This window comes from Phyllobacterium sp. 0TCS1.6A, assembly GCF_026420825.1.
In the GTDB taxonomy this organism is placed as follows: Bacteria; Pseudomonadota; Alphaproteobacteria; order Rhizobiales; family Rhizobiaceae; genus Phyllobacterium.
The window spans coordinates 1-114,336 of record NZ_JAPMAB010000009.1; the positions used below are offsets into that span (position 1 = coordinate 1).

Here is a 114,336-nt window from a genome sequence, read left to right on the forward strand (position 1 = left end):
CTTCCGACCATCCGGCAACGCCACCCTTTCCCAGCTTGTCGAAACAGCACCGGAAGCTGCTCCCCCACTGGAAAGGATTTGTACAGAATACCCCGGTTTCAAACAGGTGGGATAAGTTTCCACTTATCCCACCAGAGGGGACGGGCGTTGCATTACTGTTGTGGGGTCCTTCAACAAGCTCAGGATGAGGATGATTGATTTTATTGCAGAAAAGCAGGGAGCCCAGGTTGGAAACCTTGCAGAATTATCCCCCTGCCAAACACCCAATTCCCTCATCCTGAGCCTGTCGAAGGGCGCAGCAACGCTTGTGCAATCTCTTTTTTTTTGGTCGCATCAAGATCGTGCGTGCTTCGTGGTTCGACTAGCCATGAGGGGCTCAGCATGAGGGAGGTGGGGAGGTTACGGTAGGGTTGGGAGCTTGGGTTTGAAACCTTGCAGAACTGGAACCCTGCAAAACTATACTCTCCCTCATCCTGAGCCCCTCATGGTGAACTCGAACCACGAAGCACGACCAACGTTTATGCGATCGCATTTTTGAGCATGAGAAAGAGTGCGCCCCGAATCCCTGGCTACCCTAGCTTTTCAGCCGGTATCCCGTCTTGAAGATCCAGCGCAGGACCAGCATGCAGCCGAGGAGGAAGAGCGCCGTCATGGCGAGGCTCGTGCCGATATGGACGTCGGCGAGGCCGTAGAAGCTCCAGCGGAAACCGCTGATCAGGTAGACGACCGGATTGAGCAGCGTGACGTTCTGCCAGAAGGGCGGCAGCATGTCGATCGAGTAGAAGCTGCCGCCAAGGAAGGTCAGCGGCGTGACGATCATCAACGGCACCAGCTGCAGCTTTTCGAAGCCGTCGGCCCATATGCCGATGATGAAGCCGAACAGGCTGAACGTCACCGCCGTCAGCACCAGATAGAGCAGCATCACGAATGGATGTTCGATCCGAAGCGGCACGAACAGCGCCGCGGTGGCGAGGATGATCAGGCCGAGGATGATGGATTTGGTCGCCGCCGCCCCGACATAGGCGATGACGATCTCCACATAGGAGACGGGCGCCGACAGAACCTCATAGATCGTGCCGACGAATTTCGGGAAATAGATGCCGAAGGAGGCGTTCGATATGCTCTGCGTCAGCAGCGACAGCATGATCAGACCGGGCACGATGAAGGCGCCATAGCTCACGCCGCTGATCTCGGGGATGCGGCCGCCGATGGCCGAGCCGAACACGACGAAATAGAGGCTGGTGGAGAGCACCGGCGAAATCACGCTCTGCATGATCGTCCGCCATGTGCGGTGCATTTCAAAGAGATAGATGGCTTTTATGGCGTAGAGATTCATTGCCGTTCCCTCACCAGGCTCACGAAGATTTCCTCCAGCGAGCTTTCCTTGGTCTGTATGTCGTTGAAGCGCACGCCGGCCTGGTCGAGATCCTTCAGCAGAGCGGTGATGCCGGTGCGTTCCTTCTGGGTGTCGTAGGTGTAGACGAGCTCCCGCCCGCCGGCGGCAAGCTCCAGCCCGTATTTCTCAAGGTTGCCGGGTATGGATTCATGCGGCTGGGCCAGTTGCAGGCGCAGCTGCTTCTTGCCGAGCGAGCGCATCAGCGCGTCCTTCTCTTCCACCAATATGATCTCGCCGCGATTGATGACGCCGATGCGGTCGGCCATCTGCTGGGCTTCCTCGATGTAATGGGTCGTCAGGATGATGGTGACGCCGGATTCACGCAAGGCGCGGACGACGTTCCACATGTCGCGCCGCAACTCGACGTCGACGCCGGCCGTCGGCTCGTCGAGAAAGAGGATTTCCGGTTCGTGCGACAAGGCCTTGGCAATCATCACGCGCCGCTTCATGCCGCCCGAAAGCGTCATGAGCTTGCTGTCCTTCTTGTCCCAGAGCGAAAGCTCCTTCAATATCTTCTCGATATGCGCCGGATTGGCCGGCTTGCCGAAAAGCCCGCGGCTGAAGCTCACCGTCGCCCAGACGCTCTCGAAGGCGTCGGTGGTCAGTTCCTGCGGAACGAGGCCGATCTTGCTGCGGGCCGCCCTGTATTCCTTGATGATGTCGTGACCATCGGCAAGAACCAGGCCGGAGGTCGGGTTGACGATGCCGCAGATGATGCTGATCAGCGTCGTCTTGCCGGCGCCATTGGGGCCAAGCAGGGCGAATATCTCGCCGCGCTCTATATCGAGATTGATGTTCTTCAGCGCCTGAAAACCGGACTCGTAGGTCTTGTTCAGGCTGTTCACGGAAATGGCAGAGGACATGATGATACTCGGGAGAGTGAGAAGAGAGCCGCGCACTACCGGATAGCGGACGGGCCTGTCGGCCCGGCCCCCATGGAATGCTGTTCCTTATATGGGTATCACCGTAGAAATACAAACCACCCCGCTGACAATTGCTGCCAGCGGGGTGGTTGAAAAGCGCCCGGTTCAGGCCCGTGCCGTTTCGCCGCGAACCTCTTTCATGCCCGGCAGGAAGATCGTCAGCAGGCCAAGGAACGGCAGATAGGAGCAGACGGCATAGACGAAATCGATGCCCTTGTTGTCTGCGACGACACCCAGCACCGCCGCCGCGATCCCGGCCATGCCGAAGGCGAAGCCGAAGAATATCCCGGCGATGGTGCCGACCCTTCCCGGCACCAGTTCCTGTGCGAAGACGACGATCGCCGGGAATGCCGAGGAGAGGATGAAGCCGATGATGACGGTCAGGACGCCGGTCCAGAACAGGTTGGCATAGGGCATGACCAGCGTGAAGGGCAGCACGCCGAGGATCGAGAACCAGATGACGGCCTTGGTGCCGATCTTGTCGCCGATCGGTCCGCCGAGCACGGTGCCGACCGCCGCTGCGCCGAGGAAGAGAAACAGCAGCATCTGCGATTCCTGCACCGTCACGCCGAATTTGTGGATGACGTAGAACGTATAGTAGCTCGAAATGCTCGCCAGATAGATGTTCTTGGTGAAAACCAGCAGGGCCAGGATGACCAGCGAGATCACCACCTTTCGGCGCGGCAGCCGCAGGGCACGGCTTGCCGCCGGCCTGTTGGCATTTGCCGCACGATAGCGCTGGTACCAATTGCCGACGAGATAGAGGATGATCATGCCGACCAGTGCCGCGGCGGAGAACCAGGCGATGCTCTGCTGTCCGCGCGGCAGGACGATGAACGCCGCCAGCAGCGGGCCGAGCGCCGTGCCGAAATTGCCGCCGACCTGGAAGAAGGACTGGGCAAGGCCGTGGCGCCCGCCGGATGCCATGCGCGCCACCCGCGACGATTCCGGATGGAATATGGAGGAGCCGATGCCTATCATGGCCGCGCCCAGCAGCAGCATGTAGTAATGCGCGGCGACGGAGAGGATGGCGAGGCCAGCAAGCGAGAACGCCATGCCGACCGGCAGCGAATAGGGCATCGGCCGCTTGTCGGTATAGGCGCCCACCACCGGCTGCAGAAGCGACGCGGTGACCTGGAACGTCAGCGTCAGCAGGCCGATCTGCTTGAAGTTCAGCCCGTAATTGTCCTTGAGCATCGGATAGATGGCAGCAAGCAGCGACTGCATCATGTCATTGAGCAAATGGCAGAAGCTGACGGCGAAAATAACGGCGAATACCGTTGTTTCAGCGGAATCCCGCTGTCTCTGAATGGTGGTATCAGTCATGGCGTTTCCATTGGACATGGGCGCCGCGCTTGCGGGCCTGAGCGCTACTGATATACAACTTGCAGTACACCTGCTTTCGTGGTTTGGTCCATTTATTACGCGAGTGGGCCAATGCAGCACTATAGAACCCATAAACCGCCGGAGATCAAGGAGACCGACCCCGGCCGCCTGCATCGCATGCGCGTCGACTGGCTCAATGCCGCCGATGGCGACGTCTTCGCCCTCGCCTGCATCTACCCCTCCGGCTGCCACATTCCGGAACATCATCACAGCCAGTCGCAATTGTTGCATGCGCTGACCGGCGTCGCGATGGTCACCACCAAATTCGGCCGCTGGATGGTGCCGCCGCACCATGCGCGCCGGCGGGCACGCGCCATGCGGTCGACATGCTCGGCGAAGTGTCGATGCACTCGATCTATGCCCGGCCGGAAGCGATCGAGGGGCTGAAGCAGCATCTGCATGTGGTCGGACTGACGCCATTGATGGACAGCCTCATCCGCGAGGCGGTGAACATCTCCCCCGCCGACCAGGCCGACGACCGGACGAACTATCTGATGGGGCTGTTGCTGCACGAGATCCGCAACCTGCCGGAGCGGCCGCTCGGCCTGCCCTTCCCGCAGGAACGACGGTTGGCCGCGCTATGCCGGAGCTTCGTCAACATGCCCTCGCCGCACACGGATATCGATGCGTGGGCGGAAAGGCTGAGCATCAGCCGGCGCACATTCACGCGCCTGTTCAGGCGGGAGACGGGCCTCAGCCTGTCGACCTGGCGCCAGCAGGCGCTGCTGCTATCGGCCCTGCCCCGCCTGACGCGCGGCGAGCCGATAACGACTGTCGCGCTCGATCTCGGCTATAACAGCGTTCCGGCGTTCACGACCATGTTCAAGCGCATGCTTGGCGTTCCGCCGCGCCATTATCTTCATTCCGCCGCCTGAAGCTTCGGGCCCGGCACGTAGTTGAGGATCGGCCCGAGCCAGCGCTCGACATCCTCGACCGGCATTGCCTTGCGGGCGGCATAATCCTCCACCTGGTCGCGCTCGACCTTGGCGACGCCGAAATAATAGGCTTCCGGATGGGCGATATACAGTCCGGAAACGGACGATCCCGGCCACATCGCATAGCTTTCCGTCAGTTCGACATTGATCTTGTTCCTGGCATCCAGCAGGCGGAACAGCGTGTCCTTCTCCGTATGATCCGGCTGCGCCGGATAGCCCGGCGCCGGCCGTATTCCCGCGTAGGGTTCGCCGATAAGCTCTTCTGGCGCGAAATTCTCGTCGGGCGCGTGGCCCCAGAATTCCTTGCGCACGCGCTCGTGCATGAGCTCGGCAAAGGCCTCGGCAAAGCGATCGGCCAGTGCCTTGACCAGGATCGACGAGTAATCGTCATTGGCGCGCTCGAACCGCTCGGCAATGGCGATTTCCTCGATGCCGGCAGTGACGACGAAGGCGCCGACATGATCCTTCGCCCCGCTATCGCAGGGAGCGACGAAATCGGCGAGGGCCACATTCGGCCTGCCATCCCGCTTCGACAGCTGCTGGCGCAGCGTATAGAAGGTGGCAAGCTCCTGCTGTCGTTCCGGATCGGCAAAAAGCTGGATATCGTCGCCGCGCGAGCCCGCCGGCCAGAAGCCGATGACCGCCTTCGGATTGAACCATTTCTCGTCGATGATCTTGGCGACCATGGCCTGCGCGTCGTCGAACAATTGCCGCGCCGCCGCGCCCTGCTTTTCGTCGTCGAGGATCGCCGGATAGCGCCCTTTCATCTCCCAGGTCTGGAAGAATGGCGTCCAGTCGATATAGCGGGCGATCTCGCGCAGGTCGTAATCCTGGAAAACGCGGGTGCCGATGAATTGCGGCGTGGCGGGACGATAGGACGACCAGTCGATCCGGTGCGCATTCGCCCTCGCCTTGGCGAGAGGCAGCCGCTGCTTGTCCGTCTCGTTGCGGGCATGGGCCTCCGCCACCTTGGCATATTCGCGCTGCACGCCTTCGATGAAGGCTGGCTTGGCCTGTTTCGACAACAGGTTGGAAACGACGCCGACCGCCCGGCTGGCATCGGTCACATAGACCGCCTGGCCGCGATTGTAGCGCGGGCTGATCTTGACCGCGGTATGGACCCTGCTCGTGGTGGCACCGCCGATCAGAAGCGGCAGGTCGAAGCCTTCGCGCTCCATCTCGGATGCGACGTGCACCATTTCGTCGAGCGACGGCGTGATCAGTCCGGAGAGACCGATAATATCGACCTTTTCGTCGCGCGCCGTCTGCAATATCTTCGATACGGGCACCATCACGCCGAGGTCGATGATCTCGTAATTGTTGCAGGCGAGCACGACGCCGACGATGTTCTTGCCGATATCGTGGACATCGCCCTTCACCGTCGCCATCAGCACCTTGCCGGCGCTTTCGCGTTCCGTATTGCCCGCGGCGGCCTTCTCCGCCTCCATATGGGGCAGCAGCAGCGCCACCGCCTGCTTCATGACGCGGGCGGATTTCACCACCTGCGGCAGGAACATCTTGCCGGCGCCGAACAGATCGCCGACGACGTTCATGCCGGCCATCAGCGGCCCCTCGATGACATGCAGCGGCCGCTCGGCGGCCAGCCGCGCTTCCTCGGTGTCTGCCTCGATGAATTCGGTTATTCCGTTGACCAGCGCGTGCTCGATGCGCTTTTCGACGCTCCATTCGCGCCAGGCCAGGTCCCGCTCGCGCGCTTCCTTGCCGACGGCGCCCTTGTAGCGCTCGGCGAGATCGAGCAGCCGCTCGGTCGCATCGTCGCGGCGGTTGAGGACGACATCCTCGCAGGCCTCGCGCAGTTCGGGATCGATCGTCTCGTAGACGGCGAGCTGGCCGGCATTGACGATGCCCATGTCCATGCCCGCCTGGATGGCGTGATAGAGGAACACCGCGTGCATGGCCTCGCGCACCGGCTCGTTGCCGCGGAACGAGAACGACAGGTTCGAAATGCCGCCGGAAATGTGCACATGCGGCAATGCCTGCGTGATCTTGCGCGTGGCCTCGATGAAAGCGACGCCGTAGCCGCTATGTTCCTCGATGCCGGTGGCGACGGCGAAGACATTGGGATCGAAGACGATGTCTTCCGGCGGGAAACCCGCCTCCTTCACGAGCAATTCATAGGCGCGGCTGCAGATATCCACCTTGCGCTCCAGCGTATCCGCCTGCCCGGCCTCGTCGAACGCCATGACGACGACGGCCGCGCCATAGGCCCGCACCTTGCGCGCATGATCGATGAAGGCCTGCTCTCCCTCCTTCATGGAGATGGAATTGACCAGCGGCTTGCCCTGGACGCATTTCAGTCCCGCCTCGATGACGTCCCATTTGGACGAATCGATCATCACCGGCACCCGCGCGATATCGGGCTCGGCAGCGATGAGGTTGAGGAATTCGACCATGGCCTTTTCGCTGTCGATGAGGCCTTCGTCCATGTTGATGTCGATGATCTGCGCCCCGTTGGCGACCTGGTCGCGGGCAACGTCCAGCGCCGCCGCGAAATCGCCCGCCGTGATCAGCTTGCGGAATTTCGCCGAGCCGGTGATGTTCGTGCGCTCGCCTACATTGACGAAGGGTATGTCCTTGGTCAGCGTGAAGGGTTCGAGGCCCGAAAGCCGCATCAGCCGCGGGGACGTATCGACCTGGCGCGGCTTGTGGCGTCCGACCGCCGCGGAAATCGCCCTGATATGTTCCGGTGTCGAGCCGCAGCAGCCACCGACGATGTTGAGCAGGCCATCGCGCGCGAAACCTTCGAGCTGCGCCGCCATTTCCTCCGGGCTTTCGTCATATTGCCCGAATTCATTGGGAAGGCCGGCATTCGGATAGGCGCAGACGAAACTGTCGGCCACGCCGGCGATCTCGGCCAGATGGTCACGCATGGCATTTGCGCCGAGGGCACAGTTCAAGCCGATGGAGAATGGATTTGCGTGCCGGACCGAATACCAGAACGCTGTGGGTGTCTGGCCGGAAAGCGTTCGGCCGGAAAGATCCGTGATCGTGCCTGAAATCATCACCGGCAGGGTTATCGCCTTCTCGGCGAAGACCTCATTGGTGGCAAAGATGGCAGCCTTGGCGTTCAGCGTGTCGAAGATTGTCTCGATAAGGATGATGTCGGCGCCGCCATCGATCAGGCCGCGCACCTGTTCGGCATAGGCCGTTCGAAGATCGTCGAAGGTCACGGCGCGATAGCCGGGATTGTTGACGTCAGGCGAGATGGACGCCGTGCGGTTCGTCGGGCCAAGCGCGCCGGCAACGAAGCGCCGCCGCCCGTCCTTCTGTTGCGCCTTGATTGCCGCCCGTCGCGCCAGGCGTGCGCCGTCGCGGTTGAGCTCGTAGACGACCTCCTCCATCGAATAATCGGCCTGCGCGATGGTGGTGGAGGAAAATGTATTGGTCTCGAGAATATCGGCGCCCGCCATGGCATAGGCGTAGTGGATGTCTTCGATGGCCTGCGGCTGGGTCAGGATGAGAAGATCATTGTTACCCTGCAGATGACAGGAGCAATCGGAAAAGCGGTCGCCGCGGAAATCGTCCTCCTTCAGGCCAAGATTCTGGATCTGGGTGCCCATGGCGCCATCCAGTATCAGAATACGCTCCCGGGCCGCTTCATTCAGGGCGGCAAATACTTCCGAGCCGTCCCTTGGTGCCCCCAGGGGACCGAATAGATCATCCAATGCCATTATCCGTACGCCTCACGCTCGATCGATTGCGTAATGTTCACATAAAGATATCTTTATGTCAACAAATCAGGCCTGCTTGCGCCATGAAATGTCGCATCCATTCCTGCGCATGAACAGGCGCCATGCCCGGTCGGCAACGGGTGAACGGTCAGAGAATGGCGGATTGCGGCAGGATGAATGGGCGCTGGTCGGTCGGCAGGGTGCTGACCTTCAGATTGCAGTCATAGACACGGCGGATTCGCGCATCGGTCAGCGCTTCCGTCGGTGTGCCGACGCAATCCACCCTGCCATCATTCATGACGATGACGCGATCCGCATACATCGACGTCAGGTTGAGATCGTGCAGGATGGCGATAACGCCGCCGCCCTCCGACGCGAAGGTGCGGGCGATGTCCATGATGATAAGCTGGTGCTTGATGTCCAGGCTGGAGACCGGCTCGTCGAGAAACAGGAAGCGCGGCTGCCGGTCGAGCACCGGTCGCCAGACCTGACACAGGACACGCGCAAGCTGGACGCGCTGCTGTTCGCCGCCCGACAATTCCTGGTAGAACCTGCCGCCGAAGCCGGTCAGATCGACGCGTTCCAGCGCCTTCTCCGGCAGCCGCGCCAGTTCGTGCTCGGCGGCGCCGCTTCGCCCGCCGGTGAGGCCGAGCTTGACGATTTCACGGACCGTGAACGGGAACGCCAGATTGGTCGATTGCGGCAATATCGCCCGCATTGCAGCCATCTGCCAGGTTTTCAACGTTTCGAGCCGGTGGCCGTTCAGCGTGATCCTGCCGTCATAGCGCAGATCGCCGGCAAGGGCGCGCATCAGCGTGGTCTTGCCGGACCCGTTCGGACCGACAATGGCCGTCACTTCGCCGGCATTGGCTTCGAAGCTCGCATCCTGCACGATGCGGCGGCTGCCGATGAAAACCGAAATATCCGAAACGACGATCATCTTCAAAGATCCACGATGCCGCGCCGGCGCAGCAATATCCAGAGGAACACCGGCGCGCCGACGGCGGCGGTGATGATGCCGATGGGCAGTTCGGCGGGGGCGACGATCGTGCGCGAGACCGCATCCGCCAGAAGCAGCAGGATGGCGCCGAGCATCGCCGCTGCCGGAAGCAGATAGCGATGATCCGGGCCTATGACGAGCCGCAATATATGCGGAACGACGACGCCGACGAAGCCGATCGTGCCGCTCACCGCCACGGATGCACCCGTGGCCGCCGCCACCGTGACGATAGCGATGCGCTTGAAACGTTGAACCGGTATGCCGAGATGGTTCGCAGCCGCCTCGCCCAGCGCCATTCCGTTCAGCCCGCGGGCGAGAAAGGGCGAGACGAGCAGCGCTACCGCGATGAACGGACCCGATGCCAGGATCTTCGACCAGCTCGCCCCTGCGAGCGAGCCGAGGAGCCAGAAGTTCAGGTCGCGCAACTGCCTGTCATCGGCGATATAGGTGAGCATGCCCATATAGGCGGTGGCCATGGCGCCGAGCGCGATACCCGCCAGGAGCATCGTTGCGATCGACGTCTGCCCCCGCCGTGTCGCCACGCCGTAAAGAATGAGCGTGAACAGCAGCGAGCAGGCAAACGCCGCGATCGGCAGGGAGAAAGTGCCGAGAAACAGAACGACGGGCGCAAACAGCGTATTGCCGAGAACGATGACGCTCAGTGCGCCGAGGCCGGCGCCCGACGAAACGCCGACAATGCCGGGATCGGCCAGCGGATTGCGGAACAGCCCCTGCATCACCGCGCCGGAAACGGCCAGCGCCGCGCCTATCAGCGAGGCGAGGACAACCCGTGGCAGCCGGATATCCCAAATGATGATGCGGTCGCGCACCGACAGCGCTCTGGCAATGCCGGACGTGTCGAAAAAGGAGGCGATTACCGAAGTGACGGAAGCATCCGACGCACCGGACGCCAGGCTGACAAGCACGATGACGACCAGGGCGACGAAAAGCACGATCAGCGACAGGCGCGCGATGACCGCCCGGTCTCCCTCGGCGGAGCTTGCAAGTACCCGCCGCCTCCAGTCAACGGCAGGTTTCATTACCATCTCGCTCATTGGCCCGGTTGTCATTGGCCCGGTTGTGACTTGTAGAACGCATTGTAAAGGTCGCGAACGGCATTGGCGGTCCTCGGGCCGAAGCCCAGCATATATTGCCCACCCAGGCGGACTATCCTTTTGTCACGCCCGGCAGGCGTCGCCGCCAGCGCCTTGTTCGCCAGCAGTTCGGCATTGTCCGCCTTGTGATCGCCGCCGCTCCGGTCCATCGCCAGGATGACGTCGGGATTGGCCATGATGATGCTTTCATCATTCAGCGGCTTGTAGCCCGAAAATCCCGTAACCGCATTCTGCGCGCCGGCAAGCTTGAGAATGCCATCGGCCGCGGTGCCGCTGCCCGCACCCATGATCTTGCCGCCCTTGGAGCTCAGCACGAAGAGAACGCGCTTCGGCGTGGTGACCTTTTTCGCATCCGCCTGCGCCTCTTCGAGTTCGGCCTCCGTGCGCCGGGCCAGTTGCTCGGCCTTCTCGTCCACGCCGAGCGCCCTGCCGACGATGCGGATCTTTTCCACCAGGCTTTCCGCCGTATATTTCTCCGGCACGAAGACGAAGGGAACGCTGGCCTTGCGCAGCACGTCCACGGCTTCCCGCGGGCCGCTGCCCTCGACCGCGATGATCGCGGTTGGATTTATGGACAGGACGCCCTCCGGCGAGAGCGCACGCATATAGCCGACATCGGGCAATGCGTTCGCGGCGGCGGGATAGGTGCTCGTGCTGTCACGCCCGACGAGCCGCTTCTCCTCGCCGAGTGCAAAGACGATCTCCGTTATCGAATCGCCGATCGAGACCACCCTGCTCGTGTCGGGTATCGCGCCTTCGATCTCCCTGGCGGCAACGGGGGCCGCAACGCAAGCGATGAAAAAGATTGCGGTCAGAAGCCCGGCGACAATGCTGTTTCTTCGCATCGCCGGCCCCTTACGCCGCATTGCGCATGAGGCGCGGCAATTGCTCGGCGATATTGCGCCAATCTTCCCTCTCGGCATTGCCTTCGACACGCTTGCCGAAGAACTGGATGATCATCTCGCCATCGGCGTCATAGGCTTCCACCGAGGTCAGCGGGCCGTCCTTCGTCGGGCGGCGCACAGCCCATACTTCAGCGATATGGTCGGTGCGAAGATGCATGTGGAACGTCTCGTCGAGAATATTCGCCCACGGCCCCATCAGCTTGATGTTCTCGATCGGTCCGCCATGGATCTGGATGCAGCCGCGATTGCCGATGAAGCACATGATCGGCACCTTGGCCTCGGCCACCTGCTCCAGCATCGTCGTCGCGGATCCGGTGTCGAGCTGCCAGGCATAGTCCTCGCCGATCGCCTGGATCGCCTGGTGCCTCGTCAGTTCGAGCGCACGGAGAATGCCGACGAACTCATGGACGTCCTTCATCTGGTTCCAGCGGGCGCGAAGGTTCTCGACGTCGCTTTCGGCGATCTCGCGAGTCTTCACCTCGGTCTTCGGCAGCGCCTGCAATTCCACTTCCTGCGATTGGTCCGCGAGGCGCAGCTTGGCCACCAGCGCCTCATAGGCTTCGAGATTGGAGGCCGGGCGCAGATGGATCTTGTGGACGGCCTCGCCTGCCGCATCGAAGAACTGCAGGCTCCGGCGGATCGTCTCGCCATCGGTCTTTTCCACGGCGAAACCATGAACCCACTGCTTGTGGAATATGCGCAGGTCGATCTGCTCGCCGAGCAGGAGAACGGCGGCCTTGCCGGCTATTGGCTTGTCGTAGACACCGATCTTCTCATGCACCGCGCTTTCATTGCGCGTCAGCGCCATGACCTCGCCGAGCCCTTCGAGGTCCATCAGGAACTCCTCGATCCTGGCGCTGATCCGCGTCGACGAGATGCCGCAGTAGGCCGCCACGAATTCGGCCTCCGAGATGCCGAGCTGCTGCGCCAGATCGCGCTCCCGCATGGTGGGATTGTCGGTTCTCGCCTGCCGGATCGCCTGTGGCGTAGCTCTGTCTGCGTTCATCGTCTTTTCTGCCTGTGTGAGGGATTATTTGTTGAGGATCAGTTTGCCCTGGCGCGTGATCTTTAATCTGTAGAGGGAGCCGGCGTGTTCGATACCCACCTCGCTGGAGCCATCGAAAAGAATATCGCTGCCGAAAACGCGGATGTCCTGCTTGGCGGGGCGGTGCAGTGCAGTCCGCATGGGAGTAGCCTCCGGCAGCCGGACTTGCAGATCGATGATTTGGCGTCGTGACATGGCACCTGTCTCTTCATATGCGGCGTTCTTTCGCCCGCACTTGAATTTTTCCTTGGCGAATAACTTGACTAGATTATTCACCTTATTACTCAATACAAAGAAGAGTGAATTAGTCAAGTTATTCGCCCCGAAATTCGGCATCTGCACCACCCCGGGTGGTATGCCCAACGTCACAGGATGAAGCGCAATGGATTTATCGAGGTTCGCAGCAGGAATTGGCCGGAGCATGACCGCTGCAATGGCCATGTCCTTGCTTGCTGCGACAGGGTCGGCGTCGGGGCAAGAGATTTCCTCCCCGGCGCCTGCCCTGACATTGGAGCTCAATGCTCTGCAGCCGTCCGAAAAGGGATGCAGGCTGACCTTCGTCGTGACCAACAAGCTGGGCGGAACGCTCGACAAGGCGGCGTTCGAGGTCGCGCTTTTCAATGAGGCGCAGGTGGTCGATCGCATCACGCTCCTCGACTTCAAGGACCTGCCAGACGGCAAGACCAAGGTCCGGCGCTTCGACCTCGGCGAGGTGGATTGCGCCAAGGTGTCCCGCGTGCTGATCAACGATTCGACGGAATGCTCCGGCCAGGGCATCGACCCCAAGGCCTGCATCCGCCAGTTGCAGCCGGCGTCGAAATCCGGAATCCAGTTCGGCAGCTGAACTCAACGCCGGACAAGAAAAAGGCCCCGTTCGAGGGGGCCTTCTTCGTTTTTGGCACCATGCCGGATCAGAAGGGCGAATCCGGGAAGTAGAATTCCTGTGCGTTGTCCTTGGTTACCAGCGTCGCGTCCAGGATGTAGCTTCCGCGGACCGGCACCTGATCGTAGAAATGGGCAACCGTGAGTTCGAGCGCCGTTGCGATCATCGACGGCGGATAGAGCACGTTGATCGGGGTCATCGCATCGCCATCGGCAACGCGCTTGATCATGTCCTTCATGCCGGCACCGCCAATGACCATCTTGATGTCCGTGCGCTTCGCCTGGCTGATGGCTTCGAGCACGCCAACCGCCATGTCGTCGTCCTGGCACCAGACGGCATCGATCTTCGGGAACTTCGTCAGATAGTCCTGCATGACCTTGAAGGCATCGTCGCGCGACCAGTTGCCGAACTGCTTGTCGAGAACCTTGATGCCGCTGCCGGCAATGGCTTCGTCGAAGCCCTTCTGGCGCTCTTCGTCGATGACGATCGGCAGGCCGCGAATGACGACGACTTCGCCTTCCTTCAGCGTGTCCTTCAGGTACTGACCGGCGACGCGGCCAAGTTCCGGATTGTTGCCGGCGACATAAAGGTCCTGGATCGTCGGATCGGAAAGCGCCCGGTCGACGACCGTCACGAACACGCCCTTTTCCTTGACCTGGCGAAGCGGATCGGTCAGCTCATCGGAATTGTGCGGCAGGGTGACGAGAGCGTCGATGCCCTGTGTCGTCAGGTCCTCGAGCGCATTGGCCTGCGAGGCGCCGTCCGGAGAGGTCTTGACCGTGATGGTCAATCCCGGATGATTTGCCTGCAAGAGCTTGGCAGCCCGCTCGGCATGATAAACGACGCCGCCGGTCCAGCCATGATCGGCGGCCGGAATCGATACGGCGATATTCACCTTCTTGTCCTGTGCATAGGCGAATGTCATGGTCGAAGCGAGCGCCGCCCCCACCAGACCCATCATCAATTTACGCATGTAATCCTCCCACTATGATTTCGGGCCTTGATTGCGGCTCGGCGGGTGGCCCCTTTCCCCCGTCCCGTGAAGAGAGGCGGGCATTCCGCCTCCTTGAACTCCAGTTTCATGACTGTTTTTTCTTCTGCAAGGTGCGCTGCACCAGCATGGCGATGATGATGATCGTGCCCTGTACGGCGCCGATCAGATACTCGCTGACAATGTTGGAAAGCACCATGATATTGCCGACGACTTCGAGCATGAAGGCGCCGCAGATCGTGCCCCACACCCGGCCTACGCCGCCGCGAAGGGCCGTTCCGCCGATGACCACGGCGGTGATCGCCTGCAATTCCCACAGCAGGCCAGTCGTCGTCGTCGCCGCACCGAGGCGCGGGATGTAGACGATGACCGCAATGGCGACGCAGACGCCCTGCAGCACATAGGTCAGCGCCCTGACGCGATTGACATGGATGCCGGAATAGCGTGCGACGTCCTCGTTCGACCCTACGGCGATGACGTGACGGCCGAATGACGTCTTGTAGAGGATGAAGGCCGCAAGCAGACCGACGACGATGATGATCCAGACGGGAATGGGCAGCCCGAGGAACGAGCCGGTATAGACCGGCCTGAAAAGACTGCGCATCTCCGGCGATTTCATCGCGATCGACCCGCCATCGGCCAGCCAGACCGTTACCGAGCGGAAGATCGCCATGGTTCCGAGCGTGACGATGAAGGGCTCGATCCGGCCGATGGTGATGATCGCGCCATTGAGCAGCCCCGCGAGGGCCCCGACGCCGATCGCCACCACCACGCCGGCGCAGAGCATGGCCATATTGCCGTCGACAGCACCGGAATTGAGGAACAGCAGCATGATGCCGGCGACGAGCGCCGCCATGGAGCCGACGGAAAGGTCGAGCCCGCCGGCTGAAATGACGAAGGTCGCACCCACCGCGATGATGGCGATGAACGACGAGCGCGTCAGCACGTTGAGCAGGTTGTCGACGGAAAGGAAGTTGGGATTGACGAGGGTGCCGAGCACGAACAGGGCGGCAAGCGCAAGGAACGGCGCCAGCGCCGTCATGTCCAGATCCGCCAGTTTGCGTGCCGCGCCTGGCGCCGCCGTGCTTGTTTTCGTGTCGCTCATGCGTTCTCCGCGCTGTATAGCTCTGCTTCGTTGACTTTCACACCCGTGGCGTAGACGACGATCTCGTCCTCCGTCATCGCATCCCCGGTTACCTCACCGACGATGCGTTGCGACCGCATGACCAGGATCCGGTGGCAGACGCCGATCAGTTCCTGCATCTCCGAGGAGATGACGACGACCGATTTTCCCGATTTCGCCAGTTCGGATATGAATTTGTAGATCTGTTCCTTGGTGCCGATATCGATGCCGCGCGTCGGCTCGTCGATGATGACGATGTTCGGTTCGAGCAGCATCATCTTGGCCAGCAGCAGCTTCTGCTGGTTGCCGCCGGACAATTGTCCGGCCAGAAGATCGCGGCGGCGGGCGCGGATATCGAAATCGGTGATTGCCTGGTCGAGCCCGGCATTCTCGCGCTTGCGCTCGATGAGCGGACCGCGGGTGAATCTGTCGAGCGTGGCCAGGGTGAGATTGGTTCGCAGGTCCTGTTGCAGCAGCAAGCCCTTGCCCTTGCGATCCTCGCTCAGGTAGACGAGCCCCGCCGCCATGCTGTCGCGCACGGTCTTGAAGCGGACCGGCTTGCCTTCGAGCAGCACTTCCCCGTGATGGGTGCGCAGGCCGACTATGCCTTCGAACAGCTCGGTACGGCCAGCGCCGATAAGACCGGCAAAGCCGAGGATCTCGCCCTTGCGCAGCACGAACGAGGCATCCTTCGCATAGCCCGGCACGGAGAAATTGCGCACCTCGAGCATGACTTCATGCCCTGCGCTGTCTTCACGCTCCGGATAGAGTTTCGACATGTCCCGGCCGACCATGAGCCGCGCCATGTCCACCGGCTGCAGTTCCGAGGCAGCGCGCGTGGTGACGAGCTTGCCGTCGCGCAGCACCGTGATACGGTCGGCGATGGCAGCGACTTCCGGCAGACGGTGCGAGATATAAAGAACGGCGACGCCTTTCGCACGCAGCGCGCGGATCACATTCAGCAGCGCCTCCGTCTCGATCGGTGTCAGCGACGCCGTCGGCTCGTCGAATATCACGATGCGATGCGGTACCTGGAGCGCCCGCGCGATCTGCACGAGCTGCCGCCTCGCAATCGACAGGCGCGAGACCGGAACCGTCGGGTCGATCTCCGCGCCAAGGCTGCGCACGGCTTCGGCCGCCTGGCGGTTCATCTCGCGGTCGTTGACCATCAGGCCGCGCCTGAGTTCACGTCCCATGAAGATATTCTGCGCAACCGTCAGGTCGGGAGCGAGCAGGATTTCCTGGTGGACGAGAACGATGCCGCGATGTTCGGCATCGACGGGATTGTGGAACTCGACCGCATTGCCGTCCATCGCCACGGTACCGCGCGTCGGCTTCAGATGACCGCTGAGAAGCTTCATCAAGGTCGATTTTCCGGCGCCGTTCTCGCCGATAATGGCGTGAACCTCACCGGGCAATATCGTCAGATCGATATCCGTCAGCACCTCGACCGGGCCGAAAGCCTTGGCGATGCCGCGGGCTTCAAGCACCGGCTGTCCGGCGGATTGGTCTTTGGTATCGATCGTCGTCATACCTTGGTCCAGACGCCGCCCGCCTTGGACGACTTGACGGCTGCTTCGATGAATTCCATGCCAATGAGTCCATCTTCCACGGTCGGGAACAACACGTCTTTCGGCGTCTTCTTGCCCGTCCGCGCCGCGATGATCGCCTCGGCAGCTTCGGAGTATATATTGGCAAAGCCTTCGAGATAACCTTCGGGATGCCCGCTCGGCACACGCGTCAACCGCGCTGCCTCCGGCGTTGCGCCCGCACCGCCGCGGGTCAGCAGCTGCTTTGGCTTGCCGAAGGGGGTGAACCAGAGATAGTTCGGGTCCGCCTGCGTCCATTCCAGCCCGCCCTTGGTGCCGTATATGCGCAATTTGAGGCCGTTCTCATTGCCCGGCGCAACCTGGCTGGCCCAGATCATGCCCTTCGCACCGCCATCGAAGCGCAGCAATATCTGCACGTCGTCGTCGAGGACCCGGCCCTCGCCGAAGCTCGTCAATTCGGCGCAAAGCTGTTTCAGCTTCAGTCCCGAAACGAAACAGGCGAGATTATAGGCATGGGTTCCGATGTCGCCGATCGCACCGCCCGCGCCCGACCGCTTCGGATCGACGCGCCATTCGGCCTGCTTGGAGCCGGTGCTCTCCGTCTTCTCGGTCATCCAGTCCTGCGGATACTCGGCCTGGACGACGCGGATCTGACCGAGCAGGCCCTTCTCGACCATGGCGCGCGCCTGGCGCATCATCGGATAGCCGGTATAATTATGGGTGACGATGAACTGCTTGCCCGTCTTCTTGACGAGGGCGACGAGGTCCTTTGCCTCCTTGACCGTCGTCGTCAGCGGCTTGTCGCAGATGACATGGATGCCGGCCTTCAGGAACGCCTTCGCCGCCGGGGCGTGCATGTGATTGGGCGTGACGATCGACACCGCCTCGATGCCATCAGGCCTCTTGGCCTCGGCCTTCGCCATCTCCTCGAACGAGCCATAGGCCCTTTCATCGGCGATGCCGAGTTCGCGCGCCGATGCCTTGGCGCGGGCCGCGTCCGAGGACAGCGCGCCGGCGACGAGTTCGAACCTGTCGTCCATGCGCAGGGCGATGCGGTGCACGGCGCCGATGAAGGCGCCCTGGCCACCGCCGACCATGCCGATCCTGATTTTCCGGCCGGTTGCCTTTTCCTTCGAAGCTTCGATAGCCATTGCGCCCTCCTATTTCAGACCAAGAATGCGGCGGTTTGCGGCGTCGTCCGTGCCGGCGCCGGCGAAATCGTCAAAAGCCCGTTCCGTGACGCGGATAAGATGCGCGCGGATGAAATCGGAGCCTTCGCGGGCGCCGTCTTCCGGATGTTTCAACGCGCATTCCCATTCGAGTACGGCCCAGCCATCGAAATCATAGGCAGTGAGCTTGGAGAACACCGAGCCGAAATCGACCTGCCCGTCGCCGAGAGAGCGGAAGCGGCCGGCGCGGTTCACCCAGGACTGGAAGCCGCCATAGACACCCTGGCGGCCGGTCGGATTGAACTCGGCATCCTTGACGTGAAACGCTTTGATCCGCTCGTGATAAATGTCGATATAATCGAGGTAATCGAGCTGCTGCAGCACGAAATGCGAGGGATCGTAGAGAAGATTGGCGCGCGGATGATTGTTTACCCGCTCCAGGAACATCTCGTAGCTGATACCGTCATGCAGATCCTCGCTCGGATGTATCTCATAGGCGGCGTCGATGCCCTGCTCGTCGAGATAGTTCAGGATCGGCGTCCAGCGCCTGGCCAGCTCGTCGAATGCCGCTTCCACGAGCCCCGCCGGCCGCTGCGGGAACGGATAGAGGAATGGCCATGCCAGCGCACCCGAAAATGTCGGCATCGCCTTCAGGCCGAGATGGCGCGAGGCCCGCGCCGCACGCTTCAGCTGATCGACTGCCCATTCCTGACGCGCCGCCGGATTGCCATGCACTTCCGGTGCGGCGAAACCGTCCATCAACTCGTCATAGACGGGGTGAACGGCTACCAGCTGACCCTGGAGATGGGTCGAAAGTTCGGTGATCGTCAGCCCATGCGCGGCCGCCACGCCGGCGATCTCGTCGCAATAATCCTTGGAATCCGATGCTTTCTTCAAGTCGATAAGGCGGGAATCCCACGCCGGTATCTGGATGCCTTCGTAGCCCATTTCAGCCGCCCAGCCGCACATGGCGTCAAGCGTGTTGAACGGAGTCTCGTCTCCAGCAAACTGCGCGAGGAATATGGCCGGTCCCTTGATCGTCTTCATCTCTGTCTCCGATTCCTACCAATGATGTTCATGGAATATTGTCCCTGAGAAAAATATCGATGCGGATATGTTCCTGGCCGGTCACTATGGGACGCCCTTCGCGCAGCGCCGTCAATATGCGCGCCGTGCTGCGCGCCATATGGCCGGCATCCTGGTTGATGAGCGCGTCTACCGTTCCCTTCACCAGATGGCGCCGCGTCGACGCCGTGAGTTCGTGCGCGACGAATACCACCTTCGATGCGCGATTGGCGGTTTCGAGCGCCGACATGACGCCGAGCTGGCCGCCGCCGGCATTATAAATGGCAACGAGATCCGGATGATCATTGAGGAGCGAACGGGCGACGGCCTCGACGCGGGCATTCTCGTCCCGGGCCTCGCGGACCGGCAGGACTTCGAGATTGGGGTATTCGCGCGAGATGACCTGTTCGAAGCCGAACTGCCGCTCCACATGGTCGCGCAGCGCCAGCGAGCCGGCGATCATCCCGACCTTGCCCTGGCGCGCGCCGACGAAACGGCCGATCAACGAGGCGGCAGTGCGCCCCGCCGCGAAATTGTCGATGCCAACGAAATGGGCGCGGCGCGAGTTCGGCACGTCGGAAACCAGCGTCAGCACCACTGTTCCCGCATCGGCCAAAGCGTTGATCGCCTCCGTTACCGCCGGATGATCCAGCGCCACCACTGCGACGCCATCGATGCCGGACGGCAGCTTCTCGAGCGCTGCCGCCAGCGCTTCGCCATCGAACGTATCGACATATTGGATCGTGAGGCGCACACGGTCCTGGAGCTGCCGCTCGCGCGCCGCCTGAAACTCCGCGGCCAGTGCGTTCATGAATTCATTTTCGCCGGTCGGCAGCACGATACGGAAGTCATAATCGCGTGTACGCGCCAGGCGGGAAGCATGGGGATCAGGAAGAAAACCGAGTTGCTTGATGGCCGCATTGACGCGCTGGATGGTGCGTGCATGCACGCCAACCCTCCCATTCACCACGCGATCGACCGTTGCCAAGCTTACCCCGGCTTCTCGGGCGACGTCTTCAAGCGTCATCTTAACCACGAGAAATCTCCTCCGGGGAAACTCGTAATCGAAAGGAATGAGGTATGCAACTCTTTTTGATCGGTTCTGATGGGAAATGAGGTGAGGCTTGCGGCAGGCCGGCGTCCTTGCGATCGACGGCAATTACCGGGTGAACCGCTTCACAATGCGGGCAAGCGAGGCCTTGTCGGCCTGCTGCTTGCCAAACACCATGGACTCCAGATTTTCAATTGCAGACCGTGGGTGTCCATCAACCTGCCGCTGCAATTGCCAGACCAGGGCGGCATCGCCATCATTTGCAGCGCGCTTCATGCGAAGGCCGGTCCTATAGGCTCGCCAGCGCAGCGCAATTTTCGCGATTTGCGCCCGGAACTGCCTGGAACAGAAGAACAAAGTCACGATCAAGGCGCCAAGATAGGCGATCGCAATCAAGGCACGATCGATTGTAAGCATTCCTCGCGCACCAGTACGCTCGACGATGCCAAGCGACCGCTCCATGTCTGCGAGTGTCGGACCGGTATCCTTCAGCGCAACGGTACGTCCGGGAATGATTATCCGCTCCATGGCATTCCGGTCCGTATTGTACCAGGGGATTTCAATTGCCGGCAGGGCTGCAGGGTCGCCGGAAACCGGGCGGATGGTCCATGAATAGGTCACTGATGAAATCGGACCTTCTCTGCCCTCGACAATTTTGTAGGGGCCTGGTTTCTTGAGTCTCGGCAGCTGGTTCAGCGGTTTGCCCAGGCCGATCTCGGTCTTTCGCACCGGTGCCGCCGGAACAACGATCAATCCCGACGCCCTGATTTCCGGACGCGGCGGCAGCTGGTCGTCGGTCACGCCCACCCCGGTTAAGGTGATAGACCTTTTCACCGATTGGCCGATGTCGATGCCATCCGGATCGCGGCTCCACTCCTCCTTTGCGGTGATGCTGCGGGCGGCAAGCCACCAGGAACTCGCATCCGTCAATTCCGGTGCGACCTGAATTGTCACGGGTTCGGTTTGAATGACCGTCGATACCCGGGCGCCGTCCCGGTCGATATAAGTCAGGTTCTGGATGAATGGCGGTATCACCAGATTGCCGCTTTGCTGGGCAAACACGGCGATGACCTGCTCGAAGCCGCGCACTTGAGGACTGTTTTCGACAGTGTCGGACCATTCATCCGTGCCAATGAGCATCCAGCGAAAACCGGGAAGCGCAGGTTGCTGCGTTTTGACGAGCGCGACAGGCCTCGTATAGGTGCCTCGCAGCCGCAGCAGGATCATCTCCTGCACGAAGGGCAGTCGGTCCGTCTGATCGACATCGACCCAGATACGCGCGACGGGTTGGGGTTGATCCTGAGCCCGTGCCATTGTTCCGGCCACGGCAAGCGTGAGAGCCAACAGGATCATGCGCGCCGTTGCAGCCCAGCTTACCATAGCGAATCCTTCGACTGAACGGCAATTCCCTGCTCCTGACGCTGCTTGTGCTCGGCTGCAATTCGCAACCGCAGGAACCTGACCGGATCGTCCGGGATTTGTGCCAGCCATTGCAGCGTGGCCTGTTCCGTTTCCAGCCTCGCTTCCGAAGCGTCCTGTGCGGGCACGGTATCGTCGACGCTGGCCCGGGTAGTCTGACCGCCATTTTTGCCGGCACTGCCGCCGCTATCCGTCGCCGCGCCCTTGGACGACCCCATCCCGGCCTGCAGTTCACTGTCGCGCGCCTCGCCGCGGCGATCGACCTTGCTGCTGCCTGCCATCTGCGCATTGCCTGCGGCTTCGCGCTGTCCGGCCATTCCGTCGCCGGATGTCGACTTCGTTCCCGCATCATCGTCGGAAGCATCGTTCTCGCCGCCTTGTTTTTCCTTGGCCGCCGTCGAACTCGCAAGACCGGCTACAGTGTCCTCGGCTTCCTTCCGGCTCTGCATCAGGGATTGGACGAGCTGGCGATTGGCATAGGCCGCATTGTCGCCCGGGTCGCGCTTGAGAGCGATGTCGTAGGCCCTTACGGCCAAGGGAAGATTGCCGCCGCGCGCGAGGGCGTTACCGAGATTATAGGCGGCTTCGGCACTCCGGGTGGCTTGCAGGGCTGCGATCGCGGATTTGTACTCGCCGGCCCGATAATAGGCGACACCACGCCAGGCTGGATCGGTCAGCATGTGCGCCGCAATATCCGGATAGCCCGCCCAGAGCACCAGGCGGCCGGCCCGATCATTGGAGATGAGCAAAAGGATCGCCACTATCAACAGGAGGAGCGCGAGCAATGATTTTTTCATATCCGCCTCCCGAACAGGCCGAGGAAGGGTATGGCGGCGAGGATCAGCATGTAACGGCCAAGGTCCAGCCACGCCAGTGCGGTATAGCCGTTTTTCTCGAGCTTCTGCCCAAGAGGTAGATCCAGCGCCGAGAGCAGCGGCGATAGATCGGCCGTATCCGCGAGAATGCCTCCGCCTTCGGCTGCCAGCCGCACAGCTCCGGCCCGGTCTGGCGCCGGCATATTGGCATCGCCCTGCGCCGAAGCGACAAAGAGGACGTTCGCCCTGCGCCCTGCCTTGCGCAGCGCCCTCGCCGCCTCGATCGCAGCAGGGTCGACGCCGCCGCCGTCCGTAACCAGAACGAGGTCGCCACCGATCATGTCGGCATCGGAAAACATGGTCTGCGCCAGCGTCATGGCCCGCGCCGGGGCGCTGCCCTGCTCCGCAACGACGTTGGAAAGGTCTCCGCCCAATAGCGGATACAGCATTTGCCGGTCAGCACTGAAAGGGCTGCCGAGATAGGCGTCTCCCGCGAAGAGAATGAGACCGACCTGCTGGCTCGCAGCGCTGTTGTCTATCAGATGCGTGGCTGCGATCTGCCCGTCGGTCACCGCTCCGCTATCGATCATGGATTTCGATGTATCGAGGGCGACGATCACGCCGTCGAGGTTGCGAAAGCTGCTACTGGCCGGGTTGCGGACCGCCGGACCCCCCAGCGCCGTGGCGATGATGCCGGCCACTATCAACCAGATCGACAATCGCGGACCACCTTTGCCGCGTCCCTTGAAGGCGCCGCGCTTTTCCAACGCGCGCAGCAGCGGTGGATCGGTTGCGCGCACCCAGTCCCCGCCATGGCCGCGGTCACGCAGGATGAAGCCCAGCGCCACCAGCAAGGGCGGAACGATCAGCCACCATGGACGGAGAAAAACAAATTCGGACAGGTTCATATGGCTCTCCGCGCTGCGAACAAGCCCACCAGGCACAGAAGCAAGGCAAGGCCGGCCGGATAGGGCCACAGGTTGTGCTGTACGAGGACCGATGGAGAGGCTACGCTGCTCGTCTCCAGCTTGTCCAGGGATGTTGCAAGCTTGCGAAGATCATCATTGGTCTCGATCATAAAGCTTTCACCACCGCTTGCCTTGGCGATATCGGCAAGCGTGATCGCATCTCTCTTGGGCGCAATCGTCGCTGAACTGACGTTTTCGTCGAGATCCGTGCCCAGCATGATCGTATGCACCTTGATCCCCAGAGTCTTGGCGAGCCGGGCCGCCGACTCGGCACTGGTCGCCCCCGCCGTATTCGCACCGTCGGACAGGAGGATCACCACGCGGGAGCGGGCCTGCGACCGCCGGAGAATTTTCAAGGACAGGCCCAATCCGTCACCGATGGCGGTGGAGCGTCCGACCATCCCGATCTCGACATTTCTCAGAGCCGTTTCGACGGCGGAAAGATCGAATGTCGGTGCCGCGGCAAGAAACGGCTCATCCGCGAACATCACAAGTCCCACCCTGTCGCCGGAGCGGCCGCGCAGAAACTTCGCGCCGATTTCCTTGACCACTTCGATGCGTCGGGTGGAGGTACCGTCGAGCGAGAAATCCTTGCGTTCCATGCTGCCGGAGAGATCGAGCGCCAGGATGATGTCGCGGCCCGAAACCGGCAATGCGGCGACGGGCTGTATGAGCTGCGGTCCCGCGAGGGCCAGCACGCCCAGCAACCAGACCGTCCAAAGGATCGCCGCAAGGCTGCGCTCGTCGCCCAGGATGCCGGTCTGCACACCGTCGATGTTGTCGAAAACCACAGACGAAGGGACCGTCAAAGTTCTCGCCTGATGCCGCCGCGCTTTCAACAGCCGCGCCGCAAGCAGCGGTAGCGGTATCGCCAGAAGCGCCCAGGGCGATGCAAAGGAGAAGCCCTCGATCATGACCTTCTGCCTTGCAACAGTTCGCGGAGCGTGGCTCCTAGTTCGGCGCTCCTGAACGGTGGTTGCCTCGAATAGAGGCCATCGAGCAAGACACGACCGTTGCCCTTGCGGAAGAATTCTGTACTGAAGAGATTATCGAGTTCCTCCAGCCAGTCTTCTCCCTGTTTGCGTGCCGCACCATCGCCCGCAACGATTTTCACATAGCCGCGCATCAACGAGGCCTGCGCTGCCAGACGCTCGTCGTCGCCAAGACTTTCCACTTCATCGATCGCAGCGATGAAACGCTGTTCAAGAGAAGCAGCTTTTCTTCTGTTGCGGTAAGCGAGTGCCATCTGGATGATTATCGCCGTTATCGCACCGGCAAGCAGCGCGACGGCCATCTGCTCCCAAAGCAAGGACGCCGGGACTGCAGGCAGGCGAATGGCTTGCAAGGCATTGAGCGGATCAGCTGTATCGGCCATGAAGTTCGCCCAAAGAGTTGATCTGTGCTTCCGGTTCGGTTTCGCTGTGGAATTCTACGATGCGAGCACCCAGGCTTTCGATCCGACGCAGCATTTCCTCGCGTTTTTTGCGGACCGGACTCGTGTTCGAAACAATTCGCACGCCCCTGACCGCATCGCGGGTCTCGAATGGAAACATCCCGGCTGGCGCATTCCGTTCGAAAGCATCGCTGATGCAGGCAATCTTCAGGTCGCAGCGATGCAGAACCAACTGCACGGCGTCTTCGAACTGTTCACCCCTGTCATCGAGATTGCTTGCGAGCACGATCGTTCCGCCCCTGGGCAATGCCTTGGCTGCAATGCGCAATGAGGCGTCCAGGGGGATGACGGGCCTTGCCGATGGCAGATCGAGCGATTGGCCGTGCGCCTTCAGCATGCCGGAAATCACCGAGAGCATGCCACGGTCCGATGGAGCAGCCCTTACCAACAGCGGTTCGATCCCGCCGATGGCAAGCAAACCGACCCGCCCGCCGAATTCCGTGGCGCGCCAGCCTGAAAGCGCCAGGATCTCGGCAGCAGCGACGGACATGAACACCCGCCTCGTTCCGAACTGCATCGCAGGCCTGAAATCGGCAAGCAGCAACGTCGTGTGTTCCCTTTCTTCCCGAAAGGTCTTTACGTGGGGCACACCGGTGCGAGCCGTGGAGTTGCGGTCGATGGTGCGAATGTCGTCGCCATAGGTCCACAGCCTGATGTCGTCGATTTCGCTGCCGCGGCCCCGTCGCCTGGTTGCAATGGGACCGGGCATGGACTGGGTTCTGATATTCCGGTTCTGCCTGGCGTTTGCCGCAGCGTGCTTCAGCAGGATCAGCGCCGTTGTATCAATGAAGGTGCCCTTGTCGCTCATTTGGGATACCGACCTACAGGGGCACGATACGATCGAGGATCGTCGCAATCACGCCGCGAGGCGTATCGCCTTCCGCTATCGCTTTCCAGGTCAGGCCGAGGCGGTGGGCGAGGACATCTCCGGCGAGAGCCTGAACATCCTCCGGCGTGCCGTAGTCGCGACCACCGAGAAATGCGCGCGCCTTCACCGTTGCCGCGAGCGAAAGGGAACCGCGTGGAGACACTGAATATTCGATCTTGGCTCTCGTATCCGCGCCTCCCGTTTCATCCCGGGTCGCCATTACCAGCCGGACGATGTAGTCCTTCAAGGCTGGCGACAGATGAACCGCGTTGACCTGCAGCCTTGCCCGCTGAATTTCGCCGATACTGATCTTCTCGCCGACAACAGGAACGCTACCGCCTCGCTCCTGTTCGACCAGATCGAGAATCTCACGCTCCGCCGCAGCATCTGGAAAATCGACGGTGACGTGAAAAAGAAACCGGTCGAGCTGGGCTTCGGGCAGCGGAAACGTGCCTTCATGTTCAATCGGATTCTGCGTGGCGACGACCATGAAGGGATCGGGCAAGGGATAGGTTTTTCCCGCTGCCGTGACCTGCTGCTCTGCCATGGCCTCCAGAAGTGCCGATTGTACCTTGGGCGGGGCGCGATTGATCTCGTCCACCAGGATCAGCGAATGGAATACCGGGCCTGCAACGAATTCGAAGGTGCTTCGATCGGGCCGCCAAATCGGCGTGCCGGTCAGATCCGCTGGCATCAGATCCGGCGTGCACTGTATTCTCGCAAAGGTCGTGTCAACATGATTTGAAAGCTGCTTGACAGCTCTGGTCTTGGCGAGCCCCGGCGCACCTTCGATCAGCACATGGCCGCCGACGAGCAGTGCCATAAGCAGCCTGTCGACGAGGGCAAGCCGCCCTATCAAACCGGCTTCGAGATTTTGGGCAAGCCGATTGAACCTCAGCCCGATATCCGTCTCGTTCCCGGTGGAGAAATCCTGGTTCACGCCTTCCATAAAACTTTCCCAGTCTTATGGTGCCCGAAGCAGACGATAGCCAAATCCTGGAAATGTTCAAGGAGAGATCAGAGACAAGAGGTGTATGGATGAACAGCTCTAAAAGAATGCCAACAACGCCTGTGCGTCAAACATGGTTCATTTCCGGTTCACATTGGAACCGTAGACTTCAGTGACAAAAAACAAGCAGCAGGAACAAGCGTGCGCCAAAATTGCCTGATTTCCATCTGATGGACGGGACGGGGGGGCGACAGGACACAGGTCATGAAAGATTTTCGGCAGGAAGAGCGGTGCTTCGTACTGGGAGCCAGCGGCACGTATGATCCATCCTTGCAAGATCGGGAGGCCCGGCATTGAACCCGTTCGTTGCCAAGGCGGCCATTGTCATCCCCGCCCATGGCCAGCCTTTCCTCACTTACGAAGCGCTGCACTCGGCCCTGGCCCAGATCACGGATTTCGACTACGCGGTTGTCGTCGTCAATGACGGCTGTCCGACGGAAGAGACCCATGTGGTCTGCCAGAGCTTCGCCACGGCCTTCCCCGAACGCATCTTCTACCTTGCGAAGCGGAATAGTGGCCTGAGCGCTGCGCGCAATTCCGGGATTGAATTCGCACTCGCCGCATTTCCCGAACTTGAAGCAGTGTATTTCCTCGATTGCGACAATCGTATTGGCCCGCATTTGCTACAGCGCCTCCTGGATGCGCTCCGTGCTTCCGGGCCGGAAGTCGGCTGGGCATATCCCGACGTGGGCAAGTTCGGCTTCGCGGAACACGCCGACACGTCCGGCCCATATTCGCCTCTGGAGCATCTGTTCCGCAATTTCTGCGAAGCCGGCAGCATGGCGTCGCGGCGAATGCTTGACGCCGGAATACGTTTCGACACCGAAATGCGTCAGGGAGTCGAAGACTGGGAATTCTGGCTACAGGGCCTGGAGAAGGGTTTCCGTGGAATTCATGTCCCGGATACCGGCTTTGCCTATCGCAGAAGAGGTGAAAGCATGCTCGTTGCCGCGGAACGGGAGTTTGACGCTATCAAGCGCTTCATCCGCAATCGTCACCCGGATCTTTACAACACCCGCCATGTCCTGGGACTGGAGGTGGAGGCCCGCTCACGCTACGCGGTTTTTCATCCGGACACCGACATGGTCAGTTGCTTCACTGCGGCCGATGATCTGGAAACATTGACCAGAACCGAATTCACCATCCGCCTTCTACGATCTGGCCAACGTCCTTCCTATGGCGCGTGCCCCGGCCAGTTGATTGTCATGACTCAATCGCTGTTCGAGGCATTCCGCGCGGGCGGTATACTGGCGGGGGTGCTGTGGACGCTGGAATGCGCGCTCGCTCGGGCGACCATCGTCAGTTGCCTGGCGAGGAGACGCCCCGCTGCACGCGCCACCATAGACTGGGCAAAGGGGCAGCCCAGCGACATGGACCAGCCGGCAGACCTCTGGCCGGAAACGATATGGGCGGTGGAGAGCAATGTACTGGTCCGTCATGCACTGTCCAGTACAGTCGATATTCGTCGCGGCGAGATGCAAAGCAGCAAGCGCTATCATCATATACCACTGCGGCTGCAATATTCCGGCCTGACGCCGCCGGTGCAATCCCGTGGAGGCCCAGATGGCCTCGTCACGCTGTGTGATGGAATTGTAAAGGCGGCCGAGAGTGAGCATTATTCATTGTGGAACTCCATTCCCATGGACCGTTACCGTTCTCATCCTGCTTTGCCACGCCATGTATATCCGGAACTGTTTAATGTGCCGTCGGTTCTGCCGGCTCGAACGTCCGGAGGAAAGAGGCACGTTGCGTTCATATTGTCATCGGCGGAAGCTCGGCACATAAAGATTGCCGAAGACCTGGCACGGGCCTTGATGAACCGGGAAACCGTGCTCCATCTGGTTATTTTCGGCACCGCCAGTCCCGACGTCACCGCTGGCTCGATCTTCTCCGAAACGATCGTTCTGTCGCTGCCGCACCTGCTGGACGGCGTCCGGTTCGATACATATCAGGCGGCCGCGCTTCCCCGGCTGGAGCCGGCGCATATGAGCGACGCGGTCGGCGCCATGGCTGCCTACGATCTCGTGGTTAATGTGGAAGGTCAGCTGGCGCACTCTGCGATGGGGTCGCTCAAGCGGCTCAATGTGGAAACATGGCTGCTGCTCGGGGGGCAAGCGAGCAAGGTGACAAACGCCGATATCAGCGCCTGTTCTGCCTTTGAGCAGGCATACCGATCCATCATTGTTCCTGACACGGATTCTGCCCATTTGTGCCGGGCCTTCGGAATACCCGAAACGAAACTGCGTCTATGGCAGGACCTCGTGCAATCGGACGACCATGTCCTGGCGGATATTGCATGATGCTGCACGCGCCGGCTCACATGCTGTCAAGGCTTTACGATGGCAATCCGAAGGTCCTGGTTCTCGCCGACGGCCTGATACCATTCGGTCGCGCGCAAACGCATCTGGATCACTACCTGTTCGCCCAGGGCCAGGACGGTCGGTTCGTATTGCAGGGAGCCAACGACGAAGCTGGTCTTCACGCACTCGAGCTTCCCCCGACAAATGTATGGGCAATCTGGGTGCCGGCTCCGGTCAGCGCTGCGACACTTGAGCAAATGAAAGACTGGTGCATCGGCAAGGGTGGCGAGCGTTTCGAAGCAGTGATCGTCGAGGGCGGACACGATGAGCTTGTGCAGGCACTGCTTGGCCGCTCGCTGCAAGAGACAAGGAGGCTGGCAGACTCGAATGTCGCATTGATGCGCGACGTCGCGGCAATGCGTGAAAGCTGGGAAAGCCACGTCCGCATTCCGGCAGAAATCGAGCAGCTCCTGCAGAATTTACGGCTCAGTTCGCCTCGCCTGATATTCGACAATGGAGAGACGCCTGGCCAGCGGACGTTGCCGGTCGGGCCATCGGAACGAGCCTGCATTGTCCAGCGCCTGCCCATCGGTGCGCGCGGCCTGCTTGGGTTCGATTTGCGCCTGACTGGCGTCAGCGATCCGCGCGGCTCTCTCTTCGCCCGGCTGGTTGCGCGCGACACGGGCGCAGTGCTCGCCGAGGGCCGGACGACATCGCACAATCTTTCTGCCGGTTGGCTGCCGTTCCGATTGCAGCGGGCCATGTCAATTTCCGCGCATGCGACCGATCTTCATATCTGGACAGAGAGCGACAGCGGCGGACCCGTGGCCGAGTTGGCGATCGTAAGGACAGGTTTGCTGTCGGAATTTCAAGTTGCTCAGGATGGCGCCGACGCGCGCGACCCGGAGGTTCCCCACATGCTGGCGCTGCGCCTGTGGGGTGGCCTGCCCGGTGTCGATATCCTTTCCGCCGAGGGAGAGCTCGGCAATGGACCGCTGGCGGCGTTCACCATGTCCGTGCCCGATTTGGTCGTGCAGTCAGTGTCGTTGACGCGCGAACTGTCGGCTCCCTACCCGGTATTCGGGTACATGGAACATGGCAAGGTGCTGTTGCGTCCGCTCAAATCCATTCCCTCGGCCGCCGTATTGAGGCTGCCCCCGACGCGGGGACTTGTCGAGGTTTCCTGTGAAATATTCATCGATGACAAACGCTGCGAAACGCCGGGACTTGGCGCGCGCATCGTCGTGACCCGCAGAGGGGCCACGGTGGAAGAGGCGGAAAACGCAGAAGGTGCGCTTGCAGCTACGGACTGGGTCGAACTGAACGAGCCGCTAAAGACATCGAAACTCATCGCCCGTTTGCCGGATATATGGAACGAGCCGGTGGACGTGCATCTCTTCTCCCGCTTGCCGAAGCCCGGACCCGTGCCGCCGTATGGACGCGTCGTGTTCAAGGGTTTCGAAACGCAGGTGCATGCGGGCTCGGCCTGGGAGCGATCCCCCGTCATGCTGCAGGCATCCGGTCCAGCCTGAGAGCGCCATCGCGGCGATCCTGTTCCTTGCAACCGGACGTGCGAGAGATCAGGTCTTGCTTGAACGCCTGTGGAGCGCACGCGCGACGTAGATACCTCCGACCAGGCCGACAATGACGCTCATGGTCATGTTGCGCGTTGAATCATCCTTCACAATCGGGCGGACCATGACCGATCCATCCCGGGATTCCGCATATTGTGGCCCGCGCAGAATGAAAAAGCCCTGTGCCGCCGCGAAAAATGCTACGCCTGCAACGACACCCAACAAAACAGCTCGCTTGTTGGCGAAAATACTATTGCTCATAATGTTCCTGGTTTCCTGGTCGATATGGTCACGCTGCCCTTCGGCTTCACGCCTCGACAGGACAATCATGAGGGTTCGGATAACGCCTCAAACCCTGTAGATCAAGTCGCTCATGGCGAATTGTTGACGACTGCGCACATGGCTTGCAGGCTTGCCCGCGAAACCATGTGCGTCATCCTGTGGCAGGCCCGAACGGGTGTCAGCCCGCCTCGGCCATCCACTGCACCGCGTCCGCGCCCGCCGGAATCCTGAGTGGCGCATTGGCCTCCGTGGCCGCCTGCCAGACAGCCTCCGCCACATCGCTCGCATGGGTCACCGGACCGCCCGCCGCTTGGAAATCGGCGAAAATTCCTTCGATCAGCGGCTTGTAGTCAGGATAGTCGAGCCCGCGCAGGTGCGGCATAGCGTTATCGCCGAACTGGGTTTCGGGCGAACGGCCGGGGAGCACGATATGCACGCGCACGCCGAACGACTCGAGTTCGACCGCCAGGCTTTCGGTGAGCGCATTCACCGCCGCCTTGCTTGCGCGATAGACGCTGACGAGCGGCAGCGGCTTGAGCGTCACCGTGGAGGTGACATTGACGATCACGCCCGCCCGGCGCTCGCGGAACCCCGGCAGCACCGCCTGCAGCATTGCCAGCGTGCCCAACGTGTTGGTCTCGAACAGTTGGCGTGCGGTCTCTGGCTCGATCAGTTCGACCGGCACCGCGGCGCCAAACCCGGCATTGTTGACGAGCACGTCGATTTGCCCGGCCTTTTCCATCGCGCGGGCAATACTCGACGGATCGGTGACATCGAGCGGCAAGACCAGGAGATGGTCCGATGCCGGCAGGAGGTCGGTCCTGGGGTTGCGCATGGTGGCGATCACTCTCCAGCCACGATCGAGGAAGAGTTTCGCGGTTTCGAGGCCGAAGCCTGAGGAACAGCCGGTAATGAGGACGGTGGGCATGATATTGCTCCAATTGTTGAAAGTGATATGGAGATAGTCCCCAAACGTGATACCTTCTATGGGTGAACGTCTCGAATTCATTAGCGATAGTCCAGACATGACCGCCGACCCACTTGCCGAAATCGTGACCCTGCTCCAGCCATCGGCCAGTTTCTCGAAGCTGGTCGAATATGCCGGGCGCTGGCGTATCCGCCGCGACGTCGAGGGTAGGCCCGTCTATTTTGCCGTTCTGGAAGGCGAGTGCCGCGTTGTTGGCGCCAACCAGCCGCCATTCATAGTGCGCGCCGGTGATTTCGTATTGTCGCCGTCGAGCAACAGGCAGGTCATCGAGAGCATCGACGCGCCACCTCATGGCGTTGACATGCTGCCGGTCGAGCTTGGCGAAGGGCGCTTCCGGGTTGGCCGGACTAGCGCGCCTGTCAACCTCCGGATGCAGGTCGGCGTGTGCAGCTTCGCATCGCCGGACGCCGCCCTTCTCGTGTCCTTGCTCCCGGCGATGGTGGTGGCGCGGGGCGAACCGCGGCTTGCTACGCTCATGCAGTTGGTCGGCGACGAGACCCGGCAATCACGACCCGGGCGTGAACTGGTGCTGGAACGCCTGCTGGAGGTGCTGCTGATCGAGGCACTGCGCTGTGGCGCCGACACGGCGTCGGTACCAAGCCTGGCGCGCGGGATCACCGATGATCGCCTGGTTCTGGCCTTGCGCGCAATGCACACGAGACCGGCTCACGGCTGGACGGTTGCCGATCTTGCCGCCGAGGCGGCAATGTCGCGCTCTGCCTTCTTCGCCCGCTTCAACCGCGTCGTCGGACTGCCGCCGATGGAATATCTGCTCACCTGGCGCATGGCGCTCGCCAAACGCCTGCTGCGCACGCGCGAATTCGCGATTCCGCAGGTCGCAGCCCGCGTCGGCTATGGATCGGCGAGCACGTTCAGCACTGCCTTTGCCCGGCACGTCGGCATGCCGCCGGCGCGCTATGCGCGGGATGGAGCGCCTGGTTGAACCCTGCCTAGTTGCTCCTCGCCTCGACGAGCGATGCAAAGTAGGAGGCCCCGAAGGGCAGCGCTTCGTCGTTGAAATCGAACCACGCACTATGGAGGATGCGGCCGTTGTCGTCCGGTCCATTGCCGATCCAGCCATAGCATCCCGGCCGGTCTTCGAGCATGAAGGCGAAGTCCTCGACGATCATCGTCTGCGGCGGGTTCGTATCGATCCTGTTGAACACGACCGATCCCGCGGCTTCCGCCGCTCGGGCGGCAGCCCCCGCATTGATCAGCGTCGGATATTGCTGGACATAAGACACCGTGCCCTGCGCGCCGGTCGACATGCAGATGCCTTCGACGACACGCCGGACCGCCGTTTCCGCAGCCGCGCGCGCTGCGGGAGAAAACGCCCTCACGGTGCCCCGGATCGTGATCGTGTTCGGCAAGACATTATAAGCATCGCCACCGTGAATTTGCGTGGCGCTGACGACGATAGCATCCAGGGGATCGACATTTCGCGCGGAAATCTGCTGGAGCGCCACGAGGATATGCCCGGCGGTCAGGACGACATCAGCCCCCTTGTGCGGCTGTGCCGCGTGCATTCCGGTGGACGTCACCTCGATCTCGAACGCATCGCCGGAAGCCATCATCGGCCCCGCCTTCACGGCGAAGGTTCCGATCTCCATTCCGGGCCAATTGTGCAATCCGTAGATCTCGTCGCAGCGAAATTTGTCGAACAGCCCTTCCCGGATCATGCGGGCGGCGCCGCCGTCTTCGCCTCCCATCTCCTCGGCGGGCTGGAATATGAAAACGACGCGGCCGGAGAAATCCCTGGTCTCGGCCAGATAACGGGCAGCGCCGAGCAGCATCGTCGTGTGCCCGTCATGACCGCAGGCGTGCATGACGCCGCTCTTCGTCGAACGATGCGGGAAATCATTGCGCTCTTCGATCGCAAGCGCATCCATGTCAGCCCTCAGCCCTATGGAGCGTCCACTTTCACGGTTGCCATGAAGCACGCCGACAACGCCTGTCCCACCCACGCCTTCGGTCACTTCGATGCCGTAGGAGCGAAGCTTTTCCGCGACGAAGCTGGCGGTCGCATATTCCTGGTAGGAAAGCTCTGGATTGGCGTGAAGATGATGCCGCCACCGGGTCATTTCATCGTGAAATTCGGCGATTCTGTTCTTGATGGGCATCTTCAGTCTTTCCGCGTTCGTATGTCGCGATGGGCAAGCCGCAAATGCTCGCCCAGCGCCGCAATCGCGCCAGCCTCGTCGCCATCCCGGCAAGCCTGAAGCAATATTCGGTGTTCTGCCGCCGACTTTTCGGGGCGCGCGACGATGGAACTCGCGATCACTTCTGCCAGAGCCGATGCCTTGTTCAGTTGCTCGATGGTCCGCAGCAGCGTCTGCCGGTTCGAAGGACGATAGAGAGCGTGGTGAAAATCCCAGTTCAGAGCGGAGAGCCTCGAAGGCTCGTCTTCTGCGTCTGCCGCGTCGAGTGCCATCTCGGCCCTGGCAAGATCGAGCTTCGTGATCTGAGGAAAGGCGGATCCGAGCGCCAGCGGCTCCAAAAGCAGCCGCATCTCGAACAGATCGTCGATCATTCCCCGGTCAAGCTCTGCGACCCTCGCTCCCTTGTAGCCGGTCGTTTCGACCAATCCCTCTTCGGCAAGCGATTGGAGAGCGTGTCGCAGCGGCGTGCGGCTGACGCTCAACTGCTCGGACAATGCTTCCTGCCGCAGCGGCTGGCCCGGCTGCAACGTGCCGTTCAGGATCAACGTCCTGATCTTGACGGCGGTCGATTCTGCCTGTGTCTTTTGCGTATCCGAAATCATAATTGTATCCAATATTGATTTCGACTTGCCCTGTCAATGCCGTACGGTCACCGGCGATCCAGGTCAGGATGCTGCGGGAGTTCGGCAAACTGGCCTCGCCTTCAGCAGGCGCCGGCAATCAGTGAGCGAAACTGTTCCGTCACCTCGGAATTTGCCGGACTGTAGACCATCATGTTGAGATCGGACCGGCCTTCGACCGCGAAGGTCGAGAATTCCAGATCTATCCGTCCAAGGATCGGGTGGTGAAGGCTCTTGATGCCTTCGCGCGTGGTCGTGATTTCATTGTCGTCCCACATCGCCTTGAATTCCGGGCTGCTGGCCGAAAGTTCCTCGACCAGTTGGCGAATTTCCACGCCTGCCCCGGCGCGTGCAGCATCGGCCCGGAATGCGCCAACGACATAACGCGCGACGGTGCGCCAGTCGTCCTGCGCGGCGCGCATGCGCTCATCGGAGAACATCATGCGAAGAACGTTGCGTTTCTCCCTGGGCAGTTTGGCATAGTCCGTCAGTATCACGGCTGCTGCCTTGTTCCACGCCACCACATCCCATGTCGCGGTTCTGATGATGGCGGGGCTGAAGGGCATGGCGTCCAGTACGTGCTGCAGCCGGGGCGTGATGCCATCGTGCTGGCGGTAACGCGGCTCGGGAGGATGTCCGAAAGCGAGAATATGGAGATGATCACGCTCGGGCTCGGTCAGCATCAGCCCCTTTGCGATGCGATCGAGCACGTGGCCGGACGGCGCTCCGCCCCGCCCCTGCTCCAGCCAGGTGTACCAGGTCGGGCTTATATTGGCGAGCAGCGCAACTTCCTCGCGCCGCAAGCCCGGCGTGCGGCGGCGCCCCGGCTGAAAGCCGAATGAAGCCGGTTCAAGGCGCATGCGGCGGTCACGCAGGAATGTGCCGAGAGCATTTTCTGTGACGTTGTCGCTCATGCGATCCTGTTGGCAATTATACTAGGATAAAGTCACTACTTTAACAGGACAATTTTCCATGAGATCACCCGGCACGTCAATACATGGAGATTTCATATGCGTGTTTTTCTGACAGGTGCCACCGGGTTCATCGGGTCCCGGGTCCTCCGCGAGCTACTGGCGGCTGGCCATGAGGTGACAGGCGTCACCCGTTCCGACGCCGGAGCGAAAGCGCTGGCCAGCGCCGGTGCGTCCGCTCATTTCGGAACGCTTGAGGACCCCGCAAACCTGGCCAAGGGAGCCGAGAATGCCGACGCGGTCATCCACACGGCGTTCGACCATGACTTCTCGAACTTCGTGGCCAATTGCGAAAAGGATCGCCGCGTCATCGGCGCGCTCGGGTCTGTCCTGAAGGGATCCGACCGGCCGCTGCTCATCACGTCGGGCGTCGGCATCGGCGATCCGGGCAATGGCGAGCCGGCGCGCGAGGATGTATTCGACGCCGGTCATTTCAATCCGCGCATAGCGTCGGAACTGGCCGGGCAGGAACAACTCGAGGCGGGCGTCAATCTCGGCGTCGTTCGGCTTCCGCAAGTACACGACACCGTCAAACAGGGTCTGATTTCACCTTATATCGCCATGGCGCGTGAAAAGGGCGTTGTCGCCTATGTCGACGAGGGCGCCAATCGCTGGGCCGCGGCTCATGTGGATGATGTGGCGAAGCTCTACGTGCTGGCGGCCGCTCGCACCGAACCTGGCCTCCGCTACCATGCAGTGGCCGAAGAGGGTGTTTCCGCGCGCGATATCGCCGAAACGGTGGCCACCGGCCTTGGATTGCCAGCCATCTCGCTCTCGAAAGACGAAGCGCAAGCCCATTTCAGTTGGTTCGCCATGTTCGCTGCGGCAGACATAACGGCTTCGAGCGCACTGACGCGGCAGAAGCTGGGTTGGCTGCCGACTGGTCCCAGCTTGCTCAGCGACCTCAAGGACATGGACTATTCGGTGATGCAGGCCTGAGGTCAGGCAGCGGATGCGGGGCCGCCCCTGACGCCGTCCGCTGCCGCTGAGGCCACGGTCAACGCGTCAGCCCAGGCCGCGGCCCGCGCAGCCATTGTTGCCAGATGGTCCGCCATGACAAATCCGGATACGCTTTTGCGCGGCCTGAAATCATGATCGCCATCCTCGAGCCAGAGCATCTCGATCTTGTCCGAGAGCCTATATCCGGCGACCTCGTCCCGGCTGCCAAACTGATCGCGAGTGCCTTGGACTATAAGCGTTGGCGTGGTCATCTCGGCGAGATGCGCCGTGCGTTGCTGTTGCGGCTTGCCGACAGGATGAAAAGGATATCCGAGACAAAGGAGCCCATTGATTTTGCCGGAAGCATGAAGTTCATCTGCAATCATGCTGGCAACGCGGCCGCCCATGGATTTGCCGCCTATGAACAGAGGCCCGCGCGCATCGAGTGCTTCCACCGCGGCCAGATATTCCGGAATGAGACTTTCGGCACGGGGCGGCGGCTTTCTGCCGGCCGATGTTCGCCGCCCTGCCATGTAATCGAATTCGAAACGCGCAACCCGAAAACCTACCCCCGCCAGTGAGCGGGCGATGGCTGTCATTGCATCGGAATCCATAGGCGCACCGGCCCCATGAGCGAGCAGGATTGTCCGACCGCCAGTATCGTCGCCATCGATAAGAAAATTTGCCATCGTCCGGATCTACTGCAGTTGAGGCTTCTTCAGGAAGCTGTTGCGATCAGCCGTCTTTATTCGCAGCCATGCCTCCCGTCCGTTGCGGATGACCCTTAGCGGTATCTCTGATCCGACCGGCCCGCTCGTCCATACTTTTCGGTAGAAATCGGCCAAGCCGTTGATCTCGGCGCCTTCGATTTCGGAGATGATATCGCCATCGCGCAAGCCGGCCTCGGCGGCCGGGCCTTTCGGCGAAACGCTCATGACAACGACCTTGCCATTGCTCTCGGCAGAAAAAGCGCCAAGCCAGGGGCGCGGCGGCTTGTTGACCCTGCCCTGCACCAGCAGATCGTCGAGGATCGGAAGCAACAGGTTTATCGGCACGATCATGTTTATGTCGGCCCGGTCTTCATTCATCATCATCTGCAAATGCAAGGAGCCGATACCGAGAAGCTTTCCGTCCTGGTCGAAGAGCGCGGCACCACCCCAGGACGGATGTGCCGGTGCGATGAAGATCGCTTCGTCCAGAAGATATTCCCAGTATCCCGCAAACTCCTGCTTTGCGACAATTCTTGACCGCACCGTCTGCCCGAGCCCGTCGATCAGCGCTACGGGGCTACCCAATGATGCAGCACTGGCGTCTCCGAATTTCACCGAAGGAAGGTCGAGCGGAGCCATGGGCAGTATCAGACCGAACCCGCTTTCCTGATCGTAGGCGAGGACGTGTCCGGGCACCACATGCCCATCGTGTCGGGTCAGCCAGATCTCCTCGGCTTCCGTGATCAAATAGCCGATCGTCAGCAATAGTCCGTCTTCGCGGATGACGACAGCGCTACCTTCTCTGACTGTCCCCAGTGCCGGCGCGGTGAAGGCATCGTCCGGGATCACAGACCGCAAAACTACGATTGATTGTGAGAGCTCGTTGGTCGTCATGACATCCATCTCAAGCGGAGGAATAACTTATCCTCTATGAAAACAGCGGATCGTGTTCAGCATCGCACATTCGGCCGTGCTGTCAAAACAGCTGGCCTCTCCCTGTCGGATTTGCCCAGCGTCGTGCGTCCTAGAGATATAATGCCATTGGAGTATGACGATGCAACAGACATTGGACGAAGCTTTCGAAGCAACAATCCAGAGGAGCCCGGCCAAGGGCGGCTGGACCTATGTGGTCTGGCCGCACTCGGTGGAGTTCTTTGGTACCCGGGGACTGATAAAGGTTCGGGCGGTCGCCGAGGGCGTGCCATTTCAGAGCTCTTTCATGGCTCTCGGGGATGGCCGGCACAAGCTGCCGCTCAAGGGCGACCTGCTCAAATCGATCGGCAAGCAAGCCGGCGAGATGATCAGGATCAGACTGGTCGAACGGTTGAGCTAGGGACAACGGCCAGCGGCGATCGAGAGGCGTCCCAGCTATTCTGCCGCCCTTGGCATGTTTACCGCCAACGCATCTGCCATAGCAGCGGGATTGGGCACCTCGTCCCGCGCGGGCTTGATGCCAAACCATGCGGCATAGAGCGCCGGCAGGAAGAGGAGGATCAGCACCGTGCCAGCTGCCGTGCCGCCGATCAACGTATAGGCCATCGAGCCCCAGAACACCGAATGCGTGAGCGGAATGAAGGCAAGAACAGCCGCAAGCGCGGTCAGGATCACCGGCCGTGTCCGCTGAACCGTAGCCTCGATGACCGCATGATAGTCATCAAGGCCTGCCGCCCGGTTCTCCTTGATCTGCTCCGTGAGGATCAGTGTGTTGCGCATCAGAATACCGGCCAGTCCAATCAAGCCGATTATGGCGTTGAAGCCAAACGGCTGATCGAAAACGATGAGCATCGGGACGACGCCCGCGAGGCCGAGCGGGGCTGTCAACATGACCATGGTCATGGTCGAAAGACTGCGGACCTGCAGGATGATGATGATCAGCATGGCGGCAATCATGACCGGGAAAATCTTTGCGAGCGCAACGTTGGCCTTGAGCGATTCCTCGATATTTCCGCCCATTTCGATGCGATAGCCCACGGGGAGCGAAGCGATCAGCGGCTGCAAGGCCGTCATGACCTGCTGTGAAACCTCCGGTGGCTGCGTCCCCTCGCTGATATCCGAGCGGATCGTGATGATCGACGTTCGGTCTCGACGTTTGAGGATCGGCTCTTCGAACCGAATTTCGGAGTACCCGATCTGATCCAGCGGAATTTGGCGGCCATCCCTGCTCATCAGCGAAAAATCGGCCAGTCTTGCCGGATCCAGGCGATTCTCGCCGGCACTGCGGGCTATGACAGGTACGTCGCGGATGTTCTCACGCACCTGCGTAAAGGGAATGCCCGTCAGCAGAAGCTGCATCTGCTGGGCTGCCTCGGTCGGCGAAAGACCGATCAGGCTAAGCCGTTCCTGGTCGGGGACATAACGAAGAACAGGCGTGCGATTGCCCCAGTCGCGGTTTGCCTGCCTGACATCGGGGACGCGCTTCATGATATCGAGGGCTTGCTCGGAAATCCGGTATAATTGCTTCGGATCCGGACCCATGATGCGGAATTCGACGGGGAATGGCGTATATGGACCGAATACCAGCTGCGTGACGCGCACGAACGCTTCGGGCGCAAGCCCCGCCGATATGGCTTCCCTGAGCCGATGCTTCAACGACTCGCGCGCCTCCGCATCCGGGGTAAGCACGACAATCTTGGCGAATGCCGGGTCGGGCAGTTCCGGTGCCATGGCGAAGAAGAAGCGCGGAGCCCCCTGCCCGATGTAGCTGGTAACGATCTCCGCATCGGGCTGGTCCTTCAGCCACCGTTCGAGCTTCTCGACGGCGGCAGTCGTCGTTTCAATGCTTGTGCCCTCCGGCAGGCGGACCTCGACGAGGACTTCCGGGCGATCCGACGTCGGGAAGAACTGCTGTTTCACCACGCCCATTCCGGCGACCGAGAGAGCCATGACGACGCCGACGATCGTGCATGTCAGGAATTTGTGGCGCACGGCGAAGGTGATCAGTCTGCGCAGCCGGCGGTAGTTTGGCGTATCGTAGATCGCCTCGTGGCCCCCATCCACCGGCTTGATCGCCGGCAGCATCTTGACGCCGAGATAAGGTGTGAAGATCACCGCGACGATCCAGGAGACGATCAGCGCGAAGCCCACGACCCAGAAGATGTTGCCCGCATATTCGCCGGCGCTCGATCTCGCAAAGCCAACGGGCATCAACCCAACGATCGTCACAAGCGTTCCGGACAACATGGGTGCCGCAGTATGGCTCCAGGCAAAGGCCGCCGCCTTGATGCGATCCATGCCCTCTTCCATCTTCACCACCATGACCTCGATGGCAATGATGGCATCGTCAACCAGAAGTCCAAGCGCCAGGATGAGAGCGCCGAGCGTGATACGGTCGAAAAACCTGCCGGTCTCCAGCATGATGAGGAACACGACCGCAAGCGTCAGTGGGACCGCGAGCGCCACTACAATTCCAACACGCCAGCCGAGGCTGACCAGGCTCACGAACAACACCACGCCCAGCGCCATCGCGAATTTCAGCATGAACTCGCCGACGGCCTCGTCGATGTTCACCGCCTGATCGCTGACCTTGGCAAGCGTCATGCCGAGGGGCAATGTCTGCGCGATCGCAGTCGATCTTTCTTCCAGAGCCTCGCCCAGATCCAAACCGTTCCAGCCCTGCTGCATCACGGCTCCGAGCATGATGGTCGGCTCGCCCTCATGGCGGATGATGTAGGTCGCCGGATCTTCATAGCCACGCCGGACATCCGCGATGTCGGACAGCTTCAACGTGCGTCCGGCAGCGACGATCGGCGTATCGGAGATCGCCTGGATGCTGTCATAAGCCCCGTCGAATCTGATGAAGACCTGCGGCCCGCGCGTATCTATCGATCCGGCCGGCGTGACGGTATTCTGCCGCTGCAAGGCCGCAGCTATTTCCTGCACCGATATCCCGAGAGTTGCGAGCTTGTCATAGGAAAACTCCACGAATATCTGTTCGGGCCGCTCGCCCAGAATGTTGATCTTCTTGACCCCAGGGACATGCAGGAGGTCCTGCCGTGTCAGTTCTGCCTGTCGCACAAGCTCCCGCATTGGCATGCCCTTGGCCTTCAAGGCATAGAGCGCAAAGCTCACATCAGAATACTCGTCGTTGACGAAGGGGCCGAAAACGCCCCGCGGCAGGTTTCCGGCCTCGTCTCCGAGCTTCTTGCGGGCCTGATAGAACTCTTCCTCGACCGCATCGGGTGGCGTGCTGTCCTTCAGCGTGACTGTCAGGAAGGCAAAGCCCGGCCGCGTCGTTGTCTCGACCCGGTCATACCAGGTCAGTTCCTGGATACGCTTTTCGAGCGGCTCGGCAACCAGGTCCTGCATCTCGCGCGCCGTCGCGCCTGGCCATGCGGCGGTGACCGTCAGGGTCTTGATGGTGAAGGATGGATCCTCCGCCCGGCCGAGCTTGGCAAAGGCGTAGATGCCGGCCGCAGCCAGAAGGAGGATGAAGAACAGGGTGACGGCTCGCTCGCGAACCGCCAGCGCGGAAAGGTTGAAGCTCATCACTTGGCTGCCTCTGCCTGGAGCGCGGTCCTCACGGCAGCGCCTTCCTTGAGAAGATGTGCCCCCAGCGCAACGACCTCCTGCCCGGGCGCGATGCCTGTCACGATGGCCGTTTCTCCGCCGAGCTGTTTGATCCGGACGGCGGCGAAGCGCACGGTCGACGAGCTCCGATCGAGGATCCAGACCCCGGTGCGATCGCCATCATCAAGCACGGCCCCGATCGGCACGGAAATTTCCGGCTGCCTTTCGCCGTTGGAAATTCTGATCGTCACCGTTGAGCCGAGTGGTGCCAAAGCAGCATCTCCCTCGAGCACGTAGCGCGCCTCATAGGTGCGGGTCTGGGCATCAGCAGCATCGGAAATCTGTCGAAGGCGCGCTGTCCCGACCCGCTGGGCGTCACCATATCGCCAGGCTTCGGCCTCCGAGCCTATGGTGGGACGTATCGTTTCAGGAAGGGAAACCACCGCCTCGCGCGGGCCGGCATGCGCCAGTTGAACCACCGTCTGTCCGGCGGCGACGACTTGTCCGGGTTCGCCGAGCGCAGCGGTCACCGTTCCGTCTGCGCCTGCCACCAGCGTGGAATAGGTCGCTTCATTCCCGGCAACATTGGCTTCCGCTTCAGCCGCAGCCAATTGTGCTTCGGCCGTATCCAGGGCCGCCTTGGCCTGCTCGTAACGCTGCGGCGTTGCTGCCACCCTGTCCCTGACGAGTGACGCATAACGCTTCTCGTCGGCACTCGCCTGGACGAAGGCTGCGCGCGCGGCAACCACCGCATTGCGCTTCGCCGTCAAGGCAAGGCGCAGATCCGTGTCATCGATGCGCATCAAGGCTTGACCTGCCTTGACCTGCTGGCCGGCATCCACAAGGCGTTCGACAATCTTGCCGGGGACGCGAAACCCGAGATTGCTCTGGATCCGCGCCGCAATCGTGCCGGTGAAGGACCTTGAAGCGCTTGCCACACTCGCCGTTTCGACTGTCTTGACCAGTTGCGGGGCGATGCGGGGATCGATCGCAGCCGACGCCTCCCGCTCCGGCCATTGCGAGAAAAGAACAACCGCGGTGACGGCGGAGGCCGAAAGCACAATCGTGCCGATGAAAAGAAGCCGTTTGTGCCTCATGCCTTTTAACCTCGCGGAGTGTTCGCTTACGGTACAATTTAGATTATGATCGAACTCTATAATTCATTTAAAGTTCGAACGCAATCTAAATTCCGGGCAGTTGCACGTAGGTCTCGTAGCGATGATCGACCGGCAAGAACTTGCATGGCAGCAGCCCATCATTTATAGAGTTCGAACACCATCTAATTGAAAGAAGGTCACCATGCGTGTCAGTCGGGTTCAAGCATCGGAAAACCGCCAAGCGGTGATTGAAACTGCAAGCCGTCTCTTCAGAGAGCATGGCTTCGATGGAATCGGCCTGAAGGGATTGATGGAAGCCGCCGGTCTGACGCAGGGGGCGTTCTATAAGCAGTTCGCCTCCAAGGAAGATCTCATCGCACAGGCCTCAGCCCGGGCCTTGGAAAGCGCGACACAGCAATGGTCGGCGGCAGCAACAGCAAAACCGATGGATTCGCTTGGCGGAGTTATCGCGTTTTACCTCAGTCCCGAACATCAGAACGAAAAGATGGATGGCTGTCCTGTCGTTGCACTCGGTTCGGATGCCGCCAGGCAGGGCAGCGCCGTGAAGGCTTCTTTTGAAGCGGGAATAAAGACATATCTCGACATACTCGAGCGCATGATTTCCGAAAGTGGCGATGGGGAGATAGAGAGCAAGGCCATGGCAATTCTCTCCATCATGGTCGGAGCGATGACGCTCGCACGCGCCGTAAACGACCAGGCCCTCGCCCAGGCATTCTTCGATGCGACGGTAAAACAGGTCAAGGCGATCGCCGCGTCATGAGCAGGGGCGATGGCCACCTTGCAACTGCCGAATAGCTCGCTCGAAGGTCAAACCGCGGCGGAGCGGACTTCACGGCGGAAGTCGGAGGGCGCCATGCCGGCGATCAGCCGAAAAGCCTTGTTGAAGGCGCTGACCGAGCCGAAGCCGCTATCCATCGCGATTTGCAGGATGCTGCCATTGCCGCTGACCAGCATGGCCTGCGCCCGGGAAAGCCTGAGCAGTGTCAGGTATTTGATCAAGGTCATGCCCGTCGTCTTCCGAAACAGGTTCATGGCATATTTCGGGTGAAGGCTGGCGGCAGACGCGATATCGCCGGCATCGATCTCCTCGAGGAAATTGTCGGCGATGAAGTCGCACATGCGCACAACGCTGTCCGAAAGCGAAACCGACGGATTGTCGTTCACGATCCTGTTGTCGGACGAAACGATGGAATAATGCTCGATAAACATCCGTTCGACACGCAGCAGAAGCTCCTCCACCGCGTGTTGGGCTTTCAATGTGTCGCCGGAAGTCACATAGCGATACCAGCGGGGGAAATTCTCGTCGTCGGCGTTGTCCGTCGCGGAGGTCAGCATCGTGGTGCCGCGCATCAGCATGCCCGATACAGCGGCCGGAAGGCGCATGCGGAAGAAATAGACGAGCGGCAGATGTGCACCGGCATAGATCGAATCGTCGGATGATCGGTCCATCTGGTGCGGCTGTCCGCCCCAAAAGAGGCACATCTGGCCGGCGTCGAGCTGCAGATCATGGCTGCCCATGCGGTAATGTACTGATCCGCGCATGATGTAGTTCACCTCGATTTGCGCGTGCCAGTGAGGTCGAAGCATGATCGGCGGATGGCCGTGGAACAACTGCAGCGTGGTCGGAAAGCCTTCGATGCTGCTGGCTCCGGGGTGGTAAATCGCTCGCTCGCCGACCTTACTTTCTGCCAAATTCATGTTCCCATTGTACGAGACAAATATCCGCTTGCCGCTAATCTGCCCATGTTCGATCAGAACGGCAATTGAAAAGGGAGGTTTTCAATGTGCGTCAAGTTCCTCGGCGCGGCGGTTTCGCTCGCGCTTGTCTGGGCAGTTCCTGCCGCCGCGCAATCCACCGACATAACGATCTGGAGCTGGAACGTCGCCGCCTCGGCGCTGAAATCCACGCTCGAAGGCTTCAACAAGAAATATCCCGACATCAAGGTCACGATCGAGGATCTCGGCAACGACCAGGTCTTCGACAAGGCGCTTGCCGCCTGTGCCGCTGGCGGTGACGGGTTGCCTGATATCGTAACCATTGAAAACTTTGAGGCGGAAGTGTTCTGGAACCGGTTTCCGGACTGTTTCACCGATCTGACGGAACTGGGCTATACGCCCGAAGTGCAGGCGCTTTTCCCGGAATTCAAGCGGACCGAGCTCGAAGTCGATGGCGTGGCCTATGCCATGTCGTGGGATTCGGGGCCGGTTGCCATGTTCTATCGCCGGGACTTCTACGAAAAGGCCGGCGTCGACCCCGCGACGATCAAGACCTGGGACGATTTCATCGTGGCAGGCAAGAAGGTGATGGAGGCCAATCCCGGCACGGTGATGGCGCAGGCCGACTTCAACGGCGACAGCGAATGGTTCCGCATGATCTCCAACGAGCAGGGATGTGGTTACTTTTCGACAGATGGCCAGAGCATCACGATCAATCGCCCGGCCTGCGTCGCAACCCTTGAAAAGCTCAAGCAGATGAAGGATGCCGGCATCATCACAGCTGCGATCTGGGACGAAAAGATTCAGGCGAATACCGCGGGCAAGACCGCCAGCCAGATGTATGGCGCCTGGTACGAAGGCACCATTCGCTCCGGTTCGCCGGATCTCGCCGGCAAATGGGGCGTCTATCAGATGCCGAGCCTGACGGCCGATGGGCCGCGCGCCGCCAATCTCGGCGGATCGTCGCTCGCGATCAGCGCGGCATCGGAGAACAAGGACGCCGCCTGGAAATATATCGAATATGCGCTGACCACGAATGAGGGCCAGGTCGCGATGCTGAAATCCTTTGGCCTCGTTCCCTCGCTTCTGAGCGCCGTCAACGATCCTTTCGTCAAGGAACCGCAGCCCTATTGGGGCGGCCAGGCCATCTGGTCCGACATTCTTGCCACCTTGCCGAAAATCGTACCGGCCAGGGGCACCGCCTTCCAGTCCGACGCTGATTCCATCTACCAGGCCGTCCAGACCAAATATTTCGCCAACGGTTATCCCGATGCGAAAGCAGCCCTGGACGACGCCGCCAAGCAGATCGAAACGGCAACCGGACTTCCCACAGCGGAATGAGCGTATCTGGCCGGCATGAAACAATGCCGGTCAGGTCCATTTCATTGAAACTCGGTGATGGGAGAAGATGATGCTCTTGCGCAACAGGATCGCCTATGCGTTCCTCGCCCCCTATCTTTTGATCTTCGCGACCTTTTGGCTATGGCCGATCATAAGTTCGTTTCTGATCTCGTTCCAGAACACGCGCGTCAATCCGTGGAAGTTCAATCCTTCCGCCAACTGGGGACGCCTGGTCGCCGATCCGGCGTTCTATAACGCGCTCTACAACACGCTGATCATCCTGGTCGTCCAGGTGCCGGTGATGATTGCACTCGCAACCATCATGGCCGTGCTGCTCAATTCGCCGCTGCTGAAGGCAAGACCGTTCTATCGTTTCGCCTTCTTTGCGCCGGTAGTTGTCGGCGAGGTGGCCTATGCGGCGGTCTTCAGGCTGATGTTCTCCATCGATTTCGGCATCGTCAACAAGCTGATCGGCGTTGCCGGCCTGGCGCCCGTCTCATGGTTCGACAATGGGACGGCAGCCATGGCGCTGGTCATCATCGCCGTGACATGGCGGTGGGCCGGTTACAACGCCATCATCATCCTGGCCGGCCTGCAATCCATTCCCGGCGACGTCTACGAAGCCGCGACCCTCGACCGCGTCAGCAAGATACAGCAGTTCTTCCACATCACCCTGCCATTGCTCAAACCGATCATTCTGTTCTGCGTCGTGCTTTCGATCATCGGCACGATGCAACTGTTCGCCGAGCCCTTCCTGATCACCAATCGCGGCGGTCCGGGCGGCGCAACGGAAACGCTTGGCCTGCTGCTCTACAGGCAGGGCTTCACCTCGCTCAATTTCGGCTATGCATCAGCGATAGCATATACGATTGCCGCTTTGGCCGTGGCTTTCTCGCTGCTCAATCTACTAGTAGGGAGGGAGGCGAAATGAAGTCCAAGTCCCGCACGCTGATGATGCGCAAGCTTGTTCTCCATGCAGCGCTGACGCCACTCGCGATCATCTGGCTGTTTCCGCTGTGGATGATGTTCGTGTTCTCCACGACGCCGGATTACGGTATTTTCAGCCCGGAAATCGTGCTCTGGCCATCAACGAACTTCGTCGAGAACTTCAATAACCTGCAGTCGGATACGAATTTCCTGCGGGCAATGTTCATCTCGATCACCGTCGCCGTCATCTACACCGTCCTGTCGGTCATGCTGACCTCGATGGCGGGCTGGGCCCTCGCACGCTATCGCTTCGCCGGCCGCTCCGTGGTCATCGCCATCATCCTCGGCACGATCACGCTTCCCTTTGCCGTGGTGGTGATCCCGCAATTCATCATGGTGGCACGGGAATTCAAGCTGGCCAACACCTGGGTGGCGCTGATCGTGCCGCCCTTGTTCAATTCGCTCGGCGTCCTGTTCATGCGGCAATCCTTCTCGATGATGCCCTCGGAACTCTTCGACGCCGCCCGGGTAGAAGGCGTGAAGGAATGGCGCATTTTCCTGCATATCGCCCTGCCGCTGGCGCGGCCGACCATGGCCGCCCTGTCGATCATCCTCTTCCTGGCTTCCTGGAACAATTATCTCTGGCCGCTTCTGATCAATTCGCGGCCGGGCGTGATGACCGCTCCCGTAGCGCTCGGCACGCTGATCGGTCTCACAAAGGTCTCCTGGGGAGGCATCATGGCGGGAGCGGTACTCCTGACCGCGCCGATGCTCGTCGTGTTCATCTTCCTGCAACGTCATTTCATCTCCGGCATCGCAGCCGGGGCCGTCAAGTAACGGGAGGCAGCATGGCCGGACTCACACTTACCAATGTCATCAAGCGGTTTGGAACCCACGAGGTCATTCACGGTGCAAACCTCGAAGTAGCCGATGGCGAATTCGTCGTCTTCGTCGGCCCCTCGGGATGCGGAAAGTCGACGCTGCTGCGCATGATCGCGGGGCTCGAGGACATATCGGACGGAACCATCGAGATCGGCGGCACGACGGTCAACGATGTGGAGGCGTCGGAGCGGCGCATAGCCATGGTGTTCCAGTCCTACGCGCTTTATCCGCACATGACCGTGCGCCGGAACCTTTCCTTCGGCCTGCAGATGAGCGGCAATCCGCAGCAGGACACCGAGCGCCGCGTTGCGCATGCGGCGAACATCCTGCAAATCAACGATCTGATGGATCGACGCCCCGGCCAGATCTCCGGCGGGCAGCGCCAGCGTGTCGCGATCGGACGCGCCATCGTGCGCGAGCCGCAGGTGTTCCTGTTCGACGAGCCGCTGTCCAATCTGGATGCCGAGCTTCGGGTGCAGATGCGCGTCGAGATATCGAGGCTGCACAAGCAGCTCGGAACGACGATGATCTACGTCACCCATGACCAGACGGAAGCGATGACGCTGGCGGACAAGATCGTCGTATTGCGGGCGGGACGCATCGAGCAGGTCGGCGCGCCGCTCGATCTCTACGACAACCCGGCCAACCAGTTCGTTGCCGGGTTCGTCGGCTCGCCCAAGATGAACTTCCTCAAGGCGAAAGTCGAACAGCGGCGGGATTCCGGCGTCACCATCTCGCTTGTCGCGGACCCGGACGTCAAGCTGACGCTCCCTTTGTCGAGCGCGATACCGGAAGGATCGCAGGTCACGCTCGGCATCCGGCCCGAGCACTTCCTCGATGCAGGCGCCGGCGACGCCGACCTGACCGGGCGCATCGATGTCGCCGAGCATCTCGGCCACACGAGCTACGTCTACGCTACCCTCGCCGATGAATCGCTCATCATCGAGAGGCCGGAATCGCGCCATGCCGGCCAAAGCGACCGCCTCACTATCGGGCTTTCGGCGGCGCGAAGCTTTCTCTTCGACGCGCAAGGCAACCGGCTGCGCTGATCCCATCCCCTCCTCCCAGGACTAGCCAAAAGGAAAACCAATGACATCACAGCAGAAGATCCGCTGGGGCATTATCGGCCCCGGCACCATCGCGCGAACTTTCGCGGAAGGCATCGCCCATTCCGAGACGGGCAGCCTCGTGGCGATTGCCACCCGGGATGCCTCCAAGCCAGGCTTGAGCGAAGCATTTCCGGGCGCGCGCGTCGTAGAGGGATACGAAGCGCTGCTTGCCGGGGCCGATATCGATGCGGTCTACATCGCGACGCCACATACGGGGCATGCCGAATGGGCCATCAAGGCCATCCGCGCGGGCAAGCACGTGCTGATCGAGAAACCGATGTCGCTCTCGGCCTTCGATGCCGATGTCATCTTCCATGAGGCCAGGAAGGCCGGCGTTTTCGCCGGCGAAGCCTATATGTACCGCTTCCATCCGCAGACGCTGCGGATCGTCGAACTGGTAAGGCAAGGCACGATCGGCGACGTGCGCATCATTCGTTCGAGTTTCGGCTTCAATATGGGTAGTTTTCGTCCCGAACATCGCCTGTTTGCCAATGACATGGCAGGGGGCGGCATTCTCGATGTCGGTGGTTATCCGGTTTCGATGGTGCGCTTGCTGGCAGGGGCGGCCGAGGGCAAGCCCTTCCTCGATCCCGTTGCCGTCTCCGGTGTCGGCAATCTCGGCGCTTCCGGCGTCGATGAATGGGCGTCGGCCGTACTGAAGTTCGATAGTGGCATCATCGCCGAGGTATCCTGCTCGATCATGGCGCAGCAGGACAATACATTGCGCATCATCGGCTCGAAAGGTTCCATCGAGGTCAAGGATTTCTGGTTCGCCTCCGGCCGGCAAGGCGGCGTCGGCCTTATCGACATTATCAATGGCGAAGAGCGGCGAACGATCGAAGTGGAAGAAAAACGCTACCTCTATTCCTTTGAGGTGGACGCCGTGGCCGAAGCTGTCCGTGCCGGCCAGACCGAGTTTGCATCCCCGGGCATGAGCGCGGCGGATTCCCTTGGCAATCTGCGCGTTCTCGATCAATGGCGGGCATCGATCGGCCTCGAATACGACGTCGAGACGGCTGCCAGGCGCGTCACGAATATCGCTGGCGCGCCTGTCCAGCCCGGCAATACGCTTCCAAGGCGCCAGCTCCCCGGTTTCGCCAAGCCGCTTGCGGCAGCGGCACTCGGATTTGAGTTCTTTTCCAACTTTGCATCCGCATCACTGACGCTCGATGCCTATTATGAAGCCGGTGGCAACGTCTTCGACACCGCCTATATCTACGCCGGAGGCAAGACAGAGAGCATTTTTGGAGACTGGCACACCAGCCGCAAGGTGCCCCGAGACGACATCGTCGTGATCGGAAAGGGCGCACATTCTCCGCTTTGCTATCCGGATGTCATCGCCAAGCAGTTGGACCGGACCCTGGAGCGACTGAAAACGGACTATGTCGATCTCTATTTCATGCATCGCGACAATCCGGACATCCCCGTTGGCGAGTTCGTGGATGCCATGGATGCGGAAGCCAGACGAGGACGCATACGCGGCTTTTTCGGCGGCTCGAACTGGACGCGCGAGCGGATGGACGAGGCTATCAGCTATGCCAATGCGAATGGGAAGACCGCGCCTGCGGCGCTGTCCAACAACTTCTCGCTGGCCGAGATGCTGGACCCGATCTGGGACGGTTGTGTCGCTGCTTCCGACGCCGAGTGGAAGGAGTGGCTGAATGCCCGGCAGATTCCGAACTTCGCCTGGTCGAGCCAGGGACGCGGCTTTTTCACTGACAAGGCCGGTCGCGACAAGCGCGATGACGCCGAGATCGTCCGCGTCTGGTATTCGGACCGAAATTTCGACCGTCGCGATCGGGCGATCCAGTTGGCGAAGGACCGCGGATGCAGTCCGATCCAGATCGCGCTTGCCTATGTGGTCTGCCAGCCGCTCCCGGTCATACCGCTTATCGGACCACGAACGGTAGCAGAGCTTGAAGACAGCCTTGCGGCACTTCAGATAAAGCTTTCGGAAGACGAAGTGCGCTGGCTCGAAGGCTGACCTGCAGGCAGCTTCGGATGGCACCGCCCGAGGAGTGCTATTCGTTCTGCCTGCCGCGTTGCCGGGGGTCGACACCTCCGGCAGCGGTCGTGTCATTTTCCACATCGCCTTCAAACGTGTTTTCGCCGTCTGGCTCCGCGTCGCGGTCCCGGATCGTTCCCTTCGATGTCCCGATTCCGGGATTGCGCTTCAGGTCGACGTCGCTGGGCGTCGCTGTTTTGGGGTGCTTGCTGTTCATCGATCATCTCCTGCAGCTGGATGTCACCGCATCGTTTCGCTGAACGCCCCCAACCTCCGAGTTCGCCGCCGGTTCCCCATAAGCCTCGGCGATCAGATGACCTGCCCGCCGGAGACTTCGATGCGCTGCGCAGTCAACCAGCGGTTTTCAGGACCAAGCAGGCTGGCGACCATGGGCCCGATATCGTCGGGCACTCCGACGCGGCCCAGTGCGGTCATGCTCGCGAACTCGCTGTTGAGATCCGGCATGTCGCGAACGGCGCCACCAAGGAAATCGGTCTCGATCGCCCCCGGCGCCACGGTATTCGCGGTGATGCCGCGAGCAGCGAATTCCTTGGCCATGTAGAGCGTGAGGATTTCGACGGCACCCTTTGCGGCGGAATAGGCCGAGAAGCCGGCAGCCGATATCCGGGTGAGGCCCGAGGAGAAATTGACGATACGGCCACCGTCTGCGAGCAGCGGCAGCAGTGCCTGCGTCAGGAAGAACACGCCCTTCACATGGGTGTCGAAGAGTGCGTCGAACTGCGCTTCGGTCGTCTCGGCAAAACTCGCCATTTCACCCTGGCCCGCATTGTTCACCAGATGGTCGAACGTATCGCGGCTCCAGATGGAGGAGAGTGTCTCACGGACAGTACCGGCAAACGCCTTGAACGAAGCCACATCCGCTACGTCGAGTTGTAGGGCAACCGCCTTGCGGCCAAGGGCCTCGATCTCTTCGACGACTGCCCGGGCGTCGTCCGCGCCGCTGCGGTAGGTCACGATGACGTCGCCGCCGTGGCGCGCAACGCTGATCGCGGTGTTGCGGCCGAGCCCGCGGCTGCCGCCGGTGATGATGGAAACTGTGCTCATGTCTGAATTCCCTGTAATCCAAGAGTTGGGTTGGTGACCCTGGTCTTATGACAGGTGGCGTGGCCATTCTGTTGCTCGATCCTCGGCAAGCATTGCCTATTTCTCCGAACAGATCCTGATCGGACCAGCAGTGCTTTGCCAAGAAATCCCGAAGTCTTGCCTGATTCCACAGGCCGACTTGCCTAAGGCTCCATTTCACGCTCTACTATGCTTGCAGATCCAGTATCTCCGGACGGAAAACATGAGCAGCAACCTTCTCGATTGCGTTCGCCGCTTCGCCGACGCCCATGCCGACAGGTCCGGCGTCGCCCGCACGCCAATTCCGGGCCTATATGCGATGCGCGCGACGGCGCCGAGCCAGATGCAATATGCGATCTCGAAGCCACTCGTGGCGATGGTGCTGCAGGGCAGCAAGCGCGTGATTATGGGCAGCACGACCTTCGATTTCGGCGCCGGCGATTCCCTTCTCATTTCGGCCGACGTTCCTAACGTCAGCCAGATCACGCGTGCCACTATCGGTGCACCATATTACTCGTTGGTGCTGGATATCGATCCCGCCGTCACGCAATCGCTCGTCATGGAAATCGGCGTTGCCAATGCGGAGGCAGGTGCTCCCGTTCGGGTCGATGCGACCGAAGCGGAGGTGGCGGACACTGCACTGCGTCTCATGCGCCTGCTTGATCGGCCAAGCTCCATCCCGGTCTTGAAAGATCAACTGGTTCGGGAACTGCACTATTGGCTGCTGACCGGTCGTCACGGAGCCGGCATCCGCTCGCTCGGCTTTACCGACAGCCACGCCAACCGTATCGCCCGTGCCGTGGCGCTTATCCGGAACGCCTACGCCGAGACCTTGCCGGTGGAGCGTCTGGCGGACGCCGCCGGCATGAGCCTTTCGTCATTCCATCAGCACTTTCGGGCGGTCACCTCTCTTTCTCCTTTGCAGTTCCAGAAGCAGCTTCGCCTCCTGGAAGCGCGGCGAATGATGATTTCGGAAGGGGCAGCCATCAGCAATGCGGCCTATTCGGTAGGCTATGAGAGCATTCCGCAGTTCACGCGGGAATATGGCCGGCTGTTCGGGTCATCGCCGGCCAAGGATATCAGAGAGAGCGTCGGAAAAGTTCAGGTAGCGGCGTGAATGCCGTTGCCCGTCTTGTGCGGTCACACCCGGTCTGCATATTCCCATGAACCGGAGGTGCCCAAGGCCTGCCGGAACAGTTCGCGGCCATCGGTTTCGAGCCAATGGGCAAACGTCGTCATCTGTGGGTTGATCACCCGCAACTTTTCGAGATCGGCCTTGCCTGACAATCTCCCGGCATCGAAAAGCGCAGTGAGCTTTGCGAGGAAAGCGTTGCCCGCCAGTACCTCCTCCGGAAAGCGCTGGTAAGCGATGGGCCGGCCCGCGGTTCTGGAAAACAACGCCTGCAGTTCCCCGCCGGTGACCCGATCACTGGCAATCTCGAAGGTTTTGCCGCCGAATTCGGCAGGATTGGCGAATATTGCGGCGACAAATCTGCCAATGTCCGCGACTGCGATGAACTGCATCGACTGGTCCGGCCGCATGAAAAAGTTGAACTGTCCCTGATCCAGGCCGAAACCCGGCATCATCAGCATTTCCATGAAGGATGCCGGGCGCACGATGGTCGCCGTGATCGGCAGCTGACGGACATGCGCTTCGATCTGCGCCTTGCTGTCGAAATGGCCCATTCCCGTCGGTACATCGCCGACAGCGCCGCCCGAGCTATAGACCAGATGACTGACCCCTGCCTCCACCGCAAGGTCGGCGATGGCGATACCCATGCCGACTTCCTCTTCGTCGGTGACCGTGCCTCCGGGTGAACTCGGCTGCACGCTGAAGACACCGTGGACGCCAGACATCGCATCGCGGATGGTTTGCGGCTCGGCGAACACACCCTGAACCACCTCGATGCCATTGGCCTGAAGGGCCAGCGCCTTGGGCCCGTTCCGGTCACGGACGAACGCGCGAACGCGCCAGCCCGCATTCGACAAGGCGCCGGATACGGAACCGCCCTGCTGGCCGGTTGCTCCGAAAACCAGGATGGGACGATTATGATTGGACATCTGAGAAACCCTCTATGTTGAACAAGGGTTACCCATATATACTATTGGAAATGCGATTGAAGACGGCACATTTCTGAACCCAGAGCACAAGGATGATACGCTTGGAGAAACTCGTGCATGGCAGGCCCTATCAACTGACGGAGCGGGGGCCCAAATTCAAACCCTGCGCACCCAACAGCGTGCTGGCGCGGCTTGGCGACAAATGGACGATACTCGTCATGTCGCATCTTGCTATCGCCCCCGGCCATCGGCTGCGTTTTTCGGAGCTGAAGACCGGCATCGAGGGCATCACGCAGCGAATGCTGACGCTCACACTCCGCAACCTCGAGCGTGACGGCCTTCTGGTACGGCACTATTTTCCCGAGGTGCCGCCACGCGTGGAATATGAACTGACCGGCATGGGGGCGAGCATGCTGCCAGCGCTTGAAGGCTTCACGTCCTGGATCCGCGAGCACTGGCCCAGCATCGAGGCATGCCGCCAGTCCTATGACGAGACGCAAAAGCAGAAATAGCGGTCAGGCAGATACGGACTCCGCCGAGATTTGCCTTGCGACCTCACCAATCAGCGAGCGTAGCCACCGATGCGCCGGATCGCTGCGATATCGGACGTGCCAGGCAAGCTCGACAGGAAAGCTCCCGAGATCGACCGGCGCAGGTAGAACCTTCAGCCGCCGGTCACGGCGGAGCCGCTCGCAGATCAGCCGTGGCAGCGTGGCGCAATAGTCCGTAACGGCAATCATCTCCGGAACGGCCAGAAAATGCGTCACCGATACTGCCACGTCGCGTTTGACGCCACGTTGCTGCAACGCCTGGAACAACCCGGTGCGCATCCGGCCGGGAGGCAGCACATTGACGTGCTTCATCCGCTCGTACTGTTCCTGCGATATGCTGTCGCCGATTTCCGGATGATCCTTGCGCACGACGCAGGCCAGGCCATCATCCATGAGATGCTGAACGACCATGTTGTCCGGCGTATCCATGATCCTGCCGAGCACCATCTCCGTCGTCCCGGAAATGGCCCCCGTCTCGACAAGATCATTGCCGAATGGCGTCAGACGAAGCCTGAGACCCGGGGCCTGTTCGCGCAGCCGTGCGGCGATCACCGGCATCAGGACGAATTCGACATAGCTGTTGGGGGCGACGGTAAACTGACGGGTAGCGAGGGCGGGATCGAATTGCTGTTGGCCCAGAATCGCGTCGTCCAGGCCTGCGAGCGCGGCGCGCACGACAGGGGCAAGTTCCTCGGCCATCTGCGTCGGCTTCATGCCGTAGCGCTCGCGGATGAAGAGAGGATCGCGCAACGTATCGCGCAGACGATTGAGCGCATTGGACAGCGCTGGCTGCGTCATTCCAAGCCGCCGAGCAGCGCGGGTAACGTTGCGCTCGTCCATCAGAGCCAGGAAGATCGGTAGGAGATTCAGGTCATACTTCATTCAGTCATATTGCTTGGAACATATCTGCAATCAAGAAGATAAATTTCCGAAATAATCAAACCTGAGGCATGATCAACGCATCCAAACAGCTGCTACAGCAATTCGAAAGGATCAAGCACATGAACATCCTGATGGTGCTCACCTCGCATGACGAACTCGGCAATACCGGCCGCAAGACCGGCTTCTGGCTGGAGGAATTCGCCGCGCCCTATTACACCTTCCTCGAAGCGGGCGCGACGGTCACGGTCGCATCTCCGAAAGGAGGCCAGCCGCCGCTCGACCCGAAGAGCAACGAGCCGGACTCCCAGACGGAGCAGACCCGGCGTTTCCATGACGACTCCGCCGCGCAAGCAGTTCTTGCATCGACGGTGCCGCTCGCGTCGGTTGCCCACGACGATTACGACGCCGTCTTCTATCCCGGTGGCCATGGTCCGCTTTGGGACCTGGCGGAAGACCGAAATTCAATCAACCTCATCCAGTCCTTGTACCGTTCCGGCAAGCCCGTCGCCTTCGTTTGCCATGCACCCGGCGTTCTGCGGCATGTCCAGGCCGAAGACGGCACGCCTCTGGTCAAGGGCAAGAAAGTCACGGGCTTCAAGAACACGGAAGAGGACGCCGTCGGCCTGACGGATGTCGTCCCCTTCCTGGTCGAGGACGTCCTGAAGCAGAATGGCGGCATCTATTCGAGCGGCGCCGACTGGTCATCCCATGCGGTCGAGGACGGCTTGCTGATCACCGGCCAGAATCCGGGATCCTCCGTGGAGACAGCAGGCATACTGATCGGCAAGCTGAGATCAGCGACAGCCGCCTGATCGGAAGCGCGCACGGCAATGACTGCATTTTCGGATGGTGGCGCTATTGCCAGTCCAGCACCACCTTGCCGGAGTTGCCGGAGCGCATCGCATCGAAGCCGATCTGGAATTCATCGATGGGCAGCCTGTGCGTGATGATGGGCGAGAGGTCAAGCCCGCCCTGCACGAAGGCGATCATCTTGTACCAGGTCTCGAACATTTCGCGGCCATAGATGCCCTTCAGGTTGAGCATCTTGAAGATGACCTTGTTCCAGTCGATCTCGAAGCCCGTCGGTGCAATGCCGAGAATGGCGATCTTTCCGCCATTGTTCATCTTGTCGATCATGTCGCGGAAGGCCGGGGCGGCACCGGACATTTCGAGCCCGACGTCGAAGCCTTCGGTCATGCCGATATCCTTCATGACATCGGCGAGATTCTGCTTCGACGCATCGACGACATAGTCGATGCCGAGTTGCCGCGCGAGGGCGAGCCGGATCGGATTGATGTCCGTTATGACCACCTTGCGCGCGCCGGATCGCTTGGCGACGAGGGCACCCATGATGCCGATCGGCCCGGCGCCCGTTACCAGCACGTCCTCGCCGACGAGATCGAAGCTCAGCGCCGTGTGAACGGCATTGCCGAAAGGGTCGAATATCGCCGCCACCTCGTCGGGCACGTCATCGGGGATCGGCACGACATTATATTCGGGAATGCAGACATATTCGCCGAACGAGCCGGGCCGATGCACGCCGACGCCGAGCGTATTGCGGCACAAATGGCCCCGCCCGGCCCGGCAGTTGCGGCAAACGCCGCACACGATATGGCCTTCGCCGGACACGCGCTGCCCGACCTTGTATTTTGTCACGGCGGAGCCGACATCGGCGATCTCGCCACAGAATTCATGGCCGACGACCATCGGGACCGGGATCGTCGCCTGGGCCCACTGATCCCAATTGTAGATGTGGACGTCGGTTCCGCAGATCGCGGATTTCCTGACGCGGATCAACACGTCGTTCGGCCCCGGTTCCGGCACGGGCACCCGCTCCATCCAGATGCCGGGTTCGGCTTTCGCCTTCACGAGGGCTTTCATCATGTTGGACATGTCAGTTCGCTCCGATAATTCCAAGCTCGCGTCCGACTTCGGCGAAGACTTCGATTGCGCGGGCCACATCGTCGCTCGTATGGGCGGCGGACATCTGCGTACGGATACGCGCCTGTCCCTTGGGTACGACAGGGAATGAAAAACCTATCACATAGACGCCTTTTTCAAGCATGCGTGCGGCCATTTGCTGGGCCAGCGCGGCATCCCCGAGCATGACCGGGATGATCGCATGATCGGCGCCGGCGAGCGTGAAGCCGAGCTTTGTCATGTCGCGCCGAAAATGCTCGGCATTCGCCTGCAGCCTCGAGCGCAATTCGCCCCCGCTCTCGATGAGATCGAAAACCTTGAGCGAGGCAGCGGCAATGACCGGCGCAAGCGTGTTGGAGAACAGGTAGGGCCGCGAGCGCTGCCGGAGCCATTCGACGACTTTCGCCGATGCCGACGTATAGCCGCCGGACGCGCCGCCGAGCGCCTTGCCGAGCGTGCCGGTGATGATGTCTATCCGGCCTTCGACGCCGCAATGTTCGGGCGAGCCGCGGCCATGCTTGCCGACGAAGCCGACGGCATGGCTGTCGTCGACCATGACCATGGCGCCATATTTGTCGGCGAGATCGCAGATGCCGCCGAGATTGGCGATAATGCCGTCCATCGAGAAGACACCGTCCGTCGCGATCATCTTGAAGCGGCTGCCTTCGGCCTTCTTCAATTCTTCCTCAAGCGCCGCCATGTCATTATTGGCGTAGCGGAACCGCTTGGCCTTGGAGAGCCGCACGCCGTCGATGATCGAGGCATGGTTGAGGGAGTCGGAGATGATCGCGTCTTCCTCGCCAAGCAATGTTTCGAACAGTCCGCCATTGGCATCGAAACAACTCGAATAGAGGATGGTGTCCTCCATGCCGAGAAAGCTCGAAATGCGGCTTTCCAGCTGCTTGTGTTCCTCCTGCGTGCCGCAGATGAAGCGAACCGAAGCCATGCCATAGCCGTAACGGCTCAGTGCCGCTCTGGCAGCCTCCGCCAGTTCCTCATTATCGGCAAGGCCGAGATAATTGTTGGCGCAGAAGTTCAGGACCTTTGCGCCGGATGCGACCTCGATCCTGCCCGATTGCTTGGAGGTGATGACGCGCTCGGATTTGTAGAGCCCGGCGTCCTTCAGCTCTTCCAATTCTGCCGAAATATGTTCGATGAAAGACTTGGTCATGGCGGTCCCGATGTCGACACGGTCAATTGATGCCGGTTGTCATCTCATGAACCGCCTGACGGCTCAAGTCCGTATTCGTCCGGAGCTCCAGAATACGCCCTGTTCAGACCTGGACGAGATGGCCGGCGGCGACTTCCCTATATTGCCGCTCGGGCATGACGAAGTCTGGCGGGCGAACCGGGCTCCTGATCTCGTCATTGGAAACAGGCCGTTTCAGGCCACGCCTCGAAGGATCGGGGACGGGTACCGCGGAAATGAGTTTCTTCGTATAGGGATGCTGCGGATTCTCGAATATGGCGGCGCGCGAACCGATCTCGACGATTTCCCCGAGATACATCACCGCTATGCGGTGGCTGACGCGCTCGACGACCGCGATATCGTGGGAAATGAAGAGGAATGCCAGGTTCAGGCTCGCCTGGAGGTCGAGCAGCAGGTTGATGACCTGCGCCTTGATCGAAACGTCGAGCGCCGACACGGATTCGTCCGCGACGATCAGCTTCGGATCCAGTGCCAGCGCGCGGGCGATGCAGACGCGCTGACGCTGGCCGCCGGAAAACTCGTGCGGATAGCGCGCCGCCATATCGGCGGACAGCCCGACCCGCTCCAGAAGATCGCTCACCTTTTCCCGCGCTTGCGAGCGCGAGCCAAGCCGGTGTTCGAGAAACGGCTCGGCAATGGCGGCGCCCACCGTCATGCGCGGGTTTAGACTGGCGAAGGGATCCTGGAAGATCATCTGCATCGTCCGGCGCGCGGCCTTCATCTGTGCTGCGTCCATGGTCAATACGTCCTGTCCGTTCAGGAGCACCTCGCCCGATTGTGGCTGCACCAGCCGCATGATCGAACGGCCGGTCGTCGACTTGCCGCAGCCGGACTCGCCGACAAGCGAAAGCGTTTCGCCCGGCTGCAGCGAGAATGACAGGTTCTCGACCGCATGGACCCGTCCCTCCAGCTGGCCGAACATGCCGGAATGAATGTAGAAACGGGTCGTCAGGTTGCGCACTTCGAGCAGCGGCGGCTTGTCCGCCTGCACGGTGTCGGCCGCCTCGACCGGCTGATCGGAGGTGCCGGTGAGCTTGTCCACGACCGGGAACCGCAAGGGTCTTGTATGGCCCTGCATCGAACCGAGAATCGGCACGGCGGAGAGCAGAGAACGCGTATAGGCGTGTTGCGGGCGCTGGAAAATATCGGCGGTAGCACCGGTTTCCACTGCCTCGCCATTATACATGACGACGGTACGGTCGGCGATTTCGGCGACGACGCCCATGTCGTGCGTAATGAAAAGGACGGAGGTGCCCTCCTCGTCCTGCAGCAGCTTTATCAGATCGAGGATCTGCCCCTGGATAGTCACGTCCAGTGCCGTCGTCGGCTCATCGGCGATCAGCAGTTTCGGCTTGCTGGCGAGGGCCATGGCGATCATCACCCTTTGCCGCATGCCGCCGGAGAACCGATGCGGAAATTCGTCGAACCGGGCCTTTGCCGCCGGGATGCGCACCTTTTCCAGAAGACGGATGGTTTCGGCCTTGGCGTCCGCCCGCGACATGTCATGGTGGCAGAGCAGCGCTTCGCTGATCTGCCGGCCGATGGTGAAGAGCGGGTTCAGGCTGGTCATCGGCTCCTGGAAGATCATGGCGACGTCATTGCCGCGAACGTCGCGCATGCTCCGCTCGGGCAGCGCCAGGATGTCCTTGCCGCCGAGCATTATCCGGCCTTCGATGCGGCTCTTGTCCTTCTGGAGCAGCCGCATGATCGACAATGACGTCACGCTCTTGCCGGAACCGGATTCGCCGACGATCGCCACGGTTTCGCGCGGCGCGACGTCGAAGGACACGTTGCGAACCACCGGCCGCCATTTGCCATCCGCCAGGAAGGATGTGGTCAGGTTGGAAACCGAAAGAACCGGGCTGGTCACTCTATCCATTGCGTTTCCTCAATCCGGCCATTGCAGGAGTTTGTCGATACGCGCGGCGTAGCGTTTCTCATATGGCGTGGCGATGATCTCGTTCGACTGGCGCGCCTTGCTCAACTCCTCGTCCAGACGGGCGGCGACGATCTCCGCCTCGCCAGGATGGAGATTGCACGGGTCCATGTAGAAATAGCCATGCTCGGTTTCATGATCGCGAACGATCACCGGACGCGCTCCCGAAGCCAGGGCATCCGCGAGATCCCAGGCCGTGATATGCGCCTCCTGCGGATCGATGGTTACGCGCAGCCGGTCGAGCGGATTGTGGGTCGGGTCCGGCTCCAGCGCCGTGGCAACGCCCGGCCTGCCGGCAAGGGTGCGCTGCCACAGATCGAGATAGCCGCTTTCGGTGGCGCGGATTGCCGCATGATCGCGCTTTTCCCATGCCTCCAGCGCGGCAATCGTGCCGAGGATGCTTTCCTTGCCGACCTTCATCCCACGGCCGATGCCGCGATTCTGCAGAAACGCGCTGCGAACGAGGGATTTTGAACCGGCGACGATGCCACCCGTAGGGCCGCCCAGGAACTTGTGCGAGGAATAGAGCACCACATCGGCACCCTGTTCCAGGAACAGCCGCAGATCATATTCGGACGCCGCATCGACGATGACCGGAACGCCCCGCGCATGGCAGGTCTCGGCAAATTGCTTCAGGCCGATAAGCCCGTACTGGACGGTGTGGTGCGAAACCACGAAGACGGCCGCCGCCGTCCGTTCATTGATGGCGCCATCGAGATGATAGGGATAGCAGGAGGTTGCCTGGCCGATATAGATGGCCTTGGCGCCAGCGAGCCGGATGCCCTGATCGACCGGCGCGCCATAGCTGACGACCTGGCCGGTCTGGATGATGACTTCGTCCTTGAGGCCGGTCGCATCCGGCAGTCGCTCGATGGCAGCCAGATCATCGCCAGTCATCGCACCTGCCACGGCAAGCGTGATGCCGGCTGAACAGGACGCCGTGACGAAGCCCGCCTCGCCGCCGGTGAGACGCGCGATGACGGGACTGGCGATCTTGTGCAATTCGTTGATCTCGACGAATTCCGGCAGGATGGCGGCAACGGCAGCCACCGCTTCCGGCACGACGATCGACGCCCCCAATGCCGTCATGGTCCCGGAGACGTTGATGACGGGCCGCAGTTTCCGCGCTGCGCGAATATCGGGTGCCAGGCTCAGATCAGTCATGAAGGTCTCCATTGCAAGGAAATAAGTTCCATTTCTTTGGCATATGCCGTAATAATGTAATAGCTTTCGCCAGAATCCTTCACCAAAGGGGAGCCGGACACTTGGACAGCACTTCCATCGCGCAGACTGAAGCGGCCTCTCAAAAGGCGAAGCGCTCGCGCGTGAGCGGAATAGATCGCGCGCTGCAGGTCATCGACTATCTTTATGACACCGGGAGCGCGGTCGGCGTCTATGCCATAGCCAAGGCGATCGGCGCTCCGCTTTCCACCGTCTATGTCATCATCGACGATCTGGTCGAGAAGAACCTTCTGTCCCGCAACCGGGATGGAACGGTCTGGCTCGGTGCGCGGCTCTACCATTACGGCCTGGCCTATGGTCGGTCGCTGGATTTTCTCAACGTGGCCAATCACGAAATGCACGATCTGAGCCGCCTTGCCGGCGAGACCGTGCAGGTTTGCGGCCGCGATGGAGATCATATGATCGTTCTCGCCATGGCCGATGGCCCCGGTCACTTCCAGGTCGCCTCGCGCGTCGGAACGCGCGTGCCGTTGAACTGGACGGCTTCCGGCCGGCTTCTCGTCGGACACCTGCCCGAGCAGGAGCGCCTCGATCTTTTCGAACATTGCGCCAAATCCTCGCCGACTGGCCGGGCCATCATCGATCCCGCCGCGCTGTCCACTGCGGCGAGCGAGGCCCTCAAGACGCGCATTTCCATCCAGGCCGGCGAGTCGGATTACGCCGTCGCCTGCGTGGCCTCGCCGATCTGCGACGACAAGGGCGCCTGCATCGCCACGATATCGATCGTCCTCGCCGAGCAGAAGATCGCCGAGAACCCGGAACGCTATACGGCCGAGGTCATGGCGTCGGCGGAGCGGATCGAGACGGTTATGGGCTGGCGCGGTCATTCCTGATCTTCCGTCAGCTCTTCAAGGCGACGATCGCCTCGATCTCGACTGTGATGTTGCCCGGCAGCGAGCCGAAACCCACGGCCGAACGGGCATGATTTCCAGCCTCGCCAAACACCTCGATCAATAGGTCGGAGCAGCCATTGATCACCGAAGGATGGTCGCCGAATTCAGGTATGGCATTGACCATGCCGAGCAGCTTTACGACGCGCTTGACCCGGCCGAGATCACCCAGCGCGGATTGCATGACCGCGAGCAGGTTGATGCCTGTCAGCCGCGCATGGTGGTAAGCGTCCGCGGCGGAGACGTCCCGCCCGACCTTGCCCGTATGGAGGAAGCCGTCATCCTCGCGCGGCCCCTGCCCCGACAGATAGAGAAGATTGCCCTCCTGGATATGGGTGACGAAGTTCGCAATGGGGCTTGGCGGTGGCGGCAGCACCACGCCGAGCGCCTTCAGCCGCTCATAGGGCGACTGGGTCTCGGCGATCGTATCGGAATTGGAATTCACGACGGGGTCCTAACGGTAAGAATAGGGCGCAATGGCGCCGGATGTTTCGGGTTTCTGCGGCTGGTGGCGGCTCGCGGAATGGGTTTCGTTGCCGAGAACGACGAGCCTCGGCTCGAAAAGCCTGTCGAGTTGTGCTTCGTAGCCCATGGAGTCGATGACGCGCAGATCTGAATCGGCAAGATCGAAAAGGGTAAAGTCGGCGCGCGTTCCCTTCGCAAGCAGGTTCTCCGTCGGCAGGCCGATGGCAGATGCCGGCGAGATGGTGACGGCCTCGACCACCTTGTCGAAAGGCATGCCGACGCTGAGCAGCTTGGACATGGTGGTGCTGAGGTCCCAGACCGAGAAATTGAGGCTGCGCAGGTGGATATCGGTGGAGATGGAAAACGGCAGCAGCCCGCGCTGGATTGCAACTTCAGCCACACGGAACGAGAACGATGCGCCACCATGGCCGATATCAAGACGGATGCCCTCGCCGGCACAACGCTCCGCCAGCTCGAACAGGTCGTCATCTTCGATGATGCTGCTGCCCACCTTGCCGTTGAAGCAATGGGTGATGATATCGCCCGGCCCGAGGATTTCGAGCACTTCCTCATAGAGCGCCGGCGGTTCGCCGACATGCACCATCATCGGGATCTTCAGGATCTTGGCGATCTTCTTGCCGAGCTTTACCGGGGTCACGCCCCATGAACCGGTAATGACATGGCTGGCGCGCACCTTCAGGCCGACGATGTGATCGCGGTTCTCGTTGACGCAGGCGACAGTGCGGTCGATGTCGATCGAACGGATATCGCTCAACTCGCTGACGCGATTGCAGGCAACAAGGCCGATCGACCCGAGGTTGAGGAACGCCTTGATGCGCTCCTTGGCGGGATCGATGATATATTCACGGAACCCATGGAAATTCGCCTCGCCGGCCGAGCCCGCATCGACGATCGTCGTGACGCCGCGCTCGATACCGCAAAGCTGCGGGCGCACGGATATGTCCGTGCCGCCGTGCCAGATATGGGTGTGAAGATCCACCCAACCCGGCGAGATCCAGGAACCGCCGCCATCCACGCGCTTGATATCGCCCGGCACATCGAGCGACGGCCCATGGTCGGCGATGGTACCGTCGGCGCCGATAAGGATGTCGATGGTACCGGAAGGCGTGGAAGGACCGAAAGCAACCGGTTTGACATTGGTTACCAGGAGGCGCCCATCGGTTGCTGGGGAGGCTTGCATTTCAGAGATCCTTTCTTAGGCGTGGGTCGAGAAGGTCGCGGAACCCGTCGCCAACCATTTGCAGTGACAGCACGGCAAGCACGATGGCGACGCCTGGGAAAAGCGTCATCCAGTCGGCGGTGCCGATATATTGGCGCCCGGCCGCTATCATGGTTCCCCAGGTGGGGATTTCGGGGCTGACGCCGAGGCCGAGGAAGGACAGACCCGCCTCTGCAAGCATGGCATTGGCGAAAAGAAACGTTCCCTGCACCAGGATCGGCGACAGCAGATTGCGCAATATGTGCCGCGTCATGATGTGCCAGGTGGAAATGCCGAGCGACGTCGCCGCCTCCACGTAGGGCAATTCGCGGATTACCAGCGTCGAAGCGCGCACGACACGCGCGAGGCGCGGCGCATAGACGATGCTGAGCGCGATGATGACCGTCGTGAGCGAGGGGCCGAGCGCCGCGACGAGTGCGATCGCCAGCAGAATATCCGGAAATGCCATCATCGCATCGATCAGCCGCGTGATCGGCGCATCCAGCCGGTGAAAGAAGCCGGCGAGCATGCCGAGCGTCACGCCGATCACCGATGCCAGGATCACGACGGCGAAGCCGACGAGCAGCGACAGCCGTGCCGCGAAGATGGTGCGGGAAAATACGTCCCGGCCAAACTCATCCGTGCCGAACAGCCAGCGCGCATCCGGCGGTTTCAGACGGTTGACGATCGAAAGCTTGTTGGGCGCATAGGGCGTTATGACTGGCGCGAGCGCCGCGAGCAGCACGAAGAGGACGAGGACGATCAGCCCGAACAGCACGGTCTTGCGCTTGATCAGCGTCCTCAGGAACTTTGCCCGCTCGGTTCGCGGTGCCGCAGTGGAGATATCGGCCATCAGTAGCGAACCCTCGGATCGACAAGAAGATAGAGCATGTCGATGGCAAAATTGATGAGCACGTAAAGTGCGGCGATGATCAGCAGCGCGCCCTGGATGACGGGATAATCCCGCCGCAGCACGGCCGAAACGACAAGACTGCCGACGCCGGGAAGACCGAAGACGGTTTCGGTGACGACGGCGCCCGAGACAAGCACGGCAGCGGTGAGGCCGATGACCGTCAGGATGGGAATGAGCGCGTTCTTGAACGCATGTTTCAACACCACGCTGCGCTCCTCGACACCCTTGGCACGGGCGGTGCGGATATAGTCATCGCCGAGCACGTCGAGCATCGAAGCACGGGTGAAGCGCATGATGAGGGCCGAGGACACGATGCCCAGCGCGAAGGACGGCAGGACCAGATAGCCGAGACGCTCGTGCAGCGCCGTTCCCGGCCCACCATAGCCGGAGACCGGAAACAGGCCGAAGCGAACGGAAAATATCTGCATCAGGATCAGGCCGAGCCAGAAGCTCGGAATGCTCGCCGCCAGCATGGCAAGGGCGGTGGCGGCCTGGTCGAACAGGGAACCGCGCCGATAGGCGGCATAGATGCCGATGGGAATGGCGATGATGCTGGCGATGGCGAGCGAGAACACCGTCAGGAAGAATGTCGGCTCGGCCCGTTGCACCAGCGCCTGCAGCACCGGCTGATTGAGGAAGATCGATTGACCGAGATCGCCCTGCAACAGGTTGCCGATGAAATAGAAATATTGCAGCGGTATCGACTGATCGAGCCCGAGTTGCTGGCGCAAGGCGGCGATATCGGCCGCCGTCGCCTCCGGTCCGAGCATCACGGCAGCAGGATCGCCCGGTGTCACCCGGACGATGACGAAGACGATCGTCACCACCAGGAACATCACGATGATCATGCCGATAAAGCGTTGTATGATGTAACGGAGCATCTGCTTGACGAAATCCTTGCGGCAGCAATGCGGCGGGCAGCCAGCCCGCCGGGCGGCGCTATTGCTGTTTCAGCGAAACGTTCCAGAAGTACGGCCAGGGCGCGGGCGTGAACCCTTCGAGCTTGGGCGATTTGGCCGACAGCGCGTTGAAATCGCCGATCTTGATGATCGGCACCTCCGCATAGATCACCTTCTGCACCTCGGCCCAGAGCGCGATGCGCTTTTGCGGGTCGACTTCCGCGTTGAACGCATCGACAGCCACCTTGCGTGCGGGCGTATCCCAATTGCCGGGGGCGCTGGTCGACAGCGATCCGATCAGCGCGGGCTCCGGAAGGAATGGGCTGTGGCTGATATAGATGTCCCAGAGCTTGGGGTCGGCGCGGCGCTGCGTCAGCGTCGCCCAATCGACGACCTGCATGTCGACGGTGAAGCCGGCAGCCTTCAGATATTCGGCCGCAACCTGGGCCATCTTGTAGTGGAACTCATATTGCCGGCTGGTGAGAATACGGATCGGCTCGCCATTGTAGCCGGCCTTCTTCATCAGTTCGCCGGCCTTTTCCGGGTCGGCGACATTATAGGCGCCCTCGGTGCCGGCATCGGTCTTCCAGCTATAGCCATCGGGGTAGAGCGAGGCGTTGAGCGCGTAGAATTCGGGGCTGCCGAACGCCGCCGCCATCATGTCTTCCATGCTGAGCGCATCACGTATGGCGAGGCGGATATCCTGGTTCTTGGTGATACCGGCCGCGGTATTCATGACGAAGACCGGCCATCCGAACGGCTTGAGCAGGACCGGTTCGGCCGTGGTCTGGCCCTTCAGCCGCTCATAGGCTTCGACGGGCAAACTATCCACATAGTCGAACTGGCCGGAAACTGCGCCTTCCACGCGGGTGTTCGCGTCCGGTACAGGCACGAAGCGGATCTCGTCGAGATATTGATGCCGCGCACCGCCATAGCCGTTTTCTTCGCCCTCGATCGACTTGTAGGCGTCAAAACGCTCGAGCTGGATATATTGGTCCGGCTTGCGCTCCTTCAGCTTGTAGGGTCCGGTTCCGACCGGCTCCGTCATCGGGTTCTGCTGCTTCTCGCTCGGGAGGATGATTGCTGCGGCATTGTTGAAGGCCAGCAGCGACAGCAGCGGCGCATGCGGCGCGTTCAGGGTGATCTTCACCGTCGCCGCATCGGGCGCCTCGATCGAGGTGATCAGCGGAGCGACCTGCTTGCCGCGCGATGCGAGCTCCGTCCACCGCTTCAGCGAAGCAACGACGTCGGCCGAATCCATGTCGGTTCCGTCGTGGAACTTCACGCCCGTGCGCAGCTTGATCGTATATACTTTTCCATCCGCCGAAATCTCGGGCAGCGCGGCGGCCAGCAAGGGAGTCGGGTTCCAGCTCTTGTCGAAGGTATACAGGGTCTCGAAAATGTGCTGCGAGACGATGCCGACAAGATCGGCCGTCGATGCCATGGCATCCAGCGTCGGCGGTTCGCCGATGGTCGCCACATTGATGACGCCGCCCTTGGATTGCGCGAAGGCGGATATATTGCTGGCGACGATCGCGGTTCCGAGCAGCAGCGCGAGTTTTAAAGCTTGCATCATGTTCCCCTGCATTGTTCTATAATTATGGATTAAAGTGCCTTATAGTAGAATAAGAACAAAAGCTGCATGGGATGTCAATGCAAAAAGGCAGCGCGCGGCGCTGCCTTTGCCGTTGATGAACCGGGAGATGCGAGGTTTGGCTAGACGATGCCGCCACCGCCGGCAATGGCGGCGGGCCTTTCCTTGCCGATACTGGCGCGATAGCCGCTCCGGCGATAGGCGGCTATCGGGTCGATGGCCCCACCAGAACGCAGGCGGGCTTCCGCCAGTATGGGCTCGACATCGGTGCGGTAGGCAATTTTCAGTGCCTGCGCCGCCATCAGCGCATCATTGTCGTCCTGATAGCCCTCCAGTGCCTCGCGGTCCACAAGCATGGCCTGGGCATAGGCCCGCCGAATCTCGTTGGCGCTGCTGATGAGGCTTTCGATCGGATCGGTCACATTGTGCGACTGGTCGATCATATGCGCCGGCTGGAAACCCTCAGCGCCGCGCCGCTCCGCATCGACGAGCTCGTTGAACACCAGGAACAGCCGGTATGGATCGATGGAGCCGGCGTCGAGATCGTCATCGCCATATTTCGAATCGTTGAAATGGAAGCCGCCGAGCTTGCCGAACTGGATCAGCCGCGAAACGATCATTTCAATGTTGGTATTGGGCGCATGATGACCGAGGTCGACGAGGCAGAACGCCTTGGGGCCGAGCGTCTGCGCAATAAGATAGTTGGTACCCCAGTCCTGGACCACCGTCGAGTAAAAGGCCGGTTCGAACATCTTGTGTTCCGAGAACAGCCGCCAATCATCCGGCAGCGCCTGGTAGATCTGCGCCATGGAATCCAGATAGCGCTCGAACGACCTGGCGAAATTGCTCTGGCCGGGGAAGTTGGACCCGTCACCGATCCACACCGTCAGCGCTTTCGAGCCTAGCGCCTTGCCGATCTCGATACATTCAAGATTGTGTTCGACCGCCTGGCTGCGCGTCGCCGCATCGACATGGCTCAGCGATCCATATTTATAGGAATGGGCCTGATCGGGCGCGTCCGAGAAGGTATTGGAGTTCATGGCATCGAAGCCGAGTCCCAATCCCTCGGCGCGTTGCTTCAGCTTCTGCACGTCCGCCTTGTCCCAGGGAATATGCAGCGAAACCGTGGGCGTCGCCCTCGTCAGCTGGTGGATGACGCCGCAATCGTCCAGCTTGTCGAAAATATCGCGAGGCTCGCCTCTCCCCGGGAACCGCGCGAAACGCGTGCCTCCCGTGCCGACGCCCCACGAAGGCACCGCGACGAAGAACTCTGCAACCTTCGCAGTTATCTGCTCGATGTCGATGCCGCGCCGCGCCAATTGAGCGCCGAGCACCTCATAGTCGCTTTTCTGCGCCGATTGCAGCCGTCCGTTTTCCTCAACGATCAGCTCGTCGCTTATCCGCTCAACCATTCTATCCTCCCCGACAATCTTAGCGTGTAAGCCCTGGCCTAGCGTGTAAAGCTCTGCGCGTTGCCCGCATCGACATTGATGATATTGCCCGTGGACTTGGACGAAGCATCGGATGCGAGGAAATAGATCGCTTCGGCGATATCTTCCGGGAACACGTTCAGTTTCAGCATCGAGCGTTTGCGATAATGCTCCTCGAGTTCGTCGACCTGGAGATTGGAGGACGCGGCGCGCTGCTCGCGCCACTCGCCGTTCCAGATTTTCGAACCGCGCAGCACAGCATCGGGATTGACGGTATTCACCCGGATGCCGGCCTCCGCACCTTCAAGCGCGAGACAGCGGGCGAGATGAATCTCGGCAGCCTTGGCCGCGCAATAGGCGCTTGCGTTCGGCGAGGCGGCGAGACCATTCTTCGAGGCGACGAACACGATATTGCCGCCCAGCCGCTGGCGCCGGAACAGGCGGAACGCTTCCCGCGACACGAGGAAATAGCCGGTCGCCAGAATATCCATGTTGCGGGACCAGACCGACAATTCGGTGCTCTCGATCGGTGCGGCGGATGCGATGCCCGCATTGGAGACAAGAATGTCGATGCCACCGAACTCGGCGGTCGCCTCGGCGAAACCGGCAGCAACGGCGGACTCGTCCGTGACGTCGAGCTTGACGCTGCGAACCGTGTCGGCGGTGAAGCGCTTGGCGAAGTCGGTTTGCGCGGCGGCAAGCGCGGCATCGTCGATATCGGCAAGCACGACGCAGGCGCCCTCGCCCAACAGCCTCTCGGCCGTGGCGCGGCCTATGCCGCCGGCACCGCCGGTGACGAAGGCGACACGACCGGCAAGCGATTTCGGCTTCGGCATGCGCTGCAGCTTGGCCTCCTCGAGCAGCCAGTATTCAATGTCGAACGCCTCCTGCTCCGGCAGGCCCTGATATTCCGATACGGTCGAGGCGCCGCGCATGACGTTGATGGCATTGACGTAGAACTCGCCGGCGATCCGCGCCGTCGCCTTGTCCTTGGCGAAAGACAACATGCCGACGCCGGGTATGAGGAAAATGACCGGATTCGGATCTCGCATGGGCGGCGAATTGTCGTGCCTGCAGGCATTATAATAGCGGGCATAGTCGGCACGGTAGGCCTCGAGCGCCTGATCCAGCGCAGCAATGACGGCGTCCGCATCGGGATTGGCGGCGTCGAAATCCAGCACCAGCGGCCGGATCTTCGTGCGCAGGAAATGGTCGGGACAGCTGGTGCCGAGCGCGGCAAGGTCGCGGAGCGCCCGGGAGTTCACGAATTCAAGCACGGCTGGCTGGTCGTCGAAATGGCCGAGCTTGCGCTCCGCCTGTCCGATGCGCCCGCGGATTTCCGGCATCAACCGCGCAGCGACGTCGCGCCGGGCCTTTGCATCGAGGCTGCCGCCAACCGCGCCGCCGAATATCTCTTTTCTGGCCGTCTGATCCTCGAACCAGACGATCGCCTTGTTGATGACATCGAGCGTCAGTTCATAGCATTCCCTGGCATCATCGGCCCAGGTAAAGAGCCCGTGGCTCTCCAGAACGACGCCTTTGGCGCTTGGATTGGCGGCAACGAAGGCGCCAAGATCGAGACCGAGCTGGAAACCGGGCCGACGCCAGGGCAGCCAGCCGATGTCATCGCCGAAGACCTGCCGGGTCAACTCGCGCGAGTTCTTCGAGGCTGCAATCGCAATGATGGCGTCGGGATGCATATGGTCCACATGCCTGAAGGGCACGAAGCCGTGAAGCGGCGTGTCGATCGAGGCAGCGCGGGAATTGAGGTTGAACGTGCAATGCGGCAGGAAGCCGACCATCCTGTCCTCATCCTCGACGCCCTTGTAGATCGATTTCAACGAATGCAGCTTGTCGAGATAAAGCGTGGCGAAGCCATCGAGCTTGATCGTGCCGACATCGCCGCCGGAGCCCTTCACCCAGAGGACCTCGACGGGCTCGCCCGTCAGCGGATCGGTCTCCGTTACCTTGGCGGAGGTATTGCCGCCGCCATAATTCGTGATGCGCTTGTCCGCACCGAGAAGATTCGACCGGTAAAGGAGCTTGCCGGGCTCGTCCAGGTTGGCCGCCTTGGCATCGTCCCAGCGATTATCAAGAAGTTTTACCTTGTCTGCCATTTGCGCCTCCCGGAAATATATTCAAGGCCGTCATCGCGCCTTCTGAGTTTCCCTAGCTATGGGCAGATCGGAATTTGATGTCAATCATAAACAATCATGTTCGATCATAAACTTCCATGCTGCAGCGCAATATGAAATTATATGATTGAAGTTGATTGACACCAATCCCGATTATGCGCATTAAATACGGCCAGGAGGAGCATTTGCATGCATGAGCGCGAACGCCACCGCATCATCCTGAGCGCCGTTCAGGAAAAGCCGGTCATCACGGTCCAGGACATTGCGGAACTGACGGAAGCGTCGGAAGCAACGATCCGCCGCGACATCGCCGCGCTTCATGTGCAGGGCAAGTTGCGCCGCGTGCGTGGCGGTGCCGAGGCGGTGCATCCGTTACAGCTCGCCCCCCTCGCCGGACGGCATTTTCATGTCTCCGAATCCGAAAATGCCGACAAGAAGCGCGCCATCGCCCGCGAGGCCGTCGCCCTTTGCGACGAAGGCGATGCCATCATCATCAATGGCGGCACCACGACATTCCAGATGGTGCATTTCCTCGCATCGCGCCGCCTGCAGATCATGACCAATTCCTTCGCCATCGCAGAGCATCTGGTGAAAAACTCGAAAAGTTCGGTGACGATTCCGGGCGGGGCGATCTACCGTGAGCAGAGCATCATCCTGTCGCCGTTCGACAATGACGTGACGCGCAATTTCTATGGAAAGCGCATGTTCATGGGCGCGCAGGGCGTCGGTTCGTTCGGAGTGATGGAATCCGACGCACTGATCATCCAGGGCGAGCAGAAACTGATCAACCAGGCGGACGAACTCGTTCTCCTGGTCGACTCGACCAAGTTCCAGCGGCGTTCCAGCCTGATACTCTGCCCACTCCAGCGGGTCTCCACCATCATCACGGATGATGGCATCGCCGAGGCCGACCGCAGGTTGGTCGAGGAGGCGGGCGTCAAGCTGATCGTGGCGAAAGTACAGGACAAATCCAGAAACTCCGCATCGGTAGCCTAGCTGCCGATGTGACCGGGTAAGACAGTCAATCTTTGGGAGGATGACATGAAACGATTGAAACAACTGATATTGGGGTCGGCATTCGCGGTCGCCATGGTGGCGTCGCAGGCCTATGCGGCAGAGACAGTGAAGATCGGCCTTGTGGCGAAATCGCTTGGAAACGGCTTCTTCGAAGCTGCGAACAAGGGCGCGCAGGAGGCAGCCAAGGAACTCGGCGATGTCGAGGTCATCTATACGGGCCCGACATCGACGACTGCCGAAGGGCAGATCGAGGTCATCAATTCGCTGATCGCCCAGAACGTCAATGCGATCGCCATTTCCGCCAATGACCCGGACGCGGTCGTGCCGGTACTGAAAAAGGCCATGCAGCGCGGCATCAAGGTCATTTCGTGGGATTCTGCCGTCGGCAAGGAAGGCCGCGTCGTGCACCTCAACCCTTCGTCGAACGAGCTCATCGGCAAGATGTGCCTGCAGCTCGCCGCGGATCACCTGCCGGACGGCAAGGGCGATTTCGCCATTCTCTCGGCAACCACGACCTCGACCAACCAGAACACCTGGATCGAGGAGATGAAGAAGCAGTTGCCGAGCTTTCCGGGTCTCAACCTCGTGACTACCGTCTATGGCGATGACCTTGCCGACAAGAGCTATCGCGAAGCGCAGGGCCTCTTGACCTCGCAACCGAACGTCAAGGTGATCGTCGCTCCGACGACGGTCGGCGTGCTTGCCGCCTCGCAGGCCGTCGCCGATGCCAAGAAGATCGGCGACGTCTATGTCACCGGCCTCGGCCTGCCCTCCGAGATGGCGGGCGCCATCAAGTCCGGCGCAACCAAGGAATTCGCCATCTGGAACCCGATCGACCTCGGCTATTCCGCCACGCAGATCGCCTATCGGCTGGTGAAGGAGGAAACCGACGGCGCGCCGGGCAGCGAGATCGCTGCGGGCCGCATGGGCAAGATCAAGATCGGCGACAATGGCGAAGCCGCCATGGCCGATCCCTTCGTCTATGATGCGAAGAACATCGACGAGTTCTCGAAAATATTCTGATCGCTGAACATTGTGCAGGGCCCGGCAGTCCGCTGCCGGGCATTTTTTCCGGTAGTTTCATGAGCCAATCCGCCCAGCCCGAGCCAGTTACCGATGTCCCGCTGCTTGAAATGCGTGGCGTCTCCAAGTCCTTTCCCGGCGTGATGGCGCTGGACGGCGTGGATATCGCGCTTTTCGCCGGCAAGGTCACTGCCCTGATCGGCGAGAACGGCGCAGGGAAATCGACGCTGGTCAAGATCTTGACCGGCATCTACGCGGCCGATGCCGGCGAGATCCTGGTCGACGGCGCGCCGGTGCATTTCGCCAATGCTCAGGACGCCATCAATGCCGGCGTGACCGCCATTCACCAGGAAACGGTGCTGTTCGACGAATTGTCGGTCGCCGAGAACATCTTCCTTGGCCACGCGCCGAGAACGCGCCTTGGCTTCGTCGACTGGAAGGCGGTCAATGCACGCGCACTGGCGCTGCTCCATTCGCTGGAAAGCAACATCGACCCCCGCATTCGCCTGAAGGACCTGTCGATCGCGCAACGGCATCTCGTCGCGATCGCGCGCGCCCTGTCGGTCGATGCCCGCATCGTCATCATGGACGAGCCGACGGCCGCCTTGTCGCGCAAGGAAGTCGATGACCTGTTCCAGATCGTCCAGCGTCTGAAGGGACAGGGCAAGGCGATCCTCTTCATCAGCCACAAATTCGATGAAGTCTATGAAATCGCCGATCATTATGCCGTATTCAGGGATGGCCGGGCCGTTGGCAGCGGCGAGCTGGCCGGCGTGAGCCAGGATGAGATCGTCCGCCTGATGGTCGGGCGCTCCATCGCCCATGCCTTCCCGAAGGCGGAGGTCCGATTGGGCGAGACGGTGCTTTCGGTGGAAGCCTATACGCATCCGACCGAGTTCAGGAACATATCCTTTGCCCTGCGCAAGGGCGAAATATTCGGCATTTACGGGCTCGTCGGCGCGGGACGTTCGGAAATATGCCAGTCGCTGTTCGGCATCACGCGACCTTCGGCGGGCCGGCTGGTGCTGGAGGGCCGCGAGATCGCCATCTACTCTCCCGGCGATGCCATCGGGGCCGGCATCGTCTACGTACCGGAAGAGCGCGGCCGCCATGGCGCCGTACTGCAATTGCCGATCTACCAGAACATCTCGCTGCCTTCGCTGAGCCGCACCTCGCGCTCGGGCTTCCTGCGCGCCGCCGAGGAATTCGCCCTCGCCCGCAAATATGCCGAGCGCTTCGACCTGCGTGCCGCGGCGCTGTCCGTCCCGGTCGGAACGCTGTCCGGCGGCAATCAACAGAAGGTCGTCATCGGCAAATGGCTCGCCACGCAGCCGAAGATACTCATCCTGGACGAGCCGACCAAGGGCATCGACATCGGGTCGAAGGCTGCCGTGCATGCCTTCATCAGCGAACTCGCCAGCGAGGGGCTCAGCATCATCATGGTATCATCGGAACTACCCGAAATCGTCGGCATGTCGGATCGCGTCATGGTCATGCGCGAAGGGCTCTCCGCCGGCATATTCGAACGGGACGGGCTCAACCCTGAAGCGCTGGTCCGGGCCGCAACCGGCAATGCGGGTATCCAGCCATGATCAAATATCTGCTCCGCTACCGTGAAATCCTGCTGGTCGTCATCATCGCCGTCCTCCTCGCGGTGTTCTCCACCCGCTCGCCGGGCTTCGCCCGTCCCGCCAATCTGTCGAACATCTTCAACGACACTTCGATCCTTATCATCCTTGCGCTGGGCCAGATGGCGGTCATATTGACCAAGTCGATCGATCTTTCCGTGGCGGCGAACGTCGCCTTCACCGGCATGGCGGTGGCAATGCTGAACGCCGCCTATCCGGGGCTTCCCCTGATCGTGATCCTCGCCGCTGCGCTTGGCATCGGCGCGGTACTCGGGGCGTTGAACGGCATCCTGGTCTGGAAGCTCAACATCCCCTCCATCGTCGTCACGCTCGGAACATTGACCATCTACCGCGGCATGGCCTTCGTCCTTTCCGGCGGCGGATGGGTGAATGCCCACCAGATGACGGAATCCTTCCTCCAGACACCGCGCCAGATCTTCCTCGGCCTGCCGCTCCTCGGCTGGACCGCAATCCTGATCGTCGCGGCGATGTATCTTGTCATGTCCCGGACATTGCTCGGCCGCGCCATATATGCTTCCGGCGGCAATCCCGCCGCCGCCGTCTATGCGGGGATCGATGTCGGCCGCACGCGCTTCCTTGCCTTCACCATCTCGGGCACCCTGGCAGGACTGTGCGGCTATCTCTGGGTCTCGCGCTATGCCGTCGCCTATGTGGACATCGCCGCCGGCTTCGAGCTCGACAGCGTCGCCGCCTGCGTCATCGGCGGCATCTCGACCCTTGGCGGCATCGGATCGGTCGCCGGGGCAGTGCTCGGCTCGCTGTTTCTCGGCGTCATCAAGAACGCCTTGCCCGTCATCAACATCTCGCCATTCTCGCAGATGGCCATATCGGGTGCGGTCATCATCGCCGCGGTCGTCTTCAATGCCAGGCAGGAGCGCCGCCGCGGCCGCATCATCCTGCGCGATCGTGGTGCATCCGAGCAGATCGAGGGAGTAACATGAGCACCATGCAGGAAAAGCGGAACATTCCCGACCGGCTCGGCACATCGACGGCGCGATTGCTCGGAAGCTGGGAGATGCTGCTTCTGGGCGTTGCGATCCTGATATTCATCGCCAACGCATTTGCCTCGCCCTATTTTCTCAATGCCTGGAACCTGTCCGATGCGACCTTCAACTTCACGGAGAAGGCGCTGGTGGCCTTCGCCATGGCGCTGCTGATCATTGCCGGTGAAATCGATCTCTCGGTCGCCGCGATCATCGCGCTGGCTTCCACGGCCATGGGAGCCGCGGCACAGGCGGGCGTCGGCAGCTTCGGCCTCGTCATGATCGGCATCGGCGTCGGCCTTGGCTGCGGCATCGTCAACGGCACGCTCGTTTCGGTATTGCGGCTGCCGTCGATCGTCGTCACCATCGGCACGATGAGCCTGTTTCGAGGCATCGCCTATATCGTTCTCGGCGACAAGGCCTATGGCGGCTATCCGGATTCCTTCGCCTATTTCGGCCAGGGCTATGTCTTCTGGGTCATTTCGTTCGAATTCGCCCTGTTCGTCGTCTTTGCGATCGGTTTTGCGATCCTCTTGCATGCGACGAATTTCGGGCGGCGCATCTATGCCATAGGCAACAATGAATTCGCCGCGCGGTTCTCCGGCATCCGCGTCGAACGCATCAAGTTCATCCTGTTCCTGTTGACGGGCCTGATGTCGGGCATCGCCGCCATCTGCCTCACCTCGCGCCTCGGCTCGACGCGACCATCGATAGCGCAGGGCTGGGAACTTGAAATCGTGACGATGGTCGTGCTTGGCGGCATATCGATCCTCGGTGGTTCCGGCCGCATCGGCGGGGTCGTCATAGCAGCCTTCGTCATGGGTCTCGTCACCTTCGGCCTCGGCCTGCTCAATGTCCCCGGCATCGTCATGTCCATCTTCATCGGCCTGCTGCTGATCGTCACGATCACGCTGCCGATCCTCATCCGCCAGATCAGGCAAAGGGCCACGGCATGATCCGGACGGAACGATACGCCTTCACCATGCAGCTCAACCCGGGCATGGAAGAGGAATACAGGCGCAGGCATGATGCGATCTGGCCGGAGCTTGTCGATCTCCTGCACGACGCCGGCATCAGCGATTATTCCATCCATCTCGACCGGGCGACCGGTACGCTGTTCGGTGTCCTGACGCGCCACGACGGCCATGGCATGGAGGCGCTTCCGGGCCACCCCGTCATGAAGAAATGGTGGGAGCATATGGCGGACATCATGCGGACGAACCCCGACAATTCGCCTGTGCAAACCGAACTCGCCTGCCTTTTCCACCTGCCATGAACGCTGCGGGTAACATCGCCGTCCTCGATGTCGGCAAGACCAACGCCAAGCTGGTGATCGTCGATGCGCGCTCCGGCAAGGAGGTCGCCGCACGCAACACCGCCAACCGCGTTATCGATAGCGGGCCCTATCCCCATCATGATGTCGATGCGCTGTGGCAGTTCTTCACCGAGGCGCTGCGTTCATTCGCCCGGGAGCCCGGCTTCGACGCCATATCCGTCACCGCGCACGGCGCCGCGGCAGCATTGCTCGGCGCGGACAAACTGGCGATGCCGGTCATCGATTATGAATTCATCTATCCTGAAATGGTGCAGGGGGAATATGACGCGATCCGTCCCGATTTCGCCGAAACGGGCTCGCCCCGCCTGCCCGGCGGGCTGAACGTCGGGGCGCAGTTGCACTATCAGAAGACGTGTTTCCCGGCCGATTTCGCCAATGTGCGAAAGATCGTCACCTATGCGCAATATTGGACGTGGCAGCTGACCGGCATCGCCGTCAACGAACTGACGTCGCTTGGTTGCCATACCGATCTATGGAACCCACATCAGGGCGGTTTCTCCAGCCTCGTCGGCAGGCTTGGCATTGCCGGACTTCTCGCGCCGATCAAGCCCGCCTTCGAGCCCATCGGCAAGCTCACGCCGGGACTCACTCAGACGCTCGGCCTGCCCGCGCCGGTGCCGGTCTATTGCGGCATCCATGATTCCAATGCTTCGCTCCTTCCGCATCTCGTCAGCCGCGAAGCACCATTCTCGGTCATATCGACCGGCACCTGGGTCGTGTGTTTTGCAGCGGGCGGCCAGATCGCCACGCTCGATCCGCTGCGCGACACGCTGATCAATATCGACGCCCACGGCAATCCGGTGCCCTCGGCCCGCTTCATGGGCGGACGGGAGTTCGACATTGCATGTCGCGGCAATGCCGCGACGGAACCGAATGCGGCCACCATCGCGCGCGTCATCGAGAACAGGCATATGATCCTGCCTGCCCTTGTCGCCGGCTCCGGACCCTTTCCGCAGACGCATGCCGCAGTGCCCGATCTTGCCTCGCTCGACCCCGAGGAACGGGTGGTCGTCGCCTCGCTCTATGCGGCTCTGATGACGCAGACATGTCTTCAGCTGATCAGCGGCGCGGGGATAACGATCGTCGAGGGGCCGTTCGCGCGCAACGGCGTCTACCTGTCGGCCCTGCGAACATCGACCGGACGCGACGTGATTGCCTGGCCGGGCTCCACCGGCACCAGCCTCGGCGCAGCGATCCTCGCCGGTGCACAGGCGCCATCCTCCGATGGCGGGGTGATGGCGACGCCGCTCGATGTCGATTTCAGCGATTATGCACGCCTATGGCACCAGCGGGCACGCGCGTCCTGATCCATGAAAACAAAAAAGCGGGGGCTGGCGCCCCCGCTCTGCCTGCATTTGACTGGAGGGTCAGCTGGCAACTGCTAATACGTCTTCCTCGTCGATACCGCCATTCATGGCCTGCTGCAGCTTGACCGTATCCAGCTCGCCTTCCCAGCGCGCCACGACGATGGTCGCGACCGCATTGCCGACGAGGTTGGTAAGCGCGCGGCATTCGGACATGAAGCGGTCGATGCCGAGGATGAGCGCCATGCCGGCGACCGGAACGGCGGGCACGACCGAGAGCGTCGCGGCAAGGGTGATGAAGCCCGCACCGGTAATGCCGGCGGCGCCCTTGGAGCTCAGCATGGCGACGAGCAACAGCAGGATCTGGTCTGAAAGGCTCAGGTCGATATTGGTTGCCTGCGCGATGAAGAGCGCTGCCAGGGTCATGTAGATATTGGTGCCGTCAAGGTTGAAGGAATAGCCGGTGGGAATGACCAGGCCGACGACCGATTTCTTGCAGCCGGCCTTTTCCATCTTGGCCATGAGCGTCGGCAAAGCCGCTTCAGAAGAACTCGTGCCGAGGACGAGCAGCAGTTCTTCCTTGATGTAGCGGATGAGCGCGAGGATGGAGAAACCGTTGTACCAGGCGACGGCGCCGAGGACGACCAGCACGAATAGCAGCGAGGTCAGGTAGAACGTGCCGATCAGCATGATGAGATTGGCGACCGAGCCGATCCCGTATTTGCCGATCGTGAACGCCATGGCGCCGAAGGCACCGATCGGTGCGGCCTTCATCAGGATGGCGACAAGCTTGAAGATCGGGGCCGACAAGGTCTGCAGGAAGTTGGTGACGGGTTCGGCCTTTTCGCCGACCATCGCAAGCGACAGGCCGAACAGGACCGAGAAGAAGAGCACCTGCAAAATGTCACCGGATGCGAAGGCGCCGACGATCGTCGTCGGTATGATGTTGGTCAGGAAGCCGACGATGCTCTGCTCATGCGCCTGCTGCGTATAGGTCGCGACGGCTTTCGGATCGAGCGTGGCCGGATCGATGTTCATTCCGCTGCCCGGATGAACGACATTGGCGACGATGAGCCCGACGATGAGGGCCAGCGTCGAAAAGGTCAGGAAGTAGATCATCGCCTTGCCGGCAACGCGGCCGACTTTCTTGAGATCGCTCATGCCGGCGATGCCGGTCGAGACGGTGAGGAAGATGACGGGTGCGATGATCATCTTGACCAGCTTGATGAAGGCATCGCCGAGCGGCTTCATGCTGGTGCCGATTTCAGGATAGTAATGGCCAAGCCCTATGCCGATGACGATGGCGACGATGACCTGGAAATAAAGATGGGCGTAAAGTGGTGTCTTCTTGGCAGGCTGCGGCACGGGTGCTGCATTGAGTGTTACTGGACTCATGACTTCCTCCATGATGCGAGCCTCGTTGCCAACCAGACGGCAACCTCCCAGGCTCCTACGTTCAAGGGCGGTCAAGCCTGCCCTGCCACTCCTTCAGCAAATGCCGTGCCAACAGAGGCTGGAAAGCTATAAGATATTGAATCTACGGTATAAAGTTTTTCGCGACCCTACAGAATGCTGCAAAATGTGCGAAAAACCGCACAAAGAATTTGATTGTCGTGCGGATTGATGCACAATGGCGCCATGACGACAGAAGCTGCAGGCGGCCGCAGGAACAACGGGCTTGCCGGGATAATCTTCGTGCTCGCGGTGCTCCTGCTTGTGGCCGGTGCGCTTTTCGTTGCCGATGGATATGGGCGCCGACGGGCCTATGACATTCTCGAGGCAAGAGCGACGAATGCCGCCGAGCTGAATGCTGTCCTCCTGCGCACGGTTCTGGAGAAGCAGCGCTCGCTGCCCTTCGTGCTGTCGCAGGATCGCGATGTGATCACGGCACTTCGCTCCAGGGACCCGGCGCTGCTGCAGGGGCTGAACGAGAAATTCGAGGGCCTGCTGCCCGGCACCCGGGCCTCGGTGATCTATCTGCTCGATGCGGCTGGCCTGTCTTTGTCCGCCAGCAACTGGAACCAGCCCGACAGCTTCGTCGGCGTCTCTTATAGTTTCCGCCCCTATTATACGCGGGCGATGGAGACCGGCAGCGCCGAACATTATGCGCTCGGGACGATCAGCAAGCGTCCGGGCCTTTATATCTCGCGGCGGATGGAGGGACCGGACGGCGTGCTCGGGGTCGTCGTCGTCAAGGTGGAGTTCGATGAGCTCGAAGCCGACTGGCGACGAAACAGCGACCCGTCATTCGTCGTGGATGGCCGTGGCATCGTGCTCATCACCAGTTCCCCGGAATGGCGGTTCATGGCCGCGGCGCCAATTGCCCGCGAGCAGATCGGCCCGATCCGCGAAAGCCTGCAGTTTGGCGACGCATCACTGGAGCCGCTCGCGATCAGGCCCTTGGCCCTGCGGGATCAACAGCCGGATCTCGTCAGGGCGCGCCTTCCAGACATGGAGAAAGACGGTTCGTTCCTGCGTGTCACCGCAGCCGTGCCGACGACGAACTGGACCCTGCAATTGCTGACGCCGGCCGCCGCGACAATTGCCGAATCCGTCAGGACCGCGCAATTGCTCGCTCTGCTTTTCCTCGCGCCGCTGGTGGGCATCACCGGCTTCTTCCTGCGCAGGCGCAACCTCGCGCTGCGACGGGCGCAGGAGCAGGAACAATCGCGCCTTGAACTGGAACGGCGCGTCGCCGAGCGCACTGCGGACCTCAGCAAGGCGCATTCCGAACTCCTCTCCGAGGCCGAGGAGCGCCAGAAGGCGGAAACCAAGCTGCAGACCGTGCAGCTGGAGCTGGTCCAGGCCAACCGCCTCGCCATACTCGGGCAGGTGACGGCCGGTGTCGCCCATGAGATCAACCAGCCTGTCGCTGCGATCCGCTCCTATGCCGACAATGCCGCCACCCTGCTCGCCCGCAACAAGTTCGATCCGCTGAAGGACAATCTTGCGGCGATCGCCGGTCTTACCGAGCGCATCGGTTCGATCACCGACGAGCTGCGCACCTTTTCGCGCAAGGGCACGGGCGACGCCGGTCCGGTCGCCGTTGCGGAGATCATCGAGGGCGCGCTGCTGCTGCTTGGCAGCCGCTTCCGGCAGCGGGCGGGCCAGATCCTCACCAAAGTGCCCGCGCCCGACCTGAAGGTTCACGGCAACAGGATCAGGCTGGAGCAGGTGCTGATCAACCTGCTGCAGAACGCCCTGGAAGCGACCGAGGGCGGACCGTCGAGCCAGATCAGCGTCCGCTACGCCGATGCCGGCGAGCAGGTGGAACTGATCGTCTCCGACAATGGTCCCGGTATCCCCGCCCATATCATGGAAGCGCTGTTCACACCGTTCAACACGTCGAAGGATCGCGGGCTCGGACTGGGCCTCGTCATCTGCCACGACATCGTCGCCGAATATGGCGGTCGGATCGAGGTGGAAACCGGCTCCAACGGCACAAAATTCACCATCTATTTGCGCAAGGCAGGCTGAAATGAGCGTTAATCACGTGGTTTTTGTCGATGATGACGATGATCTGCGCAGGGCCAACAGCCAGACCCTCGAACTCGCCGGCTTCACTGTCATCCCCTTCGCCGATGCGATGAGCGCCCTGCAGCATCTGTCACCGGACTTTGCCGGCGTGGTGGTGACGGATGTGCGCATGCCGCATGTCGACGGGCTCGAATTCGCGCGGCGGCTGCGGGAGATGGATGACGGCCTGCCGGTGCTGCTCATCACCGGCCATGGCGATATCGAGATGGCCGTATCCGCCATCCATGAAGGCGCCTATGATTTCATCGCCAAGCCCTATCCGGCGGAGCGGCTGGTGCAGAGCATTCGCCGCGCGCTCGACAAGCGTGCGCTGGTGCTCGAAAACAGGCAATTGCGGCTGGCGGCGGAAAGCTCGGAGGAGAGCCTGCCGCTGATCGGGCAGACCCCGGTGATGGAGAACCTGCGCAAGACGCTGCGGCAGGTGGCGAATGCAGATGTGGACGTGCTCATTGCGGGAGAGACCGGCACGGGCAAGGAAGTGGCGGCCGGGCTCCTGCATCAGTGGAGCCGGAGGAAAGATGGAAACTTCGTCGCGCTGAATTGCGGCGCGCTGCCTGAAACGGTTATCGAGAGCGAATTGTTCGGGCATGAGGCCGGCGCTTTCACCGGTGCACAGAAGAAGCGCATCGGTCGCATCGAACATGCCAGCGGCGGCACGCTCTTCCTCGACGAGATAGAGAGCATGCCGCTGTCGACGCAGGTCAAGCTGCTGCGGGTTCTCGAAACGCGGGAAATCGCCCCGCTAGGCACCAATGAGCAACGTGCCGTGGACCTGCGCGTCGTAGCTGCGGCGAAAGTCGATCTCGGCAGCCCCGAACAGCGCAGCAGCTTTCGCGAGGACCTCTATTACCGCCTGAACGTCGTGACGATTTCCATTCCGCCCCTGCGGGAGCGGCGCGACGATATCCTGCTGCTGTTCGCGCATTTCGCACGCCGCGCCTCGGCCAGGTTCGGCACCGAGCCGGTGGAACTGACGGCAACCCTGCGGGCGCGACTGCTGGAGCATGACTGGCCGGGCAATGTGCGCGAGCTTGCGCATTTCGCCGAACGGACGGCGCTTGGAATAAAGGAGAGCGAACCGGCCCGGGAGAGGAGCCTAGAGGCGAGCCTGCCGCAAGCCATGGAGCGTTTCGAGGCCAAGCTTATTCGCGATGCTCTCGAGGCCCATGATGGCGACGTCCGCTCCACCATCGAAGCGCTGGGCATCCCGCGCAAGACGTTCTACGACAAGCTGCAGCGGCACAATATCGACCGCTCCGCCTATGTGAAGTGATCTGCGCCCGCGGCGGAATGCTCCCTGCAGGCCGCCACCGAATGGCGCTCGACCAGCGGGCATTCCAGCTTGGTGATCGGATGGCGCTCGGGCCGCGCCCCATGCGTCACGTCGAGCTGTTCGATGGCCCAGCGACCCATGGCGCGGTGCGGCAGCACCGATGTGGTCAACTGGGGATGCAAATGGCGGGAGATTTCCTCGTCATCATAGCCGATGACGGAAATGTCGTCGGGAATGACCATTCCCGCCTCTTTCAGCGCCTCATAGCAGCCAATCGCCGTGCGGTCGTTCTGGCAGAAGATTGCCGTCGGCCGCTCCTGCAGGGCCAGAAGCTTCTTGGTCGCGTCATAGCCGGCGCTGGCCGACCAGTCGCCCTCGATGACCAGCGCGGGATCGAATGGGATATCCGCCGTGGCCAGGGCGCGGCGGTAGCCCTTGAGCCGGTCCTGCGCGGCCTCCATCCAGGGTTCGCCCGTGATCGTCCCGATCCGCCGGTGGCCATGTTGGATAAGATGCCGCGTCGAATGCTGGCCGCCGGCGATCTCGCTTGGAACGACCGCCGGAAAGGCGTGATCGGCCGTGTAGCAATTGAGCAGGATCACCGGAATGTCGAGATCATATATTGCCTGCGGCAGCACCACTTCGCGTGTGAAGATCGCCATGTAGATCAGCGCCGATATGCCCTGCTCCTGCAAGGCCTGGATGGTACGCGGCTCCATTTCCGGATCGTTGAGCGTCTGCGCGACGAGGATGATGTTGCCGGCGTTCCACGACGCCTGCCGCGCCCCCTCGATCGCGACCACCGCCTCCGGGCTCGTCGCCAACTGGTCGACGATGAAGCCGATCTTGCCGTCGATGGCTGGAGCCGGAGCAATGGACCCATCCAGATGGGCAAAGCTCGGGGCAGCATAGCCGAGGCTCCTCGCCGCCTCGATCACCCGCTCGCGCGTCTCCGCCGCGAGCTTTATGCCCGGCGTCTTGTTGAGCACGAAGGAAACCGTCGCCTGCGAACAGCCGGCCAGGCGGGCGATATCCGTCATGGTGACGCGCTTGCTCGTGCGCTTGCGGCGCGCCGCCGGTCCAGCGGACGCCGATTTCCCAGCGGGAGGGTCCACTATCTCGTTCATTGGCACGGGTTTCCCGGATTGAGGCTGATCAGTCATAGACGGCGAATATTAGGTGCAGTCAACGCTACTAATCAACATAAATTATTATTGACTAATTTTTATAAATGAACATGATCGCCAGGTGGGATCACCACAGCGTTGGTCAAAAACGCAAATTTCTGGGAGGAAATTTCAATGAACATTACCCGCCGCTCAATTCTCCTTGCGTCGGCCCTTGGCATTGCCGCCATGGCCGCCGGAGGCGCCATTGCCGCATCGCCGCCCCTGGAGAAGAAGGAGACCTACAAGGTCGGCTTCGCGCAGACCGAGAGCAACAATCCCTGGAGGCTTGCCCAGACCGCGAGCATGCAGGAAGAGGCGAAGAAGCGCGGCTGGCAGCTCGTCTATACGGACGCCGCCGGCTCGGCCGCCAAGCAGGTCGCAGACGTCAATTCGATGATCGCGCAGGGCGTCGATCTCATCTTCCTCGCTCCGCGCGAAGAAAAACCGCTCATTCCGGCCATCAAGGCCGCGAAGAATGCGGGAATCCCGGTCATTCTTCTCGATCGCAGCGTCGATCCTTCGCTGGCCAAGCCGGGTGAGGATTATGTGACCTTCATCGGCTCCAATTTCGTCGAGGAGGGCCAGCGCGTTGCCGAATGGCTGATCGCCAACGGCAAGGACAAGACCAAGATCATCGAGCTCGAGGGCACCACGGGTTCCTCACCGGCCAATGATCGCAAGAAGGGCTTCGACGACGTGGTCGCCAAGAACCCGCAATTCAGCATCGTCGCATCGCAGAGCGGCGATTTCGCCCGCGACAAGGGCCGCCAGGTGGCGGAAACCCTGCTTCAGGCCCATCCCGACGCCAATGTGATCTACGCCCATAATGACGAGATGGCGATCGGCGCGATCTCGGCCATCGAGGCCGCCGGCAAGGTACCAGGCAAGGACATCCTGGTCCTGTCGATCGACGGCGGCAAGGAAGCCGTTCAGGCCGTGGTCGACGGCAAGATCGCAGCGGTCGTCGAGTGCAATCCGCGCTTCGGACCGAAGGCTTTCGACACGGCGGTCGCCTATGCCAATGGCGAGACCATTCCGGAAAAGATCATCAATCCGGACCAGTTCTACGACGACAAGAACGCCAAGGAACTCTTGAGCACCGCCTATTGATCGAGCATCGGGAACCGGCCATTGTCCGATAATGGCCGGGCCCGCCGCCTGGCGCAGCCCTCATGTCTCCGGAGATAGCCATGTCCCCTCTCCTGTCCATGACGCATATCGACAAGCGCTTTGCGGGAATACCGGCGCTTTCCGGCGCAACTTTCGAGGTCGCGCCCGGCGAGGTGCACGCCTTGATCGGCCAGAACGGCGCCGGGAAATCCACGCTGATCAAGGTGTTGACCGGCTACCACAAGCGCGATGCCGGCGAGATCGTCTTCGACGGCGCGCCGTTCGAGGCGACCTCGCCGCACCATGCGCAGGCGAGCGGCATCAGCACGATCTACCAGGAAATCAACCTCGTTCCCTATCGCTCGGTGACCGAGAACATCTGCCTTGGCCGTGAAGCGCGCCGCTTCGGCCTGCTGGACTGGAAGCGCATGCACGCCGAAGCAGGAAGCCTGCTGGAGCGCTTCAACCTTGATCTCGACGTGCGCCGCCCGCTGATGGAATTCAACACGGCAACGCAGCAGCTCGTCGCCATCGCGCGCGCCATCGGTTTTTCCGCCAAGCTCGTCATCATGGACGAGCCGACATCGTCGCTGGACGAGCGCGAAGTCGCGGTGCTCTTCGAAGTGATCCGCCAATTGAAGCAGGACGGCGTTTCGGTCGTCTTCGTCAGCCACAAGATCGACGAGCTATACGCCGTCTGTGACCGCGTCACGATCATGCGCGACGGCCGAACCGTCAAGACGGCGGCCATGCGGGAGATCGACCGCATCGATCTCGTATCTTCGATGCTTGGCCGCTCGATCGAGAAGAATGCCGGCCACGCCACCGCCTTCACCAGCCGCGATCCGAAGAAGATCGGCGCAGAGCTGCTGTCGGCACGCAACATGGCCGTCGATCAATCGGTCCAGGACGTGTCCTTCGACATTCGCAGCGGAGAAATCGCCGGCTTTGCCGGGCTGCTCGGCGCGGGCCGTACCGAGACCGCCCGGCTGGTATTCGGCGTCGACCGGCCGCGCAACGGCGCAATGAAATTCGAGGGACAGGACTATTCGCCGCGCAATCCCGGCGAGGCAATCGCCGCCGGCATGGGCTTCTGCACCGAGGACCGGAAAAGCGAAGGCATCGTGCCGGAGATGAGCGTCGCGGAGAACATGATGCTGGCGCTGATGCCGAAACTGAACAAGTCCGGCATCATCGACGAGAAGGCGCAGCGCGCAATCGTCGAGCGCTTCATCGCGCAGCTCGGCATCAAATGCTCCGGCCCCAACCAGAAGATCTGCGAACTTTCGGGCGGCAACCAGCAGAAGGTGCTGCTGGCGCGCTGGCTTGCCATGAACCCCCGCCTGCTCATCCTCGACGAGCCGACGCGCGGGATCGACATCGGCGCCAAGGGCGAGATCCAGACATTGATCAAATCGCTCGCCGACCAGGGCCTTGCGGTTCTCATGATCTCCTCGGAGCTCGAGGAAGTGATCGAAGGCGCCGATCGCGTCTTCGTGCTGCGCGACGGCAAAAGCGTTGCCGAACTGCAGCGCGAGGCGGCAACGGAGGATGCCGTGATGGCGGCAATGGCTGAAGGCGCCGGCCCGGCACAGGAGGAGGCGAGAGTTGAGCAATAGCACCCATTCGGCGAACATGGTCGATCCGTTCGACTTCCTGGCGCGCTATGGCACCCTCATCGCGCTGGCCCTGCTGATCATCTTCAATATCGCCTTCACGCGAAACTTCGCCACCATGCAGACCCTGAACGTCAACCTCACCCAGGTCTGCACCATCGTCATCGTCGCCGTCGGCATGACGCTGGTGATCGGAACGGGCGGTATCGACCTTTCCGTCGGCTCGCTGATGGCGATATCCGGGGCGCTGGCGCCGATGATCTTCCTCGGCAAGATCGTGCCGATCGACAATATCTACCTCGCCGTTGCCGTGGCCATGCTCGCCTCGATCCTGGTGGCTGGCCTGTTCGGGCTGTTCAATGGCTGGCTCGTCGCGCATTACAAGATCCAGCCCATCGTCGCCACGCTTGTGCTGTTCATCGCCGGACGCGGCATCGCCCAGGTCATGACCAATGGCAATCTGCAGACCTTCCGCGTGCCGGAGTTCCAGTTCATCGGGCTTGGCCGCGTCTTCGGTATCCCGTTCCAGGTGATCCTGATGGCGGCCATCGTGCTCGTGGCCTATTATGTGCTGAAGCGCACGGTTTTCGGCCGGCAGATCATCGCGATCGGCGGCAATGAGCGCGCCGCCGAGCTTTCCGGGGTCGCCGTGTCGAAGGTCAAGCTCATCGTCTATGCGGTCAGCGGCCTTTGCGCCGGCGTCGCCGGTCTCATCGTCATCGCCATCAACTCCTCCAGCGATGCCAATCTGGTCGGGCTCGGCATGGAACTCGATGCCATCGCCGCCGTCGCCGTGGGCGGCACCTTTCTCAGCGGCGGCAAGGCGACCATCATCGGCACATTGCTCGGCGCCATGACCATCCAGCTCGTGCGCTATACGCTGCTCGCCAATGGCGTGCCCGATGCGGCCGCGCTGGTGGTGAAGGCGGCGATCATCGTGCTGGCAGTGTGGATACAGCAGCAGGGCAGGCAGGCATGAACAGGGTTCGTCTCATCAAGCTCGCCGGCAGCTATGGCGTCGTGATCGCGCTCATCCTGCTCGTCCTGTTCGGCTGGGCGCGCTATGACTACTTCCTCGGCTTTTTCAATATCACCAGCGTCCTGCGCTACAATGCCATGTTCGCCCTCGTCGCGCTCGGCATGTGCTTCGTGATCATGACCGGCGGGATCGACCTTTCCGTCGGCTCCACCGCCGCGCTCGGCAGTGTCGTGGCGGCATTGGCCAGCCCTTATGGCGCCTGGACTGGGCTTGGCGCCGGCGTGGCTGCGGGCCTCTGCGTCGGGCTCGTCAATGCGGGCCTTATCGCCGGCATGAGGATAATGCCATTCGTCGCGACGCTCGCCACCATGCTCGGCGCCAGCGGCGTCGCCCTGCTCCTCGCCGACAATCAATCCGTCTCGGTGTCCTACGAGAGCGGCTTCACCGTGATCGGCCAGGACAATTTCCTCGGCTTCCCCATACCGGCATGGATCGCCATGCTCGCCTATATTGCCGGCTGGGTGATCCTGAATTTCACCAGCACGGGCCGCGGCATCCTTGCGGTCGGCGGCAATGAGGATGCTTCGCGCATGATGGGATTGCCGGCGGGCCGCATCAAGTTCCTGGTCTATCTTGCCAGCGGCGGCCTTGCCGGCCTTGCCGGCGTCATCCTCGCGTCGCAGTTCGGCGCCGGGCAACCGATCGAAGGCGTCGGCTGGGAACTCTTCGCCATCGCGGCGGTGGTGGTCGGCGGAACATTGCTCACCGGCGGCGTCGGTTCGGTCGGCGCCACGCTTGCGGGCGTATTGCTGCTCGGCATATTGTTCAACGTGCTGAATTTCGAGAACGGCAAGGGCTGGATATCGCTTTCCGCCTATTGGCAATCGGTCATTCGGGGAATATTCCTGCTCATCGTCGTCATCATACAGGCCAAGCTCGCTTCCCGCGTTGCCGGCAGGGAGCACTGATTTGCGCAGCGTCACCACCCCCGCAACCTTCGGTACATTCGAAGGCCAACCCGTTTTCGAAGCGACCATAACGTCCGACAGCGGCGCAATCGCCAGAATATTGAACTGGGGAGCAACGATCCGGGACCTGCAGGTGCCGCTTGCGGGCCAGGGGCTGCAGCGCGTGGTGCTCGGCTTCGACCGGTTCGAGGACTACCCCTTGCGGTCGCCCTATTTCGGCGCGCTGGTCGGGCGCTATGCTAACAGGATAGCCAATGGCCGCTTTTCGCTTGACGGCAGGGTCTATGAGACCGACCGCAACGAGGGCGGAAGGCAGACCCTGCATGGCGGCAGCAAAGGTGTTTCACAGCGCCTGTGGACCATGGTCGACTGGACGCCCGCTTCCGTCAGCCTCGCTCTCGATCTTGCCGATGGCGACCAGGGTTTCCCCGGCAATATGCAGGTGCGCTGCACCTATGCTTTCACGGCCGCGGACGTGCTGACGCTGACGGTCGAAGCCACTTGCGACATGCCGACGGTGGTGAATTTCGCCCAGCACAGCTACTTCAACCTCGATGGCTCGGCCGATGTTCGCGGCCACAGCCTGCAGATCGAGGCGGATCAATACACGCCCGTCGACGAGCATCTCATTCCGACGGGCGAACTTGTTCCGGTATGTGGAACCGAGTTCGATTTTCGTGCTGCGCGCCCGATCGGGCAGGAAGGAAGCTACGATCATAATTTCGTGCTTCGGCCCGGAAAGGCGGGCTCGCTTCGCCCTGCCGCGCTGCTTGCCGGCAATAACGGGCTGGCCATGCAGGTCAGCACCACGGAACCCGGCCTGCAATTCTATAATGGCTCGATGATCGGCGATCTCACCGGACTATCCGGAAAGTCCTACCGGGCCTATTCCGGCATCTGTCTCGAAGCGCAGCGTTTTCCGGACGGCCCCAACCAGCCCGGTTTTCCCGATTCGAGGCTGATTCCGGGCGAAATATATCGCCAGATAACGGAATTCCGCTTCCTCCAGCGCTAATCGGTTGCTAATCGTGCAATCTCGTCCTATTCCAATTTTATGAACATTGGAGGTATCATGAATACAAATGTTGCATTGACGGGATTGGCGCGGGACATGCAGGCGCGGGCCGACGCGGGCCGCCCCATCCGCATAGGCCTCATCGGATCCGGCGAGATGGGCACGGATATCGTCACGCGCGTGGCTCATATGCCCGGCGTGGAGATCGGCGCAATCTCCGAACTCAACATTCCAAATGCTCTGAAAGCGGTCGATATCGCCTATCAGGAAGAAGGACATCATCGGGAGACTTCCAACGCCTCGTCGCTGACGGCGGCCATGGAGGCTGGCAAGATCGCCGTTACCAGCGACGCCAACCTGATCCTCGAAAACGATCTCATCGACGTTGTGATCGATGCGACGGGCGTCCCTGCCGTCGGCGCGGAGATCGGCCTGCGCGCAATGGAACATGGCAAGCACCTCGTCATGATGAATGTCGAGGCGGACGTCACCATCGGCGCCTACCTGAAGAGCGAGGCGGACCGGCTCGGCGTCACCTATTCCCTCGGCGCCGGCGACGAGCCTTCGTCCTGCATGGAACTGATCGAATTCGTTTCGGCGATGGGGCATCCGATCGTCGCGGCCGGCAAGGGCAAGAACAATCCGCTCAATATCGACGCCATTCCCGACGATTATCAGGAGGAAGCGGCGCGGCGTCACATGAATGTGCGCATGCTGGTCGAGTTCGTCGACGGTTCGAAGACCATGGTCGAAATGGCCGCCATCGCCAATGCCACCGGCCTTGTTCCCGACAAGCCCGGCATGCACGGACCGGCCGCGACGCTGGATCAATTGTCGAGCACGCTGATCCCGGAGAAGGATGGCGGCGTGCTGTCACGCGTCGGCGTGGTGGACTATTCCATCGGCAAGGGCGTGGCGCCGGGCGTGTTCGTGGTCGCCGACATGTCGCATCCGCGTATTTCGGAGCGCATGGAAGACCTGAAGATGGGCAAGGGTCCCTATTTCACCTTTCACCGCCCCTATCACCTGACCTCGCTCGAAGTTCCCCTCACCTGCGCCCGCGTCGTGCTCTATGGCAAGGCCGACATGGTGCCGCTGGCCAAGCCCGTTGCGGAAGTCTGCGCCGTGGCCAAGAAGGACCTGAAGCCCGGCGACAAGCTCGATGCGATCGGCGAATATTGCTATCGCGCCTGGATCATGACGGCGGCCGAAGCGCGCAGCGCAGGCGCCATCCCCTGCGGCCTGTTGCAGGGCGGCACGGTGACCGCGCCGATCGCCAAGGGCGAACTCATCACCAGCGCCAATGCGGCGCCTGTGCCGGGGTCGAAGATCGTTGAACTGCGGGCCCGCCAGGACAAGCTCGTCTACGGTGGATAAGTTCTGCGCTCACCATTTCGTTCCGCTGACGTAACGGACCGCAATATCGCGTTTATTCAAGGCATTAGGCTAGATTTACGTGAGCTTTTGCCTTGAATTGTTCTCTAAATGTTCCATTTAGTTCTTGCAATCCGGCTGTCAAGTACCAATATTAATATTTGGTTAACGATGAGTCGTATGCGCAGGAGCAGACAATGCCCGCCTTTCAGGTCAAGATCGCTTATTTGACGAAGTACAAGCAGTCGCGCCACCTCTTCCATGAGCTTGTGATCGCCGACGATGCCGGTGGCGCGCTCGACGAAGGGCGCAAGCGCCTGGCCCGGCGGTCCCGCGAGGCTCGCATCATCCATGAAGCCTGCTCAATACGGCCGGACAGCGAGGAAGTCGAACGGGCGGCAGCCCATGGCTGGACGCTGAACGATAATTGGTGGTCGCGCCCGGTGAAGGCCGACGACGATCTCGCCGCCATCGCACGGCACGGCTTCACCCACAGCAATGTCATTCACGCCAAATCGGCACAGGATTGCGTCGCCATCGACAGACATGCGGCGTGAGCAAGCCACCTTGGCGAATGACGCGGCTGCAATAGTGTCGGGACACTAGTGACCCGAATCTGAAGTTCACTACATTGTTGCAGTAGCGTCAGATGAACGTCAGATTCGATAAGGTCACTAGCAAATATATGCTTCTAGTGTGGTTTCGGAATTGAAATACGCTCCGGCCCCTGCCGCCATCCGTGAGGCGTATTTCAATTCCACCACACTAGGTGACCGCCGTCCTGACCTTGTATTCCGGCCTGTCCCAGGCGCGTTCCTCCAGTATGGCCCTGAGTATGGATGCAGCCTGCGCCACCTCGGCATAGCTGAGATAGAGCGGTGTGAAGCCGAACCTGATGATGTCGGGCGCGCGGAAATCGCCGATCACGCCGCGGGCGATCAGCGCCTGCATGATGGCGTAGCCGTTTTCGCAGGCATAGGAAACCTGGCTGCCGCGCTTATCGGCCTCGCGCGGCGTTACCAGGCGCAAGCCGAATTCATCGGCAAAAGCGTCGATCTCGCGCATGAACAGTTCGGCCAGCGCCAGCGACTTGCGCCGCAGTGCGTCCATGTCCACCTCGTCCCACAGCGCGAGTGCTTCATCCAGCGCCACCATGCCCAATACTGGCGGCGTGCCGCAAAGATATTGTTCGACGCCGCTGGAGGGCACATAGCCTGGTTCGAATTCGAACGGCACACGATGACCGAACCAGCCGGAGAGCGGCTGGCGGAAGCCGCCATGATGGCGTGGATCGACATAGAGGAAGGCCGGAGCTCCCGGACCGCCATTCAGGTATTTATAGCCGCAGCCTATGGCGAAATCCGCCTGCGCGGCTTCGACGTCCAGAGCCATGGCGCCGGCGCTGTGGGCGAGGTCCCAGATGGTCAATATGCCTTTTTCATGCGCCGCCTTCGTCAGTTCCGCCATGTCGTGGCGGTAGCCGGTGCGATAATTGACATGGGTCAGCATCAACACCGCAACGTCCTCGTCGAGCAGCGCGGGAATGTCCTGCGGCGCGTCTGCGAGCACGAGGCCGTGCTTACCGCCAAGCTGGCGCGCCACGCCTTCGGCAATATAGAGGTCGGTCGGGAAGTTCTCGCGCTCGGAAACGATCGTCCGGCGCCCGGGATTGAGGTTCAGCGCCGCCGAGAGCACCTTGAACAGATTGACCGACGTACTGTCGGCGGCAACGACCGTTCCCGCTTTCGCGCCGATGATGCGGGCGATCCTGTTGCCGACCTTCTGCGGCAGGTTCACCCACTCCGCGCTGTTCCAGCTTCGAATGAGGTCCGTGCCCCACTCGGTGCCGATCGCATGCGCCACCCGTTCCCGCACGCCTTTCGGCAGTGCCCCGAGCGAATTTCCATCGAGATAGATGACGCCCTCCGGCAGTTCGAACCTGTCCCGGAAGCTGCGCAGCGGATCGGTTTCATCCGCTTCCTGCGCGGCGTTGCTATCGATGGTCATCATGGTCCTGTGGTATCAGGCCGCGGCGTCGATGCCGCTGGCGCGTGCGAGTTTCAGAAAGGAATCCTTCGCCAGCCGGATATGCTCCAGCATCAGCGTTTCGGCCGCATGTTTGTCGCGGTCGAGCGCCGCCTGCAGCAATGCGGCATGGGCATCGATGCCGAGCGCCTCGCGGGAAAGCACCTCTATGCCGCTGCCGCTGCCCTCATGGCGGCTGACATGGTCGATCCGCATGATGATGTAACGGCGATAGCGCTGCAATTGGAGGTGGGTCTGCTGGGCGAAGTTCATCAACCAGCGCGACGAGGTGCCGGCAATGAGCGCCTGGTGGAATTCGCCATGGGCGGCATCCCATACGTCGATCGTATCGAGTTCGGAAAAGGAGGTCGGCACGACGCATTTCGACAGCCGGTAATGGGCGCTGACCAGCCCCGCCTCCCAATTGCGGTCGCCCTGCTCGATGGAGGCGGTGAGAAGATGCGTCTCGATCACCGCCCGCGCGCCTTCGAGGTCTTCGAGTTCCTCGAGCGTGGTGGGCACCACGCGAAAACCCTTATTGGCCTCCGCGGTAACGAAATTCTCCGCGTGAAGCCTGCTCAGCGCCTCGCGCATGGGTGTCGGGCTGCCGCCAAGCTCCTGGGCGAGCGTGCGCAAACGCAGCGACTGGCCCGGCAGCAGATCGCCATTCAGGATCCGCGACCGAAGCAACGCATAGAGAGCATCGGATTTGACATTGACAGCCATTTGATCCCTCCCTGCCGCCTGATTTCCGTATTGTATATCATTTCACGTTTGTTATATTGTTTTCAAGCCAGATGGCGGAACATAAAATGGGAGAATCGTATGATCGCGGCAAAAAGAATCGCGAAGGCTGCGCTTGGAGTAGCGCTGGGGATGGCACTGGGCCTCGGGGCGGCCTCGGCAGAAACCAAGATCGGTATTGCGCAGTTCGGCAAGCATCCGCAGCTGGACGAGACAGTAACGGCTTTCAAGGCAGAATTGACGAAGCTCGGCATTTCCGATGCAGTCTATGATGAATTGCAGGTCAATTTCGACGCCACGCTCATCCCGCAGATGGTGACGAAGCTCACCTCCGCCAATCCGAAGCTGATCCTCGCCGTCACCACGCCGGTGGCGCAGGGCGCGCGCCAGATCGTCGGAAATTCCGGCACGCCGGTCGTTTTCGCCGCCGTTACCGATCCGGTCGCCGCCAAGCTCACGCCCTCCTGGGAAGCGGGCGATCCCGGCATGACGGGCGCCTCCGACCTGCAGGATGTCGCCTCGGTCATCACCTTCATCAAGAAGCTGCTGCCGGAAGCCAAGCGCGTCGCATATCTCTACAATCCGGGCGAAGACAATGATGTCGCGGTGCTCAAGCTGATGCAGGAGACCACCAAGGCCGAAGGGCTGGAACTGGTCGAGGTCGGCATCGACAACACCAATGACATTCCGATCCGCGTCGGCTCGCTCGCCGGCAAGGCGGACGTGATCTACGTCCCCGGCTCCAACCTGGTCCAGCCAGCCGTTCCGGCCGTGGCTGCGGCGGCCCTCAGCATCAATATTCCCGTCGTCGATGCTTCGGCCCAGGCGGTCCGCGACGGCCTCGTCGCCGCGGCCTTCGAGGTTTCCTATACCAAGGTCGGGCAGAATGCCGCCAAGCTTGCAGCGGAGATCCTCGCCGGCAAGACCACGGCGAGCCTTGGCCCGATCAAGCCGTCCTATGACGACCACACGGCGCTCATCAATGAGGCTGTCCTGGCGAAAACGGGCCAGAAAGTGCCCGATAGCCTGAAAGATTGCGGCTGTTTCGTTAAATAGTCCTAGACAATCGCGGCCAAATCTATAGTTCCTGCGCCATTCCAGCGCGGGAACTATCCTATTTTCGGACAGCTCATCACAAGGGGCTCATATGACTGACATGCTCTCCGTCAAGGACGGCACCAAGATCTTCTATCGCGGCACACAGGATGAGCGCCGGGCGCTCGACAAGCTGAACGTCACACTGTCGCCAGGGGATTTCTGCGTCGTCATCGGCAGCAATGGAGCAGGCAAGTCGAGTTTCCTCAATGCAGTCTCCGGCAAGCTGCCGCTCGATTCGGGCCGCATCTTCATCGACGGCCAGGATGTCACCAGGCTCAACACCCATCGCCGCGCGCAATTCATCGCCCGCGTTTTCCAGGACCCGATGATCGGCACGGCGCCGACGATGACCATTGGCGAAAACATGCTGCTCGCCGAACTGCGCGGCAAGCCGCGTGGTTTCACCTATGGGCTGACCGCGGCGCGCCGGGCGCGCTACAGCGAGCAATTGTCGGAACTGAACCTCGGCCTGGAAAAACGCCTCGACATGCAGGTCGGGCTGCTCTCCGGCGGCCAGCGCCAGTCATTGTCGCTGGTCATGGCGGTCTCGACGCGGCCGAAGCTGCTGCTGCTCGACGAGCATACGGCGGCGCTCGACCCGCGCACGGCCAAGCTCGTCATGGATACGACGGTGCGCGCGGTGGAGGAGTTGAACCTGACGACGCTCATGGTGACCCACAACATGGAACATGCCATCAAATACGGCAACAGGATCATCATGATGGATGCCGGCAAGGTGCTGGTGGAGATCGGCGCCGAGGAAAAGCGCGGCATCACCGTTGCCGACCTGGTCGATCGCTTCCATACCAAGTCCGACATCATCGCGCTGCAGGGGGCTTGAGATGCTGAACGTCCTGACCAGCTTCTACGGCCTCATTCCCGTAACCATCGCCCAGAGCCTGATCGTCGCCTTCGTCGTGCTCGGCGTGATGCTGCCATTCCGCATTCTCAACTTTCCCGATCTTACCTCGGAAGGCGCGTTTCCGCTCGGCGGCTGCGTCTGCGGTGCGCTGATCACTGTGGGGGTGAACCCGTTTCTCGCCTGTTTCATCGCGCTTCTCTGCGGTTTCGCCGCTGGCTGCACCACGGCTTTCATCCATCTGCGCTTCAAGATCAACACGCTGCTTGCCGGCATTCTCGTGATGACGATGCTCTACAGCATCAATCTGCGCATTCTCGGGCGCACCAACATACCGCTCTTCACCTATGACACGGTCTTCACTCTGACCGCCGGTGCTTCCGCCAACCTGCCCTGGGTCAAGATCCTCATCGTCGGCATCCTGATCGCCCTTGTCGTCGCGGCGATGCTCTATTTCTTCATGTCGGAAAAGGGCACGTCCATGCGCGCCGTCGGCGCCAGCCCGGACATGGCCGAGGCACAGGGCATCAATGTCGGCACGGCAACCATCATCGGTGTCGGCGTCGCCAGCGCATTGTCAGCGACGGGCGGCAGCATCATGGTGCAGACGCAGGGCTTTGCCGATGTGAACATGGGCTTCGGCATCCTGATCAATGGCCTGGCGGCGCTGATCATCGGCGAAGCGATCACCGGCAGGCAGACCATATTGCGCCAGGTGGCGGCGCCCGTGGTCGGCTCGCTGGTCTATTACCAGCTGATCTCCTTCTGCCTGACGCTCGGGCTTGCCCCGGCCGACCTCAAATTCGCAACGGGCGCCTTCGTCCTGCTGATGCTGGCATTGCCGAGCCTGCGGAAGTCCTCGGGCGGAACGCAGATCCGGGAAAAGATCAGGGAATAGCCTTTCAGCCGCTCGAAAAGCATAGACGGCTTGCGAACTTCGCCAGTCTCTGCTTGAAATCGCCCGGGGATTGTTGACCGGGGGGACAACAGGAATGACCGAGGCCATTGACTGGGACGACGCCTATTCCAACTTCGCCTATATTCCGGATGGCTATGGCTATCCGGCGAAATGGGTCGTGGAGGCGCAGAAGTTCCGCGACGAGATGCAGCAGAAGACACTGCTGAAGTCGGACATCTCCTATGGCGCGCGTGAGCGCAACCGGTTCGACCTGTTCATGCCCTGGGGCGACCTCAAGGGCCTCGTCGTCTTCGTCCATGGCGGCTACTGGATGGAGGATTTCGACAAGTCGAACTGGTCGCATCTCGCTCGCGGGCCGCACGCCCATGGCTTCGCGGTGGCCATCCCGTCCTATCGATTGTGTCCGCAGGTCCGCATCAGCGACATTACCGTCGAGATCGGCCAGGCGATCAGCCATGCCGCTGCGGAAGTGCCCGGCCCCATCCACCTCACCGGCCATTCCGCCGGTGGCCATCTCGTGGCGCGCATGGTGACCGCCACGTCGCCGCTGCCGCAGGCCGTGAGGCAGCGAATCCGCAAGACGGTCGCCATATCGCCGATCACGGATCTGCGGCCGCTGATGAGAACGGAAATGAACGACACGCTGCACCTCGATGCCATCGAGGCGCGGCTGGAAAGCCCTGCCCTGCTGGAACCCCAGGAGGGCACGGACCTGACGGCCTGGGTCGGGGAACTTGAGCGGCCGGAATTCCGGCGCCAGAACGCACTACTCGCCAATATCTGGTCCGGCTTCGACTGCCGCATCGACGCGGTCGAGGAGCCGGAGCGGCATCACGCGAACATTATCGAGGGGTTGGCAGACGCGGCCCATCCGCTGACTCACAGGCTTTTATGCCTCTAGGGGTCTGATGGTCGCCGCGTCCGGGAACTGCCCGGTTATGGAACGAGGCAGGCTGTCTTGGGTTTATGCGCTGAGGCGGCTGGAATCTTCGATGATCATGGCATTGCTTGGCAGGCCGAGCGCATGAGCAATACGCTCCAGCTTGCTGGGGTCGGCATTCTGGCCGCTTTCGATCGTTTCGATTTCAAGGGATGTCAATCCGCAAGACACCGCCAAATCATCGACCGAATAGCCGAATTGCTCGCGGAATGCCCTCACAATATTGGTACCATTGGCAATTGCTGTGGAAATGGATTCTGGCAAAGAATAATCCCTGACGGCTTTGTTCATCGCTTTGCTCCTAACGTGAATGGTTTGGTTAACAAATCGGAAGGCAGAACTTATACGCCCACCGTTCCGGATCAACCTTTTTGTGCTCCATCACGAAAAACGTGATCGAAACTGTTGTTTCAGGTCCGCCATAATAAGGCGCCGGATCTGTCTAAGATGGTTCGCTGTTCCGATTGTTGAATACACATTTGCTGAAGAATATCAGCAGATTGATACGCCGCTGTGACACTCGCAGCACGACCTATATAGGAAGCGCGACCATGAAAGGGAACCCTTCGACCTTGAAATATTTCACCCTGATCCTTCTGACACTTGCCATATCCGGCACCCTGCTTGGCGGCTGTGCCCGCGTCTATTACGGAACATTCCGCTATGAAGCGCAATGCGCCGATGCCGATCCGCGCCAGCCGGAACGCGGATCGGTTTGCGTCGTCGAGCGAACGAAGTAGCCTGCTACAGGCCGACCTCGAACGTCGCCTGCGTCTTCGCCCTGATCTCGTCGAGGCTCACATCCGGCGCAATCTCGATCAGCGTCATGCGGGGCTCGCCGCGGCGCTCGAAGGTGAAAACGCCGAGATCGGTGATGACGAGATCGGTCACGCGCTGGCCCGTCAGCGGCAGGCTGCACTCTTCGAGCAGCTTCGTCTCGCCCTTGGCCTCATGCTCCATGACGACGACGACCTTCTTCACGCCGGCGACGAGATCCATGGCGCCGCCCATGCCCTTGACCATCTTGCCCGGCACCATCCAATTGGCGAGGTCCCCGCTGCGCGACACCTGCATGGCGCCGAGGATCGACAGGTCGATATGACCGCCACGGATCATGCCGAAACTGTCGGCGCCGGAAAAATAGCTCGTCGTCGGCAGTTCGGTGATGGTCTGCTTGCCGGCATTGATGAGGTCGGCATCCTCCTCGCCTTCATAGGGGAAGGGTCCCATGCCGAGCATGCCGTTCTCGCTTTGCAGCTGAACATTGATGCCGGCCGGAATGTAATTGGCAACGAGCGTCGGAATGCCGATGCCGAGATTGACGTAGAAACCGTCCTGCAGTTCCCTGGCGGCGCGCTCCGCCATCTGATCGCGTGTCCAGGCCATCTCAGTTCACCTCGCTGCCAGCCACCGGACGCTTGCGCGTGGTTCTCTGTTCGATATGTTTGACGGGATCGGGCACATGCACGATCCGCTTGACGAAAATTCCCGGCGTATGGATGTGATCGCCGTCGATTTCGCCGGCTTCGACGATATGTTCGACTTCCGCAACCGTGAAGCGCGACGCCGTCGCCATGATCGGGTTGAAGTTGCGCGCCGTCTTGCGGTAGACGAGATTGCCTTCCGTATCGCCCTTATAGGCGTGCACGATCGACAGGTCGGCGAAGAGGCCGCGTTCCATCACATAGGATTCACCGTCGAATTCGCGCACATCCTTGCCCTCCGCAATGATGGTGCCGACGCCGGTCTTGGTGAAGAAGGCCGGAATGCCTGCGCCGCCGGCGCGGATGCGTTCGGCCAGCGTGCCTTGCGGGTTGAATTCCAGCTCGAGTTCGCCCGACAGATATTGCTGGGCGAACAGCTTGTTCTCGCCGACATAGGACGAGATCATCTTGCGAATCTGCTTGGTCTCCAGCAGCACGCCGAGGCCGATGCCATCGACGCCCGCATTGTTCGAAATGACCGTCAGGTCCTTGACGCCTGAATCGCGTATTGCATGAATCAGCGCTTCAGGAATGCCGCAAAGGCCGAATCCGCCTGCCATGATGGTCATGCCGTCGAACAGCACGCCTTCCAGGGCATCGGTTACGTTCGATTGAAGTTTTTTCAACGATAGTCTCCCATGATCCTCCGTCCGTTCGCCACGGTATGGCTTGTGCATGGGGGGCAGGTAGTCGTATTAATACGGCATGTCGCCACGCGAACCATCAGATCCATCGAGGACTTCGGCCGAGGGCAGCGCCAGATTCGGGCTGGCCGACCTGCCGGTGCCGATGGTCTATGCCACGCACCGTATCATAAGGGATTGCAATACGGAATTCGCCGCCATCTTCGGCTATGAGCAGGCGGAACTCATCGACCAGAGCTTCAGCCGGCTCTACCCGAAGATCCGCGATTTCGTGCGCACGGGCGAGATGTGGCGGAGCAATTTCGCCGGCGGCAAGGTCTATTACGACGAGCGGCTGATGCGCCGGCGCGACGGAACGAGCTTCTGGTGCAAGGTCCGCGGCCGCAGCCGCAATCATTCCGATCCCTTCGCCGAAGCGCTCTATTGCTTCGAGCCGATGAACAGGCCCGCCGGCGATGCGAGCCTGCTTTCCGACCGCCAGAAACAGGTGTTGACGCTCGTATCGCAGGGCAAGACCAATGGCGAGATCGCGCTGGAACTCGGGCTGTCGCAACGGACCATCGAGGCCCACCGCGCCCGGCTCATGCGCGCCCATTCGCTGCGCAACAGCGCCGAGCTCATCGCCTGGTTCTCCAATCTCAGATAGCGCTGGTCTTCGGGCGCCATACCAGCAGGCGGTTCTCCACCAGCGTCACGATCCAGTCCACCAGGATGACGAAGAAAGTGAGCACCACCATGCCGGCAAAGACGCCATTGACGTCGAATACGCTCTCCGCCTCATGGATGAGATAGCCGAGCCCTGCCGCCGAGCCGAGATATTCGCCGACGACCGCGCCGACGACGGCAAAGCCCACCGATGTGTGCAGTGACGAGAACATCCAGGACAGCGCGGAGGGAAGATAGACGTGGCGCAGCAGCTGTCGCCCGTTCATGCCCAGCATGCGGGCATTGGAAAGCACCGCCGGACTGACCTCCTTGACGCCCTGATAGACGTTGAAGAACACGATGAAGAACACCAGCGTGACGCCGAGCGCGACTTTCGACCAGATGCCGAGCCCCAGCCAGAGCGCGAAGATCGGGGCGAGCACGACTCGCGGCAGGGCGTTGGCTGCCTTCACATAGGGATCGAACACGGCGGCGAGCAAGGGCCGGCGCGCGAACCAGAAGCCGATGACGACGCCGCCGATCGAACCGATGGCGAAGGCGAGCGCGGCTTCGGTCAGGGTGATGCCGAGATGGTACCAGATGGAGCCTTCCTGCACCCAGCTGACGATCCGCTCCGCCACCAGGATCGGCTCGCCGAAGAAGAAGCTTATCGTCTTCGGATTGCCGAGCAGCGTGGTGGTGGTGGCCACATGCCACAGGGCGATGGTCACCACGGCCACCAATATCTGCAGCGTCAGCAGGACCGCGCGGTTCATGACAGTTTCTCCGCCTGTTTGTAGCCCTTCAGGACCTCCTCCTTCAGCGCATTCCATATTTCGCGGTGCACTTCGTGGAATTCCGGGGCGGATTTGATGTCGGCCATGTTGCGCGGGCGGGCAAGCGGAATGGTGTAATCGCCGATGATGCGCGACGCCGGGCCGGCGGACATGATGATGACGCGGTCGGCGAGTCCGATCGCCTCGTCGAGATCATGGGTGACGAACATCACGGCCTTCTGATCCGCCGTCCACAGGTCGAGCAGGAGATCGCCCATGATCAGGCGGGTCTGCGCGTCGAGCGGCCCGAAAGGCTCGTCCATGAGGATGATCTTCGGATCGCGGATCAATACCTGCGCGAGGCCGACGCGCTTGCGCTGGCCGCCGGAAAGCATGTGCGGATAGCGGTCGGCAAAGGCTGCGAGCCCTACCCGCGACAGCCATTCGCGGGCCCGCTCCAGCGCTTCGCGCCGCGCTACGCCGGCGACTTCCAGCCCGATCGCGACATTGTCGACGGCGGTCTTCCACGGCATCAGCGAATCCTGCTGGAACAGGTAGCCGGCATGGGCATTGATGCCGGTATGAGCCTTGCCGAAGATCCTGACATTGCCGGCGGCAGGCTTGATGAGGCCCGCCGTGGCGTTCAGCAATGTCGATTTTCCGCAGCCCGTCGGCCCGACGATGGCGACGAATTCCCGGTCCCTGACCTCGAGATTGGTCTCGCCGACCGCCTCATAGGCGGTGCCATTGGCCATGGGAAAGGCGATGCGGACGCCTTGCAGTTCCACAGCGCGGCTATCGGCCGGACCGCTGGAACCGGCGGCATGCTTGGGCGCAATTGTCATGCGGTATGTTTAACCTCAGCCCTTGATGAAGCGGTCATCGAAAGTCGCGGCAAGATCGATCTTCGCCTGCGCAAATTCGGGGTCCAGCACCTTCAGCGTGTTGAGAACCGACTGCATGCCTTCCATGGTCAGCACGCCATTGAGCGAATAGGTCGGCAGCGAATTGGCAACCGCCTTGAGGTAGAGCCCCTTGTCGCCGAGCTGGTATTCCGCCGGCACCGTATCGGCTATCTCCTCGGGCGTCGCCTTGTGCAGCCAGTCGAGCGCCTTGACGAAGGCCTTGACCAGCGCCCGCGACGTATTCGGGTTGGCGTCGGCGAATTCCTTCTTGGCATAAAGGACCGCTGCCGGGTTCGATCCGCCGAACAGCGCCTTGGTGCCTTCCTCGGTGCGGGTGTCGATCAGCACGGAAATATCGCCGTCCGCCTCGAGCTTCGCAATCACCGGATCGAGATGCGACAGCGCATCCACCTGGCCCTGCTTGATCGCCGCGACCGCGCTCGCACCGCCGCCAATGCCGATCAGCGGCGCATCGCTGGCCTTGAGCCCGGCCTTCACCATCGCATATTGCACCGTCAATGCAGTGGAGGACCCCGGCGCGGTCACGCCGATCTTGAGGCCCGCAAGGTCGGCAGGCGTCTTCACCTTGTCTGCGAGTTCCTTGCGCACGGCAATGACGATGGCGGGGAAACGGCCAAGCTCGCAGAGCGCCCGGATATCCTGGCCCTTGGCCTGCATGCGGATCGTATGTTCATAGGCTCCGGTCACCACATCGACCGATCCGCCGACGAGCGCCTGGAGCGATTTCGCGCCGCCGCCGAAATCGTTGATCGCCACTTCGAGGCCCTCTTCCTTGAAGAAGCCCTTGCGCTCGGCAATCGTCAGCGGGAGATAATAAAGCAGCGGCTTGCCACCGACGCCAAGCGTCACGCTGGTCTTTTCGAGTGCGCCCGCCTGCGCCAGTGCCGGCCTGCCGGACACGCCGAGCACAGATAGCGCCGCCGCGCCCGCAAGAAATTGCCGCCGTTCCATGGAGATCTCCCTTTCCTCCACACAGGTCCCGGCCGCCATCCGGCGCACGAGACAAATGTGCAATTGTTTTATCTGTTTTGCAAAAGTTAGCATCAGGGTTTTGGCAGTGCAAGGCATTGCAGCCACGGAACCTGGCTCGGTCCCCAGCAAGAAAAGCACCTCCAGTCTAGACGCTTGGCCGCGTGACCACATAGACGGCGCTGGCGATGAAAAACAGCGCGACGAAGCCGGCAAGCGCCGGGGTGGGACGCGCGAAATAGTAGAAGGAGCCGAAGCCGAACGCCATGCCGGCAAGGGCGATGAGCTTGATTCTGCCGGGTATAGCGCCGCTCTGGCGCCATTTGACCAGAGTCGGGCCAAAAACGGGGTGGGTCAGCAGCCAATTCTCGAAGCGCGGCGACGAGCGGCTGAAGCACCAGGCCGCAATGATGAGAAAGATCGTGGTCGGCATGACGGGCAGCAAGGCACCGACGAAACCAAGCGCAACCATTATCCAGCCAACGACGAAATAGACGGTTCGCTTCGTTCTTCCCATCATCGATATCCCACCATGCCGGCCAAGCTTTATATGCTTGTGGCCGCCTTGTCAGCTAGGGGGAATGACGGCCATGCTCAGGCAGCCTTCATCTCGATGATCTGGATGAGATTGCCGCAACTATCGTCCAGCACCGCCATCCGGACCGGACCGGCATCCATCGGCTCGCGGGTGAACGCCACGCCGAGCGCGCGCAACCGGTCATATTCGGCATCGATATTGTCGACCTGGAACGACGTCGCCGGGATGCCGTCCGCCACCAGCGCGGTCTTGTACGGCTGCACGGCCGGGTGATCGCCCGGCTCGAGCAACAGTTCCGTCCCTTCCGGGTTTTCGGGCGAGACGACGGTCAGCCAGCGATGTTCGCCCATCGGAATGTCGTGCTTCACCTGGAACCCGAGAACGCGCGTATAGAAATCCAGCGCTTTCGACTGGTCGTCCACGAAGACGCTCGAAATATAGATCCTCATCGTCTTTGCCCTTTCTGCAGTCGGCTGCGAAGCCACGCGTCGAATGCCTCGCGCATCGGCCCCGGCTCAAAGGAATGAATTCTGGTCCGCCCCGACCATTCGACGCGAACGAGGCCGGCTCTTTGCAGCATGTCGAGATGCTGCGTTATCGCCTGGCGGGACAGTCCCGCTCCATCTTCCGCATAGGAAGCTGCACAGATCTCGAACAATGACTGGTTCGGACGCTCCCTCAGCCGATCGATGATCCTGCGGCGCGTGGGATCGCCCAGCGCCTTGAAGACGCGATCGAGTTCATCATCGTTCATGGGGTCCAATATGCAATAAAATCATTGCATGTCAAGCGCCCGAAAACAGCCCCGAAAACAGCAATGGCGGCAGCGATCAGAACCGCTGCCGCCATGATGGTGAAAGCCTGTCGGTTTCGCCCGGCCGCCGGGTCAGGCAGCGGCGGCGTTGACGTGGCTTTCGGCCAGGCCGGTGAGGGTCTTGTCGGTCTTCATCTCTTCATCGAGATTCTGCTGCAGCAGCGCCGCGCAATCGGGGCGGCCCAGCTGATTGGCCCAGGCCACGAGCGTGCCATAGCGGGTGATCTCGTAATGTTCGACCGCCTGTGCGGCCGCGATCAGCGCCGCATCCAGCACCTGGTCGTCATCGACTTCGCCGGCCACCTCGTCGGCTTCCTCGAGAATGCCGTCGATCGCCGGGCAGTTGACGCCGCTGACGTCGACGCCATGCTGCTTGAACACCTGTTCCAGCCGCTCGATCTGCATCTGGGTCTCCTGAAGGTGCTTTTCGAAGCCGCTCTTCAATTCCTGATTGGAAGCCTTGTCGATCATTTCAGGCAGCGCCTTCACGATCTGGTTCTCGGCGTAATAGATGTCGCGCAGCGTATGAACGAACAGATCGTCCATCGACTTGATGTCCTTGGAAAAGAATCCCATGTCATTCCTCCTTCGCATCGGAAATTCAACAGCCATCGGCGGCTCCCGGCGGGAATCCGTCGCAGCATGTGCTTCTTGGCAGTGACGGAATATCAACGAGAGGCGGGCGGAATAGTTCCTGAGCGCGATGCGGGAAACGCGAAGGGCTAAAGTCGTACCTAAAGTCGTACCGGAGGATCGAGGCGGCCCTTGCCTTCCGTCTTCACCAGAAGGGTTTTCCCCGCATCGGGATCGCCGCGGCGCGCATTCGCGCTCATATCCTGGAACGCGGTGGTGACGATGATATCGCCGCTCGTTTCGCTGACGAATGCCGGACAGGAGGTCTGCTGGACCGGCAGGTCGATCGTCCTGATGCGCTGCCCCGTCGGTGCGTAGATATCGACGGCCGACCGCCCCCAGCAGGCGTTCCACAGATTGCCTTCCGCGTCGACGACGGCTCCATCGACACCGCCTTTTTCGCGGTGTTCATGGAAGACCACCGGTTCACCGCTCGGCAGGCCGGTTTCGGCATCGGTCTCCACGCGCCAGATGATATTCCTCCCCGTATCGGCGAAATAGGCGGTACGGCCATCCGGTGCGAAGCAGATGGAATTGGTGATCGTCATGTCCGCGAACAGCTTGCGCAATTCGCCTTGCCTGTACCAGTAGATCGACCCCGCGCCGTTTTCCGCCTTCTTGCCCATCGTGCCGATCCAGAACGCACCGGCCGGGTGGACGCGCGCATCATTGGAGCGGGTCGACGGATTGTCGGCTTCGATCGGCTGGTGCATCGTCAGGGCGCCGGAGCGCCTGTCGCGCAGGAAAAGGCCGGTCTCGGTGGATATCAACTGGCGGTTTGCATCGACTATGGCCAGCGCGCTCGCCATCTGGCCAAGCTCATGCACGCTTGCCGCGCCACCCGACAGTGGTTTCTCGAAAAGGCGGCCCGTGACGATGTCGAACCACCAGACATTACCGGTCAACGGATCATAGCCCGGCCCCTCGCCCAGTTCGCATGCCTCGTCGTGAAAAATGCCGATCTCGTCCGTCATGGTTTCCTCCTCCTCGCCCGCCGGGCGCATTCCTTGTCCTTGGCGCCGTCAGGCCGGAAAGGCCGCATCATAGCTTGCGACGCTTGTCCTTGCCCTCTCGCCGACCGCCGCGGCCGTGGCGCCGGGCTTGTAGAGGCTCGAGCCGAGGCCAAAGGTGCGCACGCCGATTTTCGCATAGGCCGCAAAGCTCGTCTCGTCGACGCCGCCCACAGCGCCGATCACGGTGCCCTTCGGCAGCACGGCGCTGATCGCCTTCAATCCGTCAGGGCCAAGAACGCTGGCCGGGAAGAATTTCAGCCCGGAAGCGCCGGCTTTCAACGCCGAAAATGCCTCGGTTGGCGTGAAAATGCCGGGCATGGTCACCATTCCGGCCTTGCCCGCCGCCTCGAGCACGGCACGATCGACATTGGGGCTGATGACCAGCCGCCCGCCGGAATCGTTCAGCCGCGCGACGTCCGCAGGTTCCAGGAACGTTCCCGCCCCCACCAGCACCGAGGCCGGCATGGATTTCGCCAATTGTTCGATGGAGCGGAATGGCTCGGGCGAGTTCAGCGGCACTTCGATGATTTCGATGCCGGCTTCGACGAGTTGTTCGCCGATGGCGACGACTTCATCGGGCCGGACACCGCGCAGGATGGCGATGAGATCGCGCTTGAACTTCGGCCAGGCGATGGTCGGAGATGTCATGGCATTGTTCCTTGGATTGGCCACATGGCGGAAGCGGCGGCAAAAAGACCCTTGCGGACTGCCTCGTCCGCATCGACCAGCTGGAAGTCGATCGAGGCGATTTCAAGCGCGCGGCCATAAAGCGTGGCCATCGCGCCCGAAGCGACGAGGATGATGTTTCGGGGTGCCCCTGCGCCCGCGATCTCGGCGCCGATCAGAAGCCCGGAAAGGCGCGAGGCCGCTGCCTCCGGCAATTGCCCCTCGAGCAGCATCGCCGCCCTTATATTGAACAGATGGCCGAGCATCGACCCGCCGGCCAGCATTTCCTTCACGGCTTCGGCGAATTGCGGATGATCGGCAGCAGCGGCCGCATCGCCGATCGAGTGCCGCAGGATCGATTGGCCCGAGAGCAGCCCGTAGAGTTCGCCCGTCATGTAGGTCGAGAACCGTTCCGCCCGTCCGCCCACGAGATGCACCCATTTCGAATGCGTGCCCGGCATGGCGACGACGCCATCCGTGAGGCTTTTCGCCAGCATCGCCCCGAGAAGCTGGGTTTCCTCGCCGCGCATGACATTTGCCCGTTCGGCGCCGCCTTGCGACAGGCCGGGTATGATGCGCACCTCGCGGTCGATGTCGGCAATCTTCACCGCGCCGGAGAGGATAGCCGCGAGATCGGCCGGAACCGCGACATAATTGGCCTCCATCCAGCCTTGCCGCGATCCTGCCATGCCGCAGACCGCCACCGGCAGGTCGCGCGGCGCACCGAGGGCGGCGAGGTGGGATTCCAGCGTCTTCGCGAAGCCCTTTTCACGCGAGGCATCAAGGCCGTCATCGGCGCGCCGCTCGGCAAGGACCTCGCCATTGCCATCGACCAGCCACAGCCGAAAGCGCGAGGTGCCCCAGTCGCACAGCGCGAAGACCGGTGCAGCGCTCACAGGTAGCCCCCGTCGACGATCAGCACCTGCGCGCTCAGCATGCGCGCCGCGTCGGAAGCGAGGAACAGGCAGGGGCCGACCATGTCGCCGGGCTCGATTTCCTCCCGCAGCGCCTGGCGGTCGATATGGCCTTGCAGCCCCTCGCTCGTCACCCATAGCTCGCGCTGGCGCTCGGTGATGACCCAGCCCGGCGCAATGGCGTTTACCCTGATCTTTTCGGGTCCGAGGCGACCGGCAAGACCCTTGGTCAAGCCGACAATGCCGGCCTTTGCCGCCGTATAGGCAGGAAAACCGCCATGATTGATCATGAAAGAGGTCGAGGTGAAGTTGACGATCGAACCGCCGCCCGCTTCGCGCATCCCCGGCAACACGGCCTGCGCCGCGAAGAATTGCGGCCGCAGATTGATCGACTGGTTGAGATCCCAATATTCCACCGTCACGTCGTCGACATCGTGCCTGTCGTCCCAGGCGGCATTGTTGACGAGAACCGTGACCGGACCATTGGCCTCCACGGCTGTCGCGACGGCGGCCTTGAGCGCTTCGACATCGCGCAGGTCGGCCTTGAGGTAGAGCGGCCGATTGCCGTGGTCGGCAGCGAGCTTCTCGGCCAGCGCCTGCGACGGCGCCTCGGCTATGTCGATGAAGGCGACCCTGGAACCCTGCCGCACGAAGCCTTCGGTGAGGGAGGCGCCGATGCCGGTGCCGCCGCCGGTTATGAGGACGGAGCGACCCTTGAGATCGGGGAAAATGGCAGAAGGCATCATGATTGAAGACTCGCGAAGGAGTTCCACTATTCGGAACTGTGTTTGACTATGTAGAATTTTGCTTTTACGGTCGCAGAAGTCAAGGTGGAGAACCGATTGAAAACAGCGCCGAAGCCAGCCGCAAGAGCCGAAACCGGGACGCTTGGAAAGGCCGTCGATGTCCTCGACATCGTGGCGCGGGCCGATACGCCGTTGCGCTTCACCGACATATTGCAGCTGGCGGACCAGCCGAGGGGCACGCTGCACCGGCAGATCGCCAATCTGCTCGAAGAAGGTCTTCTCGTCCTCAACAGCGACAATTCCTATGGATTGGGCATGCGGCTGATGCAGCTCGCGGCCAAGGCATGGTCGCGCAACGATCTTCGCCTCATCGCTGCCCCGCATCTGCAGAAGCTGCATGAGGCGACCGGGGAAACGGTGCATCTCGGCGTGCTGCGCGGCGTCGACGTGGTCTATCTCGACAAGATCGAGAGCCGCCAGAGCGTGCGCATGGTTTCGCAGATCGGCAATACCGCCCCGGCCTATTGCACCGGCGTCGGCAAGGCGGCGCTTTCGGCATTGCCGGAGGCGGAACTCGACGCGCTCGTCAAGCAGATCCGTTTCCGCTTCTATACGAGCCAGACACTGATGGACAAGATGGCGCTCTACCGCCATCTGAAGGAGGTAAGGGAACGCGGCGTCGCCTTCGACCGGCAGGAGCACGAAGTCGGTATCGCCTGCGTCGCGGCGCCGATCCATCTGAGCAATGGCGCGGCGGGGATTTCGGTCACCGGGCCGTCCTACCGCCTGACCTGGCAGGTGCTGGCCTCCTATGTCGAGGTCACGCGCAAGGCGGCGGCAGCGATCATGGACGACCTTGCGGCGGGGCTTGCACCGCGCAGCTGAGCCCGGACCTGCTCCCCCGGCTTGCACCGGGGAAGCATTGCGGCGGCCTATTCGCCGTATGGCACCCAGATATTCTTGACCTGCACGGCGCGGCGCAGATAGTCGCGGCCCTGGCCCTGCTGCTGGCTGGCCCAGTCGCGCTGGCGCCCATGGTTGACCCATGCCGCCTTCAGATTGCCGCTGGAGGCTTTCTCCACCATGGCGCTGCCCTCGGCAGTACCGACATACCAGATGGCATCCACCTCATCATGATCGGCGAGCGTTTTCGCCAGCACGTCCCTTTCGCCGGTGACGATATTGACGACGCCGCCCGGAACATCGGACGTATCCAGGAGCTGGTAGAAATTGGTGGCGAGCAGCGGATGCCGCGTCGAGGGCACCGCCACGACCCTGTTGCCCATGGCGATCGCCGGCAGCACCAGCGACACGAAGGAGAGGAGCGGCGCTTCGTCCGGGCAGAGAATGCCCATCACGCCCCAGGGCTCGTTCATGGCCAGCGTCACATGGCGCGACTTGGTGGCATGCACGGCGCCGTCATATTTGTCGGCCTGCGCGGCATAGTAGAAGATACGGCGCAGGCTGAGGTCGAATTCGGCCGTGGCGGCCTTGGCGCCGATGCCGGTACTCGCCTGCAGCAATTCCTCGAATTCGCCGCGCCGGGCATCGAGGTTCTCGCCGAGATAATAAAGCACCTGCGCGCGGTTATGCGCCGTCGCGCCGCCCCAGGAGCCTGCCTTGGCAGCGGCCTCGACGGCATTGCGGATATCCTTGCGATTGCCGATGCCGGCCTGGCCGATGACCTGCCCGCCCTTGCCGACGACCGAATAGGAATATCCGCCATCCGGCCGCGCCTGCTTGCCGCCGACATAATTCTTCGCCGTGCGGTCGATACCGGCGCCGGGCGCGATCTTCGCATCGCCGTCCGGCGCAGCGGAAGGCTTGAACGGCCTTTCGGATTTCGCCAGCGGCAGCGCCTTTTCCCAATCCGCGACGAGATATTCGTAGAGCCCCTCCTTGCCGCCTTCGCGCCCAAATCCGCTTTCGCGATAGCCGCCAAAGCCGGCGCCGGCATCGAGCAGGTTGGTGGAATTGATCCACACCACGCCCGCCTTGACCCTCGCCGCCATGTCCAGCGCCAGATTGATGTTCTCCGACCAGACCGATGCCGCAAGCCCGTATCTGGTATTGTTGGCCAGCGCTATCGCCTCGTCCGGCGTGCGGAAGGTCGTCGTGGTGGCGACGGGTCCGAATATTTCCACCTCGCAGACGGTCGATGCGGGATCGACCTCGGTGAAGAAGGCCGGGGCGAAGAAACTGCCCTTGGCCGGCAGGGTCGCCGGAGCCTGCCACAGGGTGCCGCCCTCAACCTTGCCCTGTTCGACCAGGCCGGCAACGCGCTTCAACTGGCCGGGCGATACGAGCGCACCCACATCCATCGTCTTGTCGAGCGGATCGCCGACGCGCAATGTCTCCATGCGCTTGCGCAACTTCTCGTAGAAGCGCGGTGCTATGCCTTCCTGCACGAGAATGCGCGAACCGGCGCAGCACACCTCGCCCTGGTTGAACCAGATGGCATCGACGACGCCCTCGACGGCGCCGTCCATGTCGGCATCCTCGAATACGATGAAGGGCGACTTGCCGCCGAGCTCGAGCGAGAGCTTCTTGCCCGAACCGGCGATCTGGTCGCGGATGATGCGGCCGACTTCGGTCGAGCCCGTGAAGGCTACCTTGTCGACACCGGCATGGCCGCAAATGGCAGCGCCCGTGGCGCCGTCGCCATGGACGATGTTCACGACGCCTGCCGGCAGGCCTACCTCATGGCAGACCTCGGCGAAGGCGATGGCGCTGAGCGGCGTGAGTTCCGCCGGCTTGAGCACGACGGTATTGCCCGCAGCGAGCGCCGGCGCGATCTTCCAGGCCAGCATGAGCAGCGGAAAGTTCCACGGAATGACCTGCCCGCAGACGCCGACCGGCGAAAAACCTTCGAACTCGCTGTCGACCATCTCGGCCCAGCCGGCGTGATGGTAGAAATGCCGGGCGACGAGCGGTATGTCGATGTCGCGGGTTTCCCGGATCGGCTTGCCATTGTCCATGGTCTCCAGCACGGAGAAGAAGCGCTCGCGCTTCTGGATATGGCGGGCGATGGCGTAGAGATATCTCGCCCGCTCATGGCCCGGCAAGGCCGACCATTTGCCGAAGGCGGCGCGCGCGGCCTTGACCGCTGCGTCCACGTCTTCGGCGCTGCCCTCGGTCACCCGGGCGAGCAGTCTTTCATTGGCGGGGTTATGAACCGCGAAGGTCTTGCGGCCTTCGGCGCTGACGAACCTGCCATTGATGAAATGGCCGAAGCCGCCTTCATTGGCATCGAGCCAGTTCTGCACGTCGACATTGCTCTCCGGAGCCGGGCCGTAATCCATGGTGCGAAGAATATCCTTGATCTGTCCCATTGTCTGATCCTCAAGCGAGCGCGTGGCGCGACGACGCGGCGTAGCGGCCCGTTACATAATGTTCCAGCTGCCGCTCGATATCGCCGAGCATCGAACTTGCGCCGAGCCGGAACAGGTTCGGTTGCATCCACGGCAGGCCCAGTTCTTCCTTCATCAGGATCAGCCAGTTCATGGCGTCCTTCGCGGTCTTCATGCCGCCGGCAGGCTTGAAGCCGACGGTCTGGCCCGAAAGCTCGCCATAATCGCGCAGGGCGCGCAGCATGATCAGGCTGACCGGCAGGGTCGCGTTGACGTCCTCCTTGCCGGTCGAGGTCTTGATGAAATCTGCGCCCGCCTGCATGGCGACCATGGAGGCGCGGTAGACATTGCGCAGCGTATTGAGATCGCCGGTGGCGAGGATCGCCTTCAGATGGGCCTTGCCGCAGGCCTGGCGCATCTGCGCGATCTCGTCATAGAGCGCGTTCCAGTTCTGGGTCAGGACATGTTCGCGCGTGATCACGATGTCGATCTCGTCGGCTCCCTCCCCGACCGCATATTCGATCTCGGCGAGGCGCTGCGGCAATGGCGTCAGCCCGGCCGGAAAGCCGGTGGCGACCGAGGCGACGGGGATGTTCGTCCCCTGCAGCGCCTTCACCGCATGCGGCACCATGGTCGGATAGACGCAGACCGCGCCGGTGGTGATGTTCTCGTTCTCAAGGCCGAGCGCCGCCAGAATATCGGCCCGGACGGGACGGCGCGCCTTGGCGCAGAGGCGCTGCACGCGGCCCGGCGTATCGTCGCCGGCCAGGGTGGTCAGGTCGATGCAGGTGATCGCCTTCACGAGCCAGGCGGCCTGATATTCCTTCTTCACCGTCCGGCGCGTCGTCAGCGTCGCAGCGCGCCGTTCCGTCGCCGAGCGATTGACGGCGATGTCCTCGAACCATTCCGGCTTCAGCCTGGTGCCGCCGTTGCGTCCATGATCCGGTTGCACCAGCAACTCCGTTCCTTTTGTCACCAATATCTCCTGGCGGTTCATTCCCGACCCTTCCTATGATCGATAAAGCGATTGAGCAGGATGGCTGCAACGATGATGATACCTGTCACAGTCATCTGATAGAAGGAACCCAAGCCGAGAAGATTGAATATATTTCGCAGCACCTGCAGCAGCATCACGGCGAAGAAGGTGCCGAGAATGCCGCCGCGGCCGCCGAAAAGGCTGGTGCCGCCGAGTACGACAGCTGCTATGGCATCGAGTTCCAGCCCCTGCGCGGCGGTCGGCTGACCGATGCGCAGGCGCGACGTTAGAAGAATGCCGCCAAGCGCGGCCATGAAGCCGGAAACCGCGAAGACGGCGGTGATCATCAGCCGGGTCGGCAGGCCGGAAAGCCGCGCCGCCTGCGGGTTTCCACCCGTAGCGAAGACATATTCGCCGAAGACCGTCAGGCGGAGCACGATGCCGGCAATGATGCACAATCCGATGAAGATGAGCCCCATCGACGAGATGGCGAAGCCCGGCAACACGGGAACCATGGTCGATCCGATGGCGGAGAAGCCTTTCGGCAGGCCGCTGACCGGCACGCCGTCCGTCAGCAGATAGGTTACGCCGCGGAAGGAGACGAGACCGGCGAGCGTCACGATGAAGCTCGGCACCTGCGCAAGCGCGCTGATCGCGCCCATCGCCGCGCCGCAGGCGGTTCCGATCAGGGCGGTGATCGCGACCGCCACGAAGGGATCGAAGCCGTTCTGCATCAGCACCGCGACCAGCATGCCGCACAGGGCGACGACGCTGCCGACCGACAGATCGATATTCCCGGTGAGGATGACGAAGGTCATGCCGATGGCGACGACGCCGACCACCGCCGCCTGCTGGAACAGGTTGGCGACATTGGCGAAGGTCAGGAAATTGTCCGAAAGCATGGTCGCGACGGCGACGACGATCAGAAAGATGACGATGAAATTATATTCGATCGCCATATCCGCA

General features: G+C 61.5%; 107 protein-coding genes and 1 pseudogene (1 of these 108 only partly in view). 40 read left to right on the forward strand and 68 right to left on the reverse strand.

The window, feature by feature from the left end:
• Positions 1-574: 574 nt before the first annotated feature.
• The 3 genes from OSJ75_RS17770 to OSJ75_RS17780 all read right to left on the reverse strand — a co-directional run bounded on the left by OSJ75_RS17770 (position 575) and on the right by OSJ75_RS17780 (position 3,645).
• Positions 575-1,336, reverse strand: a complete 762-nt coding sequence (locus tag OSJ75_RS17770; protein ID WP_267228956.1) for an ABC transporter permease — start codon at positions 1,334-1,336, stop codon at positions 575-577.
• Entirely contained in the window at positions 1,333-2,259 is a 927-nt protein-coding gene (locus OSJ75_RS17775) for an ABC transporter ATP-binding protein (protein WP_250019587.1), read from the reverse strand. Before OSJ75_RS17775 ends, OSJ75_RS17770 begins: the two co-directional genes overlap by 4 nt.
• Positions 2,260-2,424: 165 nt before the next feature.
• Positions 2,425-3,645: an MFS transporter gene (locus tag OSJ75_RS17780; protein ID WP_250019586.1), complete on the reverse strand. Its 1,221-nt coding sequence runs from the start codon at positions 3,643-3,645 to the stop codon at positions 2,425-2,427.
• A 111-nt stretch (positions 3,646-3,756) separates the two neighbouring features.
• Between OSJ75_RS17780 and OSJ75_RS22935 the strand changes: the two are divergent.
• A pseudogene (locus OSJ75_RS22935) lies at positions 3,757-4,580 on the forward strand (AraC family transcriptional regulator).
• Here the strand turns inward: OSJ75_RS22935 and metH are convergent.
• The 6 genes from metH to hemP form a co-directional block, all read right to left on the reverse strand.
• Positions 4,565-8,332: a methionine synthase gene (gene metH / locus OSJ75_RS17790; RefSeq protein ID WP_267228957.1), complete on the reverse strand. Its 3,768-nt coding sequence runs from the start codon at positions 8,330-8,332 to the stop codon at positions 4,565-4,567. The pseudogene OSJ75_RS22935 and the gene metH overlap by 16 nt on opposite strands.
• Before the next feature lie 148 nt (positions 8,333-8,480).
• On the reverse strand, positions 8,481-9,272 hold the full coding sequence (locus OSJ75_RS17795; RefSeq protein ID WP_267228958.1) for a heme ABC transporter ATP-binding protein: 792 nt from the start codon (positions 9,270-9,272) through the stop codon (positions 8,481-8,483).
• A 2-nt stretch (positions 9,273-9,274) separates the two neighbouring features.
• Positions 9,275-10,372, reverse strand: a complete 1,098-nt coding sequence (locus OSJ75_RS17800; protein ID WP_267228959.1) for a FecCD family ABC transporter permease — start codon at positions 10,370-10,372, stop codon at positions 9,275-9,277.
• 26 nt (positions 10,373-10,398) lie between these two features.
• Positions 10,399-11,292 (reverse strand): heme/hemin ABC transporter substrate-binding protein, encoded by an 894-nt coding sequence (locus tag OSJ75_RS17805; RefSeq protein WP_267228960.1) that lies wholly within the window; start codon positions 11,290-11,292, stop codon positions 10,399-10,401.
• Positions 11,293-11,302: 10 nt separating this feature from the next.
• Positions 11,303-12,358, reverse strand: a complete 1,056-nt coding sequence (locus tag OSJ75_RS17810) for a hemin-degrading factor (protein WP_267228961.1) — start codon at positions 12,356-12,358, stop codon at positions 11,303-11,305.
• Between the two features lie 24 nt (positions 12,359-12,382).
• Complete coding sequence (hemP, locus tag OSJ75_RS17815; RefSeq protein WP_250019599.1) at positions 12,383-12,538, reverse strand: hemin uptake protein HemP; 156 nt, start codon at positions 12,536-12,538, stop codon at positions 12,383-12,385.
• 280 nt (positions 12,539-12,818) lie between these two features.
• Here hemP and OSJ75_RS17820 point away from each other — a divergent pair, with 280 nt between their 5' ends.
• A complete protein-coding gene (locus OSJ75_RS17820) occupies positions 12,819-13,241 on the forward strand; it encodes a hypothetical protein (RefSeq protein ID WP_267228962.1) in 423 nt (140 codons plus the stop codon).
• 67 nt (positions 13,242-13,308) lie between these two features.
• Here OSJ75_RS17820 and OSJ75_RS17825 read toward each other — a convergent pair whose 3' ends face one another.
• The 13 genes from OSJ75_RS17825 to OSJ75_RS17885 all read right to left on the reverse strand — a co-directional run bounded on the left by OSJ75_RS17825 (position 13,309) and on the right by OSJ75_RS17885 (position 26,701).
• A complete protein-coding gene (locus tag OSJ75_RS17825; RefSeq protein ID WP_250019578.1) occupies positions 13,309-14,253 on the reverse strand; it encodes a substrate-binding domain-containing protein in 945 nt (314 codons plus the stop codon).
• A 106-nt stretch (positions 14,254-14,359) separates the two neighbouring features.
• Positions 14,360-15,376: an ABC transporter permease gene (locus OSJ75_RS17830; RefSeq protein ID WP_250019577.1), complete on the reverse strand. Its 1,017-nt coding sequence runs from the start codon at positions 15,374-15,376 to the stop codon at positions 14,360-14,362.
• The gene (locus OSJ75_RS17835; RefSeq protein ID WP_267228963.1) at positions 15,373-16,926 is read right to left on the reverse strand and encodes a sugar ABC transporter ATP-binding protein; all 1,554 of its coding nucleotides are present in this window, start codon (positions 16,924-16,926) and stop codon (positions 15,373-15,375) included. The genes OSJ75_RS17830 and OSJ75_RS17835 overlap by 4 nt, the downstream gene beginning before the upstream one ends.
• Positions 16,923-18,095, reverse strand: coding sequence for a Gfo/Idh/MocA family protein (locus OSJ75_RS17840; RefSeq protein ID WP_267228964.1), 1,173 nt, complete (start codon positions 18,093-18,095; stop codon positions 16,923-16,925). Before OSJ75_RS17840 ends, OSJ75_RS17835 begins: the two co-directional genes overlap by 4 nt.
• A gap of 9 nt (positions 18,096-18,104) precedes the next feature.
• Positions 18,105-19,160 (reverse strand): sugar phosphate isomerase/epimerase family protein, encoded by a 1,056-nt coding sequence (locus OSJ75_RS17845; protein ID WP_267228965.1) that lies wholly within the window; start codon positions 19,158-19,160, stop codon positions 18,105-18,107.
• 28 nt (positions 19,161-19,188) lie between these two features.
• Positions 19,189-20,205 (reverse strand): LacI family DNA-binding transcriptional regulator, encoded by a 1,017-nt coding sequence (locus OSJ75_RS17850; protein ID WP_250019598.1) that lies wholly within the window; start codon positions 20,203-20,205, stop codon positions 19,189-19,191.
• A 132-nt stretch (positions 20,206-20,337) separates the two neighbouring features.
• Positions 20,338-21,609, reverse strand: coding sequence for a hypothetical protein (locus OSJ75_RS17855; RefSeq protein WP_267228966.1), 1,272 nt, complete (start codon positions 21,607-21,609; stop codon positions 20,338-20,340).
• The gene (locus tag OSJ75_RS17860; RefSeq protein ID WP_267228967.1) at positions 21,603-22,445 is read right to left on the reverse strand and encodes a tetratricopeptide repeat protein; all 843 of its coding nucleotides are present in this window, start codon (positions 22,443-22,445) and stop codon (positions 21,603-21,605) included. The genes OSJ75_RS17855 and OSJ75_RS17860 overlap by 7 nt, the downstream gene beginning before the upstream one ends.
• A complete protein-coding gene (locus tag OSJ75_RS17865; protein WP_267228968.1) occupies positions 22,442-23,371 on the reverse strand; it encodes a VWA domain-containing protein in 930 nt (309 codons plus the stop codon). Before OSJ75_RS17865 ends, OSJ75_RS17860 begins: the two co-directional genes overlap by 4 nt.
• Positions 23,368-24,345: a VWA domain-containing protein gene (locus tag OSJ75_RS17870; RefSeq protein WP_267228969.1), complete on the reverse strand. Its 978-nt coding sequence runs from the start codon at positions 24,343-24,345 to the stop codon at positions 23,368-23,370. The genes OSJ75_RS17865 and OSJ75_RS17870 overlap by 4 nt, the downstream gene beginning before the upstream one ends.
• Complete coding sequence (locus OSJ75_RS17875; protein WP_267228970.1) at positions 24,342-24,806, reverse strand: DUF4381 family protein; 465 nt, start codon at positions 24,804-24,806, stop codon at positions 24,342-24,344. Before OSJ75_RS17875 ends, OSJ75_RS17870 begins: the two co-directional genes overlap by 4 nt.
• Positions 24,790-25,692 carry a DUF58 domain-containing protein gene (locus OSJ75_RS17880; RefSeq protein ID WP_267228971.1) on the reverse strand — a complete coding sequence of 301 codons (903 nt, stop codon included), beginning with the start codon at positions 25,690-25,692 and terminating at the stop codon, positions 24,790-24,792. The genes OSJ75_RS17875 and OSJ75_RS17880 overlap by 17 nt, the downstream gene beginning before the upstream one ends.
• A 13-nt stretch (positions 25,693-25,705) precedes the next feature.
• Complete coding sequence (locus OSJ75_RS17885; protein ID WP_267228972.1) at positions 25,706-26,701, reverse strand: AAA family ATPase; 996 nt, start codon at positions 26,699-26,701, stop codon at positions 25,706-25,708.
• Positions 26,702-27,054: 353 nt separating this feature from the next.
• On the opposite strand from OSJ75_RS17885, the gene OSJ75_RS17890 reads away from it, so the two are divergent.
• Complete coding sequence (locus OSJ75_RS17890; protein ID WP_267228973.1) at positions 27,055-29,061, forward strand: glycosyltransferase family 2 protein; 2,007 nt, start codon at positions 27,055-27,057, stop codon at positions 29,059-29,061.
• Positions 29,058-30,593 carry a DUF6212 domain-containing protein gene (locus OSJ75_RS17895; RefSeq protein ID WP_267228974.1) on the forward strand — a complete coding sequence of 512 codons (1,536 nt, stop codon included), beginning with the start codon at positions 29,058-29,060 and terminating at the stop codon, positions 30,591-30,593. Before OSJ75_RS17890 ends, OSJ75_RS17895 begins: the two co-directional genes overlap by 4 nt.
• A 48-nt stretch (positions 30,594-30,641) precedes the next feature.
• Here the strand turns inward: OSJ75_RS17895 and OSJ75_RS17900 are convergent, their stop codons facing one another.
• Together OSJ75_RS17900 and OSJ75_RS17905 are read right to left on the reverse strand one after the other, a co-directional pair.
• Entirely contained in the window at positions 30,642-30,965 is a 324-nt protein-coding gene (locus tag OSJ75_RS17900) for a hypothetical protein (protein ID WP_267228975.1), read from the reverse strand.
• Positions 30,966-31,095: 130 nt separating this feature from the next.
• A complete protein-coding gene (locus OSJ75_RS17905) occupies positions 31,096-31,845 on the reverse strand; it encodes an SDR family oxidoreductase (RefSeq protein ID WP_267228976.1) in 750 nt (249 codons plus the stop codon).
• A 97-nt stretch (positions 31,846-31,942) separates the two neighbouring features.
• On the opposite strand from OSJ75_RS17905, the gene OSJ75_RS17910 reads away from it, so the two are divergent.
• Positions 31,943-32,848 carry an AraC family transcriptional regulator gene (locus tag OSJ75_RS17910; protein ID WP_267228977.1) on the forward strand — a complete coding sequence of 302 codons (906 nt, stop codon included), beginning with the start codon at positions 31,943-31,945 and terminating at the stop codon, positions 32,846-32,848.
• Positions 32,849-32,855: 7 nt separating this feature from the next.
• Here the strand turns inward: OSJ75_RS17910 and OSJ75_RS17915 are convergent, their stop codons facing one another.
• The 3 genes from OSJ75_RS17915 to OSJ75_RS17925 all read right to left on the reverse strand — a co-directional run bounded on the left by OSJ75_RS17915 (position 32,856) and on the right by OSJ75_RS17925 (position 35,598).
• Entirely contained in the window at positions 32,856-34,025 is a 1,170-nt protein-coding gene (locus OSJ75_RS17915; RefSeq protein ID WP_267228978.1) for an amidohydrolase, read from the reverse strand.
• 2 nt (positions 34,026-34,027) lie between these two features.
• Positions 34,028-34,666 (reverse strand): GntR family transcriptional regulator, encoded by a 639-nt coding sequence (locus tag OSJ75_RS17920; RefSeq protein WP_267228979.1) that lies wholly within the window; start codon positions 34,664-34,666, stop codon positions 34,028-34,030.
• A 101-nt stretch (positions 34,667-34,767) separates the two neighbouring features.
• On the reverse strand, positions 34,768-35,598 hold the full coding sequence (locus tag OSJ75_RS17925) for a helix-turn-helix transcriptional regulator (protein WP_267228980.1): 831 nt from the start codon (positions 35,596-35,598) through the stop codon (positions 34,768-34,770).
• Between the two features lie 96 nt (positions 35,599-35,694).
• Here OSJ75_RS17925 and OSJ75_RS17930 point away from each other — a divergent pair, with 96 nt between their 5' ends.
• On the forward strand, positions 35,695-36,594 hold the full coding sequence (locus OSJ75_RS17930; RefSeq protein ID WP_267228981.1) for an SDR family oxidoreductase: 900 nt from the start codon (positions 35,695-35,697) through the stop codon (positions 36,592-36,594).
• A 2-nt stretch (positions 36,595-36,596) separates the two neighbouring features.
• Here OSJ75_RS17930 and OSJ75_RS17935 read toward each other — a convergent pair whose 3' ends face one another.
• Both OSJ75_RS17935 and OSJ75_RS17940 read right to left on the reverse strand, forming a co-directional pair.
• Entirely contained in the window at positions 36,597-37,283 is a 687-nt protein-coding gene (locus OSJ75_RS17935) for an alpha/beta family hydrolase (protein WP_267228982.1), read from the reverse strand.
• 9 nt (positions 37,284-37,292) lie between these two features.
• The gene (locus OSJ75_RS17940; RefSeq protein WP_250019556.1) at positions 37,293-38,198 is read right to left on the reverse strand and encodes a S1C family serine protease; all 906 of its coding nucleotides are present in this window, start codon (positions 38,196-38,198) and stop codon (positions 37,293-37,295) included.
• Between the two features lie 160 nt (positions 38,199-38,358).
• On the opposite strand from OSJ75_RS17940, the gene OSJ75_RS17945 reads away from it, so the two are divergent.
• Positions 38,359-38,637, forward strand: coding sequence for a DUF1905 domain-containing protein (locus OSJ75_RS17945; RefSeq protein WP_267228983.1), 279 nt, complete (start codon positions 38,359-38,361; stop codon positions 38,635-38,637).
• Positions 38,638-38,672: 35 nt separating this feature from the next.
• Here the strand turns inward: OSJ75_RS17945 and OSJ75_RS17950 are convergent, their stop codons facing one another.
• Positions 38,673-41,789: an efflux RND transporter permease subunit gene (locus OSJ75_RS17950; protein ID WP_267228984.1), complete on the reverse strand. Its 3,117-nt coding sequence runs from the start codon at positions 41,787-41,789 to the stop codon at positions 38,673-38,675.
• Positions 41,789-42,907, reverse strand: a complete 1,119-nt coding sequence (locus tag OSJ75_RS17955; RefSeq protein WP_267228985.1) for an efflux RND transporter periplasmic adaptor subunit — start codon at positions 42,905-42,907, stop codon at positions 41,789-41,791. Before OSJ75_RS17955 ends, OSJ75_RS17950 begins: the two co-directional genes overlap by 1 nt.
• 202 nt (positions 42,908-43,109) lie before the next feature.
• On the opposite strand from OSJ75_RS17955, the gene OSJ75_RS17960 reads away from it, so the two are divergent.
• On the forward strand, positions 43,110-43,688 hold the full coding sequence (locus OSJ75_RS17960) for a TetR/AcrR family transcriptional regulator (protein WP_250019597.1): 579 nt from the start codon (positions 43,110-43,112) through the stop codon (positions 43,686-43,688).
• Between the two features lie 47 nt (positions 43,689-43,735).
• Here OSJ75_RS17960 and OSJ75_RS17965 read toward each other — a convergent pair whose 3' ends face one another.
• Positions 43,736-44,626: a helix-turn-helix domain-containing protein gene (locus OSJ75_RS17965; protein WP_267228986.1), complete on the reverse strand. Its 891-nt coding sequence runs from the start codon at positions 44,624-44,626 to the stop codon at positions 43,736-43,738.
• A gap of 84 nt (positions 44,627-44,710) precedes the next feature.
• Here OSJ75_RS17965 and OSJ75_RS17970 point away from each other — a divergent pair, with 84 nt between their 5' ends.
• The 5 genes from OSJ75_RS17970 to OSJ75_RS17990 all read left to right on the forward strand — a co-directional run bounded on the left by OSJ75_RS17970 (position 44,711) and on the right by OSJ75_RS17990 (position 50,887).
• The gene (locus OSJ75_RS17970) at positions 44,711-45,985 is read left to right on the forward strand and encodes an extracellular solute-binding protein (protein ID WP_250019551.1); all 1,275 of its coding nucleotides are present in this window, start codon (positions 44,711-44,713) and stop codon (positions 45,983-45,985) included.
• Between the two features lie 70 nt (positions 45,986-46,055).
• Positions 46,056-46,916 (forward strand): carbohydrate ABC transporter permease, encoded by an 861-nt coding sequence (locus OSJ75_RS17975; RefSeq protein WP_267228987.1) that lies wholly within the window; start codon positions 46,056-46,058, stop codon positions 46,914-46,916.
• Complete coding sequence (locus tag OSJ75_RS17980) at positions 46,913-47,749, forward strand: carbohydrate ABC transporter permease (protein ID WP_267228988.1); 837 nt, start codon at positions 46,913-46,915, stop codon at positions 47,747-47,749. Before OSJ75_RS17975 ends, OSJ75_RS17980 begins: the two co-directional genes overlap by 4 nt.
• An 11-nt stretch (positions 47,750-47,760) precedes the next feature.
• A complete protein-coding gene (locus tag OSJ75_RS17985) occupies positions 47,761-48,843 on the forward strand; it encodes an ABC transporter ATP-binding protein (RefSeq protein ID WP_267228989.1) in 1,083 nt (360 codons plus the stop codon).
• Positions 48,844-48,883: 40 nt separating this feature from the next.
• Positions 48,884-50,887, forward strand: a complete 2,004-nt coding sequence (locus tag OSJ75_RS17990; RefSeq protein WP_267228990.1) for an aldo/keto reductase — start codon at positions 48,884-48,886, stop codon at positions 50,885-50,887.
• Between the two features lie 37 nt (positions 50,888-50,924).
• Here OSJ75_RS17990 and OSJ75_RS17995 read toward each other — a convergent pair whose 3' ends face one another.
• Positions 50,925-51,125 carry a hypothetical protein gene (locus OSJ75_RS17995; protein ID WP_250019546.1) on the reverse strand — a complete coding sequence of 67 codons (201 nt, stop codon included), beginning with the start codon at positions 51,123-51,125 and terminating at the stop codon, positions 50,925-50,927.
• Between the two features lie 92 nt (positions 51,126-51,217).
• Positions 51,218-51,973, reverse strand: a complete 756-nt coding sequence (locus tag OSJ75_RS18000) for an SDR family NAD(P)-dependent oxidoreductase (protein ID WP_267228991.1) — start codon at positions 51,971-51,973, stop codon at positions 51,218-51,220.
• 241 nt (positions 51,974-52,214) lie between these two features.
• Between OSJ75_RS18000 and OSJ75_RS18005 the strand changes: the two genes are divergently transcribed.
• Positions 52,215-53,108, forward strand: coding sequence for an AraC family transcriptional regulator (locus OSJ75_RS18005; RefSeq protein WP_267228992.1), 894 nt, complete (start codon positions 52,215-52,217; stop codon positions 53,106-53,108).
• 23 nt (positions 53,109-53,131) lie between these two features.
• On the opposite strand, the gene OSJ75_RS18010 is transcribed toward OSJ75_RS18005, so the two are convergent.
• Positions 53,132-54,052 (reverse strand): NmrA/HSCARG family protein, encoded by a 921-nt coding sequence (locus OSJ75_RS18010; RefSeq protein WP_267228993.1) that lies wholly within the window; start codon positions 54,050-54,052, stop codon positions 53,132-53,134.
• A gap of 101 nt (positions 54,053-54,153) precedes the next feature.
• Between OSJ75_RS18010 and OSJ75_RS18015 the strand changes: the two genes are divergently transcribed.
• Entirely contained in the window at positions 54,154-54,564 is a 411-nt protein-coding gene (locus OSJ75_RS18015) for a winged helix-turn-helix transcriptional regulator (protein WP_267228994.1), read from the forward strand.
• 3 nt (positions 54,565-54,567) lie between these two features.
• On the opposite strand, the gene OSJ75_RS18020 is transcribed toward OSJ75_RS18015, so the two are convergent.
• The gene (locus OSJ75_RS18020) at positions 54,568-55,485 is read right to left on the reverse strand and encodes a LysR family transcriptional regulator (protein ID WP_267228995.1); all 918 of its coding nucleotides are present in this window, start codon (positions 55,483-55,485) and stop codon (positions 54,568-54,570) included.
• A 119-nt stretch (positions 55,486-55,604) separates the two neighbouring features.
• On the opposite strand from OSJ75_RS18020, the gene OSJ75_RS18025 reads away from it, so the two are divergent.
• Positions 55,605-56,297, forward strand: a complete 693-nt coding sequence (locus tag OSJ75_RS18025; RefSeq protein ID WP_267228996.1) for a type 1 glutamine amidotransferase domain-containing protein — start codon at positions 55,605-55,607, stop codon at positions 56,295-56,297.
• 43 nt (positions 56,298-56,340) lie between these two features.
• Here the strand turns inward: OSJ75_RS18025 and tdh are convergent, their stop codons facing one another.
• The 4 genes from tdh to OSJ75_RS18045 all read right to left on the reverse strand — a co-directional run bounded on the left by tdh (position 56,341) and on the right by OSJ75_RS18045 (position 61,700).
• Entirely contained in the window at positions 56,341-57,378 is a 1,038-nt protein-coding gene (tdh, locus tag OSJ75_RS18030) for an L-threonine 3-dehydrogenase (protein WP_267228997.1), read from the reverse strand.
• A gap of 1 nt (position 57,379) precedes the next feature.
• Positions 57,380-58,576 carry a glycine C-acetyltransferase gene (locus OSJ75_RS18035; RefSeq protein WP_267228998.1) on the reverse strand — a complete coding sequence of 399 codons (1,197 nt, stop codon included), beginning with the start codon at positions 58,574-58,576 and terminating at the stop codon, positions 57,380-57,382.
• A gap of 103 nt (positions 58,577-58,679) precedes the next feature.
• On the reverse strand, positions 58,680-60,494 hold the full coding sequence (locus tag OSJ75_RS18040; RefSeq protein WP_267228999.1) for an ABC transporter ATP-binding protein: 1,815 nt from the start codon (positions 60,492-60,494) through the stop codon (positions 58,680-58,682).
• A gap of 9 nt (positions 60,495-60,503) precedes the next feature.
• Positions 60,504-61,700: an aminotransferase class V-fold PLP-dependent enzyme gene (locus tag OSJ75_RS18045; RefSeq protein ID WP_250019596.1), complete on the reverse strand. Its 1,197-nt coding sequence runs from the start codon at positions 61,698-61,700 to the stop codon at positions 60,504-60,506.
• 116 nt (positions 61,701-61,816) lie between these two features.
• Here OSJ75_RS18045 and OSJ75_RS18050 point away from each other — a divergent pair, with 116 nt between their 5' ends.
• Positions 61,817-62,626 (forward strand): IclR family transcriptional regulator, encoded by an 810-nt coding sequence (locus tag OSJ75_RS18050; RefSeq protein WP_250019536.1) that lies wholly within the window; start codon positions 61,817-61,819, stop codon positions 62,624-62,626.
• 7 nt (positions 62,627-62,633) lie between these two features.
• Here the strand turns inward: OSJ75_RS18050 and OSJ75_RS18055 are convergent, their stop codons facing one another.
• The 7 genes from OSJ75_RS18055 to OSJ75_RS18085 all read right to left on the reverse strand — a co-directional run bounded on the left by OSJ75_RS18055 (position 62,634) and on the right by OSJ75_RS18085 (position 71,320).
• Positions 62,634-63,128 (reverse strand): RidA family protein, encoded by a 495-nt coding sequence (locus OSJ75_RS18055; protein WP_250019535.1) that lies wholly within the window; start codon positions 63,126-63,128, stop codon positions 62,634-62,636.
• Between the two features lie 9 nt (positions 63,129-63,137).
• The gene (locus OSJ75_RS18060; RefSeq protein ID WP_250019534.1) at positions 63,138-64,349 is read right to left on the reverse strand and encodes an amidohydrolase/deacetylase family metallohydrolase; all 1,212 of its coding nucleotides are present in this window, start codon (positions 64,347-64,349) and stop codon (positions 63,138-63,140) included.
• 1 nt (position 64,350) lies between these two features.
• Positions 64,351-65,220, reverse strand: coding sequence for an ABC transporter permease (locus OSJ75_RS18065; protein WP_250019533.1), 870 nt, complete (start codon positions 65,218-65,220; stop codon positions 64,351-64,353).
• Positions 65,220-66,161 carry an ABC transporter permease gene (locus OSJ75_RS18070; protein ID WP_250019532.1) on the reverse strand — a complete coding sequence of 314 codons (942 nt, stop codon included), beginning with the start codon at positions 66,159-66,161 and terminating at the stop codon, positions 65,220-65,222. The genes OSJ75_RS18065 and OSJ75_RS18070 overlap by 1 nt, the downstream gene beginning before the upstream one ends.
• A 58-nt stretch (positions 66,162-66,219) precedes the next feature.
• Positions 66,220-67,752: an ABC transporter substrate-binding protein gene (locus OSJ75_RS18075; RefSeq protein WP_250019531.1), complete on the reverse strand. Its 1,533-nt coding sequence runs from the start codon at positions 67,750-67,752 to the stop codon at positions 66,220-66,222.
• Positions 67,753-67,895: 143 nt separating this feature from the next.
• Positions 67,896-69,185, reverse strand: coding sequence for an L-rhamnose catabolism isomerase (gene rhaI, locus OSJ75_RS18080; RefSeq protein ID WP_267229000.1), 1,290 nt, complete (start codon positions 69,183-69,185; stop codon positions 67,896-67,898).
• A 38-nt stretch (positions 69,186-69,223) separates the two neighbouring features.
• Positions 69,224-71,320 carry a bifunctional rhamnulose-1-phosphate aldolase/short-chain dehydrogenase gene (locus tag OSJ75_RS18085; protein WP_267229001.1) on the reverse strand — a complete coding sequence of 699 codons (2,097 nt, stop codon included), beginning with the start codon at positions 71,318-71,320 and terminating at the stop codon, positions 69,224-69,226.
• A 207-nt stretch (positions 71,321-71,527) separates the two neighbouring features.
• Between OSJ75_RS18085 and OSJ75_RS18090 the strand changes: the two genes are divergently transcribed.
• The 7 genes from OSJ75_RS18090 to OSJ75_RS18120 are packed head-to-tail and all read left to right on the forward strand — an operon-like array spanning position 71,528 to position 78,653.
• A complete protein-coding gene (locus OSJ75_RS18090) occupies positions 71,528-72,334 on the forward strand; it encodes a DeoR/GlpR family DNA-binding transcription regulator (protein WP_250019528.1) in 807 nt (268 codons plus the stop codon).
• 45 nt (positions 72,335-72,379) lie between these two features.
• Positions 72,380-73,378, forward strand: coding sequence for a rhamnose ABC transporter substrate-binding protein (rhaS, locus tag OSJ75_RS18095; RefSeq protein ID WP_250019527.1), 999 nt, complete (start codon positions 72,380-72,382; stop codon positions 73,376-73,378).
• Positions 73,379-73,437: 59 nt separating this feature from the next.
• Positions 73,438-74,970: a sugar ABC transporter ATP-binding protein gene (locus OSJ75_RS18100; RefSeq protein WP_267229002.1), complete on the forward strand. Its 1,533-nt coding sequence runs from the start codon at positions 73,438-73,440 to the stop codon at positions 74,968-74,970.
• Positions 74,970-75,968, forward strand: a complete 999-nt coding sequence (locus OSJ75_RS18105) for an ABC transporter permease (protein ID WP_267229101.1) — start codon at positions 74,970-74,972, stop codon at positions 75,966-75,968. The genes OSJ75_RS18100 and OSJ75_RS18105 overlap by 1 nt, the downstream gene beginning before the upstream one ends.
• Positions 75,965-76,966 carry an ABC transporter permease gene (locus tag OSJ75_RS18110; protein ID WP_250019525.1) on the forward strand — a complete coding sequence of 334 codons (1,002 nt, stop codon included), beginning with the start codon at positions 75,965-75,967 and terminating at the stop codon, positions 76,964-76,966. Before OSJ75_RS18105 ends, OSJ75_RS18110 begins: the two co-directional genes overlap by 4 nt.
• Positions 76,966-77,286: an L-rhamnose mutarotase gene (gene rhaM / locus OSJ75_RS18115; protein WP_267229102.1), complete on the forward strand. Its 321-nt coding sequence runs from the start codon at positions 76,966-76,968 to the stop codon at positions 77,284-77,286. Before OSJ75_RS18110 ends, rhaM begins: the two co-directional genes overlap by 1 nt.
• A complete protein-coding gene (locus OSJ75_RS18120; protein WP_267229003.1) occupies positions 77,283-78,653 on the forward strand; it encodes an FGGY-family carbohydrate kinase in 1,371 nt (456 codons plus the stop codon). The genes rhaM and OSJ75_RS18120 overlap by 4 nt, the downstream gene beginning before the upstream one ends.
• Positions 78,654-78,713: 60 nt before the next feature.
• Here the strand turns inward: OSJ75_RS18120 and OSJ75_RS18125 are convergent, their stop codons facing one another.
• Entirely contained in the window at positions 78,714-80,045 is a 1,332-nt protein-coding gene (locus OSJ75_RS18125; protein ID WP_267229004.1) for a dicarboxylate/amino acid:cation symporter, read from the reverse strand.
• Between the two features lie 243 nt (positions 80,046-80,288).
• Between OSJ75_RS18125 and OSJ75_RS18130 the strand changes: the two genes are divergently transcribed.
• Both OSJ75_RS18130 and OSJ75_RS18135 read left to right on the forward strand, forming a co-directional pair.
• Entirely contained in the window at positions 80,289-82,127 is a 1,839-nt protein-coding gene (locus OSJ75_RS18130; RefSeq protein WP_250019522.1) for an ATP-binding protein, read from the forward strand.
• Position 82,128: 1 nt separating this feature from the next.
• Positions 82,129-83,460 carry a sigma-54-dependent transcriptional regulator gene (locus tag OSJ75_RS18135; protein WP_267229005.1) on the forward strand — a complete coding sequence of 444 codons (1,332 nt, stop codon included), beginning with the start codon at positions 82,129-82,131 and terminating at the stop codon, positions 83,458-83,460.
• Here OSJ75_RS18135 and OSJ75_RS18140 read toward each other — a convergent pair.
• Positions 83,448-84,587, reverse strand: a complete 1,140-nt coding sequence (locus tag OSJ75_RS18140) for a LacI family DNA-binding transcriptional regulator (protein WP_323748379.1) — start codon at positions 84,585-84,587, stop codon at positions 83,448-83,450. The two genes, OSJ75_RS18135 and OSJ75_RS18140, sit on opposite strands and share 13 nt — an antisense overlap.
• Before the next feature lie 174 nt (positions 84,588-84,761).
• On the opposite strand from OSJ75_RS18140, the gene OSJ75_RS18145 reads away from it, so the two are divergent.
• The 7 genes from OSJ75_RS18145 to OSJ75_RS18175 all read left to right on the forward strand — a co-directional run bounded on the left by OSJ75_RS18145 (position 84,762) and on the right by OSJ75_RS18175 (position 92,248).
• Positions 84,762-85,739 carry an ABC transporter substrate-binding protein gene (locus OSJ75_RS18145; protein WP_250019520.1) on the forward strand — a complete coding sequence of 326 codons (978 nt, stop codon included), beginning with the start codon at positions 84,762-84,764 and terminating at the stop codon, positions 85,737-85,739.
• Positions 85,740-85,819: 80 nt separating this feature from the next.
• Positions 85,820-87,358 carry a sugar ABC transporter ATP-binding protein gene (locus tag OSJ75_RS18150; RefSeq protein ID WP_267229006.1) on the forward strand — a complete coding sequence of 513 codons (1,539 nt, stop codon included), beginning with the start codon at positions 85,820-85,822 and terminating at the stop codon, positions 87,356-87,358.
• A 16-nt stretch (positions 87,359-87,374) separates the two neighbouring features.
• A complete protein-coding gene (locus OSJ75_RS18155) occupies positions 87,375-88,334 on the forward strand; it encodes an ABC transporter permease (RefSeq protein ID WP_267229103.1) in 960 nt (319 codons plus the stop codon).
• Positions 88,331-89,302, forward strand: a complete 972-nt coding sequence (locus OSJ75_RS18160; protein ID WP_267229007.1) for an ABC transporter permease — start codon at positions 88,331-88,333, stop codon at positions 89,300-89,302. The genes OSJ75_RS18155 and OSJ75_RS18160 overlap by 4 nt, the downstream gene beginning before the upstream one ends.
• A 1-nt stretch (position 89,303) precedes the next feature.
• Entirely contained in the window at positions 89,304-90,317 is a 1,014-nt protein-coding gene (locus OSJ75_RS18165; RefSeq protein WP_267229008.1) for an aldose epimerase family protein, read from the forward strand.
• Positions 90,318-90,374: 57 nt separating this feature from the next.
• Positions 90,375-91,694: an NAD(P)H-dependent oxidoreductase gene (locus OSJ75_RS18170; protein WP_250019516.1), complete on the forward strand. Its 1,320-nt coding sequence runs from the start codon at positions 90,375-90,377 to the stop codon at positions 91,692-91,694.
• 194 nt (positions 91,695-91,888) lie between these two features.
• Positions 91,889-92,248 carry a hypothetical protein gene (locus tag OSJ75_RS18175; RefSeq protein WP_267229009.1) on the forward strand — a complete coding sequence of 120 codons (360 nt, stop codon included), beginning with the start codon at positions 91,889-91,891 and terminating at the stop codon, positions 92,246-92,248.
• Between the two features lie 208 nt (positions 92,249-92,456).
• On the opposite strand, the gene kynU is transcribed toward OSJ75_RS18175, so the two are convergent.
• A complete protein-coding gene (gene kynU, locus OSJ75_RS18180) occupies positions 92,457-93,698 on the reverse strand; it encodes a kynureninase (RefSeq protein ID WP_416362584.1) in 1,242 nt (413 codons plus the stop codon).
• Positions 93,699-93,713: 15 nt separating this feature from the next.
• Positions 93,714-94,442, reverse strand: coding sequence for a GntR family transcriptional regulator (locus tag OSJ75_RS18185; protein ID WP_250019513.1), 729 nt, complete (start codon positions 94,440-94,442; stop codon positions 93,714-93,716).
• 99 nt (positions 94,443-94,541) lie between these two features.
• Between OSJ75_RS18185 and OSJ75_RS18190 the strand changes: the two genes are divergently transcribed.
• The 4 genes from OSJ75_RS18190 to OSJ75_RS18205 all read left to right on the forward strand — a co-directional run bounded on the left by OSJ75_RS18190 (position 94,542) and on the right by OSJ75_RS18205 (position 98,237).
• Complete coding sequence (locus OSJ75_RS18190; RefSeq protein ID WP_267229011.1) at positions 94,542-95,516, forward strand: ABC transporter substrate-binding protein; 975 nt, start codon at positions 94,542-94,544, stop codon at positions 95,514-95,516.
• A gap of 100 nt (positions 95,517-95,616) precedes the next feature.
• Positions 95,617-96,399, forward strand: coding sequence for an ABC transporter ATP-binding protein (locus OSJ75_RS18195; RefSeq protein ID WP_250019591.1), 783 nt, complete (start codon positions 95,617-95,619; stop codon positions 96,397-96,399).
• A gap of 1 nt (position 96,400) precedes the next feature.
• Positions 96,401-97,315, forward strand: a complete 915-nt coding sequence (locus OSJ75_RS18200; RefSeq protein WP_267229012.1) for an ABC transporter permease — start codon at positions 96,401-96,403, stop codon at positions 97,313-97,315.
• 94 nt (positions 97,316-97,409) lie between these two features.
• Positions 97,410-98,237, forward strand: a complete 828-nt coding sequence (locus OSJ75_RS18205) for an alpha/beta hydrolase (RefSeq protein WP_267229013.1) — start codon at positions 97,410-97,412, stop codon at positions 98,235-98,237.
• A gap of 63 nt (positions 98,238-98,300) precedes the next feature.
• Here the strand turns inward: OSJ75_RS18205 and OSJ75_RS18210 are convergent, their stop codons facing one another.
• The gene (locus OSJ75_RS18210) at positions 98,301-98,567 is read right to left on the reverse strand and encodes a helix-turn-helix domain-containing protein (RefSeq protein ID WP_250019509.1); all 267 of its coding nucleotides are present in this window, start codon (positions 98,565-98,567) and stop codon (positions 98,301-98,303) included.
• 260 nt (positions 98,568-98,827) lie between these two features.
• Here OSJ75_RS18210 and OSJ75_RS18215 point away from each other — a divergent pair, with 260 nt between their 5' ends.
• Positions 98,828-99,016 (forward strand): hypothetical protein, encoded by a 189-nt coding sequence (locus OSJ75_RS18215; protein ID WP_250019508.1) that lies wholly within the window; start codon positions 98,828-98,830, stop codon positions 99,014-99,016.
• Positions 99,017-99,020: 4 nt separating this feature from the next.
• Here the strand turns inward: OSJ75_RS18215 and OSJ75_RS18220 are convergent, their stop codons facing one another.
• Together OSJ75_RS18220 and OSJ75_RS18225 are read right to left on the reverse strand one after the other, a co-directional pair.
• A complete protein-coding gene (locus OSJ75_RS18220) occupies positions 99,021-99,662 on the reverse strand; it encodes a 3-oxoacid CoA-transferase subunit B (RefSeq protein WP_267229014.1) in 642 nt (213 codons plus the stop codon).
• Position 99,663: 1 nt separating this feature from the next.
• Positions 99,664-100,386 carry a CoA transferase subunit A gene (locus OSJ75_RS18225; RefSeq protein ID WP_256473402.1) on the reverse strand — a complete coding sequence of 241 codons (723 nt, stop codon included), beginning with the start codon at positions 100,384-100,386 and terminating at the stop codon, positions 99,664-99,666.
• A gap of 79 nt (positions 100,387-100,465) precedes the next feature.
• Here OSJ75_RS18225 and OSJ75_RS18230 point away from each other — a divergent pair, with 79 nt between their 5' ends.
• Entirely contained in the window at positions 100,466-101,050 is a 585-nt protein-coding gene (locus tag OSJ75_RS18230; protein ID WP_256473403.1) for a LuxR family transcriptional regulator, read from the forward strand.
• On the opposite strand, the gene OSJ75_RS18235 is transcribed toward OSJ75_RS18230, so the two are convergent.
• The 11 genes from OSJ75_RS18235 to OSJ75_RS18285 form a co-directional block, all read right to left on the reverse strand.
• Complete coding sequence (locus OSJ75_RS18235) at positions 101,043-101,825, reverse strand: ABC transporter permease (RefSeq protein WP_250019506.1); 783 nt, start codon at positions 101,823-101,825, stop codon at positions 101,043-101,045. The genes OSJ75_RS18230 and OSJ75_RS18235 overlap by 8 nt on opposite strands.
• Positions 101,822-102,670: an ABC transporter ATP-binding protein gene (locus OSJ75_RS18240; RefSeq protein ID WP_250019505.1), complete on the reverse strand. Its 849-nt coding sequence runs from the start codon at positions 102,668-102,670 to the stop codon at positions 101,822-101,824. Before OSJ75_RS18240 ends, OSJ75_RS18235 begins: the two co-directional genes overlap by 4 nt.
• A gap of 15 nt (positions 102,671-102,685) precedes the next feature.
• Complete coding sequence (locus tag OSJ75_RS18245; protein ID WP_267229015.1) at positions 102,686-103,702, reverse strand: ABC transporter substrate-binding protein; 1,017 nt, start codon at positions 103,700-103,702, stop codon at positions 102,686-102,688.
• Positions 103,703-103,868: 166 nt separating this feature from the next.
• Complete coding sequence (locus OSJ75_RS18250) at positions 103,869-104,237, reverse strand: YbaN family protein (protein WP_250019503.1); 369 nt, start codon at positions 104,235-104,237, stop codon at positions 103,869-103,871.
• A gap of 77 nt (positions 104,238-104,314) precedes the next feature.
• Positions 104,315-104,707 (reverse strand): VOC family protein, encoded by a 393-nt coding sequence (locus OSJ75_RS18255; protein ID WP_267229016.1) that lies wholly within the window; start codon positions 104,705-104,707, stop codon positions 104,315-104,317.
• Entirely contained in the window at positions 104,704-105,012 is a 309-nt protein-coding gene (locus tag OSJ75_RS18260; RefSeq protein WP_267229017.1) for an ArsR/SmtB family transcription factor, read from the reverse strand. The genes OSJ75_RS18255 and OSJ75_RS18260 overlap by 4 nt, the downstream gene beginning before the upstream one ends.
• A gap of 132 nt (positions 105,013-105,144) precedes the next feature.
• Positions 105,145-105,648 carry a ferritin-like domain-containing protein gene (locus tag OSJ75_RS18265; RefSeq protein WP_250019500.1) on the reverse strand — a complete coding sequence of 168 codons (504 nt, stop codon included), beginning with the start codon at positions 105,646-105,648 and terminating at the stop codon, positions 105,145-105,147.
• Positions 105,649-105,806: 158 nt separating this feature from the next.
• A complete protein-coding gene (locus tag OSJ75_RS18270; RefSeq protein WP_267229018.1) occupies positions 105,807-106,679 on the reverse strand; it encodes an SMP-30/gluconolactonase/LRE family protein in 873 nt (290 codons plus the stop codon).
• A gap of 48 nt (positions 106,680-106,727) precedes the next feature.
• Complete coding sequence (locus OSJ75_RS18275; RefSeq protein WP_267229019.1) at positions 106,728-107,366, reverse strand: 2-dehydro-3-deoxy-6-phosphogalactonate aldolase; 639 nt, start codon at positions 107,364-107,366, stop codon at positions 106,728-106,730.
• A complete protein-coding gene (locus OSJ75_RS18280) occupies positions 107,363-108,280 on the reverse strand; it encodes a 2-dehydro-3-deoxygalactonokinase (protein ID WP_267229020.1) in 918 nt (305 codons plus the stop codon). Before OSJ75_RS18280 ends, OSJ75_RS18275 begins: the two co-directional genes overlap by 4 nt.
• On the reverse strand, positions 108,277-109,044 hold the full coding sequence (locus OSJ75_RS18285; RefSeq protein WP_250019496.1) for an SDR family NAD(P)-dependent oxidoreductase: 768 nt from the start codon (positions 109,042-109,044) through the stop codon (positions 108,277-108,279). Before OSJ75_RS18285 ends, OSJ75_RS18280 begins: the two co-directional genes overlap by 4 nt.
• A 96-nt stretch (positions 109,045-109,140) precedes the next feature.
• Here OSJ75_RS18285 and OSJ75_RS18290 point away from each other — a divergent pair, with 96 nt between their 5' ends.
• Positions 109,141-109,929 (forward strand): IclR family transcriptional regulator, encoded by a 789-nt coding sequence (locus OSJ75_RS18290; RefSeq protein WP_267229021.1) that lies wholly within the window; start codon positions 109,141-109,143, stop codon positions 109,927-109,929.
• Between the two features lie 47 nt (positions 109,930-109,976).
• Here the strand turns inward: OSJ75_RS18290 and OSJ75_RS18295 are convergent, their stop codons facing one another.
• The 3 genes in view from OSJ75_RS18295 to OSJ75_RS18305 are tightly spaced (at most 10 nt apart) and all read right to left on the reverse strand, a layout consistent with a single transcriptional unit that may run on beyond the window.
• On the reverse strand, positions 109,977-112,376 hold the full coding sequence (locus tag OSJ75_RS18295; protein WP_267229022.1) for an aldehyde dehydrogenase family protein: 2,400 nt from the start codon (positions 112,374-112,376) through the stop codon (positions 109,977-109,979).
• Positions 112,377-112,386: 10 nt separating this feature from the next.
• Entirely contained in the window at positions 112,387-113,391 is a 1,005-nt protein-coding gene (gene deoC, locus OSJ75_RS18300) for a deoxyribose-phosphate aldolase (RefSeq protein ID WP_267229023.1), read from the reverse strand.
• Positions 113,388-114,336: the 3' portion of an ABC transporter permease gene (locus OSJ75_RS18305; protein ID WP_250019492.1), read on the reverse strand. The gene runs 59 nt beyond the window's last position; only the last 949 of its 1,008 coding nucleotides appear in the window; its start codon lies beyond the right edge, outside the window — the gene reads right to left on this strand; its stop codon occupies positions 113,388-113,390. Before OSJ75_RS18305 ends, deoC begins: the two co-directional genes overlap by 4 nt.

Coding starts and splice junctions, on each gene's coding strand:
- OSJ75_RS17770 (WP_267228956.1), bottom strand. CDS start 1,336: ATGAATCTCTACGCCATAAAAGCCATCTATCTCTTTGAAATGCACCGC.
- OSJ75_RS17775 (WP_250019587.1), bottom strand. CDS start 2,259: ATGTCCTCTGCCATTTCCGTGAACAGCCTGAACAAGACCTACGAGTCC.
- OSJ75_RS17780 (WP_250019586.1), bottom strand. CDS start 3,645: ATGACTGATACCACCATTCAGAGACAGCGGGATTCCGCTGAAACAACG.
- metH (WP_267228957.1), bottom strand. CDS start 8,332: ATGGCATTGGATGATCTATTCGGTCCCCTGGGGGCACCAAGGGACGGC.
- OSJ75_RS17795 (WP_267228958.1), bottom strand. CDS start 9,272: ATGATCGTCGTTTCGGATATTTCGGTTTTCATCGGCAGCCGCCGCATC.
- OSJ75_RS17800 (WP_267228959.1), bottom strand. CDS start 10,372: ATGAAACCTGCCGTTGACTGGAGGCGGCGGGTACTTGCAAGCTCCGCC.
- OSJ75_RS17805 (WP_267228960.1), bottom strand. CDS start 11,292: ATGCGAAGAAACAGCATTGTCGCCGGGCTTCTGACCGCAATCTTTTTC.
- OSJ75_RS17810 (WP_267228961.1), bottom strand. CDS start 12,358: ATGAACGCAGACAGAGCTACGCCACAGGCGATCCGGCAGGCGAGAACC.
- hemP (WP_250019599.1), bottom strand. CDS start 12,538: ATGCGGACTGCACTGCACCGCCCCGCCAAGCAGGACATCCGCGTTTTC.
- OSJ75_RS17820 (WP_267228962.1), top strand. CDS start 12,819: ATGACCGCTGCAATGGCCATGTCCTTGCTTGCTGCGACAGGGTCGGCG.
- OSJ75_RS17825 (WP_250019578.1), bottom strand. CDS start 14,253: ATGCGTAAATTGATGATGGGTCTGGTGGGGGCGGCGCTCGCTTCGACC.
- OSJ75_RS17830 (WP_250019577.1), bottom strand. CDS start 15,376: ATGAGCGACACGAAAACAAGCACGGCGGCGCCAGGCGCGGCACGCAAA.
- OSJ75_RS17835 (WP_267228963.1), bottom strand. CDS start 16,926: ATGACGACGATCGATACCAAAGACCAATCCGCCGGACAGCCGGTGCTT.
- OSJ75_RS17840 (WP_267228964.1), bottom strand. CDS start 18,095: ATGGCTATCGAAGCTTCGAAGGAAAAGGCAACCGGCCGGAAAATCAGG.
- OSJ75_RS17845 (WP_267228965.1), bottom strand. CDS start 19,160: ATGAAGACGATCAAGGGACCGGCCATATTCCTCGCGCAGTTTGCTGGA.
- OSJ75_RS17850 (WP_250019598.1), bottom strand. CDS start 20,205: ATGACGCTTGAAGACGTCGCCCGAGAAGCCGGGGTAAGCTTGGCAACG.
- OSJ75_RS17855 (WP_267228966.1), bottom strand. CDS start 21,609: ATGGTAAGCTGGGCTGCAACGGCGCGCATGATCCTGTTGGCTCTCACG.
- OSJ75_RS17860 (WP_267228967.1), bottom strand. CDS start 22,445: ATGAAAAAATCATTGCTCGCGCTCCTCCTGTTGATAGTGGCGATCCTT.
- OSJ75_RS17865 (WP_267228968.1), bottom strand. CDS start 23,371: ATGAACCTGTCCGAATTTGTTTTTCTCCGTCCATGGTGGCTGATCGTT.
- OSJ75_RS17870 (WP_267228969.1), bottom strand. CDS start 24,345: ATGATCGAGGGCTTCTCCTTTGCATCGCCCTGGGCGCTTCTGGCGATA.
- OSJ75_RS17875 (WP_267228970.1), bottom strand. CDS start 24,806: ATGGCCGATACAGCTGATCCGCTCAATGCCTTGCAAGCCATTCGCCTG.
- OSJ75_RS17880 (WP_267228971.1), bottom strand. CDS start 25,692: ATGAGCGACAAGGGCACCTTCATTGATACAACGGCGCTGATCCTGCTG.
- OSJ75_RS17885 (WP_267228972.1), bottom strand. CDS start 26,701: ATGGAAGGCGTGAACCAGGATTTCTCCACCGGGAACGAGACGGATATC.
- OSJ75_RS17895 (WP_267228974.1), top strand. CDS start 29,058: ATGATGCTGCACGCGCCGGCTCACATGCTGTCAAGGCTTTACGATGGC.
- OSJ75_RS17900 (WP_267228975.1), bottom strand. CDS start 30,965: ATGATTGTCCTGTCGAGGCGTGAAGCCGAAGGGCAGCGTGACCATATC.
- OSJ75_RS17905 (WP_267228976.1), bottom strand. CDS start 31,845: ATGCCCACCGTCCTCATTACCGGCTGTTCCTCAGGCTTCGGCCTCGAA.
- OSJ75_RS17910 (WP_267228977.1), top strand. CDS start 31,943: ATGACCGCCGACCCACTTGCCGAAATCGTGACCCTGCTCCAGCCATCG.
- OSJ75_RS17915 (WP_267228978.1), bottom strand. CDS start 34,025: ATGCCCATCAAGAACAGAATCGCCGAATTTCACGATGAAATGACCCGG.
- OSJ75_RS17920 (WP_267228979.1), bottom strand. CDS start 34,666: ATGATTTCGGATACGCAAAAGACACAGGCAGAATCGACCGCCGTCAAG.
- OSJ75_RS17925 (WP_267228980.1), bottom strand. CDS start 35,598: ATGAGCGACAACGTCACAGAAAATGCTCTCGGCACATTCCTGCGTGAC.
- OSJ75_RS17930 (WP_267228981.1), top strand. CDS start 35,695: ATGCGTGTTTTTCTGACAGGTGCCACCGGGTTCATCGGGTCCCGGGTC.
- OSJ75_RS17935 (WP_267228982.1), bottom strand. CDS start 37,283: ATGGCAAATTTTCTTATCGATGGCGACGATACTGGCGGTCGGACAATC.
- OSJ75_RS17940 (WP_250019556.1), bottom strand. CDS start 38,198: ATGACGACCAACGAGCTCTCACAATCAATCGTAGTTTTGCGGTCTGTG.
- OSJ75_RS17945 (WP_267228983.1), top strand. CDS start 38,359: ATGCAACAGACATTGGACGAAGCTTTCGAAGCAACAATCCAGAGGAGC.
- OSJ75_RS17950 (WP_267228984.1), bottom strand. CDS start 41,789: ATGAGCTTCAACCTTTCCGCGCTGGCGGTTCGCGAGCGAGCCGTCACC.
- OSJ75_RS17955 (WP_267228985.1), bottom strand. CDS start 42,907: ATGAGGCACAAACGGCTTCTTTTCATCGGCACGATTGTGCTTTCGGCC.
- OSJ75_RS17960 (WP_250019597.1), top strand. CDS start 43,110: ATGCGTGTCAGTCGGGTTCAAGCATCGGAAAACCGCCAAGCGGTGATT.
- OSJ75_RS17965 (WP_267228986.1), bottom strand. CDS start 44,626: ATGAATTTGGCAGAAAGTAAGGTCGGCGAGCGAGCGATTTACCACCCC.
- OSJ75_RS17970 (WP_250019551.1), top strand. CDS start 44,711: ATGTGCGTCAAGTTCCTCGGCGCGGCGGTTTCGCTCGCGCTTGTCTGG.
- OSJ75_RS17975 (WP_267228987.1), top strand. CDS start 46,056: ATGCTCTTGCGCAACAGGATCGCCTATGCGTTCCTCGCCCCCTATCTT.
- OSJ75_RS17980 (WP_267228988.1), top strand. CDS start 46,913: ATGAAGTCCAAGTCCCGCACGCTGATGATGCGCAAGCTTGTTCTCCAT.
- OSJ75_RS17985 (WP_267228989.1), top strand. CDS start 47,761: ATGGCCGGACTCACACTTACCAATGTCATCAAGCGGTTTGGAACCCAC.
- OSJ75_RS17990 (WP_267228990.1), top strand. CDS start 48,884: ATGACATCACAGCAGAAGATCCGCTGGGGCATTATCGGCCCCGGCACC.
- OSJ75_RS17995 (WP_250019546.1), bottom strand. CDS start 51,125: ATGAACAGCAAGCACCCCAAAACAGCGACGCCCAGCGACGTCGACCTG.
- OSJ75_RS18000 (WP_267228991.1), bottom strand. CDS start 51,973: ATGAGCACAGTTTCCATCATCACCGGCGGCAGCCGCGGGCTCGGCCGC.
- OSJ75_RS18005 (WP_267228992.1), top strand. CDS start 52,215: ATGAGCAGCAACCTTCTCGATTGCGTTCGCCGCTTCGCCGACGCCCAT.
- OSJ75_RS18010 (WP_267228993.1), bottom strand. CDS start 54,052: ATGTCCAATCATAATCGTCCCATCCTGGTTTTCGGAGCAACCGGCCAG.
- OSJ75_RS18020 (WP_267228995.1), bottom strand. CDS start 55,485: ATGAAGTATGACCTGAATCTCCTACCGATCTTCCTGGCTCTGATGGAC.
- OSJ75_RS18025 (WP_267228996.1), top strand. CDS start 55,605: ATGAACATCCTGATGGTGCTCACCTCGCATGACGAACTCGGCAATACC.
- tdh (WP_267228997.1), bottom strand. CDS start 57,378: ATGTCCAACATGATGAAAGCCCTCGTGAAGGCGAAAGCCGAACCCGGC.
- OSJ75_RS18035 (WP_267228998.1), bottom strand. CDS start 58,576: ATGACCAAGTCTTTCATCGAACATATTTCGGCAGAATTGGAAGAGCTG.
- OSJ75_RS18040 (WP_267228999.1), bottom strand. CDS start 60,494: ATGGATAGAGTGACCAGCCCGGTTCTTTCGGTTTCCAACCTGACCACA.
- OSJ75_RS18060 (WP_250019534.1), bottom strand. CDS start 64,349: ATGCAAGCCTCCCCAGCAACCGATGGGCGCCTCCTGGTAACCAATGTC.
- OSJ75_RS18065 (WP_250019533.1), bottom strand. CDS start 65,220: ATGGCCGATATCTCCACTGCGGCACCGCGAACCGAGCGGGCAAAGTTC.
- OSJ75_RS18070 (WP_250019532.1), bottom strand. CDS start 66,161: ATGCTCCGTTACATCATACAACGCTTTATCGGCATGATCATCGTGATG.
- OSJ75_RS18075 (WP_250019531.1), bottom strand. CDS start 67,752: ATGCAAGCTTTAAAACTCGCGCTGCTGCTCGGAACCGCGATCGTCGCC.
- rhaI (WP_267229000.1), bottom strand. CDS start 69,185: ATGGTTGAGCGGATAAGCGACGAGCTGATCGTTGAGGAAAACGGACGG.
- OSJ75_RS18085 (WP_267229001.1), bottom strand. CDS start 71,320: ATGGCAGACAAGGTAAAACTTCTTGATAATCGCTGGGACGATGCCAAG.
- OSJ75_RS18090 (WP_250019528.1), top strand. CDS start 71,528: ATGCATGAGCGCGAACGCCACCGCATCATCCTGAGCGCCGTTCAGGAA.
- rhaS (WP_250019527.1), top strand. CDS start 72,380: ATGAAACGATTGAAACAACTGATATTGGGGTCGGCATTCGCGGTCGCC.
- OSJ75_RS18100 (WP_267229002.1), top strand. CDS start 73,438: ATGAGCCAATCCGCCCAGCCCGAGCCAGTTACCGATGTCCCGCTGCTT.
- OSJ75_RS18110 (WP_250019525.1), top strand. CDS start 75,965: ATGAGCACCATGCAGGAAAAGCGGAACATTCCCGACCGGCTCGGCACA.
- OSJ75_RS18120 (WP_267229003.1), top strand. CDS start 77,283: ATGAACGCTGCGGGTAACATCGCCGTCCTCGATGTCGGCAAGACCAAC.
- OSJ75_RS18125 (WP_267229004.1), bottom strand. CDS start 80,045: ATGAGTCCAGTAACACTCAATGCAGCACCCGTGCCGCAGCCTGCCAAG.
- OSJ75_RS18130 (WP_250019522.1), top strand. CDS start 80,289: ATGACGACAGAAGCTGCAGGCGGCCGCAGGAACAACGGGCTTGCCGGG.
- OSJ75_RS18135 (WP_267229005.1), top strand. CDS start 82,129: ATGAGCGTTAATCACGTGGTTTTTGTCGATGATGACGATGATCTGCGC.
- OSJ75_RS18140 (WP_323748379.1), bottom strand. CDS start 84,587: ATGAACGAGATAGTGGACCCTCCCGCTGGGAAATCGGCGTCCGCTGGA.
- OSJ75_RS18145 (WP_250019520.1), top strand. CDS start 84,762: ATGAACATTACCCGCCGCTCAATTCTCCTTGCGTCGGCCCTTGGCATT.
- OSJ75_RS18150 (WP_267229006.1), top strand. CDS start 85,820: ATGTCCCCTCTCCTGTCCATGACGCATATCGACAAGCGCTTTGCGGGA.
- OSJ75_RS18155 (WP_267229103.1), top strand. CDS start 87,375: ATGGTCGATCCGTTCGACTTCCTGGCGCGCTATGGCACCCTCATCGCG.
- OSJ75_RS18160 (WP_267229007.1), top strand. CDS start 88,331: ATGAACAGGGTTCGTCTCATCAAGCTCGCCGGCAGCTATGGCGTCGTG.
- OSJ75_RS18170 (WP_250019516.1), top strand. CDS start 90,375: ATGAATACAAATGTTGCATTGACGGGATTGGCGCGGGACATGCAGGCG.
- OSJ75_RS18175 (WP_267229009.1), top strand. CDS start 91,889: ATGCCCGCCTTTCAGGTCAAGATCGCTTATTTGACGAAGTACAAGCAG.
- kynU (WP_416362584.1), bottom strand. CDS start 93,698: ATGACCATCGATAGCAACGCCGCGCAGGAAGCGGATGAAACCGATCCG.
- OSJ75_RS18185 (WP_250019513.1), bottom strand. CDS start 94,442: ATGGCTGTCAATGTCAAATCCGATGCTCTCTATGCGTTGCTTCGGTCG.
- OSJ75_RS18190 (WP_267229011.1), top strand. CDS start 94,542: ATGATCGCGGCAAAAAGAATCGCGAAGGCTGCGCTTGGAGTAGCGCTG.
- OSJ75_RS18195 (WP_250019591.1), top strand. CDS start 95,617: ATGCTCTCCGTCAAGGACGGCACCAAGATCTTCTATCGCGGCACACAG.
- OSJ75_RS18200 (WP_267229012.1), top strand. CDS start 96,401: ATGCTGAACGTCCTGACCAGCTTCTACGGCCTCATTCCCGTAACCATC.
- OSJ75_RS18205 (WP_267229013.1), top strand. CDS start 97,410: ATGACCGAGGCCATTGACTGGGACGACGCCTATTCCAACTTCGCCTAT.
- OSJ75_RS18210 (WP_250019509.1), bottom strand. CDS start 98,567: ATGAACAAAGCCGTCAGGGATTATTCTTTGCCAGAATCCATTTCCACA.
- OSJ75_RS18215 (WP_250019508.1), top strand. CDS start 98,828: ATGAAAGGGAACCCTTCGACCTTGAAATATTTCACCCTGATCCTTCTG.
- OSJ75_RS18220 (WP_267229014.1), bottom strand. CDS start 99,662: ATGGCCTGGACACGCGATCAGATGGCGGAGCGCGCCGCCAGGGAACTG.
- OSJ75_RS18230 (WP_256473403.1), top strand. CDS start 100,466: ATGTCGCCACGCGAACCATCAGATCCATCGAGGACTTCGGCCGAGGGC.
- OSJ75_RS18235 (WP_250019506.1), bottom strand. CDS start 101,825: ATGAACCGCGCGGTCCTGCTGACGCTGCAGATATTGGTGGCCGTGGTG.
- OSJ75_RS18240 (WP_250019505.1), bottom strand. CDS start 102,670: ATGACAATTGCGCCCAAGCATGCCGCCGGTTCCAGCGGTCCGGCCGAT.
- OSJ75_RS18245 (WP_267229015.1), bottom strand. CDS start 103,702: ATGGAACGGCGGCAATTTCTTGCGGGCGCGGCGGCGCTATCTGTGCTC.
- OSJ75_RS18250 (WP_250019503.1), bottom strand. CDS start 104,237: ATGGGAAGAACGAAGCGAACCGTCTATTTCGTCGTTGGCTGGATAATG.
- OSJ75_RS18255 (WP_267229016.1), bottom strand. CDS start 104,707: ATGAGGATCTATATTTCGAGCGTCTTCGTGGACGACCAGTCGAAAGCG.
- OSJ75_RS18260 (WP_267229017.1), bottom strand. CDS start 105,012: ATGAACGATGATGAACTCGATCGCGTCTTCAAGGCGCTGGGCGATCCC.
- OSJ75_RS18265 (WP_250019500.1), bottom strand. CDS start 105,648: ATGGGATTCTTTTCCAAGGACATCAAGTCGATGGACGATCTGTTCGTT.
- OSJ75_RS18270 (WP_267229018.1), bottom strand. CDS start 106,679: ATGACGGACGAGATCGGCATTTTTCACGACGAGGCATGCGAACTGGGC.
- OSJ75_RS18275 (WP_267229019.1), bottom strand. CDS start 107,366: ATGACATCTCCGACCATCGCCTGGCCGAAGTTCAAGCGCGATCTCATC.
- OSJ75_RS18285 (WP_250019496.1), bottom strand. CDS start 109,044: ATGATGCCTTCTGCCATTTTCCCCGATCTCAAGGGTCGCTCCGTCCTC.
- OSJ75_RS18295 (WP_267229022.1), bottom strand. CDS start 112,376: ATGGGACAGATCAAGGATATTCTTCGCACCATGGATTACGGCCCGGCT.
- deoC (WP_267229023.1), bottom strand. CDS start 113,391: ATGAACCGCCAGGAGATATTGGTGACAAAAGGAACGGAGTTGCTGGTG.